General features: G+C 73.9%; 96 protein-coding genes, 1 tRNA gene, 2 pseudogenes and 1 riboswitch (2 of these 100 only partly in view). Of the genes and pseudogenes, 48 read left to right on the top strand and 51 right to left on the bottom strand.

Features of this window, described 5'->3' with window-relative positions:
* From ACSHWO_RS07030 to ACSHWO_RS07010, 5 genes are all read left to right on the top strand, one after another.
* Positions 1–470, top strand: the 3' end of a protein-coding gene (locus ACSHWO_RS07030) for a hypothetical protein (RefSeq protein WP_438310469.1). Its footprint begins 1,000 nt before the window's first position; the window shows 470 of its 1,470 coding nt (coding positions 1,001–1,470); the start codon falls outside the window, past its left edge; the stop codon is at positions 468–470.
* Positions 467–1,981: a hypothetical protein gene (locus tag ACSHWO_RS07025; RefSeq protein WP_438310468.1), complete on the top strand. Its 1,515-nt coding sequence runs from the start codon at positions 467–469 to the stop codon at positions 1,979–1,981. The genes ACSHWO_RS07030 and ACSHWO_RS07025 overlap by 4 nt, the downstream gene beginning before the upstream one ends.
* A gap of 71 nt (positions 1,982–2,052) precedes the next feature.
* Complete coding sequence (locus tag ACSHWO_RS07020) at positions 2,053–2,847, top strand: AfsR/SARP family transcriptional regulator (RefSeq protein WP_438310467.1); 795 nt, start codon at positions 2,053–2,055, stop codon at positions 2,845–2,847.
* Positions 2,848–2,867: 20 nt separating this feature from the next.
* Positions 2,868–6,215 carry a DUF3376 domain-containing protein gene (locus ACSHWO_RS07015; protein WP_438310466.1) on the top strand — a complete coding sequence of 1,116 codons (3,348 nt, stop codon included), beginning with the start codon at positions 2,868–2,870 and terminating at the stop codon, positions 6,213–6,215.
* Positions 6,216–6,270: 55 nt separating this feature from the next.
* Complete coding sequence (locus tag ACSHWO_RS07010; protein WP_404235251.1) at positions 6,271–8,355, top strand: SpoIIE family protein phosphatase; 2,085 nt, start codon at positions 6,271–6,273, stop codon at positions 8,353–8,355.
* Between the two features lie 24 nt (positions 8,356–8,379).
* Here the strand turns inward: ACSHWO_RS07010 and ACSHWO_RS07005 are convergent, their stop codons facing one another.
* The 4 genes from ACSHWO_RS07005 to ACSHWO_RS06990 form a co-directional block, all read right to left on the bottom strand.
* Positions 8,380–11,187 carry a SpoIIE family protein phosphatase gene (locus tag ACSHWO_RS07005; protein WP_438310465.1) on the bottom strand — a complete coding sequence of 936 codons (2,808 nt, stop codon included), beginning with the start codon at positions 11,185–11,187 and terminating at the stop codon, positions 8,380–8,382.
* A 420-nt stretch (positions 11,188–11,607) separates the two neighbouring features.
* Positions 11,608–12,756: a glycerate kinase gene (locus ACSHWO_RS07000; RefSeq protein WP_438310464.1), complete on the bottom strand. Its 1,149-nt coding sequence runs from the start codon at positions 12,754–12,756 to the stop codon at positions 11,608–11,610.
* A gap of 164 nt (positions 12,757–12,920) precedes the next feature.
* The gene (locus tag ACSHWO_RS06995; RefSeq protein WP_438310463.1) at positions 12,921–15,335 is read right to left on the bottom strand and encodes a hypothetical protein; all 2,415 of its coding nucleotides are present in this window, start codon (positions 15,333–15,335) and stop codon (positions 12,921–12,923) included.
* Between the two features lie 44 nt (positions 15,336–15,379).
* Entirely contained in the window at positions 15,380–16,393 is a 1,014-nt protein-coding gene (locus ACSHWO_RS06990) for a glycosyltransferase family 2 protein (RefSeq protein WP_438310461.1), read from the bottom strand.
* A 320-nt stretch (positions 16,394–16,713) separates the two neighbouring features.
* Here ACSHWO_RS06990 and ACSHWO_RS06985 point away from each other — a divergent pair, with 320 nt between their 5' ends.
* The 3 genes from ACSHWO_RS06985 (at position 16,714) to ACSHWO_RS06975 (ending at position 18,814) form a co-directional block, all read left to right on the top strand.
* Complete coding sequence (locus ACSHWO_RS06985; RefSeq protein WP_361092001.1) at positions 16,714–17,214, top strand: NUDIX hydrolase; 501 nt, start codon at positions 16,714–16,716, stop codon at positions 17,212–17,214.
* Between the two features lie 49 nt (positions 17,215–17,263).
* Positions 17,264–17,692, top strand: coding sequence for a hypothetical protein (locus ACSHWO_RS06980; RefSeq protein ID WP_361092004.1), 429 nt, complete (start codon positions 17,264–17,266; stop codon positions 17,690–17,692).
* A 123-nt stretch (positions 17,693–17,815) separates the two neighbouring features.
* On the top strand, positions 17,816–18,814 hold the full coding sequence (locus ACSHWO_RS06975; RefSeq protein WP_438310459.1) for an IS481 family transposase: 999 nt from the start codon (positions 17,816–17,818) through the stop codon (positions 18,812–18,814).
* Positions 18,815–18,882: 68 nt separating this feature from the next.
* Here the strand turns inward: ACSHWO_RS06975 and ACSHWO_RS06970 are convergent, their stop codons facing one another.
* The 11 genes from ACSHWO_RS06970 to ACSHWO_RS06920 all read right to left on the bottom strand — a co-directional run bounded on the left by ACSHWO_RS06970 (position 18,883) and on the right by ACSHWO_RS06920 (position 32,229).
* Positions 18,883–19,407, bottom strand: coding sequence for a methylated-DNA--[protein]-cysteine S-methyltransferase (locus ACSHWO_RS06970; RefSeq protein ID WP_361092007.1), 525 nt, complete (start codon positions 19,405–19,407; stop codon positions 18,883–18,885).
* Positions 19,408–19,422: 15 nt separating this feature from the next.
* Positions 19,423–20,910, bottom strand: coding sequence for an AlkA N-terminal domain-containing protein (locus ACSHWO_RS06965; protein WP_438310458.1), 1,488 nt, complete (start codon positions 20,908–20,910; stop codon positions 19,423–19,425).
* 159 nt (positions 20,911–21,069) lie between these two features.
* Positions 21,070–21,891: a CDP-diacylglycerol--serine O-phosphatidyltransferase gene (pssA, locus tag ACSHWO_RS06960; RefSeq protein ID WP_361092013.1), complete on the bottom strand. Its 822-nt coding sequence runs from the start codon at positions 21,889–21,891 to the stop codon at positions 21,070–21,072.
* A 34-nt stretch (positions 21,892–21,925) separates the two neighbouring features.
* Entirely contained in the window at positions 21,926–22,582 is a 657-nt protein-coding gene (locus tag ACSHWO_RS06955) for a phosphatidylserine decarboxylase (protein WP_385804906.1), read from the bottom strand.
* 186 nt (positions 22,583–22,768) lie between these two features.
* Positions 22,769–23,974 (bottom strand): acyl-CoA dehydrogenase family protein, encoded by a 1,206-nt coding sequence (locus ACSHWO_RS06950; protein ID WP_404235231.1) that lies wholly within the window; start codon positions 23,972–23,974, stop codon positions 22,769–22,771.
* A 2-nt stretch (positions 23,975–23,976) separates the two neighbouring features.
* A complete protein-coding gene (locus ACSHWO_RS06945; protein ID WP_385804905.1) occupies positions 23,977–24,489 on the bottom strand; it encodes a MaoC family dehydratase in 513 nt (170 codons plus the stop codon).
* A gap of 4 nt (positions 24,490–24,493) precedes the next feature.
* Positions 24,494–25,468 (bottom strand): HpcH/HpaI aldolase/citrate lyase family protein, encoded by a 975-nt coding sequence (locus ACSHWO_RS06940; protein ID WP_438310456.1) that lies wholly within the window; start codon positions 25,466–25,468, stop codon positions 24,494–24,496.
* Positions 25,465–27,516 (bottom strand): protein meaA, encoded by a 2,052-nt coding sequence (locus ACSHWO_RS06935; RefSeq protein WP_404235227.1) that lies wholly within the window; start codon positions 27,514–27,516, stop codon positions 25,465–25,467. The genes ACSHWO_RS06940 and ACSHWO_RS06935 overlap by 4 nt, the downstream gene beginning before the upstream one ends.
* A gap of 76 nt (positions 27,517–27,592) precedes the next feature.
* A complete protein-coding gene (gene ccrA, locus ACSHWO_RS06930; protein WP_361092031.1) occupies positions 27,593–28,930 on the bottom strand; it encodes a crotonyl-CoA carboxylase/reductase in 1,338 nt (445 codons plus the stop codon).
* 472 nt (positions 28,931–29,402) lie between these two features.
* On the bottom strand, positions 29,403–30,251 hold the full coding sequence (locus tag ACSHWO_RS06925) for a TetR family transcriptional regulator (RefSeq protein ID WP_438310455.1): 849 nt from the start codon (positions 30,249–30,251) through the stop codon (positions 29,403–29,405).
* Positions 30,252–30,426: 175 nt separating this feature from the next.
* Entirely contained in the window at positions 30,427–32,229 is a 1,803-nt protein-coding gene (locus tag ACSHWO_RS06920; protein WP_438310454.1) for a 3-hydroxyacyl-CoA dehydrogenase family protein, read from the bottom strand.
* A 524-nt stretch (positions 32,230–32,753) separates the two neighbouring features.
* Between ACSHWO_RS06920 and ACSHWO_RS06915 the strand changes: the two genes are divergently transcribed.
* Entirely contained in the window at positions 32,754–33,323 is a 570-nt protein-coding gene (locus tag ACSHWO_RS06915; RefSeq protein WP_438310453.1) for an adenylosuccinate lyase, read from the top strand.
* Positions 33,324–33,332: 9 nt separating this feature from the next.
* Here the strand turns inward: ACSHWO_RS06915 and ACSHWO_RS06910 are convergent, their stop codons facing one another.
* From ACSHWO_RS06910 to ACSHWO_RS06900, 3 genes are all read right to left on the bottom strand, one after another.
* Entirely contained in the window at positions 33,333–33,749 is a 417-nt protein-coding gene (locus tag ACSHWO_RS06910) for a RidA family protein (protein ID WP_438310452.1), read from the bottom strand.
* A gap of 65 nt (positions 33,750–33,814) precedes the next feature.
* Positions 33,815–35,407 (bottom strand): alpha/beta hydrolase, encoded by a 1,593-nt coding sequence (locus ACSHWO_RS06905; protein ID WP_438310451.1) that lies wholly within the window; start codon positions 35,405–35,407, stop codon positions 33,815–33,817.
* 126 nt (positions 35,408–35,533) lie between these two features.
* Positions 35,534–36,595, bottom strand: coding sequence for an Rv2578c family radical SAM protein (locus ACSHWO_RS06900; protein ID WP_361092048.1), 1,062 nt, complete (start codon positions 36,593–36,595; stop codon positions 35,534–35,536).
* Positions 36,596–36,689: 94 nt separating this feature from the next.
* Here ACSHWO_RS06900 and ACSHWO_RS06895 point away from each other — a divergent pair, with 94 nt between their 5' ends.
* The 5 genes from ACSHWO_RS06895 to ACSHWO_RS06875 all read left to right on the top strand — a co-directional run bounded on the left by ACSHWO_RS06895 (position 36,690) and on the right by ACSHWO_RS06875 (position 41,918).
* The gene (locus ACSHWO_RS06895) at positions 36,690–36,944 is read left to right on the top strand and encodes a hypothetical protein (protein WP_438310450.1); all 255 of its coding nucleotides are present in this window, start codon (positions 36,690–36,692) and stop codon (positions 36,942–36,944) included.
* 83 nt (positions 36,945–37,027) lie between these two features.
* Positions 37,028–37,471, top strand: a complete 444-nt coding sequence (locus tag ACSHWO_RS06890) for an SRPBCC family protein (RefSeq protein WP_361092051.1) — start codon at positions 37,028–37,030, stop codon at positions 37,469–37,471.
* A 203-nt stretch (positions 37,472–37,674) separates the two neighbouring features.
* On the top strand, positions 37,675–38,508 hold the full coding sequence (locus ACSHWO_RS06885) for a M55 family metallopeptidase (RefSeq protein WP_361092054.1): 834 nt from the start codon (positions 37,675–37,677) through the stop codon (positions 38,506–38,508).
* A 1-nt stretch (position 38,509) separates the two neighbouring features.
* Positions 38,510–39,865, top strand: a complete 1,356-nt coding sequence (locus tag ACSHWO_RS06880) for a M20/M25/M40 family metallo-hydrolase (RefSeq protein WP_438310448.1) — start codon at positions 38,510–38,512, stop codon at positions 39,863–39,865.
* Between the two features lie 10 nt (positions 39,866–39,875).
* Entirely contained in the window at positions 39,876–41,918 is a 2,043-nt protein-coding gene (locus ACSHWO_RS06875; protein ID WP_438310447.1) for a prolyl oligopeptidase family serine peptidase, read from the top strand.
* A gap of 74 nt (positions 41,919–41,992) precedes the next feature.
* Here ACSHWO_RS06875 and ACSHWO_RS06870 read toward each other — a convergent pair whose 3' ends face one another.
* Positions 41,993–42,706 (bottom strand): hypothetical protein, encoded by a 714-nt coding sequence (locus tag ACSHWO_RS06870; protein ID WP_438318966.1) that lies wholly within the window; start codon positions 42,704–42,706, stop codon positions 41,993–41,995.
* Positions 42,707–42,743: 37 nt separating this feature from the next.
* Here ACSHWO_RS06870 and ACSHWO_RS06865 point away from each other — a divergent pair, with 37 nt between their 5' ends.
* From ACSHWO_RS06865 to ACSHWO_RS06840, 6 genes are all read left to right on the top strand, one after another.
* Positions 42,744–43,343, top strand: coding sequence for a GNAT family N-acetyltransferase (locus ACSHWO_RS06865; RefSeq protein ID WP_361092063.1), 600 nt, complete (start codon positions 42,744–42,746; stop codon positions 43,341–43,343).
* Between the two features lie 4 nt (positions 43,344–43,347).
* Positions 43,348–44,247, top strand: a complete 900-nt coding sequence (locus ACSHWO_RS06860) for an arginase family protein (RefSeq protein ID WP_385804896.1) — start codon at positions 43,348–43,350, stop codon at positions 44,245–44,247.
* Positions 44,248–44,337: 90 nt separating this feature from the next.
* On the top strand, positions 44,338–46,326 hold the full coding sequence (locus tag ACSHWO_RS06855; protein WP_438310446.1) for a DUF5107 domain-containing protein: 1,989 nt from the start codon (positions 44,338–44,340) through the stop codon (positions 46,324–46,326).
* 157 nt (positions 46,327–46,483) lie between these two features.
* Positions 46,484–47,056, top strand: a complete 573-nt coding sequence (locus tag ACSHWO_RS06850) for a TIGR03086 family metal-binding protein (RefSeq protein WP_438310444.1) — start codon at positions 46,484–46,486, stop codon at positions 47,054–47,056.
* A 111-nt stretch (positions 47,057–47,167) separates the two neighbouring features.
* Entirely contained in the window at positions 47,168–48,385 is a 1,218-nt protein-coding gene (locus tag ACSHWO_RS06845) for an aminotransferase class I/II-fold pyridoxal phosphate-dependent enzyme (protein WP_438310443.1), read from the top strand.
* Between the two features lie 42 nt (positions 48,386–48,427).
* Positions 48,428–49,537, top strand: a complete 1,110-nt coding sequence (locus ACSHWO_RS06840) for an MBL fold metallo-hydrolase (protein WP_438310442.1) — start codon at positions 48,428–48,430, stop codon at positions 49,535–49,537.
* 8 nt (positions 49,538–49,545) lie between these two features.
* Here the strand turns inward: ACSHWO_RS06840 and ACSHWO_RS06835 are convergent, their stop codons facing one another.
* The gene (locus ACSHWO_RS06835; protein WP_385805022.1) at positions 49,546–50,184 is read right to left on the bottom strand and encodes a DedA family protein; all 639 of its coding nucleotides are present in this window, start codon (positions 50,182–50,184) and stop codon (positions 49,546–49,548) included.
* A gap of 35 nt (positions 50,185–50,219) precedes the next feature.
* Positions 50,220–50,996, bottom strand: a complete 777-nt coding sequence (locus ACSHWO_RS06830) for an MBL fold metallo-hydrolase (protein WP_385804891.1) — start codon at positions 50,994–50,996, stop codon at positions 50,220–50,222.
* A 139-nt stretch (positions 50,997–51,135) separates the two neighbouring features.
* On the opposite strand from ACSHWO_RS06830, the gene ACSHWO_RS06825 reads away from it, so the two are divergent.
* From ACSHWO_RS06825 to ACSHWO_RS06810, 4 genes are all read left to right on the top strand, one after another.
* Positions 51,136–51,540, top strand: coding sequence for a hypothetical protein (locus ACSHWO_RS06825; RefSeq protein ID WP_361092084.1), 405 nt, complete (start codon positions 51,136–51,138; stop codon positions 51,538–51,540).
* Between the two features lie 185 nt (positions 51,541–51,725).
* Complete coding sequence (locus ACSHWO_RS06820; RefSeq protein ID WP_438310441.1) at positions 51,726–53,918, top strand: phage holin family protein; 2,193 nt, start codon at positions 51,726–51,728, stop codon at positions 53,916–53,918.
* A 73-nt stretch (positions 53,919–53,991) separates the two neighbouring features.
* The gene (locus ACSHWO_RS06815; protein ID WP_385804889.1) at positions 53,992–55,386 is read left to right on the top strand and encodes an amino acid permease; all 1,395 of its coding nucleotides are present in this window, start codon (positions 53,992–53,994) and stop codon (positions 55,384–55,386) included.
* A gap of 55 nt (positions 55,387–55,441) precedes the next feature.
* On the top strand, positions 55,442–55,882 hold the full coding sequence (locus ACSHWO_RS06810) for an SRPBCC family protein (protein WP_361092089.1): 441 nt from the start codon (positions 55,442–55,444) through the stop codon (positions 55,880–55,882).
* Between the two features lie 82 nt (positions 55,883–55,964).
* On the opposite strand, the gene ACSHWO_RS06805 is transcribed toward ACSHWO_RS06810, so the two are convergent.
* A complete protein-coding gene (locus ACSHWO_RS06805; RefSeq protein ID WP_361092092.1) occupies positions 55,965–57,578 on the bottom strand; it encodes an RNA polymerase sigma factor in 1,614 nt (537 codons plus the stop codon).
* 235 nt (positions 57,579–57,813) lie between these two features.
* Positions 57,814–58,321, bottom strand: a pseudogene (locus ACSHWO_RS06800) (hypothetical protein).
* A 154-nt stretch (positions 58,322–58,475) separates the two neighbouring features.
* Positions 58,476–58,562: riboswitch (ZMP/ZTP riboswitch) on the top strand.
* A 63-nt stretch (positions 58,563–58,625) separates the two neighbouring features.
* Between ACSHWO_RS06800 and ACSHWO_RS06795 the strand changes: the two are divergent.
* Complete coding sequence (locus tag ACSHWO_RS06795; protein ID WP_361092098.1) at positions 58,626–59,495, top strand: bifunctional 5,10-methylenetetrahydrofolate dehydrogenase/5,10-methenyltetrahydrofolate cyclohydrolase; 870 nt, start codon at positions 58,626–58,628, stop codon at positions 59,493–59,495.
* Between the two features lie 202 nt (positions 59,496–59,697).
* Positions 59,698–60,957: an NADH:flavin oxidoreductase/NADH oxidase family protein gene (locus ACSHWO_RS06790; RefSeq protein WP_385804888.1), complete on the top strand. Its 1,260-nt coding sequence runs from the start codon at positions 59,698–59,700 to the stop codon at positions 60,955–60,957.
* Positions 60,958–61,048: 91 nt separating this feature from the next.
* Here ACSHWO_RS06790 and ACSHWO_RS06785 read toward each other — a convergent pair whose 3' ends face one another.
* The 4 genes from ACSHWO_RS06785 to ACSHWO_RS06770 all read right to left on the bottom strand — a co-directional run bounded on the left by ACSHWO_RS06785 (position 61,049) and on the right by ACSHWO_RS06770 (position 65,496).
* Entirely contained in the window at positions 61,049–62,248 is a 1,200-nt protein-coding gene (locus ACSHWO_RS06785; RefSeq protein WP_438310440.1) for an MAB_1171c family putative transporter, read from the bottom strand.
* On the bottom strand, positions 62,245–63,735 hold the full coding sequence (locus ACSHWO_RS06780) for an NAD(P)/FAD-dependent oxidoreductase (protein ID WP_438310438.1): 1,491 nt from the start codon (positions 63,733–63,735) through the stop codon (positions 62,245–62,247). The genes ACSHWO_RS06785 and ACSHWO_RS06780 overlap by 4 nt, the downstream gene beginning before the upstream one ends.
* Before the next feature lie 124 nt (positions 63,736–63,859).
* Positions 63,860–64,423, bottom strand: coding sequence for a toxin-antitoxin system, toxin component (locus tag ACSHWO_RS06775; RefSeq protein WP_361092110.1), 564 nt, complete (start codon positions 64,421–64,423; stop codon positions 63,860–63,862).
* Positions 64,420–65,496 (bottom strand): hypothetical protein, encoded by a 1,077-nt coding sequence (locus tag ACSHWO_RS06770; RefSeq protein ID WP_385804886.1) that lies wholly within the window; start codon positions 65,494–65,496, stop codon positions 64,420–64,422. Before ACSHWO_RS06770 ends, ACSHWO_RS06775 begins: the two co-directional genes overlap by 4 nt.
* A 355-nt stretch (positions 65,497–65,851) precedes the next feature.
* Between ACSHWO_RS06770 and ACSHWO_RS06765 the strand changes: the two genes are divergently transcribed.
* Positions 65,852–66,298, top strand: a complete 447-nt coding sequence (locus ACSHWO_RS06765; protein ID WP_438310436.1) for a hypothetical protein — start codon at positions 65,852–65,854, stop codon at positions 66,296–66,298.
* Here the strand turns inward: ACSHWO_RS06765 and ACSHWO_RS06760 are convergent.
* Positions 66,284–67,090, bottom strand: a complete 807-nt coding sequence (locus ACSHWO_RS06760) for a helix-turn-helix domain-containing protein (protein WP_438310435.1) — start codon at positions 67,088–67,090, stop codon at positions 66,284–66,286. The two genes, ACSHWO_RS06765 and ACSHWO_RS06760, sit on opposite strands and share 15 nt — an antisense overlap.
* Positions 67,091–67,266: 176 nt before the next feature.
* Between ACSHWO_RS06760 and ACSHWO_RS06755 the strand changes: the two genes are divergently transcribed.
* The gene (locus tag ACSHWO_RS06755) at positions 67,267–67,572 is read left to right on the top strand and encodes a 4a-hydroxytetrahydrobiopterin dehydratase (RefSeq protein ID WP_361092121.1); all 306 of its coding nucleotides are present in this window, start codon (positions 67,267–67,269) and stop codon (positions 67,570–67,572) included.
* A gap of 44 nt (positions 67,573–67,616) precedes the next feature.
* Here ACSHWO_RS06755 and ACSHWO_RS06750 read toward each other — a convergent pair whose 3' ends face one another.
* Genes ACSHWO_RS06750 through ACSHWO_RS06740 form a run of 3 tightly spaced genes read right to left on the bottom strand, consistent with a single transcriptional unit; the run spans position 67,617 to position 70,858 of the window.
* Positions 67,617–68,042, bottom strand: coding sequence for an RICIN domain-containing protein (locus ACSHWO_RS06750; protein WP_385804882.1), 426 nt, complete (start codon positions 68,040–68,042; stop codon positions 67,617–67,619).
* Between the two features lie 12 nt (positions 68,043–68,054).
* On the bottom strand, positions 68,055–68,903 hold the full coding sequence (locus tag ACSHWO_RS06745) for an aldo/keto reductase (RefSeq protein WP_438310434.1): 849 nt from the start codon (positions 68,901–68,903) through the stop codon (positions 68,055–68,057).
* Positions 68,904–68,959: 56 nt separating this feature from the next.
* Positions 68,960–70,858, bottom strand: a complete 1,899-nt coding sequence (locus ACSHWO_RS06740; protein ID WP_385804881.1) for an AMP-dependent synthetase/ligase — start codon at positions 70,856–70,858, stop codon at positions 68,960–68,962.
* Positions 70,859–71,193: 335 nt separating this feature from the next.
* On the opposite strand from ACSHWO_RS06740, the gene ACSHWO_RS06735 reads away from it, so the two are divergent.
* Positions 71,194–71,361 (top strand): hypothetical protein, encoded by a 168-nt coding sequence (locus tag ACSHWO_RS06735; protein WP_438310432.1) that lies wholly within the window; start codon positions 71,194–71,196, stop codon positions 71,359–71,361.
* A 61-nt stretch (positions 71,362–71,422) separates the two neighbouring features.
* Here the strand turns inward: ACSHWO_RS06735 and ACSHWO_RS06730 are convergent.
* Both ACSHWO_RS06730 and ACSHWO_RS06725 read right to left on the bottom strand, forming a co-directional pair.
* Positions 71,423–71,507: transfer RNA gene (locus ACSHWO_RS06730), tRNA-Leu, on the bottom strand.
* Between the two features lie 194 nt (positions 71,508–71,701).
* Positions 71,702–72,643 carry a beta-ketoacyl-ACP synthase III gene (locus ACSHWO_RS06725; protein ID WP_438310431.1) on the bottom strand — a complete coding sequence of 314 codons (942 nt, stop codon included), beginning with the start codon at positions 72,641–72,643 and terminating at the stop codon, positions 71,702–71,704.
* A gap of 193 nt (positions 72,644–72,836) precedes the next feature.
* On the opposite strand from ACSHWO_RS06725, the gene fdhD reads away from it, so the two are divergent.
* Positions 72,837–73,718: a formate dehydrogenase accessory sulfurtransferase FdhD gene (gene fdhD, locus ACSHWO_RS06720; RefSeq protein ID WP_438310430.1), complete on the top strand. Its 882-nt coding sequence runs from the start codon at positions 72,837–72,839 to the stop codon at positions 73,716–73,718.
* A 33-nt stretch (positions 73,719–73,751) separates the two neighbouring features.
* On the opposite strand, the gene ACSHWO_RS06715 is transcribed toward fdhD, so the two are convergent.
* Complete coding sequence (locus ACSHWO_RS06715) at positions 73,752–74,216, bottom strand: (2Fe-2S) ferredoxin domain-containing protein (RefSeq protein WP_361092141.1); 465 nt, start codon at positions 74,214–74,216, stop codon at positions 73,752–73,754.
* Positions 74,217–74,225: 9 nt separating this feature from the next.
* Positions 74,226–75,290 carry a bile acid:sodium symporter family protein gene (locus ACSHWO_RS06710; protein WP_438310429.1) on the bottom strand — a complete coding sequence of 355 codons (1,065 nt, stop codon included), beginning with the start codon at positions 75,288–75,290 and terminating at the stop codon, positions 74,226–74,228.
* 125 nt (positions 75,291–75,415) lie between these two features.
* Between ACSHWO_RS06710 and ACSHWO_RS06705 the strand changes: the two genes are divergently transcribed.
* Positions 75,416–76,267, top strand: coding sequence for a LysR substrate-binding domain-containing protein (locus tag ACSHWO_RS06705; RefSeq protein ID WP_361092147.1), 852 nt, complete (start codon positions 75,416–75,418; stop codon positions 76,265–76,267).
* Between the two features lie 555 nt (positions 76,268–76,822).
* Here ACSHWO_RS06705 and ACSHWO_RS06700 read toward each other — a convergent pair.
* Both ACSHWO_RS06700 and ACSHWO_RS06695 read right to left on the bottom strand, forming a co-directional pair.
* Positions 76,823–77,563, bottom strand: a pseudogene (locus tag ACSHWO_RS06700) (IclR family transcriptional regulator domain-containing protein); the annotation flags it as partial.
* 956 nt (positions 77,564–78,519) lie between these two features.
* The gene (locus ACSHWO_RS06695) at positions 78,520–79,041 is read right to left on the bottom strand and encodes a sigma factor-like helix-turn-helix DNA-binding protein (protein WP_361092150.1); all 522 of its coding nucleotides are present in this window, start codon (positions 79,039–79,041) and stop codon (positions 78,520–78,522) included.
* A 563-nt stretch (positions 79,042–79,604) separates the two neighbouring features.
* Between ACSHWO_RS06695 and metG the strand changes: the two genes are divergently transcribed.
* The 3 genes from metG to ACSHWO_RS06680 all read left to right on the top strand — a co-directional run bounded on the left by metG (position 79,605) and on the right by ACSHWO_RS06680 (position 83,093).
* On the top strand, positions 79,605–81,320 hold the full coding sequence (gene metG, locus ACSHWO_RS06690; protein ID WP_361092153.1) for a methionine--tRNA ligase: 1,716 nt from the start codon (positions 79,605–79,607) through the stop codon (positions 81,318–81,320).
* Positions 81,321–81,557: 237 nt separating this feature from the next.
* A complete protein-coding gene (locus ACSHWO_RS06685) occupies positions 81,558–82,280 on the top strand; it encodes a hypothetical protein (protein ID WP_438310428.1) in 723 nt (240 codons plus the stop codon).
* A gap of 33 nt (positions 82,281–82,313) precedes the next feature.
* On the top strand, positions 82,314–83,093 hold the full coding sequence (locus ACSHWO_RS06680) for a hypothetical protein (RefSeq protein ID WP_361092159.1): 780 nt from the start codon (positions 82,314–82,316) through the stop codon (positions 83,091–83,093).
* A gap of 79 nt (positions 83,094–83,172) precedes the next feature.
* Here the strand turns inward: ACSHWO_RS06680 and ACSHWO_RS06675 are convergent, their stop codons facing one another.
* The 3 genes from ACSHWO_RS06675 to ACSHWO_RS06665 all read right to left on the bottom strand — a co-directional run bounded on the left by ACSHWO_RS06675 (position 83,173) and on the right by ACSHWO_RS06665 (position 85,662).
* Positions 83,173–84,357, bottom strand: coding sequence for an MAB_1171c family putative transporter (locus ACSHWO_RS06675; protein ID WP_438310426.1), 1,185 nt, complete (start codon positions 84,355–84,357; stop codon positions 83,173–83,175).
* Positions 84,354–84,911: a toxin-antitoxin system, toxin component gene (locus tag ACSHWO_RS06670; RefSeq protein ID WP_361092165.1), complete on the bottom strand. Its 558-nt coding sequence runs from the start codon at positions 84,909–84,911 to the stop codon at positions 84,354–84,356. The genes ACSHWO_RS06675 and ACSHWO_RS06670 overlap by 4 nt, the downstream gene beginning before the upstream one ends.
* An 82-nt stretch (positions 84,912–84,993) precedes the next feature.
* Positions 84,994–85,662, bottom strand: coding sequence for a helix-turn-helix domain-containing protein (locus tag ACSHWO_RS06665; RefSeq protein WP_361092168.1), 669 nt, complete (start codon positions 85,660–85,662; stop codon positions 84,994–84,996).
* A gap of 335 nt (positions 85,663–85,997) precedes the next feature.
* On the opposite strand from ACSHWO_RS06665, the gene ACSHWO_RS06660 reads away from it, so the two are divergent.
* The 3 genes from ACSHWO_RS06660 to ACSHWO_RS06650 all read left to right on the top strand — a co-directional run bounded on the left by ACSHWO_RS06660 (position 85,998) and on the right by ACSHWO_RS06650 (position 90,536).
* The gene (locus ACSHWO_RS06660) at positions 85,998–86,870 is read left to right on the top strand and encodes a helix-turn-helix domain-containing protein (RefSeq protein ID WP_438310425.1); all 873 of its coding nucleotides are present in this window, start codon (positions 85,998–86,000) and stop codon (positions 86,868–86,870) included.
* A gap of 96 nt (positions 86,871–86,966) precedes the next feature.
* Entirely contained in the window at positions 86,967–88,391 is a 1,425-nt protein-coding gene (locus ACSHWO_RS06655) for a 6-phospho-beta-glucosidase (protein ID WP_438310424.1), read from the top strand.
* 36 nt (positions 88,392–88,427) lie between these two features.
* Positions 88,428–90,536 carry an MDR family MFS transporter gene (locus tag ACSHWO_RS06650; RefSeq protein WP_438310422.1) on the top strand — a complete coding sequence of 703 codons (2,109 nt, stop codon included), beginning with the start codon at positions 88,428–88,430 and terminating at the stop codon, positions 90,534–90,536.
* Between the two features lie 240 nt (positions 90,537–90,776).
* Here ACSHWO_RS06650 and ACSHWO_RS06645 read toward each other — a convergent pair whose 3' ends face one another.
* Positions 90,777–91,361 (bottom strand): nucleotide triphosphate diphosphatase NUDT15, encoded by a 585-nt coding sequence (locus ACSHWO_RS06645; RefSeq protein ID WP_438310420.1) that lies wholly within the window; start codon positions 91,359–91,361, stop codon positions 90,777–90,779.
* A gap of 137 nt (positions 91,362–91,498) precedes the next feature.
* Here ACSHWO_RS06645 and ACSHWO_RS06640 point away from each other — a divergent pair, with 137 nt between their 5' ends.
* Together ACSHWO_RS06640 and ACSHWO_RS06635 are read left to right on the top strand one after the other, a co-directional pair.
* A complete protein-coding gene (locus tag ACSHWO_RS06640) occupies positions 91,499–92,500 on the top strand; it encodes an NAD(P)/FAD-dependent oxidoreductase (protein WP_438310418.1) in 1,002 nt (333 codons plus the stop codon).
* Between the two features lie 122 nt (positions 92,501–92,622).
* Positions 92,623–94,041: an NAD(P)/FAD-dependent oxidoreductase gene (locus ACSHWO_RS06635; RefSeq protein ID WP_438310416.1), complete on the top strand. Its 1,419-nt coding sequence runs from the start codon at positions 92,623–92,625 to the stop codon at positions 94,039–94,041.
* A gap of 22 nt (positions 94,042–94,063) precedes the next feature.
* On the opposite strand, the gene ACSHWO_RS06630 is transcribed toward ACSHWO_RS06635, so the two are convergent.
* Positions 94,064–95,149 (bottom strand): ATP-dependent DNA ligase, encoded by a 1,086-nt coding sequence (locus ACSHWO_RS06630; RefSeq protein ID WP_361092186.1) that lies wholly within the window; start codon positions 95,147–95,149, stop codon positions 94,064–94,066.
* A gap of 75 nt (positions 95,150–95,224) precedes the next feature.
* Here ACSHWO_RS06630 and ligD point away from each other — a divergent pair, with 75 nt between their 5' ends.
* Positions 95,225–96,244, top strand: coding sequence for a non-homologous end-joining DNA ligase (gene ligD / locus ACSHWO_RS06625; protein ID WP_361092189.1), 1,020 nt, complete (start codon positions 95,225–95,227; stop codon positions 96,242–96,244).
* Positions 96,245–96,519: 275 nt separating this feature from the next.
* A complete protein-coding gene (locus ACSHWO_RS06620) occupies positions 96,520–96,771 on the top strand; it encodes a WhiB family transcriptional regulator (protein ID WP_438318963.1) in 252 nt (83 codons plus the stop codon).
* A 54-nt stretch (positions 96,772–96,825) separates the two neighbouring features.
* Here ACSHWO_RS06620 and ACSHWO_RS06615 read toward each other — a convergent pair whose 3' ends face one another.
* The 4 genes from ACSHWO_RS06615 to ACSHWO_RS06600 form a co-directional block, all read right to left on the bottom strand.
* On the bottom strand, positions 96,826–97,797 hold the full coding sequence (locus ACSHWO_RS06615; protein ID WP_385804870.1) for an acyl-ACP desaturase: 972 nt from the start codon (positions 97,795–97,797) through the stop codon (positions 96,826–96,828).
* Positions 97,798–98,134: 337 nt separating this feature from the next.
* Positions 98,135–99,778, bottom strand: a complete 1,644-nt coding sequence (locus ACSHWO_RS06610) for an ABC-F family ATP-binding cassette domain-containing protein (RefSeq protein WP_438310413.1) — start codon at positions 99,776–99,778, stop codon at positions 98,135–98,137.
* Positions 99,779–100,094: 316 nt separating this feature from the next.
* The gene (locus ACSHWO_RS06605) at positions 100,095–100,511 is read right to left on the bottom strand and encodes an SsgA family sporulation/cell division regulator (protein WP_361092198.1); all 417 of its coding nucleotides are present in this window, start codon (positions 100,509–100,511) and stop codon (positions 100,095–100,097) included.
* 177 nt (positions 100,512–100,688) lie between these two features.
* Positions 100,689–101,129, bottom strand: coding sequence for a (4Fe-4S)-binding protein (locus ACSHWO_RS06600; protein WP_438318960.1), 441 nt, complete (start codon positions 101,127–101,129; stop codon positions 100,689–100,691).
* 110 nt (positions 101,130–101,239) lie between these two features.
* Between ACSHWO_RS06600 and ACSHWO_RS06595 the strand changes: the two genes are divergently transcribed.
* Positions 101,240–102,364 carry a WD40/YVTN/BNR-like repeat-containing protein gene (locus ACSHWO_RS06595; protein ID WP_438310411.1) on the top strand — a complete coding sequence of 375 codons (1,125 nt, stop codon included), beginning with the start codon at positions 101,240–101,242 and terminating at the stop codon, positions 102,362–102,364.
* Here ACSHWO_RS06595 and ACSHWO_RS06590 read toward each other — a convergent pair whose 3' ends face one another.
* Positions 102,365–102,622 carry a GNAT family N-acetyltransferase gene (locus ACSHWO_RS06590; RefSeq protein WP_438310409.1) on the bottom strand — a complete coding sequence of 86 codons (258 nt, stop codon included), beginning with the start codon at positions 102,620–102,622 and terminating at the stop codon, positions 102,365–102,367. It lies immediately after the preceding gene.
* Positions 102,623–102,808: 186 nt separating this feature from the next.
* The gene (locus ACSHWO_RS06585; RefSeq protein ID WP_361092207.1) at positions 102,809–103,108 is read right to left on the bottom strand and encodes a YciI family protein; all 300 of its coding nucleotides are present in this window, start codon (positions 103,106–103,108) and stop codon (positions 102,809–102,811) included.
* Between the two features lie 26 nt (positions 103,109–103,134).
* On the opposite strand from ACSHWO_RS06585, the gene ACSHWO_RS06580 reads away from it, so the two are divergent.
* A complete protein-coding gene (locus tag ACSHWO_RS06580; protein ID WP_438310408.1) occupies positions 103,135–103,812 on the top strand; it encodes an endonuclease V in 678 nt (225 codons plus the stop codon).
* Positions 103,813–103,863: 51 nt separating this feature from the next.
* Here the strand turns inward: ACSHWO_RS06580 and ACSHWO_RS06575 are convergent, their stop codons facing one another.
* The 3 genes from ACSHWO_RS06575 to ACSHWO_RS06565 form a co-directional block, all read right to left on the bottom strand.
* Positions 103,864–105,072, bottom strand: a complete 1,209-nt coding sequence (locus ACSHWO_RS06575) for a saccharopine dehydrogenase family protein (RefSeq protein WP_438310407.1) — start codon at positions 105,070–105,072, stop codon at positions 103,864–103,866.
* Between the two features lie 190 nt (positions 105,073–105,262).
* A complete protein-coding gene (locus ACSHWO_RS06570; RefSeq protein WP_438310405.1) occupies positions 105,263–106,966 on the bottom strand; it encodes a PKD domain-containing protein in 1,704 nt (567 codons plus the stop codon).
* Between the two features lie 178 nt (positions 106,967–107,144).
* Positions 107,145–108,818, bottom strand: coding sequence for a hypothetical protein (locus ACSHWO_RS06565; protein ID WP_438310404.1), 1,674 nt, complete (start codon positions 108,816–108,818; stop codon positions 107,145–107,147).
* 221 nt (positions 108,819–109,039) lie between these two features.
* Between ACSHWO_RS06565 and ACSHWO_RS06560 the strand changes: the two genes are divergently transcribed.
* From ACSHWO_RS06560 to ACSHWO_RS06540, 5 genes are all read left to right on the top strand, one after another.
* Positions 109,040–109,432 carry an MmcQ/YjbR family DNA-binding protein gene (locus ACSHWO_RS06560; RefSeq protein ID WP_438310403.1) on the top strand — a complete coding sequence of 131 codons (393 nt, stop codon included), beginning with the start codon at positions 109,040–109,042 and terminating at the stop codon, positions 109,430–109,432.
* Positions 109,433–109,525: 93 nt separating this feature from the next.
* A complete protein-coding gene (locus tag ACSHWO_RS06555) occupies positions 109,526–110,758 on the top strand; it encodes a CaiB/BaiF CoA transferase family protein (protein ID WP_438310401.1) in 1,233 nt (410 codons plus the stop codon).
* A gap of 33 nt (positions 110,759–110,791) precedes the next feature.
* On the top strand, positions 110,792–111,820 hold the full coding sequence (locus ACSHWO_RS06550) for an LLM class F420-dependent oxidoreductase (protein WP_438310399.1): 1,029 nt from the start codon (positions 110,792–110,794) through the stop codon (positions 111,818–111,820).
* Positions 111,821–111,829: 9 nt separating this feature from the next.
* Positions 111,830–112,972 carry an acyl-CoA dehydrogenase family protein gene (locus tag ACSHWO_RS06545; protein ID WP_385804860.1) on the top strand — a complete coding sequence of 381 codons (1,143 nt, stop codon included), beginning with the start codon at positions 111,830–111,832 and terminating at the stop codon, positions 112,970–112,972.
* A gap of 22 nt (positions 112,973–112,994) precedes the next feature.
* Positions 112,995–113,601, top strand: partial view of an acetyl-CoA C-acetyltransferase gene (locus ACSHWO_RS06540; protein ID WP_361092234.1) — the beginning only. Its footprint extends 608 nt past the window's final position; the window shows 607 of its 1,215 coding nt (coding positions 1–607); its start codon is at positions 112,995–112,997; the stop codon falls past the right edge of the window.

The raw sequence follows: 113,601 nt of genomic DNA, 5'->3' as shown, positions 1-113,601 counted from the left end.
CCCTCCAGGAGCTGACCTGCGGCCTCGCCCCCGGGCTGGTCGGCGCCCTCCCCGAGGCGGACGCCGGCGGCCCCCGCCTGCTCCGCGACTCCGTCTCCTGGAGCCGGGAGCACACCGTGCTCACCTTCGACGTCACCGCACCCCTCGCCCCCGGCTGCGCCGAACCGGGAGGCGTCGAGGTCACCTCCCTCTCCGACGGCGGCCGCGGCTGGGCCACCGACGAGGTCGCCGGGATCCGGATCTCCGCGGACGGCCTGCGCGTACGGGTCGACCTCGACCAGCGGCCCGCGTACGAGACCGTCCGCATCCGCATCCGCGGCACCGGCCCCACACCGCTGTACGGCGACGCCCCCCGCGCCCCCTTCGCCGGCCCGGCCGGCGGCCCGCCGGGCACCCTCGACGAGGGCCACGACGCCGTCGTCACCGTCCGCCTGCCGCGCGGGGCGGCCCCCGAAAGGACCGAGGAATGACGATCACCGAAGGGACCGCCGACGGCGGCATCGACCGGCTCAACGCCTTCGACGGCCTGTTCCTGCGGGCCGAACACCTCAACCTCATCCAGGACTACGCCCGGGGGCTCGCCCTCGCCGTCGGCGCCGCCGCCGGCCCCGGCGTCGTCGAGGGCTACGAGGTCAGCGTCCAGGACGGCACGCTGCGGGTCGGCGCCGGCCTCGCCGTCAACGCCGAGGGGCGGCCGCTGCGTTCCGAGCGGCTGGTGACGATCCCGCTCACCGGCCTCACGCCCGGGCTCGACGGGTTCTGGTGGGTCGAGGTCGCCCCCGCCACCCGGGACCACGGCGACGCCCCCGTCCAGGGCAGCTACTGCGACGACCCGTGCTCCGGGACGGGCACGACCCGCCACCCGTACACCGCCGAGGGGGTGCGGATCCGGCTGGTGGAGGACCGCGAGCGCGGCCTCGACGGACAACTCCCCGCCTCCCGGCGCAACTTCCTCGCTTCACGCGTCTTCGGGGCCGAGCGCGCGGCGCACTCCGCCTGGCCGTACGGCAGCGCCGCCACCCTGCCGGGCGCCTGGGGGCCGCCGGCCGTCGCCCCCGGCCGGCCGACGGCCGTCCGCCTCGCGGTGCTGCTGCGCGTCCCCGGCACCGCCGACGGCTTCGAGGCCGACGTGTGGACCGCCCGCCGGGACCGCGGTGCGGCCCCGCCGTACCGGTACTGGCAGTCGCGGCTCGGGATGCGGCCCTGGGACGTCTACACGGCCCAGATCCTGCAGTTCCAGAGCCAGCTGGCACAGGTTCTGGGGGCCCGCGCGGCGGCCCGGGCGGCTGCCGGTGAGACGCCGGGGCCGGGGCCCGCGGCCGCCGGGCCCGGGTTGGGGCCGCTGCTGGAGCAGCTCGCCCTCCTCGGCGACCAGCAGTTCCTCAGGACCCACACCAAGGACCAGCTCGGCCGCGAGGTGGCCCGGATCGTCGCGGACCTCGGCGCGCACGGCGGCCCCGCCGCGGCCTCGGCGGGCGCGGTGATCGCGGCGGAGGCCGAAGGCCCCTACTCGCTGGAGCAGTTGGGCATCGCCGAACTGCCGCCCGCCGGATACCTTCCGGTCCGCGCCGACGACGAACCCGAGGACGGCGACGGGGACGCAGACGGCGACGGGGATGGAGGCGGGGATGGAGGCGGAGGCGGGGACGTCGGGAACGGTGGCGGCGGCGTGGACCGCAGCGTGCCGGGCCGGATCGAGACCCTCCTCGGTCCGCAGGCGTACCTGCGGTACTGCCGGTGCGGCCCGGCGGACATCGCCGAGGCCGTCGAGGAAGCCCGCAACCGCGACCGGATCAGGCTCGACACCCCCTCCTATCTCGACATCCTCGTCCCCGTGGACGACGAGGGGGAGCCGTCCGGCGACTGGGTCGCCTTCGTCCGCAGCCGCCGCCGCATCTGTTACAGCCCGGGGAGCTACGGCCCGGCGGCGCGACGGCGGGCCCCGCACGGCCGCGGGGCGGAGGCCAAGGGTGAACTGTAGCACTCGGTGACTGATCCGTGACGGTATGCGCATAGCATGGGCGGTCGGACTTCTCTGCGGGAGGACCGCCCATGAACCAACAGTTCCTCGAGTCGCCGTCCCGTACTCCCGGGGCGGGTGAGGCGCCGATGCTCCATCTCCTCGGCGGCCCGCGCGTGGTCCACCAGGGGAGATGGCTGGACGTCCCGGAAGGGGGGAAGCGACTGCTGGCGTTCGTCGCGCTCCACGGGGGCCGGGTAGAGCGCAGGCACGCCGCGGGCACGCTGTGGCCGTCCGGGGACGACCTGCGGGCGGCGGGGAACCTGCGGTCCGCGCTGTGGCGGCTCAAGGCCGCCGGCATCGACCTGCTCGACTCCGACAAGTGTTCGCTCTCCGTCCGCGAGCACACGGTGGTTGACCTGTACGTGTTGTACGGATGGGCCGCCAGGCTCATCAACGGCACCGCCACCGCCCAGGACCTCTCCGCGCTCAAATGGCGCACGGACGCCCTCGACCTGCTGCCGGGCTGGTACGACGACTGGGTGCTGCTCGAACGCGAACGGGTGCGCCAGCGGCTGCTGCACGCCCTGGAGGCGCTCAGCCGCGAACTGGGCCGCGTCGGACGGCACGCCGAGGCAGTGGAGTCCGCGCTGGTCGCGGTCAGTGCCGAACCACTGCGCGAGAGCGGCCAGCGGGCCCTCATACAGGCGCACTTGGCGGAGGGCAACCTGGTGGAGGCCATGCGGGCGTACGACTCCTACCGCGCCCTCGTCCGGCGCGAACTCGGCGTGGAACCGGGGCGCGAACTCTCGGCACTCATACGCGACTTCTGCCGCACCGCCACCCGCTCCCGCGAGGTCCTCGCCGCCCGGGTGCGGCACGCCTGATCCCGGGTCAAGCTGGGGGCATGAGCGACGACCCACTGGGCGGGCACAGCTCCGAGCTGCGGCTCGCCCTCGCGATGCGGGGCGGGGTCAGCCTCGCCGTGTGGATGGGCGGGGCGTGTTGCGAGACGGCGGCCCTGAGGGCGGCGGCTCCGGCGGCGACGCCGGAGCCGGAGGCCGCCCCGGAGCCGGGCACCCCGGAAGGCGGTACCCCGGCACCGGGTCACAGCCAGGGCCAGGGCGCGGGCGGGGGACCAGGCCAGGGCCAAGTTCCGGTCCGGGGCCCCGGGGAGGGCGTCTACCGCGGCCTGCTCCAGGCCTGCGGCTACGACCACGTCGACATCGACGTCCTCGTCGGCACCAGCGCCGGCGGTCTCAACGGCGTCCTGATGGCCTGCCACCTCGTCTACGGAATGCCCTTCGGCTCGGGCGTCCGCGACCTGTGGCTGCGCCTCGGCGACCTCGAAGGGCTGCTCCGCCGCTCGCTCCCGTTCCGCCTGCCGGCCTCGCTCCTGCGCGGCGACGAGGTCTTCTACCGGGAACTGCGGTCCTCCCTCGGCACCCTCGTCGACCAGGCCCCGCCGAACTGGAAGGCCCCCGCCTCGCTCCGGCTGATCCTCACCGCGACCCGGCTGCGTCCCCGCCGCGACTGGGTGCGCCCCACCCTCGGCCGACCGCTCCTGGTCGGCCGGTCCAACGCCTACTTCCGTTTCCGGCACCGCAACGCCCTGACGGACTTCCCCGACGACGCCACCGGCGCGGCCCGCGAGACCGCCCTGAACCGGCTGGCGTACGCCGCCCGCACCACCTCCTCCTTCCCCGGCGCCTTCGAACCGGGCCGGATGTACGTGGGCAACGGCGCCCAGCCGTTCACCGACCCGCTGCCCGTGGACATGCGGGGCGTCAGCAGCGAGTCCGGCTACCCGGACGAGAACCTGGGCGGCTGCATCGAACTCATGGACGGGGGGCTCCTGGACAACATCCCCGTCGCCTGGGCCGTCCGCGCCGTCGCCGCCGCCCCCACGGACCGCCCGGCCGAGCGGTGGCTGCTGTTCCTCCAGCCCGTCCCGCCGTTCCCGCCGCCGCCCGAGCGCGGCACCAGCCGCCGCGTCCCGCGGCTCGTCCGCACCGCCGCGGCCTCCCTGGCGGTGAAGGTCGGCACCGAGTCCCTCCGTGACGACGCCCTGGAGATGCAGGCCGCCGCGGCCGCGGCCCAGCAGCGGCAGAGCGCCGCCGGGGTCCTGCCGCCGGCCCTGGAGGAGCTCCAGGCCGCGGCCCTCGCCCGGCTCCCCGGGTACCGTGCCAAGGTCGGCCTGGCCGAGGCGGCCCGCCTGATCCGGCTGCTGGAGGACCCCGCCGAGATCACCGGCCCGGACGGGCTGCCACTGCCGGCCGGCCCCGGCCCGCTGGAGCCGCTGGACGCCACCGGCCAGGGTTCGGTGACCCTCTTCGGGCGGCTGCGCGCACGGGAGACCGCGGCCGGGCTGGTGCTGCCCGAGGGGTCCGGCGCGCTCCCCGAACCGGGCCACTCCCCCCTGGCCCTGGCCCGTACGGTGCGGCTGCTCATGGACTGGGTCCGGGCCCGGGAGACCGGCGGATCCCCGGTGGACCCCGCCCTCGCCGAGGACCTGCGGCGGCGGCTCTACGCGTTCCGGTTCGCCGTCGCCACGCTGATCGCCGCGCGGGACCGCCTGCTGCTCGCCGCCTACCGCGACGAGCTCGCCCTGGGCCTGGTCCCCGCCGACGCGGCCGCCCCCTACCAGGCCGCCACCCTCGGGCTCGGCGCCCTGATGCCGGTCCTCCCGCCGCCCGGGGCCGACCCGGGGCAATGGAACGCCTGGGCGGTCAACCTGGCCCAAGCGGTGACCGGCGGCCCCCCGCCCCCGCCCCCGGCACCGGTGGCGCGCGCAGCCGCCCCCGCACCGCTCGCGGACGTCTACAGCGGCCTGTGGGAGCGCCTCGCCGAGCTGGCCGGCGCGATCGGCGCGGCCCTGCCGGCCGGCACCGACGGCTACGAGGCCCTGGAGGAGGCCGTCGGCACCGGATTCCCGACCATGGCGGACGCCCTGGCCTTCGCCGAGGTGCTGCTCGGCCCGCTGCGCCCGGGCCCGCTGTCCGAGGGCACGGACCTCTCCTTCCACACCGTCTCCGCGGCCAACACCAGCTGGGCGACCGCCACCGTCCTGCACGGGGTGGACCCGGACTCGCCGAAGGACCTGGTCAAGGCCAAGCTCAGCGGCAACCAGCTCAGCAACTTCGCCGCCTTCCTCAGCGCCCGCTGGCGGATGAGCGACTGGACCTGGGGCCGCCTCGACGGTGCCGCCTCGCTCGTCTCCGTGGTCGCCACCGACGAGCGCCTGGAGGCGGCCTTCGGCGGCATCGAGGACCCCGCGGCCCTCGGGGAGAGCGTCGCCGAGGCGACCGGACTCGGTTCGGCGTTCATGGAGGCCTGGGCGGCCGACGTCGTGACCGCCCCCGACCTGCCGCCCTGGGACCGCGTACGGGGCGTCCTCACCCAGCTGCGCCAGCGCGAGGTCCTCGACGAGGAACTACCCCTCATCGCCGACCTGCACCGCACCGGCCCGCACGGCGGCAACCGCCCGCCGCCCTCCCCGCCCGCCCCGCCGCCCCTGGCACCCGGCGCCTTCGACGGCGCCCTCGGTGCCTTCCGCGAGATCGGCGCCGAGGGCGTCGGCCGACTGCTGAGGGCCCGCGACCCGCGCCGGGCCGCCCTGCGCGCCGGACTCATCGCCTGGCCGGCCCTCCAGCCCAGCGGAAGGGGCGGCGCCCGCCTGGTGCGGGGCGTGCTCAAGGCGCTGAACCCGCTCCTCTACCTGCCGCTGGTGTGCGCGGTCCTGGCGCCCTGGCACGCCCTGGCCGCCGCCGTGCTGATGTGGACCGGCATCGCCTTCAGCACCGGCCACTGGTCCTCCCTCCTCGGGCACGTCCCCGTCTGCCTGTACGCCATGGCCGCGCTGGCGGGCACCGCGGGACGGCTGGTCCGCCCGGCCTGGCCGCGGCGCATCACCGCCCTGGTCCTCGCGGCCGGCCCGCCGCTCGCCCTGTGGCTGCTGCGCGGGGACCATCCCCCGGACGTGGGCGCCGGCTGGCGCACGGTGATCGTCGGGGCCGCGTTCGCCCTCGCCGCGGGGGCCCTGCTGGAGGTCGGGGCGGACCGGTGGGAGCAACTGCTCCCCGCGGCCGCCGCGGCGGGCGTGCTGGCCGCGCTGGTCCAGTTCGGCCGGGGGCCGCTCGGCGGCTGGTGGGGCCTGGCGGTCCTGTACGCCGTCCTGTGCTGGGTGACGCTCGTCCTGCCGTGGCTCTACCCCCGACCGCGCCCGAGGGGCGAGGAGGCAGGGCCCTCCCCCTGACGCTCGGATAGGGTGAATCGGTAGGAATCGGACCCCCCGGGGTGAGGTCGGTGAGGTGGACGCTTACCAGTCGACGAGCGAGGTCCCGGAGCAGCCGGCCGCGGCTGTCGGGTACGCGGGTGTGCTCCGGGAACTGCTGCCGATCGCCCTGTGGCGGGAGGACGCCGACGGCCGCGTCGTCGAATGGTCGCTGGCCGCCCAGGACCTGCTCGGCCACCGCCCCGAGGACATCCTCGGCCGACCCGGCACCGACGTGCTCGTCCCCGAGGCCAACCACGAGCTCGCCGACGAGCTGACCCACCGGGTCCAGGCCGGCGAGACCGTCGTCGGCACCCTGCCCGTCCGCCACCGCGACGGCCACCGCGTCACCATGGAGATGTGGATCGTCCCCGCCGCCGACGCGCAGGGACGCACCGGGGCCATGCTGATCGCCGTGGAGACCTCCGCGGTGCTGCGGATGCGCGACTCCCTCGCCGCCCTCCAGAGCCTGTTCACCCAGTCGCCCATCGGCCTCGCCACCCTCGGCCCCGACCTGCGGTTCGTACGGGTCAACGACGCACTCGCCCGGATGAACGGCGTCAGCCCCGCCGGCCACCTCGGCAAACGGCTCACCGAGGTCGTGCCCGGCGTCAACGCCGACGCCCTCGAAGCGACCATGCGGCAGGTCCTCGAACGCGGCAGCGCCGTCGTCGACGTCCGCCGCACCGGCCGCACCCCCGCCGACCCCGACCACGACCACACCTGGTCCTGCTCGTACGCCCCGCTCCTCGACGGCTCCGGCCGCCCGCTCGGCGTGATCGCCTCCCTCATCGACATCACCGACAGCCAGCGCGCCCAGATCGAGGCCGAGCGGGCCCGGCGCCGCTTCGCCGTGCTCGCCGAGGCCGGAACCCGCATCGGCACCACCCTCGACCTGCGACAGACCGCCGAGGAGATCGCCCAGGTCCTGGTGCCGCAGCTCGCCGACTCCGCCGACGTACAGCTGCTGGAGGCCGTCCTCGCCCCCGACGACGCCGCGGGCTCCCACCGCGGCGTCCTGCGCCGCCTCGCGGCCGTCTTCCCCGATCCGGGCGCACCCACCGCGAAGCTGCTGCCCGGCCAGACCTTCAAGATCCCCGCCGGAACGGTGTACGAGCAGGTCATCGCCGCCGGCCGGCCCATGAACCTGTACCGGTCGGACATCCCCACCCTCATCCCGGACCCGCGCGCCGAGCCCCTGCGCGCCTACCTCGCCACCCTCGGCTCGGCCCGGCTCATCCCCCTGGTCGCCCGCGGCAGCGTGCTCGGCGCCGTCACCGTGACCCGGCTGGCCAGCCGCGAGCCCTTCGACGAGCAGGACTGCATCCTGATCGACGAGGTCGTCGCCCGGGCCGCCCTCAACATCGACAACGCCCGGATGTACACCAACCAGCGCCGCGCCGCCCTCACCCTGCAGCGCAGCCTCAGCAACAGCGCGCTGCCCCGGGTCACCGGCCTGGAGCTGACCGGCCGCTACCTGCCCGCCAGCGACCACGACGTCGGCGGCGACTGGTACGACGTCATCCAGCTGTCCGGCGGCCGTACGGGCCTGGTCATCGGGGACGTCATGGGACACGGCATCCACGCCGCGGCCGTCATGGGCCAGCTCCGCACCGCCGTGCGCACCCTGGCCCGGCACGGCGTGCCCCCGGCCCAGCTGCTGCGCTCCCTCGACGCCGTGGTCGCCGACCTCGGCGAGGACGAGATGGCCACCTGCGTGTACGCCGTCCACGACCCGGCATCGGGCGGCTGCACCATCGCCCGCGCCGGCCACCCCCCGCCCGCCGTGGCCGCCCCGGGCGGGCAGGTCACCTTCCTCGACGGCCCGCCCGGCACCCCCCTGGGCACCGGCGGCCGCGAGTTCCGCACCGAGGAGGTGGCCCTGCCGCCCGGCAGCCTCCTGGTGCTCTACACCGACGGGCTCATCGAGGCCCGCGACCGCGACCTCGACCAGGGCATGGCGCAGCTCGGCCGGGTGCTGCGCGACCCGGACGTCCCCCTGGACCGGCTGTGCGACGCGATCCTGACGCGCCTGCTGCCGACCGCCCCGCAGGACGACGTGGCCCTGCTGCTGGCCCGCACCGCCGCCGGCCGGTACCCGGAGCCGGGCCGGCCCGGGTAGCGCCCGCCGCCGACGGCGTACGGTTCACCAGGCCAGGTCCTCCAGGGCGTCGAGGTCGGGGGTGGGGACGGCGGGCCCGCCTCCGTTCGTGAGCGACAGCTCGGCCCAGATCACCTTGCCCCGCTCGGTGTAGCGGGTGCCCCAGCGGTCCGCGTACTGGGCCACCAGGAACAGGCCCCGGCCCCCCTCGTCGGTGGTGGCCGCGTACCGCAGGTGCGGGGAGGTGCTGCTGGCGTCGGACACCTCGCAGATCAGCTGGCGGTCCCGCAGGATCCGCACCCGGATGGGGGCGTTCCCGTACCGGATGGCGTTGGTGACGAGCTCGCTGAGGATCAGCTCGGCCGCGAACGCGATCTCCTCCAGCCCCCACGCGGCCAGCTGCCGGGCGCTCGCCCCCCGCACCCGGGAGACGGCCGCCGGGTCCGCGGGCACCTCCCACTCGGCGATCCGGTCGGCCTCCAGCCGCCGGGTGTCGGCGATCAGCAGGGCGATGTCGTCGCTCGGCGCCGGGAACAGCAGCGCGTCCAGCACGTCGGCGCAGGCCTGGTCGGGGTTGCGGCCGCGCCGGGAGAGGGCGTCGGCCAGCAGCACCTGGCCGGCGTCGAAGTCCCGGTCGCGGTCCTCCAGCAGGCCGTCGGTGAACAGCACCAGCCGGCTCGCCTCCGGCAGCCGCAGCTCCACCGCCTCGAACGGCATGCCGCCCACCCCGAGCGGCAGGCCGACCGGCAGCTCCGGGAACTCCACCCGGCCGTCCGGCCACACCAGCGCGGGCCCGGGATGCCCCGCGCTGGCCATCGTGCAACTGCCGGACACCGGGTCGTAGACCGCGTACAGGCAGGTCGCGCCGGTCACCGCGGCCGCCTCGCCCGCCGGGTCGTCGGCGTCCGGGCCGGCGGCGGCCGCGGACTCGTTCTGGTCGATCCGGTCGATCAGCTCGTCCAGGTGGCCCAGTAGCTCGTCCGGCTGCATGTCGAGGGTGGAGAAGTTGTGCACGGCGGTCCGCAGCCGCCCCATGGTGGCCGCGGCGTGGACCCCGTGGCCCACGACGTCGCCGACGATCAGCGCCACCCGGGTGCCCGCGAGCGGGATCACGTCGAACCAGTCACCGCCCACCCCCGCCTTCGCCGGCAGGTACCGGAAGGCCGCGTCCACGGCGCTCTGGTCGGGCAGCACCCGCGGCAGCAGGCTGCGCTGCAGGGTGACCGCCGTCGCGTGCTCCCGCGTGTAGCGGCGGGCGTTGTCGATGGAGACCGCCGCCCGGGCCCCCAGCTCCTCCGCGAACGACAGGTCCTCCTCGTCGAACGCGTCCGGCGTGGCGGCCGCCCGCCAGAAGTTCGCCATGCCCAGCACCACGCCGCGGGCCTGCAGCGGCACCGAGATCAGCGAGTGCAGCCCGTACTCCAGGGCCTGCCGGGTGCCCGCCTCGTCCTGCGCCCGCCAGCCCATCGCCGCGTCGAGGTCCGCCGCGAGCACCGCCCGCCCGGCGTTCAGGGCCGCCGCCATCGGGGCCGTCGGCACGTCGAACCGGATGAGGTCGCCCACCGGCTGCAGCGGCTGGTCCGTGCGGACCCCGTCCATCGCCGCCCGCCGCATCTCCGAGTGCATGCCGGCGGTGAGCTCGGGATCGTCGCCGTGCAGCACCGGCTCCAGCAGTTCCACCGTCACGAAGTCCGCGAACCGGGGCACCGCGACCTCCGTCAGCTCCTCCGCGGTGCGCACCACGTCCAGCGTGGTCCCGATCCGCACCCCCGCCTCGTACAGCATCTGGAGCCGTTCCCGGGCCACCTCGGCGCGGCCGGAGAGCGCGGCGAGCTCCGTGGAGTCGCGCAGCGTCATGACGCTGCCGGTGGGCCGCCCCCGGTACGGCTTGGTGGGGCGCACGTTGACGGCGAGGAGCCGGTCACCCGCCAGGTGCACCTCGTCGGTGGCGACCCGCCCGGACAGCAGCAGCGAGGTGGTGCGGGCGTCCAGGCCGAGGTCGGTGACGTTACTGCCCTCGGCCTGCGGCGGCAGGTCCAGCAGGCGCCGCGCCTCGTCGTTGGCCAGCAGCAGGCGGTGGTCGGCGCTGATGATGAGGACACCCTCGCGGACGGCGTGCAGCACCGCCTCGTGGTGCTCGTTCATCCGGGCCATCTCGGCCGCGCCCAGGCCCCGGGTCTGGCGCCGCAACCGCCCGCTGACCAGCGCCGCGCCGGCCGTGCCCAGCAGCAGAGCGGCCCCCGCCGCCCCCAGCAGCAGCGGCAGCTGCCCCTCCACCACGTCCGAGACCTTCTTCACCTCTATCCCGGTGGCCACCAGGCCCACGACCATCCCGTGCGCGTCCCGCACGGGCACCACCGCACGGACGGCGTCGCTGGGCTCCCCGCGGAACCGCTCGGTGAACGACTCCCCGGAGACCGCGCGGGAGAGGTCACCGCCGGCGCGCGAGCCGATCAGCTCCGGCCGCGAGTCGGTGTAGCGGATCCCGTTGGTGCTCGTCACGGCGATGAAGTCGACGCCCGCGCCCCGGCGGGCCCCCTCCGTCAGCGACTGCAGGGCGCGCGTCGGATCGGACGAGTCGAGGGCCGCCGGCAGGCCGGGCGCGTGGGCGAAGGCCTCGGCGGCCGCGAGGGAGCGGTTCCGGGCGTCGCGCTCGCTGTCGTAGCGGGCCTGGAACACCAGCGCCAGCGCGGCGGCGGTGATCAGCAGCAGCACCAGCGAAGCCTGGAGCGCGAAGACCTGACCGGCGACGCTGCGGGCACCCCGGGAGATGCGCGCGAGCAGTCCCGGGTCGAGCTCGGTCGACAGCCGGGGCGGCGACTCCCCGCGCGGCCGACCAAAACGTCCGGTCATGAGCCATTTCTAACACTGTCCCCGCCTTCCGCGCGTGGCCGCGAACCCGGCGCCGCCCGCTGTACGGACGCCCCCGCCGCCCCTGCCGAGACCCCTGCGGAAGCCCGCCCGGCCGCCGGACCCCACCGCCCGCCCGGCGGCCCACCGGCGGCGGGCGGTCCGGGCTCCGCCCGCCCCGCGACCGCAACGCCGGCCGACGGCCCGCGCCGGCGACCGCGCCGCACTCGTACATACCGCCGCACTCGTACATACGGAGCACCGCCCCCTCCGCCGACCCCCGCGTCGAGCCACCCGGCCGACACTCCGCTGCGGGCCGGCGCGGCCGCCGCGCACACACCGGAGCCCGGCACCCCTGGGTCGGGGCGCCGGGCTCGGGCACGCATGCACGCACAACGCATGCGGGATTGCGGGGACGGCGGCTCAGAGGGTGTCGGCCGCGATGGTGGCCGCGACCCGTTCCAGCAGCGGGCCCGCGTTCGCGATGCACTTCGCCGGGTCCGCTTCGAGCTCCGTCAGCGGGTACGCCCGGCGGATGCCCGCCGCCTGCAGCGCCGACTGCTCCAGCAGGAGCCGCCCGCACACCGCGACGACCTCCTTGCCCGCCGCCCGGGCCGCGGCCGCGACCCCGGCCGGGGCCTTGCCGTGCAGGGTCTGCTCGTCGAGCGAGCCCTCGCCGGTGATGACCAGCGTGGCCCGCTCCAGCGCCGGGGCGAACCCCAGCACCTCCAGCATCAGCTCGATGCCGGGCCGGAAGCTCGCACCGAGCAGCAGCGCCCCGTACCCGATGCCGCCCGCGCCGCCCGCGCCCGGCGACGCCGCCAGCTCGGCGGCCTTCGGTCCGACCGCCTGCTCCAGCACCAGCGCGTAGTGCGCCAGCGCCGCGTCCAGCGCCGCCACGTCCTGCGGGGAGGCGCCCTTCTGCGGGCCGTACACCGCCGCGCAGCCCTTCGGGCCCGTCAGCGGGTTGTCCACGTCGCTGGCCAGGACGAAGTCCACCTCCGCGAAGCGCGCGTCGATGCCGGACAGGTCCGCCGAGGCCAGCCGGGCCAGCGCGCCGCCGCCCGGGCCGACCGGTGCGCCGTCCGCGTCCAGGAACACCGCGCCGAGGGCGGCCAGCATGCCCGCGCCGCCGTCGGTGGTGGCGCTGCCGCCCACGCCGAAGACGATGGTGCGCGCACCCGCGTCCAGCGCGGCCTTCAGCACCTCGCCCGAGCCGTACGTCGTCGCCGTCAGCGGGGCGAAGACGCCCGGCGGCAGCAGCTGCAGCCCGGAGGCCTCCGCCATCTCGACCACGGCGGTGCCGTCGCGCAGCGCGAACGCGGCCGTGACCTGCTCGCCGAGGGGCCCGGTGACCCGTACCTCCCGGCGCTCGAACCCGGCCGCGACGGCGGCCGCGACCGTGCCGTCGCCGCCGTCCGCGACGGGGAGGGTCTCGACCTCCACGCCCGGTACGGCCCTGCGGAGCCCGGCCGTCACCCGCTCGGCGACCTGAACGGCCGTGAGCGAGCCCTTGAATTTGTCCGCGGCGATGAGCACGCGCGCGGCACCAGTTACTGCTCCGTCCGTCACCTTGCTATCCCTTGCTTTCGAACGTGCAGTCGCGCCCCCATGAGCCTATCCGGAGGATCCTCTAATGCCCATGGGTGGCCTGCGCCACACGCCGCACCCCAGGCCCCCAAAGGGGGGCGTTCCCTACCGAACCGCGGGGTGCGGGAGTCCGGCGGCGGCCCGGATCACGAAAGCCGGTAGACGGACACCCGGCCGTTGTCGAAGACCTGCTCTGCGAGCTCGCGGAGGTGCGGCGACTCCGGGCCCGTCGGACGGTGCACGACCACGTAGCGCACGTGGTGCCGCTCGCGGAGCCGCCGCAGGCCCGCCTCGCTCGGCCGGTAGACCGCGTCCTCGTTGAGACGGAACAGCTCCTGGTCCCAGAACGGGCCGTCGTAAGCCGTGCCACCCCGCGTCAGCGCGACGGCCCGCGGAGCGTATGCCCACCCCTCGATCAGTACCGACCGCTCCGAGTAGCCGCTGAGCCACTGCGAGCGGACGTTGGTGCAGTCAGGCCCGTTGGCGTAGTCCTCGAACTCCCAGCAGTGGCTGTTCGTGACCAGGACGTCCGCCGGGTCGCTGTGTGCCCGGACCCAGCGCGCCGCCTCCACCTGGGTGCCCGGCAGCACCCAGGTTCCCGCCCAGACCTCCTGGCGGGACTGGAGCACGTCGTGCACGAGCCCGGGGGTGCCCACGGTGAGGGCCGCGGTCAGTAGGACGACACCGCCCCGGCCGCGCAGCGCCGGGCGGATCCGGCCGGCCGCCCACCAGAGCACCGCGCCGACCAGTGCGCACACGGCCAGTGCGGCGGCTGCGCCGAGCGCGGGCAGGAGGAGCGCGTACGACGTGGTGCCGTCCGGGTCGTCGCAGACCCGCCGGACGAACCGCGCCCAGCTCTCCGAATAGCGGTGGATCGCGAACGTGAGGACGGCGGCGAAGGCCAGGGCGGCGACGGCGAGCGCGGCCTTGGCGCGCCCGGGCAGTGCCGCCCGCTCGAACAGCTCGCAGTAGCCCCAGGCGGAGAGGACGGCACCGAAGGGCAGGGCGGCGATGGTGAAGTAGCTGGAGTTGTAGCCGTTGACCGCGAGGTAGGCGGCCGGGCCGGCGACCGCGGCGCCGAGCAGGAACCACTGGACCGGTTCCAGCCGCAGCCGGCGACGCCCGAGCAGCGGGACCATGCCGAGCAGCTTGACATGGTGGTTCAGCACGAAGGCGAACAGCGTGGCCGCAACCACCAGCGCCTGGAACGCGGCCGGGCGCGCGTCCCCGGGATCGGCCCAGAACTGGTCGACGTTGCTGAACGGCAGCACCTGCAAGCCGTAGCTCTCGAAGTGGAAGACGACTGCCGTGGCGAAGAGCTGGGCCGCGGCGAGGATCGCCCCCAGCCCGACGACGGTCCACGGGACACGGCGGGTGCCGATCAGCACGGCGACGCCGGCGAGCGCCAGCCCGGCAAGGGCCACCGGCAGGGTGCTCGCCTTGGCCGCACTGGAGGCCATGGCGAACAGGGCGGTCAGGACGAACACCCCGCGCCCGAACCGCGGGGCACGGTCGCGGCCCTCCCCGCCACCGGCCTCCCCGGTGCGGCCGCCTCGCCGCAACGCCTCGCCGACCACGCCCAGCAGGGCGACGAGCAGCGGCTGGCTGTACGCCAGGGACAGGCTCGACCAGAACATCAGCCGGACGGCCGGTGCGCCCAGAGTCCAGGTGTTGACGTTGTTCGGGTACATCGCGGTGAACTCGCCGACCGCGAAGACCAGTAGCGCGGCCAGCGGGCCCGCCCAGGCGCGACCGGTGAGCCGGCGGGCCACCACCGCGGTGATCACCGTGCTGAGCGCAGCCAGTGCCGGAACCATCAGCCGGGACTCGACGACCGGCAGGTCGATGTGCCCGACCATGTCGGTCATCGCCATGTGGGCGAAGGAGAGCCAGTGGTAGTACAGCGGTTCACCGGCGACCTGTGGGACGGTCAGCGGAGCGTGCTGCTTCGCGTTCGCGGCGAGCGACAGCATGTACGGCATGTCGCCGAAGATCCGGCCGGCCTCCCCGGAGGGCACCACCGGGAAGCGGGCCAGGAACACCTGGTGGAAGTAGACGCCGGTGAGCATGACCGTTCCGGCCACGGACCAGGACCACCCCGCGGATGTGCTGCGGTAGCCGCGGGGCCGCCAGTGGCGCCGCAGCCGCGGCACCGCGGCGAACGGGATCACCACCGCGAGGGGCCAGGCGGTGGCGTACGACTGGGCGCCCAGACGCACCAGGGCGAACCAGGCGGCCAGTTCCAGGACCAGGCCGGTGACCGCCCCGTACGCGAGGTCCTCGATCAGGTTGTGCGGGCGGCGGCGCAGCGCCCGGAACACCAGCGTGCCGGGCAGGAGGACACCCCACAGCACGTAGCCGGTGTACCGCGCGACATCGCTCGCCGGAGTGTCGGCGTGCAGCAGCAGCCCCACGAGGAAGACGTACGCCGTGATACCGGGCAGGAACCGCCGGAGGGCGGCCGCGCCAGGTCTTCCGACGCCCTCCGCCGGGTGGGGGCCGACGTGCCGCCGTGCCGAGGGGGTGGGGCGCTCGAGGGCGACGCCGTCAGTGGTACCCATGCCGTTTTTCCTACCTGCTGTGCGTCGGCTGAGCGGCTGTCTAATCAGGCCGCGTATTCGGAGGCCCGCGGCTGGGCCGTTGGGGCCTCCTCCGCGGAGTCGTAGCCGACGAAGTAGGCCGGACGCGCCTGTACGGCCGAGTAGATGCGGCCGATGTACTCGCCGAGCAGGCCCACGCAGACGAGTTGGACACCGCCGATGAAGAGCATCCCCATGAAGAGGGAGGACCAGCCGGGCACGGTCGAGCCGAACGTGTACTGCAGCGTGGTGTAGATCGCCAGGGCGAAGCAGACCAGGAAGCTCGTCAGGCCGAGCCACGTGGCGAGCCGCAGAGGCGCCGCGGAGAAATTGGTGATGCTGTCGAGGGCGAGCCGGATCATCTTGGACAGCGGGTAGTGGGTGCTGCCGGCGACCCGCTCCTCACGGACGTAGACGACCTCTCCACTGTTGAATCCGAGCCACGGCACGAGCAGGCGGTAGACCGGCTGGTGCTCGGGCAGCGACTTCAGCGCGTCGACGGCGGCCCGGCTCAGCAGCCTGAAGTCTCCGGCCTGGTTGGGCATGTTCTTGCCGACCAGCTTCCGCATCAGCCAGTAATAGGCGCCCGCCGTACGCCGCTTGAAGAAGGTGTCGGTGCCGCGGTCGCCGCGCACGCCGTAGACGATGTCGAGGTCCTCGTCCCGGGCGAGCGTGAACATGTCCACGATCTTCTCCGGCGGGTCCTGGAGGTCCGCGTCGATGCTGACCACGTACTGGCCGAGCGCCCGGTGGATGCCCGCGGTCAGCGCAGCCTGGTGACCGGAGTTGCGGGCGAAACGCACGATCCGGAGTTCGGGCCATTCCTGGCGTATCTTCTGCATGATCACCGGGGTGGCGTCGGTGCTGCCGTCATCGATGCCGACCACCTCGTAGTCGACACCGAGGCCGTCCAGGATCGGGCGCAGGCGGGCCACCGTCAGGGGCAGCGCCTCCTGCTCGTTGTAGATGGGGATCACCACCGAGAGCACGGGAGCGGGCCGGGCGGTCCCGCCCCCTGCCGAGGCTGCTGCGTTGTGCATGGCTGGTTCGCCTGTCCTCGATATCTGAGCGCGAAAGAGCGTCGGCTGACGCGCCGACGCTCTTGCTGGTCGCATGCGGCCGGCCGGAGAAGTGCGGTCGGCCGGAAAGTTGCACTCCGGCCCCAAGACCTTTGATGTGTGCCGGTGGTCACCCAGCGCCAGGTCCTGGACGGGTGGTCAGAATATCACTCACGTGTGATCGTCATCTGGCCGCCCTGGCCTCGCCGCCGCGCAGCGGGACCCGGTGCCGAAACCGGCCGCCCCGACCGTCCGCGCCCTCCCGTGCACCCCTCTGCTCCCGCGCTCGATAGGGTGGCCGGGTGACCACCACGGATGACTACGCCACCTACATCGCGAGCCTGCCCCGGGTCCTGGCCGGCTCGGCCGCCCTCTTCCGGGACGTGCGCGGTCGGGTGCTGATCGTCGAGCCCAACTACCGCGAGGGCTGGGCGCTGCCGGGCGGGACCATCGAGTCCGACCGGGGCGAGTCGCCGCGGGCCGCCGCACGCCGCGAGACCGCCGAGGAGATCGGTCTCGACGTGCCGCTCGGCCGGCTGCTCGCCGTGGACTGGACGCTCGGCCCGGGCCGGCCGCCGCTGGTGGCCTACCTCTACGACGGTGGTGTCCTCGACGAGGCGCAGCTCGCCGCGGTCCGGTTGCAGGAGGAGGAGCTGCTCTCCTGGCGGCTCGTCGAGCCCGCCGAGCTCCCCGTGCACCTCCTCGGCTCCCTCGGTCTGCGCGCCGTGGAGGCGTGCCGGGTCCTGGCGTCCGGCGAGGGCACCGTGGAGCTGGAGAACGGCCGTCGTCCCGACGCCTCCTGACACCGGGTCGGTGACGCGGGGCTTACCCAGAGCAGGACACAATCATCCGATGATCACGATGTACGCGTGGCCGAGCACGGCCGACGGGCCGGACGCCCTGCCCATGGTCCACTTCACCACCGACAGCCAGGAGGGCGGCGAGGTCGCCCCCGACGGGACGCCGGTGTGGCTGTTCGACACCGCGATACGCGAGGGCGGCTGGGCCCTGTTCACCGACTTCGACGGCTGGGCCAGTCCGGCCGAGGGCTGGCGGGCCCTCTACCGCCGAGAGGACGACCTGCTCGCCGTCTCCGGCCCCGGCCCCTGCGAGGGCTGGTACCAGGGCAACCTCGGGGCGGACGCCGACTGGGTGGAGGCGGCCGCCGCCCGGCAGAGCGTGGTCCTGCTCGCCGCCCCCGTCCAGCACCCCTCGCTGTTCCCGTACGCGGTCGAGGCGGGCGCGGCCTTCGCACTGCTGGTGCCCCTGGCCGTGGTCTAGCTGTTCTGTCCGGGGAGGTTGTGTACAGGTGATGCAGGTCTCGGTTGGAGCATCTTGAACGGGTGAGGGCCTTCCGGGTTCGGTGTGGATTGCGACATCTCCACCGAACGACAGAAGGCCCTCATGCCCCACCGTAATGCACCCCTGACCGAGACCGGTCGTCTGCGCCTGGCCCGCTGCGTCGTCGAGGACGGCTGGCCCTTGCGGAGGGCAGCCGAGCGTTTCAGGGTCTCGCCGACCACGGCCCAGCGGTGGGCGGTCCGCTACCGGGCCCTGGGTGAGGCCGGCATGGCAGACCGGTCCTCCCGCCCCTTGCACAGCCCTCGCCGCACGCCGACCCGCACCGAGCGCCGGATCATCAAGGTCCGTCTCGCCCGCCGGTGGGGCCCGGCCCGCATCGCGTATCTGCTGGGGCTGGTGCCCTCGACCGTCCACCGGGTCCTGGCCCGGTTCGGCCTGGCCCGCCTGGCGCACCTGGACCGGGCCACCGGCCGGCCCATACGCCGCTACGAACGCGAGCGGCCCGGGGAACTGGTCCATGTGGACATCAAGAAGCTCGGCAACATCCCCGACGGCGGCGGCCACAGAACCCTCGGCCGTGCCCGCGGCGGGCGCAACAGCTCGGCACACCGGGACCCCGCCCGGCCCCGCACCGCCCACGGCCGCCCCAACCTCGGCTACAGCTACCTCCACACCGCCGTCGACGACCACTCCCGCCTGGCCTACAGCGAGATCCTGGCCGACGAGACCAAGGAGACCGCCACCGCGTTCTGGACCCGCGCACAGGCATTCTTCGCCGACGCCGGGATCACCGTCGAACGGGTCCTGACCGACAACGGCTCCTGCTACCGCTCCCACACCTGGCGGGACACCCTGGCCGCGGCCGGGATCGCCCACAAGCGAACCCGGCCCTACCGGCCCCAGACCAACGGCAAGGTCGAACGCTTCAACCGCACCCTCCTCGACGAGTGGGCCTACGCCCGCCCTTACCGGTCAGAGACCGAACGGCGCGAGGCATTCCCGCAGTGGCTGCACTCCTACAATCACCACCGCGGACACACCGCACTCGAAGGCAAGCCACCCTCCAGCCGCGTCCCCAACCTCACAGGGCAATACATCTAGCCCGTGGCCGGCAGACCCTTCCGAGCGCGGTACTAGCCGGCCGCACCGCCGCGCGGATCACCCGCGGATCAGAAGAGGCCCTGCGGCTCCGGGGCGGCGGTCGTCCCGCCGGACTCGAACTCCAGGAGGCGGACCTTGCGTTCGAGGCCGCCGCCGTAGCCGGTCATGCCGCCCGAGGCGCCGATGACGCGGTGGCAGGGGACGATGATGCCGATCGGGTTCCTGCCGTTGGCCAGGCCCACCGCCCGCGAGGCGTTCGGCTTGCCGAGCCTGGCCGCGAGCTCCCCGTACGACCAGGTCTGCCCGTACGGGATGCGCACCAGCTGGTCCCAGACGCTGCGCTGGAAGTCGGTGCCCTCCAGGCGCATCGGCACGTCGAACTCGGTGAGCTCCCCGGCGAAGTACGCGGAGAGCTGCCGCACCACCTCGGGGAACGGCTCCTCGGCCGCGGCGACCCGCTCCCCGAACGACTCCTCGGCGGGGCGGTGCCGCTGCCCGGTCATGTACAGGCCGCTGAGGACCCCGTCGGTGGCGACGAGCGTGAGCGGGCCGTACGGGCTGTCGACGACGGTGTGCTGCTTGGTGTGCGTCATGGTGCTGCGTGCTCCTCAGACGGGGAGGTGGTTGATCGGGTGGTCGTAGGTGGCCCACAGGTACTGGACGGCGTACGCGCGCCAGGGCCGCCAGCCGGCCGCGCGGGCGGTCAGCGCCCCGGGGGTGGCCGGCAGCCCGAGCTCCGCGGCGGCCTTCCGCAGCCCCAGGTCGGACGGCAGGAAGGCGTCGGGGTCGCCCAGCGCCCGCATGGCGATGACCTCGGTGGTCCAGGGGCCGAAGCCGGGCAGGGCGGCGAGCCGGGCGCGGGCGGCCTCCCAGTCGCTGTCGACGCCGAGCGCCAGCGAGCCGTCGGCCAGGGCCGCGACCAGGGTCGTGAGGGTGGTGCGGCGGCTGCGCGGCAGGGCGAGCCGCTCCGGGTCCAGGGCGGCCAACGCCTCGGGCGAGGGGAAGAGGTGGGTGAGCCCGCCCTCGGGGTCGGGGTCGGCCACGGGCTCGCCGTACGCGGTCACCAGCCGGGCGGCGTGCGTCCGGGCCGCCGCGGTGGAGACCTGCTGGCCGAGGACCGCCCGTACGGCGAACTCGGCCGCGTCGACGGTCCGCGGGACCCGGCGCCCGGGTGCCTTGTCCACGAGCGGGGCGAGCAGCGGGTCGGAGCGTAGCTGCCCGTCCACCGCCTCGGGGTCGGCGTCGAGGTCCAGCAGCCAGCGGCAGCGGCTGATGGCGAGGGTCAGGTCGCGCAGGTCGGTGAGGGCGAGCTGGCAGCCGACGTGGTCGGGCTGCGGGGTCAGGGCGACGACCCCGGTGCCGTAGGGGAGCCGCAGGGTCCGGCGGTAGGCGCCGGCCCGCCACTCCTCGACGCCGGGGACGGCGGTGGCGGCGAGGTGGCCGAAGAGGTTGTCCGGGTTGAGTGGGGCCCGGTAGGGCAGCCGCAGGCTGATCGATCCGGGGATCCGCGGCTGCGACGGGCAGCTCCGGCGGCCGGCGGCCCGGGCGCGCAGCTCGCCGGGGGCGAGGGCGTACACCTCGCGCACGGTCTCGTTGAAGGTCCGGATCGAGGAGAATCCGGCGGCGAAGGCCACGTCGCCCATCGGCAGGCCCGAGGTCTCGATCAGCAGCCGGGCGGTCTGCGCCCGCTGGGCCCGGGCGAGGGCGAGGGGCCCGGCCCCGAGCTCGGCGTTCAGCTGTCGCTCGACCTGCCGGGTGGAGTACCCGAGCCGCGTCGCGAGCCCCGGTACGCCCTCGCGGTCCACGACGCCGTCCCGGATGAGCCGCATGGCCCGGGCGACGGCGTCGGCGCGGGCGTTCCACTCCGGGGAGCCGGGGGAGCTGTCGGGCCGGCACCGTTTGCAGGCCCGGTACCCGGCCTGCTGGCAGGCGGCGGCACTGGGCAGGAAGGTCATGTTCTCGACCTTCGGGGGCACGGCGGGGCAGCTGGGCCGGCAGTAGATCCCGGTGGTCCGGACGGCGGTGAAGAACCACCCGTCGAACCGGGCGTCCTTCGACTGCACGGCCCGCACGCAACGCTCGGTGTCGGTGTACATGGCTCCAGCATTCCGGCCCACGCCCACCCGGGCTGGCGGTTTTCCGACATCAACCTTACGCCGCCGCTCACGGAGCCCCGTCCTCCCGCCTCGGCTCCGGGCAACGCGAAGGCCCCGGGTCGGGGACCCGGGGCCTTCGTCGCAGGAGCGGGGGCAGCGCTACGGCAGCTGGGCCGCCCGCGCCTCGCGCCGGTTGTGGCGGAACGTGTTCGCCCGGCGGGTGGTCGCGAACAGCGGGATGGTGGCCGCGAGCGCGATCTGGAGGGCGCAGCCGGTCTGGAGCAGCAGCTGGCCGCCGGGGGCGTCGAACGCCCAGGCCGCCAGCAGGCCCATGGCCGAGACGATCCAGCTGAGCATCGCCACCGCGAGGACGCCCCGCGGCTTCGGGTACTCGACCCGGCTCACCATCAGCCAGGCCACACCGATGATCGCCAGCAGCGTCGGGACGAACGGCAGCTCCAGCAGCACGACCGAGACGACCGTGAGCGCACCGAAGGGGCTCGGCATGCCCTGGAACATGCCGTCCTTCATCGTCACGCAGCTGAACCTGGCGAGCCGCAGCACCACGGCCAGCAGCACCACGATGGCCGCGAGCGCGGACACCTTCTGGTGGGCGTCGTCGGCGACCATGCCGTAGACCAGCACGAAGTACGCCGGCGCGAGGCCGAAGCTGATCAGGTCGGACAGGTTGTCCAGCTCGGCGCCCATGGGGGAGCTGCGCAGCTTGCGGGCGACGATGCCGTCGAAGAGGTCGAAGACCGCCGCGAGCAGCATCAGTATCACCGCGGTCGCCGCGCTGTGCCGGGCCATGCCGGACTCGCCGCTGCCGGTGAGGTGCGGGATGAGGATCCCGGTGGTGGTGAAGTACACCGCCATGAATCCGCAGGTCGCGTTACCGAGGGTGAGGGTGTCCGCTATCGACAGCCGCAGCGAGAGCGGCATGTCGTCTTCGGCGGGCTCCTCCTCCGCGGCCTCGGGCACCCATCCACCCGACGGTGTGGTGGGAGTTTCAGGGTCAGTCACGGTCAATTCGGGTCACCCCCGCGGTGGTGGCCTGACCGACCTCGACCGCGACCTCGACGCCCTCGGGGAGGTAGATGTCGACGCGGGAGCCGAAGCGGATCAGACCGATGCGTTCGCCCTGCTCCACCTTGGTTCCGGCCGGCAGGTACGGGACGATGCGGCGCGCGACGGCGCCGGCGATCTGCACCATCTCGATGTCGCCGAGCTCGGTGTCGAAGTGCCAGACGACGCGCTCGTTGTTCTCGCTCTCCTTGTTGAAGGCCGGGACGAACCCGCCGGGGACGTGCTCCACGGACGTGATCGTGCCCGCCAGCGGCGCGCGGTTGACGTGGACGTTCAGCGGGCTCATGAAGATCGCGACGCGGGTCCGCCCGTCCTTCCACGGCATGATGCTCTGCACCACACCGTCGGCGGGCGAGATGACGCGGCCCTGGGCGATCTCCCGCTCGGGGTCGCGGAAGAACCACAGCATGCCCGCGGCGAGCGCGGTGGCGGGCACGGCCGCGGCGGCCCAGCGTCCGGACTTGCGGGCCCGGGCGAGGCTGAGCGCCGCGGTGGCGACGGTCGGCAGAAGCCACGGCGATGCTCCGCGCGCGAGGCGTACGCCCAGGAGGCTGTCGCGAGGTGCAGAGGTTTGGCTGTGGGGCATGGATGACCTTCGTAGCGGTGGATTGCCGCGCCGCAAACAGGGGGACGGGACGGCGGCTTTACTGGAATGCTATCGGTTGCGCGCGACAACTGGGCAAGCCAGAAGCCGAGTCGATGCCCGTCAGCCAGTCACTGCAAGTGATTCTTTCGCGGCGAACCCCTGGAGGATTCGCCGCAAAAGGGACTTTCAGCCCTGGAGTCGGTACTCCTCGAGCAGGCGTCGCCCGATGATCATTTTCTGGATCTCGGCGGTACCTTCACCGATCAGCAGCATGGGAGCCTCGCGGTAGAGGCGCTCGATCTCGTATTCCTTCGAGAAACCGTAACCGCCGTGGATGCGGAACGCGTCCTCCACCACCTCCTTGCAGTACTCGGAGGCGAGGTACTTCGCCATCCCTGCTTCGAGGTCGTTTCGCTCCCCGGAGTCCTTTTTGCGTGCTGCGTTGACCATCATGGCATGGGCCGCCTCGACCTTGGTAGCCATCTCGGCCAGCTTGAACTGGATGGCCTGGTGCTGGGCGATCGGCTTCCCGAAAGTGTGACGTTGCTGGGCGTAAGAGACACCGAGCTCGAACGCACGCTGCGCAACGCCGCAGCCACGGGCCGCCACGTTCACGCGGCCGACCTCGACGCCGTCCATCATTTGGTAAAACCCTCGGCCGGTGACCCCGCCCAGGACCCGATTGGCCGGAATGCGCAGTCCGTCCATGATGAGCTCGGTCGTGTCGACGCCCTTGTAGCCCATCTTGTCGATCTTGCCCGGGATGGTCAGGCCCGGCCGGACCTCGCCGAAGCCCGGCTCCTTCTCCACCAGGAAGGTCGTCATCGACCTGTGCGGGGCCGTGCCCTCCGGGTGTCCTTCGTCACTCCGGCACAGCACGGCCACCAGCGTCGAGGTGCCGCCGTTCGTCAGCCACATCTTCTGGCCGTTCAGGACGTACTCGTCGCCGTCCTTGACCGCCTTGGACGTGATCGCCGACACATCGGAGCCCAGCCCCGGCTCCGACATCGAGAACGCGCCGCGGACCTCGCCCAGCGCCATCCGCGGGAGGAAGTGGTCCTTCTGCTCCTGCGTGCCGTGCTGCTTGAGCATGTACGCGACGATGAAGTGGGTGTTGATGATGCCCGAGACGGACATCCAGCCGCGCGCTATCTCCTCCACGCACAGCGCGTAGGTGAGCAGCGACTCACCGAGACCGCCGTACTCCTCCGGGATCATCAGCCCGAAGAGGCCGAGCTCCTTGAGCCCGTCCACGATCTGCTGCGGGTACTCGTCGCGGTGCTCCAGCTCGGTCGCGACCGGGATGATCTCCTTGTCCACGAACTCGCGGACGGTCTTGAGGATCTCCTGCTGGACGTCGGTCAGCCCGGCGGTCTGGGCGAGTCGTGCCATGGCTACTTCCCCTGTTCCTTCAGCTCGGGCCGGCCGGGCTGCTCGCCGCCGCGCTCCTTGATGTACGTCTCGGTCGGGACCATCACCTTGCGCCGGAAGACGCAGACGAGGGTGCCGTCCTGCTTGTAGCCCTTGGTCTCGACGTGGACGATCCCGCGGTCGCTCTTCGACTTCGACGGGGTCTTGTCCAGGACCGTGGTCTCGCCGTAGATCGTGTCGCCGTGGAACGTCGGGGCGACGTGCCGCAGGGACTCGATCTCCAGGTTGGCGATGGCCTTGCCGGAGACGTCCGGCACGGACATGCCGAGGAGCAGCGAGTAGATGTAGTTGCCCACCACCACGTTCTTGCCGAAGTCCGTGGTGTTCTCCGCGTAGTTCACGTCCATGTGGAGCGGGTGGTGGTTCATGGTCAGCAGGCAGAAGAGGTGGTCGTCGTACTCGGTGACCGTCTTCCCGGGCCAGTGCTTGTAGACCGCCCCGACCTCGAACTCTTCGTAGGTGCGTCCGAACTGCATGACCTCAGGCCTCCGGGATCTCGAACTTGGTGGTCCGCTGCATGCCGGCCGCCCGGCCCTTGCCCGCGATGACCAGCGCCATCTTGCGGCTGGCCTCGTCGATCATCTCGTCGCCGAGCATCGCCGAGCCCTTCTTGCCGCCCGCCTCCGAGGTGCACCACTCGTACGCGTCGAGGATCAGCTCGGCGTGGTCGTAGTCCTCCTGGGAGGGGGAGAAGACCTCGTTGGCCGCGTCGACCTGGCCCGGGTGCAGCACCCACTTGCCGTCGAAGCCCAGCGCCGCGGCGCGCCCGGCGACCTCGCGGTAGGCGTCCACGTCGCGGATCTGGAGGAAGGGGCCGTCGATCGCCTGGAGGTTGTGCGTCCGGGCCGCCATCAGGATCCGCATGAGGATGTAGTGGTAGGCGTCCGCCGGGTAGCCGGGCGGCTGCATGCCCACGACCAGCGACTTCATGTTGATCGAGGCCATGAAGTCGGCCGGGCCGAAGATGATCGTCTCCAGGCGCGGCGAGGCGGCGGCGATCCCGTCGACGTTGACCAGGCCCTTGGCGTTCTCGATCTGCGCCTCGATGCCGATCTTGCCGACCTCGAAGCCCATCGTCTTCTCGATCTGCGTCAGCAGCAGGTCCAGGGCGACGACCTGCTGGGCGTCCTGGACCTTCGGCAGCATGATGCAGTCCAGGTTCTGGCCCGCGCCCTCGACGACCGTGATGACGTCGCGGTACGTCCAGTGGGTGGTCCAGTCGTTGACGCGCACGACCCGGGTCTTGCCGGTCCAGTCGCCGTTGTTCAGCGCGTCCACGATCGTGAGGCGGGCGCCTTCCTTGGCGAGCGGGGCGCAGGCGTCCTCCAGGTCCAGGAAGACCTGGTCGGCGGGCAGGCCCTGGGCCTTCTCCAGGAAGCGCGGGTTCGAGCCCGGCACCGCGAGGCAGGAGCGGCGCGGCCGCAGCCGGTTCACGGGAGAGGTGGGCGTGGTCATGCGGGGACCTCCAGAGGGTCGAGCTTGTTCGCTTTCCGGATCTCGTCGACGATACGGCCGATGATCTCCGTGATACCGAAGTCCTTGGGTGTGAAGACGGCGGCGACTCCGGCCGCCTTGAGCGCGATGGCGTCGGCGTTCGGAATGATGCCGCCGAGGACGACGGGTATGTCACCCGCCCCCGCCGTGCGGAGGCGTTCCAGCACGTCCGGGACGAGAGCGCTGTGCGATCCGGACAGGATGGACAGTCCCACGCAGTGCACGTCCTCGGCCAGCGCCGCCGTGGAGATCTCCTCGGGCGTCAGCCGGATGCCCTGGTAGACCACCTCGAAACCGGCGTCGCGGGCGCGGACGGCTATCTGCTCGGCGCCGTTGGAGTGCCCGTCCAGGCCGGGCTTGCCGACCAGCAGGCGCAGCCGTCCGGAGCCCAGGTCCTCGGCGGTCCGGGCGACCTTCTCGCGGACCAGGGCCAGCGGCGTGCCCTCCTCGGCGGCGACGGCCACCGGGGCAGAGGAGACCCCGGTGGGGGCGCGGAACTCACCGAACACCTCGCGCAGGGCGTTCGCCCACTCACCGGTGGTGACACCGGCCCGGGCGCATTCGAGGGTGGCCTCCATCAGGTTCTCGGTCCCGGCGGCGGCCTCCTTCAGCCGGTCCAGGGCCTGGCCGACCGTCGGGAAGACGAACGGGTCGCCGCCGCCCTGCCGGTCGGAGGACTCCTGGCGCTCGGCCCGCCAGCGGCCGATGCGCTCGACGGTCAGCGCCTCCACCGCCCCGTCCACCGTCATGATGGCGCCGTCCAGGTCGGCGGTGAGCGGGTTCGGCTCGGTCTGCTGGAAGCAGTTCACTCCGACGATCTTGTCCTCGCCCGCCTCGATCCGGGCGCGGCGCTCGGCGTGCGAGGCGACCAGCTGGGACTTGAGGTAGCCGGACTCGACGGCGGCCATGGCGCCGCCCATCTCCTGGATCCGGTCGATCTCGGCGAGGCAGTCGGCGACCAGCGCGTCGACCTTGGCCTCGATGACGTGCGAGCCGGCGAAGATGTCCTCGTACTCCAGCAGGTCGCTCTCGTGGGCGAGGACCTGCTGGATGCGCAGCGACCACTGCTGGTCCCAGGGCCGGGGGAGGCCCAGGGCCTCGTTCCAGGCGGGCAGCTGCACGGCGCGGGCCCGGGCGTCCTTGGAGAGGGTGACGGCCAGCATCTCGAGGACGATGCGCTGGACGTTGTTCTCCGGCTGGGCCTCGGTCAGGCCGAGCGAGTTGACCTGGACGCCGTAGCGGAAGCGGCGCTGCTTGGGGTTCTCGATGCCGTACCGCTCGTGGGTGATCTGGTCCCAGATGCGGCCGAAGGCGCGCATCTTGCACATCTCCTCGATGAAGCGGACGCCCGCGTTCACGAAGAAGGAGATACGGGCGACCACCTCGCCGAACCGGTCGTCGGGCACCTGGCCCGAGTCGCGCACCGAGTCCAGCACGGCGATGGCGGTGGCCATCGCGTAGCTGATCTCCTGGACCGGGGTGGCCCCCGCCTCCTGCAGGTGGTAGCTGCAGATGTTGATCGGGTTCCACTTGGGGATGTGGTTGACCGTGTACGCGATCATGTCGGTCGTCAGGCGGAGCGAGGGCCCGGGCGGGAAGACGTGCGTCCCGCGCGAGAGGTACTCCTTGACGATGTCGTTCTGGGTGGTGCCCTGGAGCTTGGAGATGTCCGCGCCCTGCTCCTCGGCGGCCACCTGGTAGAGCGCCAGCAGCCACATGGCGGTGGCGTTGATCGTCATCGAGGTGTTCATCTGCTCCAGGGGGATGTCCTGGAACAGCCGCCGCATGTCACCGAGGTGGGAGACCGGGACCCCGACCCGGCCCACCTCGCCGCGGGCGAGGATGTGGTCGGGGTCGTAGCCGGTCTGGGTCGGCAGGTCGAAGGCGACCGACAGGCCCGTCTGGCCCTTGGCGAGGTTGCGGCGGTAGAGCTCGTTGGACGCCTCGGCCGTGGAGTGGCCGGCGTAGGTCCGCATGAGCCACGGACGGTCTTTCTGGCGCTCTGTCATCTCAGGCTGTCCCTTTGGCCCTTGATCGGTCCGACGGCGGTTCGGGTGTTCCGGTGTTTTGGTTGAGTCAGGTGGGTCAGATGTTGCGGAAGCGGTTGATGGCGTCGATGTGCTTGTCGCGCATCTCCTGGTCGCGGACGCCCAGGCCCTCCTCGGGGGCGAGGCAGAGCACGCCGACCTTGCCCTGGTGGAGGTTGCGGTGGACGTCGTACGCCGCCTGGCCGGTCTCCTCCAGGGAGTAGACCTTCGACAGGGTGGGGTGGATCTTGCCCTTGGCGATGAGGCGGTTGGCCTCCCAGGCCTCGCGGTAGTTGGCGAAGTGGGAGCCGATGATGCGCTTGAGGGACATCCACAGGTAGCGGTTGTCGTACTCGTGCATGTAGCCCGAGGTGGAGGCGCAGGTGGTGATGGTGCCGCCCTTGCGGGTGACGTAGACGGAGGCGCCGAAGGTCTCGCGGCCCGGGTGCTCGAAGACGATGTCGATGTCCTCGCCGCCGGTCAGCTCACGGATCTTCGAGCCGAAGCGCTTCCACTCCCGCGGGTCCTGGGTGCGCTCGTCCTTCCAGAACCTGTAGCCCTCCGCGTTGCGGTCGATGACCGCCTCGGCGCCCATCTTCCGGCAGATGTCGGCCTTCTCGGGGGAGGAGACGACGCAGATCGGGTTGGCGCCGCCGGCGAGGGCGAACTGCGTGGCGTACGAGCCGAGTCCGCCGCTCGCGCCCCAGATCAGGACGTTGTCGCCCTGCTTCATGCCGGCGCCGTTGCGGGAGACCAGCTGGCGGTACGCGGTGGAGTTGACCAGGCCGGGGGAGGCGGCCTCCTCCCAGCTCAGGTGGGCCGGCTTCGGCATCAGCTGGTTCGACTTGACCAGCGCGACCTCGGCGAGGCCGCCGAAGTTGGTCTCGAAGCCCCAGATGCGCTGCTCGGGGTCGAGCATCGTGTCGTTGTGGCCGTCGGAGGACTCCAGCTCGACGGAGAGGCAGTGCGCGACGACCTCGTCGCCCGGCTGCCAGGCGTTGACGCCCGGGCCGGTGCGCAGGACGACGCCCGCGAGGTCGGAGCCGATGATGTGGTACGGCAGGTCGTGGCGCTTGGTGAGCTCGCTGACGCGGCCGTAGCGCTCCAGGAAGCCGAAGGTGGACAGCGGCTCGAAGATCGAGGTCCACACGGAGTTGTAGTTGACCGAGGAGGCCATGACGGCCACCAGGGCCTCGCCCGGGCCGAGTTCCGGCACCGGGACCTGGTCGAGGTGCAGGGACTTGCGCGGGTCCTTCTCGCGGGACGGGAGTCCGGCGAACATCTCCGTCTCGTCCTTGTGCACGGTGATCGCGCGGTACGAGTCGGGGAGCGGAAGGGCCGCGAAGTCTGCGGCGGTGGCGGCCTGGGACTGGATCGCGTCCAGGATGTCCTTCACGGTGTTGCCTCCTGGGGTCCTCCCGGGCGGGGCCGGGGGAGAGCGCTGGCTGAGGGTGCGCTGAGGGGTGCGCGGGTGCGTTCGGATACGTGAGGGGCGGTGCTGCGGTGCTGCGGTGCTCTGGTGTTGCGGTGCTGTGGTGCCGTCGGTCCGGCGCAGTGGTGGTGCGGGGCGGCGCCGGTGGTGCGGCGCGCGGGTGCCTGGTGACGCAGGCGTCCGGGGCGCGTTCCGTGCCGAGTGGGCGTGGACCGCGGGGACATCCGGACGAGATTCAACGTATGGCACCCCGTGTCACTCAGCAAGGCACCGCGTGCCAAAACTTTCTCTCATTTGCCGATTGACCTGCGCAGATGAGCGATGATCGATCAGAGTTACCGGTGAGTAGGGGCAACTCGGACAAACGAAAGCGGCCGCTCCCGAGAAGGGAGCGGCCGCTGTGACGAGCGTCGCCTCGTGGGGTTCTTCGTGTGGCTCAGGACCCCGCGCCGGGTGGCTGGGTGTTGCGCAGGGCCTCTTCGATGGTCCGCATGACCTCTTCCAGCGGGGCGTCCGTCCGCGCCACCGCCACCAGCACCTCGTTCTGTGCGCGGACCGCGGCCGCCGGAGCCGCCGCCGAGGGGGCGGGCGCCGAGGTCAGGGACCGGCCCGCACCGATGCCCGTGCCGAAGGTCTTGCGCACGATCGCGAAGGCGTGGTCGAGCTGCGCCTCCACGTCCCCCTGGCCGCCGGACCGAAGCCAGCGCCGCAGCACGTGGTTGTGGGCCGTCACCACCGCCGAGGCGGCCACCTCGGCCAGCAGCGGGTCGTCGTTGCCGTCGTGGGGCTCGGTCTCGTCGAAGTGCGCCAGCAGGTAGCGGGTGAAGAGCCGCTCGTACCGGGCGACCGAGGCGATCTCCCGCTCCCGCAGGGCCGGTACCTCCCGGGTCAGCCGGTAGCGCTCCACCGACACCGCCGGGGAGGCGGCGTACATCTTCATCACTTCCTTGATCCCGCGGCACACCGTGTCGAGCGGGTGCTCGTGCGCCGGGGCCACTTCCAGCACGGCCTCGGCCCGGATCAGCGTGTCGTCGTGGTCCGGGAAGATCGCCTCTTCCTTGGACCGGAAGTGCCGGAAGAAGGTCCGGCGCGCCACTCCCGCGGCCGCGGCGATCTCGTCGACCGTCGTGGCCTCGTACCCCTTGGTCGCGAACAGCTCCATCGCGGCGGCGGCGAGCTCGCGGCGCATCTTCAGCCGCTGCGCGGCCGCCTTGCTGCCGGCCGCGCTCTCCGGGGCGTCGGAGGCCGCAGCGGCGCGGGGTGAGGTCTTGGCGGACTGGGACATAGAGCGAAAGTACTTCATTCGCGCCGGGGCGCGCGCCTGAGGGGGGCGGTACGGGGACGGATGCGGGGGAGGGCCCGCACTGGGCTCGGAGGGAACGGCCCGCCGTGAGGGTGCGGCAGACCCGAGCAGCCCTCCCCACGCATCCGGATCGGGGGCCCCGTGGGCCGGGGGCGGCTTACCGGCGGGCGTACTCACGGAATCCGCGGCCGGTCTTGCGGCCCAGGCAGCCCGCCGCCACCAGGTGCTCCAGCAGCGGGGAGGGGGCCAGGCCGGGCTCGCGGAACTCCTTGTGGAGCACCTTCTCGATGGCCAGGGAGACGTCCAGGCCGACCACGTCGAGCAGCTCGAACGGCCCCATCGGGTAGCCGCCGCCCAGCTTCATCGCCGCGTCGATGTCGTCGAGCGTGGCGTAGTGCTGCTCCACCATCTTGATCGCGTTGTTCAGGTACGGGAACAGCAGCGCGTTCACGATGAAGCCGGCCCGGTCACCGCAGTCGACGGGGTGCTTGCGCACCTTCGTGCAGACCGCACGGACCGTGGCGTGCACGTCGTCCGAGGTCAGGACGGTCCGGACCACCTCGACGAGCTTCATCGCCGGCGCCGGGTTGAAGAAGTGCATGCCGATCACGTCCTGCGGGCGCGAGGTCGCGCGGGCGCAGGCGATCACCGGCAGCGAGGAGGTCGTGGTGGCGAGCACCGCGCCCGCCTTGCAGACCTTGTCCAGGGTCGCGAACAGCTCCTGCTTGACCGCCAGGTCCTCGGCGACGGCCTCCACGGCCAGGTCGACCTCGGCGAACGCCTCCAGCGACCCGGCCGGGGTGATCCGCGCCAGCGTCTCGGCCGCGGCCTCCTCGGTCAGCCGGCCCTTCGACACCGCGCGGCCCAACGACTTCCCGATGGCGGCCTTCGCCGCCTCGGCCTTCTCCGGGCTGCGGGCGGCCAGCACCACCGCGTAGCCGGCCTGCGCGAAGACCTGCGCGATGCCGCTCGCCATCGTGCCCGAGCCGGCCACGCCGACCGAGGAGACCGGGCGGCCCTCGCCGAGCCGGCCCCCCTCCAGCGGGGTCTGCGCGTCACGGACGATCTCGGAGCTGCCCGGCTCCGCGTACGTGTAGAAGCCGCGCCCGGACTTCTGCCCCGTGAGCCCGGCCTCGGCCAGGTGGCCCAGGATCGGGGCCGGGGCGTGCAGCCGGTCGCCGGAGGAGGCGTACATGGCGTCGAGGACGGTCCGCGCGGTGTCCACGCCGATCAGGTCGAGCAGGGCGAGCGGGCCCATGGGCAGACCGCAGCCGAGCCGCATCGCCGCGTCGATGTCCTCGCGGGAGGCGTACTTCGACTCGTACATCGCGGCGGCCTGGTTGAGGTAGCCGAAGAGCAGGCCGTCCGCGACGAACCCGGGGCGGTCGCCGACCGCGACCGGCTCCTTGCCCAGGTCGCGGGCGAGTGCGGTGACGGCCTCCACGGCCGGCGGGGCGGTCAGGACGCTGGAGACCACCTCGACGAGCTTCATCGCGGGCGCCGGGTTGAAGAAGTGCAGCCCGAGGACGCGCTCGGGGCGCAGCGACTCGGCGGCGAGCCGGGTCACCGACAGGGCGTTGGTGCCGGTGGCCAGGATCGCGTCGGGGCGGACGATCACGTCCAGCTCGGTGAAGATCCGGTGCTTGAGCTCGTAGTCCTCGGGGACGACTTCGATGACGAGGTCGGCGCCGGCGGCGGCCTCCAGCTCGGTGTAGGTCCGCAGCCGGGCGAGGACGCCTTCGCGCTCCTCCTCGGTGAGGCGGCCGCGGGCCACCGAGCGGGCCGTGGCGGCCGCGAGGGAAGCGGTGGCCCGGCGGGTGGCGCCCTCGCTGCTGTCGATGCCGATGACCTCGCGGCCGGCCCGGACGAGGACCTCGGCGATGCCGGTGCCCATCGTGCCGAGGCCGACGACGGCGATGGTCTGGAGGGTGGACTGACTGGACGTGGACGGAAGGTCCATCGCGGGACTCCAGTGGATGAGGGTGACGACTGGGGCGGCGCGCGGCGCACGACGCGCGGCCGGAAGAACGGGAGAACGGGAGACGTCCGCACAGGGTGCCGTGATGGGGCGGGGCGGAGCGGAGAGCGGCGGGCCCTGTCCCGGGGCCACGCCGTGCGTGAGCGCAGTGCGCGGACGGCTGGCGGCCGCATGCTGCGTGCGGTACCTGGCGGTACGGGTGGTGCGAGCGGTACCTGGGTACCGGACCGACTGCACGAGGCGGCTGCGTCACCAGGCCGGCTCCGTACGTGTTGCAGTGAGACTAACTCGTCGGTAACTCCTTGGCCAGAGCGCGGAGGAGACGGCGGGTGTGACGTACGCCGCCCGCCGCAGCGCCCGTTCGCGCGGACCGCCGGCCGGGACGCCGGTGGGGGACGGTCCGGTCGGTGCGGCGTCGGACCCCCGCTGCCGCCCCGGCCGTGGGAGGGGAGCCCGTACGGAAGAACGCGCCACGGGCCGGCCCGGCAGCCCCTAGGGTGGGCCGCGTGAGCGACGGACAGCACGGTCGGGACGTACTGGAACGCCTGCGGGCCGAAGCGGACGGCTCCCCCCGCTACCGGGAGCTGCTCGACGCGGACCCGGACGCGCTCGCGGCCTCGCTGCTGTCGGCCGGGCTGCCGCTGTGGGCCCGGGAACTGGCCGCGTACCGGCTGGGGCTGGCGGGCGACCGCCGCGCCTTCGAGCCGCTGGTCCTGCTGCTCAACCACCGCGACCCGGCGCGCTGCGCGGCCGCCGCCGAGGCGCTGGCCGCGCTCGGCGACCCGCGCACCGCCCGCGCGGCCGCCACGCTGGCCACCAACGAGCTGCGCACCGCGTACGCCCTCCAGCCCGTCCGGCTCCTCGTGCTGCTCCGCGCGCCCGAGTCCGCCCCGGCCCTGATCCGCACCCTGTCCCGGCGGCTCGTGCCGCACGATCCGTACTGGCGGGTGGCCCTGGCCTGCGTGGAGGGCCTGGGCGCGCTCTCCGACCCGAGCGCCCGCGAGGTCCTCACGCGCGCCCAGGCGCATCCCCGCCTGGCGGTGGCCGCCACCCGGGCCCTGCGCGCGCTGCTCTGACGGCGGCCGTCAGGGCCCGGCGGGCTCCGGGACGACGGCGAACGCCTCCACCTCCATGAGGAGGTCCGGGTGGACCAGGGCCGCGACCTGTACCGCCGAGGAGGCCGGCAGGCGGTCCGGGGCGACCACCGCGTCGCGGGCCGCCCGCAGGGCCGGGAGGTTAGCCATGTCCGTGACGAAGTAGGTCAGCTTCACGACGTCGTCGAAGCCGGCCCCGGCGGCGGCCAGGCACCGGCGCAGGTTCTCGAAGACCTGTCGGGCCTGCGCCGCGGGGTCGCCGACCCCGACGACGCCGCCCTGCCCGTCGAACGCGCACTGGCCGGACACGGCGACGAACGTCCCGGTCCCCAGGACCACGTGGGCGTAGCCGGTGCAGGGGGCGACGCCCTCCGGCGCCGCGATACGGGTGAGGTGGTTGTCGGTCATGGTCGATGATCATGCCGGCAGCGGCGGGCTTCCGGCCAGCCCGCCCGCCCCGGCCGCCGGGCGGGTCAGCTGCGGAAGCCCAGCAGCCCGTGCAGTGCCGCGCCGCCCGCCGAGGGTGCGGCCGCGCGGCCGGCGGACGTCGGCTTCGGCTCGGGCTGGGCCGGGCAGGTCGCGTCCGCCGCCTCGCCCGTGCGCAGGTAGGCCGACACCTTTTCGTCCAGGCAGGTGTTGCCGCTCAGCGAGACGCCGTGGTTGCCGCCGCCCTCCTCCACCACCAGCGCCGCGCCCTTCAGCTTGTCCCGCATGGTCAGGGCGCCGCCGAACGGAGTCGCCGCGTCCTGCGTGGCCTGGAGCAGCAGCGCCGGCGGGAGGTCGGCGTTGGTCACGTCCGGCGCCCGGAGCGGCTCGGTCTTCCAGAACGCGCACGGCGCGTTGTACCAGGCGTTGTTCCAGGTCATGAAGGGCGCCTGGGCGTGCGTCCGCCACATGTCGCCCCGCCAGGTGTTCCAGTCCTTCGGCCAGGCCGAGTCCCGGCACTGCACCGCCGTGTACACGCTGTACCCGTTGCCCGCCGAGGGCTCCACCGCCCCGAAGCGTTCGTACGCGGCCACCAGCGGCTTGGCGTTCCCCTCCACGGTGTACGCGGAGAAGGCCTCGGCCAGGTTCGGCCAGTAGCCGTTGTAGTAGCCGCCCGGCATGTACGTGTCCTCCAGCTCCGCCGGCCCCACCTTGCCGCCGGCCGGCTCCTCGCGCAGCGCCGCGCGCATGGCGTACCAGCGCTGTTCGACCGCGGCCGGGTCGGTGCCCAGCCGGTACTCGGCGTCGTGCTCGGCCACCCAGGCCAGGAACGCCTTGTGGCGGGCGTCGAAGGCGCGGTCCTGCGCCAGGTTGTCGTCGTACCAGACGCCGCCCGGGTCGACGACCGAGTCCAGGACCATGCGGTGCACCCGGCCCGGGTGCAGCTTGGCGTACACCGCGCCCAGGTAGGTGCCGTACGAGTAGCCGAAGTAGCTGAGCTTCGGCGCGGCCAGCGCGGTGCGGATCGCTTCCATGTCGCGGGCGGTGGAGACGGTGTCGATGTACGGCAGCACGTCCGCGTGCTTGGCCTGGCAGGCCTCGGCGAAGGCCCGCGCCCGGTCCAGGTTGGCCTGCTCGGTCTGCCGGGTGTACGGCACGGAGTCGGGGCGCACGGGGTTGAAGTGGCCGGTCCTGCAGTCGAGGGCGGGCTCGCTCTTGCCGACCCCGCGCGGGTCGAAGCCGATCACGTCGTACTCGGCGGCCACGTCCTTCGGCAGGGCGGAGGCGATGTACGGGGCCAGGCCCCGGCCGCTGCCGCCGGGGCCGCCGGGGTTGACGAGGAGCGGGCCCTGGCTCCTGGCGGCGGTGTGCGGGACGCGCGTGAGGGCCAGGGTGATCTGCCGCCCGGCCGGGTGGGCGTGGTCGAGGGGGACCTTGAGGGAGGCGCACTGCAGCGTCGGGTAGCGGCTGGTGGCGCAGGCGGTCCAGCGCAGCGCGGTCGCCGGAGCGGACGCGGCGGCGCGGGCGGTGGCGGCGGCCGCGGGGGCCGGCGCGGCCCCGAGCTGGCTGGCCACCGCGGCGGCGGTGGCGGTGGCGATCGACAGCAGGACGGCGGCGCGCTTCTTCGAAGGACGGGTCATGGGGCCTCCCAGCCGAGGGTTCTGGGCGGAATCGTCCCGGAAACGCGGCGCGGAAGGCGGGATTGGGCCCTCGATTGGCCCGATGGGATGAGGTGGGGTTGACGGCTGTTCAAGTGCCGCCGGTGTTCACAGCAGGGTGAGCTGCGCCGGACCTGCGTCCGCGGGCCCGGCCGGCCGCTCCGGCAGTACGATCTTCCGGGCCGCGCCCCGCCGGGCCGGCCCGATGCCGAATTCCGCCGCGAGTTCGTGGACTTGGCGGGTGATCCGGCGCTGGTACCAGGTGGGCGCGTACGCCCCGCCCGCGTACATCCGCGCGTACCGCCCGACCAGGTGCGGGTGGTGCCGACCCAGCCAGGCGGTGAACCACTCGCGCGCCCCCGGCCGCAGATGGAGTACCAGGGGTGTCACGGAGGTCGCGCCGGACGCGGCGACGGCGGCGACGGTGGCCCGCAGCTGCTCGGCGGAGTCCGAGAGGAAGGGGATCACCGGCGCCATCAGCACCCCGCACCCGATCCCGGCGTCGGTGAGGGTGCGGACGGCCCGGAGCCGGGCGGCGGGGGAGGGGGTCCCTGGCTCGACGGTCCGCCACAGGCCGGGATCGGTGAACCCGACGGACACGCAGACGCCGACCTCGGTCACCTCGGCGGCCTGCCGGAGCAGGGGCAGGTCGCGCAGGATCAGCGTGCCCTTGGTGAGGACGGAGAAGGGGTTGGCACGGTCGCGCAGGGCTTCGATGATCCCCGGCATCAGCCCGTAGCGGCCCTCGGCGCGCTGGTAGCAGTCGACGTTGGTGCCCATGGCGATGTGCGCGCCGGTCCAGCGGCGCGAGGCGAGCTCGCGGCGCAGCAGCTCGGGGGCGTTGGTCTTGACGACGATCTGCGAGTCGAAGCCGAGGCCGGTGTCGAGGTCGAGGTAGGCGTGCGTCTTGCGGGCGAAGCAGTACACGCAGGCGTGGCTGCACCCGCGGTACGGGTTCACGGTCCACTCGAACGGCATCCGCGAGGCGCCGGGCACCCGGTTGAGGAGCGAGCGGGCGCGGACCTCGTGGAAGGTGATCCCGCGGAACTCGGGGGTGTCGAAGGTGCGGGTGGTGACGGAGTCGGCACCGAACAGCGCGAGGGGTCCCGCGGGCCCGGCGGCCCCGTCCGTGCGGGCTCCCTCGTCCCCGGTCAGGTTGTCCCAGCGCATGGCACTCCTCCCTCGGTCGTTCCCGGCCCCGAGAATAGAACAAACGTTCCCATGATCGTGCGCGGCCGGGCACCGGCCGCGAGAGGCGGCGGCGGTGGTCTCGGCGGCGACCGCCGTCGCCGGGCTGCTGCTGGCCGTCTTCGGCCTCCCCGGATCGGTGGTCTCCTCCGGGGTCACCGCTGGACGCGGCCAGAGCGGGCCCCGCAGACGGGTCGAGCTGTTCGTCGCCGGCGCCGCGGGGCAGGTCCACCAGCCGTTCGTCGACAGGGGGGCGGTCTCCGGCGGGCCCGCCGAACAGACCCGGCTGTTCGACACCGCACGCGCCCGGCTCCGTACGGACGTCCGGTGACCCCGGGGCCCGATTTTGGGCCGCCGCCCCCGAAGTGGTTGGCTTGCCGCCGACGAGGCAACACAACTGCTGGAGGAACAGCTATGGCGCAGGTCGAGGCCACCACGGAGCGCATCATCGCCGCGGACGCGGACACCGTGTTCGACGCGCTGGCGGACTACACCGGTACCCGGGGCAAGCTGCTGCCCGAGCACTTCAGCGAGTACGAGGTGCGCGAGGGCGGCGACGGCGAGGGCACCCTCGTCCACTGGAAGCTCCAGGCCACCAGCAAGCGCGTGCGCGACTGCCTGCTGGAGGTCACCGAGCCCACCGACGGCCAGCTCGTGGAGAAGGACCGCAACTCCTCCATGGTCACCACCTGGCTCGTCACCCCGGCCGGTGAGGGCAAGGCCAAGGCCGTCGTCACCACCGTCTGGAACGGCGCCGGCGGCATCGGCGGCTTCTTCGAACGCACCTTCGCTCCCAAGGGCCTCGGCCGGATCTACGACGCCGTCCTGGAGAACCTGGCCCGCGAAGTCGAGGCCTGAGCCCCGCCGTTGCCGGTGGGGCCGGGGTACGGCCTCACCGGTTCGGGTGGATTCCGGGCGCCGCCGCTCCGGTGGCGCCCGGGCGCGCCCGTCGGGCCGCGGAGGGCCCGGAAAGCTAGGGTGGAGACCCGCGTGGACGGGGTCGTACGCGTTCGTCCGCGCCGCCCGCCGCGCCGTGCGCGCACCCGACCTCCGGGGGCCCGATGAAGATCCTCATCTCCGCCGACATGGAAGGCGCCACGGGCGTCACCTGGCCCGCCGACGTCCTGCCCGGCACCCCCGAGTGGGAGCGCTGCCGCCCGATGTTCACCTCCGACGTGAACGCGGCCGTGCTCGGCTTCCTCGACGGCGGCGCCGACCGGGTCCTCATCAACGAGGCCCACTGGACCATGCGGAACCTGCTCCTCGAACAACTCGACGAGCGAGCCGAAATGATCACCGGTCGGCACAAGACCCTGTCCATGGTCGAGGGCGTCCAGCACGGCGACGTCGACGGGGTCGCCTTCATCGGCTACCACACGGGCGCCGGCACCGAGGGCGTCCTCGCCCACACCTACCTCCCCAACACCATCACCGGGGTCTGGCTGAACGGCGTCCGCGCGAGCGAGGGCCTGCTCAACGCCCACGTCGTCGCCGAGTACGGGGTGCCGGTCGTCCTCGTCACCGGGGACGACCTGACCTGCCGGGACGCCGCCGTGTACGCCCCGGACGCGGTCACCGTCGCCGTCAAGGACCACGTCTCCCGCTACGCCGCCGTCTGCCGCACCCCCGCCCGCACCGCCGCCGACATCCGGGCCGCCGCCAAGCAGGCCGCCGCCCTCGCGGTGCGCCGGGACCCCGTGCCCGGCGGCCCGTACACGGTGGAGCTGGAGTTCGACGCCGAGCACCTGGCGGCGTACGCCACCCTGGTCCCGGGCGTCGAACGCAGCGGGGAGCGCCGGGTCGCGTACACCAGTGATGTGATGTACGAGGGGATCCGGACGTTCAAGACGGTCACGACGGTCGTCTCCTCGGCCGTGGAGGAGCAGTATGGCTGACATGTCCGTAGCCACGCCCCAGCACCGGGCCGACGGGTCCCCGGTCGACCGGGCGGCCCTCGACGAGGTCGTCGAGTTCACCTCCCGGCTCATCCGCATCGACACCACCAACCGGGGCGGCGGCGACTGCCGCGAGCGCCCCGCCGCCGAGTACGCAGCCGAACTGCTGGCCTCCGCCGGGCTGGAGCCCGTACTCCTCGAACGCACCCCCGGCCGCACCAACGTGGTGGCCCGGATCGCCGGCACCGACCCCTCCGCCGACGCCCTCCTCGTCCACGGCCACCTGGACGTGGTCCCGGCCGAAGCCTCCGACTGGAGCGTCGACCCCTTCTCCGGGGAGGTCCGCGACGGCGTCGTCTGGGGGCGCGGCGCCGTCGACATGAAGAACACGGACGCGATGGTGCTGGCCGTCGTCCGGGCCTGGGCGCGGGCAGGCGCGGCCCCCCGCCGGGACATCGTGATCGCCTTTACCGCCGACGAGGAGGACAGTGCGGTCGACGGCTCCGGTTTCCTGGCCGACCACCACGGCGACCTCTTCGAGGGCTGTACCGAAGGGCTCGGCGAATCCGGCGCCTTCACCGTGCACACCGGTCCCCGGCAGCCCCTCTACCCCGTCGCCGCCGGCGAACGCGGCACCGCGTGGCTGAAGTTGACCGCCCGCGGCACCACCGGGCACGGCTCCAAGCCCCACCCGGCCAACGCCGTCACCCGGCTCGCCGCCGCCGTCGCCCGCATCGGCGAGCACCGGTGGCCGGTCCGCCTCACCGGCACCGTCGCCGCCTGCATCGCCGAACTCGCCGCCCTGCAGGGCCTCGCGGTCGACCCGCGCGACGGCCGGACCGACCTCGACGAGCTCCTGGCCAAGCTCGGCCCGGCCGCCGCCCTCGTCGAGGCGACCCTGCGCAACAGCGCCAACCCGACGATGCTCGACGCCGGCTACAAGCTCAACGTCGTCCCGGGCACCGCCACCGCGTACGTGGACGGCCGGATCCTGCCCGGCGGCGAGGAGGAGTTCCTCGCCACCCTCGACGAGCTGACCGGACCCGACGTCACCTGGGAGTTCCACCACCGCGAGGTGGCCCTCGAAGCCCCCGTCGACGGGCGGACCTTCGCCGTGCTGCGCGAGTCCGTGGAGCGCTTCGACCCGGCAGGGCGGGTCGTGCCGTTCTGCATGGCCGGCGGCACCGATGCCAAGCAGTTCTCCCGCCTCGGGATCACCGGCTACGGCTTCTCCCCGCTCAAACTGCCCCCCGGCTTCGACTACTGGTCCCTCTTCCACGGCGTGGACGAGCGGGTCCCCGTCGACGCCCTGCACTTCGGCGTCCGCGTCCTCGACCACGCGCTGCGGACGCTGTGATGGGGAGCCGGTGAAGGCCTCCCGACCGGACCCGGCGGCCGGCGCCGCAGCCCCGGCTGCAGCCCCGGCCGCGGCCGCGCAGGAACCGTACGGGAGCTGGCCCTCGCCCCTCGACGCCGGGCTCGCCGCCTCCCTCGACGGCCGGCCCGAGTACGTCGGCACCATCGGCCCCGAGGTGTGGTGGACCGAGCCCCGCCCCGCCGAGGGCGGCCGCCGCACCCTGGTGCGCCGGCCCGCCGGCGGCCCGGCCGCCGAGGCCCTGCCCGCCCCGTGGAACGTCCGCAGCCGGGTCACCGAATACGGCGGCCGCCCCTGGGCGGGCACCGAACGGCCCGCCGGCGGCCCCCTGGTGGTGTTCGTCCACTTCGCCGACCAGCGGATGTACGCATACGAGCCGGACGCCCCCGACGGCCCCGCCCCGCGCCCGCTCACCCCGCTCTCCCCCGTCGGCGGGGGGCTGCGCTGGGCCGACCCGGTGCTGCGCGGCGCCGAGGTGTGGTGCGTCCTGGAGGAGTTCACGGGGCCGGGGCCGACCGACGTCCGCCGGGTGCTGGCCGCCGTACCGCTGGACGGGTCGGCCGCCGGCGACCGCTCCCGCGTGCGGGAGCTCACCGACGACCGGCACCGCTTCACCACCGGGCCCCGGCTGTCCCCCGACGGGCGGCACGCGGCCTGGCTGGTGTGGGACCACCCCCGGATGCCCTGGGACGGCACCGAGCTGCGGCTCGCCGCCGTCGCCGCCGCCGGCACCCTGACCGGCGCCCGCACCGTCCTCGGCGGGCCCGAGGAGGCCGTGGCCCAGGTCGAGTGGGGCACCGACGGCAGCCTCCTCGCGGTCAGCGACCGCAGCGGCTGGTGGAACCCGTACCGGGTCGACCCGGACAGCGGCGCGGCCGTCAACCTGTGCCCGCGCGAGGAGGAGTTCGGCGGCCCGCTGTGGAAGCCCGGCCTGAGCTGGCTGGCCCCGCTGCCCGACGGGCTCGTCGCCGTCCTGCACGGGCAGGGCTCCTCCGTCCTCGGCGTCCTCGACCCGGAGAGCGGCGACCTGGTGGACGCCGCCGGCCCCTGGACCGCCTGGCAGCCCACCCTCGCCGCCCACGGCCACCGGGTCTACGGGGTCGCGGCCAGCCCGCGCAGCGCCTACGAGGTGGTGGAACTCGACGCCGAGAGCGGTCACGCACGCGTGGTCGGCGCCGCCGGCGTCGACCCGATCGACCCCGCCCACTACCCCGAACCCCAGACCCGCACCTTCCTCGGCCCCGACGACCGGGAGATCCACGCCCACGTCTACCCGCCGCACCACCCGGCGCGCCGGGCCCCCGCCGACGAACTGCCCCCGTACGTCATCTGGGCGCACGGCGGCCCCACCGACCACGTGCCGCCCGTACTGGACCTGCACATCGCGTACTTCACCTCCCGCGGCATCGGCGTCGCCGAGGTCAACTACGGGGGCTCCACCGGCTACGGGCGCGCCTACCGGGAGCGGCTGCGCGAACAGTGGGGCGTGGTCGACGTCGAGGACTGCGCGGCGGTGGCCCGCGCCCTGGCCGCCGAAGGCACCGCCGACCCGGACCGGCTCGCCATCCGCGGCGGCAGCGCCGGCGGCTGGACGGCCGCGGCGTCCCTCGCCGCGACCGACCTGTACGCGTGCGCCGCCATCCGCTACCCCGTCCTGGACCTCCGGGGCTTCGCCGAGGAGACCCACGACCTGGAGTCCCGCTACGTCGAAGCCCTGGCCGGCCCGCCGCAGACCCTCGCCGTACGCGACCGCGAGCGGTCCCCGGTGGCCCTCGCCGACCGGATCACCGCACCGTTCCTGCTGCTCCAGGGCCTGGAGGACCCGGTCTGCCCGCCCGCCCAGGCGGAGCGGCTGCTCGCCGCCCTGCGCGGGCGGGGCGTCCCGTACGCGTACCTGGCCTTCGAGGGCGAGGGGCACGGCTTCCGCCGGTCCGACACCATGGTCCGCGCCCTCGAAGCGGAACTCGCCCTGTACGCACGGGTGTTCGGCATCGAACGGACCGACGTGCCACCGCTCCGCCTGGACACCAGCTGACGGCCCGATCCGGGGCCGGGCGCCGCCCGGCCGGGCGGCGCCCGCGTAGAGCGGTGCTCGGCGCCGGGCGGTGCTCAGGCCGTGTGCAGCCAGACGCGGAGCGGGCCCAGTGCGGCGAAGCCGTGCCGGAGGGCCGTGCGGAGGTCCTCCCCGTGCTCGTACCCCACGACCGGCAGCCTGGGCCACAGCTCCGCGGTCCCGGCGAGGGCGCCCGCCCAGGCCTCGTCGTCCCCGACCCCGTCGGCGGCGAACACGTTCGACACCCCGACCACGCCGGCGGCCGCGTTCGCGACGGCCCCCGCCAGGATCCGCCCGTCCGCGTTCCGCCCGGCGAGGAAGGCGACGTCCCCGGTCAGCAGCGCCGGGTGGAACAGCCCCGAGCCGCCTTCCCCGCCCCAGGCGGCCTCCCACCGGTCGAGCTCCGCGGCGTCCCCGACCCGCGACCACGACAGTGCCGGCGCCGGCGTCCGTACCGGCGCGGCCGTAGCCGCCGGGCGGTGGATCCACTGCGCCTCGAAGAGCACCTCGAAGCCCTGCGGGGCCAGGTCCAGCACGGCGAAGCTGTCCTTGACCGAGCAGCCGGGGGAATCCGTGTCCAGGGCCGCGACCAGGGCGGCCACCGCGACGTCCCGGGTCAGGGTCACCGCGTCCGGGTAGTAGGGCGGGGTGCGGCGCGCACTGGTCCAGGCGTCCGCGCCGAACGCGCCGCCGGCACTGACCGCCGCGCACCAGGCGGCGTTGTTGCGGGCGGCGGCGCGCAGGAGTTCTTCGGTGTTCGGGAGGGTGATCACCGCGGGATGATCACACACGATCTAGCCTGGCACGATGCGAATTTCCACCTACGTCGCCGAGGGGGAGCGCGTCGGGCTGCGCCCCTTCCGGCCCGCGGACGGCCCCGAGTTCACCGCCCGGGTGCGCGAGAGCCGGGACCTGCACCACCCCTGGCTGTTCCCGCCCGCCACCCTCGAGGAGTACGAGCCGTACGCGGCCCGCCTGGCCGAGGGCGACGGCCGCGCCGGATTCCTCGTCTGTGAGCTCGCCACCAGCGCCATCGCCGGATTCGTCAACGTCAACAACATCGTCCGCGGAGCCTTCCTGTGCGGCGCCCTCGGATACGGCGCCTTCGCGCACGCCGCCGGGCGCGGGCTCCTCGGCGAAGCACTCGGCCTCGTCGTCGGCCACGCCTTCGCCGACGAGCCGTCCGGTCTCGGCCTGCACCGCCTGGAAGCCAACATCCAGCCCGGCAACGCCGCCTCCATCGCCCTCGTCCGGGGCCGCGGCTTCCGGCTGGAGGGGCTGTCGCCCGACTTCCTCTTCGTGGCCGGGGCCTGGCGCGACCACGAACGCTGGGCGATCACCGCCGAGATGACCCGGCCCGGCGCGGCCGGCACTCCTGCGCCCCTCCACCGCCATGGCGCAGGATGAGGAGATGCGAAACCTGGTACTCCTCGACGCCCCCTCCAACCTGGGGCTGCGCCCGCCCGCGCCCGGCACCGTGCCCGGCGTGTACAAGCTCGCCGGAGCCCTGCGCGAGCAGGGCCTGCTGGCCCGGCTCAGCGCCCGCGAGGGCGGGGTCGTCGTACCGCCCCGCTACGACCGCGGCGCCTGGCAGGAAGGCGACGGGGTGTTCCACGCCGAGCAGCTGGCCGCGTACACCGTCACCCTCGCCGACCGCATCGAGAAGCACCTGCGGGCCGGGGAGTTCCCCGTCGTGCTCGGCGGGGACTGCTCGATCCAGCTCGGCGCCTCCCTTGCCCTGCGCCGCCTCGGCCGCTACGGGCTCGCCGCGATCGACGGCTCCGCGGACTTCCGCCACCCCGGCAACGAGGCCGTCAACGGTCCGGTCGGGGCCGCCGGCGGGGAGGAGCTCGCCCTCGCCACCGGCCGGGGACAGGCCGACCTCACCGACCTGGAGGGCCTCGGCCCCTACCTGCGGGACGAGGACGTACGCCTCTTCGGGCTGCGCGACGGCGACGCGGACCTGTCCGAGCTGCGGGCCGCGGGCATCCGCACCGCCACCGTCGGCGAGATCCGCGCCCGCGGGGCCGAGGCCGTCGCCCGGGCCGCGCTGGACGGGCTGCACCCGCCGGTCACCGAGGGCTTCTGGGTGCACCTGGACGCCGACGTCCTCGACCCCGAGGTGATGCCCGCCGTCGACAGCCCCGACCCCGGCGGACTCCTCCCCGGCGAACTGGCCGCGCTGCTGCGGGAGCTGGTGCGCTCCCCGCGGTGCGTCGGTCTCAACGTCACCATCTACGACCCGGACCTCGATCCCGACGCGCGGGCCGGCGCGCTGCTCGCCGACCTCGTCGCCGGTGCCTTCGAGTGACGGCCCGGGCCACGGCTTTGCGTAATCCTGACCGGTGGTGATCCGCGGAACCCCTGTGCACCGGCCGCCGTGGCGTGTTCCATTTCCTCCATGGCCACCACCGTCCGCCGTGCCGTACTGACCCTGCCCGCCGCCCCGTTGGGCCCCGAGAACCCGCTGCCCGCGCTCGGTGCGCCCACCGGCGTCCACGTCCTGGACGAGCGCGCCCGGGCCGGCCTGCCGCGCGACATGGCCCGGCAGGCCGGCTACGCGCCCCCGCGCTCGCTGCTGCCCGTCCGCATCCGCGACGGGTACGGACGGCAGCGCCGGGAGCGGGACTTCGAGGCGATCCTCCTGGAGAACGCCCACCTGCGCGCCACCGTCCTGCCCGGCCTCGGCGGCCGCGTCCACTCCCTCGTCCACCTGCCCACCGGCCGGGAACTGCTCTACCGCAACCCGGTGTTCCAGCCCGCGAACTTCGCCCTCAACGGGGCCTGGTTCTCCGGCGGCATCGAATGGAACATCGGCGCCACCGGCCACACCACCCTCTCCTGTGCCCCGCTGCACGCGGCGACCGTACCCGCGCCGGACGGCGGGGTGATGCTCCGGTTGTGGGAATGGGAACGGCTGCGCGACCTGCCGTTCCAGGTGGACCTGTGGTTGCCGGACGACTCCGCGTTCCTCTACGCCGCCGTCCGCGTCCGCAACCCGCACGAGCGGCCCGCGCCCGTCTACTGGTGGTCCAACACCGCCGTCCCCGAGGACCACGGCACCCGCGTCCTCGCCCCGGCCGACGAAGCCTGGTGCTACGGGTACGAGCGCGCCCTGCGCCGCGTCCCGGTCCCCGAATGGCAGGGCGTCGACCGCACGTACCCGCTGCGCAGCGAGTACGCGGCGGACTTCTTCTACGAGGTGGACCCCGCCGGCGGGACCGGGACCCGCCCCTGGATCGCCGCCCTCGACGCCTCGGGCAGCGGCCTCGCCCAGACCTCCACCGCCGTGCTGCGCGGCCGCAAGCTCTTCGTGTGGGGCGCCGGAACCGGCGGCAGGCGCTGGCAGGACTGGCTGACCGAGCCGGGCAGCGGCGGCTACGCCGAGATCCAGGCCGGGCTCGCCCGCACCCAGCTGGAACACGTACGCCTGGAGGCCGGGGCGGAGCTGAGCTGGCTGGAGGCGTACGGGCCGCTGACCGCGGACCCGGCGGCCGTGCACGGCCCCGACTGGGCGGCGGCCCGCACCGAGGCGGGCCGGGCCCTGGACGCGGCCCTGCCGCGGAAACGGGTCGAGGAGGCGTACGCGGCCTGGCGCGACACGGCCGACGCCGAGCCGGGGGAGCGGCTGGCCCGCGGCTCGGGCTGGGGAGCCCTGGAGGTCCTGTGCGGCGGCCACAAGCTCCCCGGAACCCCCTTCGCGGAAGCCGACCTGGGCGAGGAGCAGCAGCCCTGGCTGGAGCTGTGGCGCAGCGGGGCCTTCCCCGCCCCGGACCGCGCGGCGCCCCCGGCGCCCCCCGGGCCCAGCCTGGTCGCCCCGCACTGGCGCGACACGCTGGAGACCGCCCCCGCCGACCCGCTGACCGAGTACCACCTGGGCGTGGCCCAGTGGCACGCGGGCGACGTGGCCCAGGCCGTCCGCAGCTGGGAGCGCGGTCTCCCCCGGGCCGCCTCGCGCTGGCCGCTGCTGCGCTGCCTGGCGGCCGCCGACACCCTGGCCGGCGATCCCGTGCGCGGGGCCCGCCGCTACGCGGAGGCCTTCGCCGACCTGGCCCGGGAGAGCCGCGGCGACGCCGCCTGGGAGGCCGCCGAATCCGCCCTCGGCCGGGAGGCGATGACCGCCCTGCTGGAGACGGGCCGCCCGGCCGAGGCCCGCTCGGTGTGGGACCGGCTGAGCCCCGCGCTGCGCGAACAGCCCCGCTTCCGACTGCTGGCGGCGCTGCTGCTGGCGGAGGAGGGCCACATGGCCGCGGCCCGCCGCGTCTTCGAGGACGGCTTCGAACTCCCGGACCTGCGGGAGGGCGACGAGATCCTGGCGGAGGTCTGGTCCCGCATCACCGACCGCCCCCTCCCCCCGGCGTACGACTTCCGCATGCGCCCGCCGGGCTGACCGGTCGACGACGGCCCTGCCGACGGCGCCGGCCTCCCCCGCCGCACCTCCGCCCGCAAGCCGCGCCGCGCCGCCCGCCCTTGGGTGGCGTGGCGCAGCGGGGGCGAGGAGAGTGGCTTGGAGGGGAGCACGCCCACGGCAGGAGGCGGTGAGACCCATGCCGGAGACGCTGCTCGAACAGCACGCCGCCGCGCTCAGGCTCTTCGGGGAACACGTGCGCGCCGTCGAGGACGACCAGTGGGGCGCCCCGACCCCGTGCACGGAATGGAACGTGCGCGACCTCGTCAACCACGTCACCGGCGAGCAACTGTGGATCCCGCCGCTGGTCACCGACGGCAGCACCGTCGCCGAGATCGGCGACCGGTTCGCCGGCGACGTGCTCGGTGACGACCCGGTCGCCGCCTGGGAGCGGGCCGCCGGGGCCGCGCACGCCGCGTTCGCAGCGCCCGGCGCGCTGGAGCGCACCGTCACGCTGTCGTACGGGCCCGCGAAGGGGACGGCGTACTGCTCGGAGCTGACCGCGGACTGCGTCGTGCACGCCTGGGACCTGGCGCGGGCCATCGGCGCCGACGACCGGCTGCCCGTCGGGCTCGTCGAGTTCTCCCTGAAGGAGGTCATGCCGTACGCGGACGGGCTCGCCGCCAGCGGCATGTTCGCGGCGCCGCTGGAGGTCCCGCCGGGTGCCGACGCCCAGACCAGGCTGCTGGCCCTGGTCGGCAGGAAGGGCTGACAGAACGGGCGAAATCCGGCGGAGAATCGTATAAAGGGCATGGTCGGTCGGTCTGCGGAGCGGTACCGGCACGTCAGGACGAGCCGGGGAAGGCAGGGCCAGGTGGAGGGGATGCGGCGCACGGCGGAGGGCCGGGGGCCGGTCCGGTTCGGGCCGCTCCCGCCCCCGCAGGGCCTGCCCGTGCCGCCGGAGCTGACCGCCGTGCTCGCCGCGGCCGCCGAGCGCTCCGCCCCCGAGCCCCCGGGCGGCGGCGCACCCGTGCACGAGGCCGCGTGCCGGCACTGGCGGCGCCGCGGCCTCGCCGTCGATCCGGAACACGTGGCCGCCGCGCCCGGCGGGCCCGCGCTGCTGCTCGCGCTGGTCGGCGCGTACGGGGGCGACGTGCTGCTGCCCCGGCCGTGCCCGGCCTGGTGGACCCCGCAGGTCCGGCTGCTGGGGCGGCGGGCGTACCACGTGCCGACGCCGGCCGAGTGCGGGGGCGTGCCCGACCCGTACGCCCTGCTCGAAACCGTACGCCGGGTGCGGGCCGAGGGCGGCGACCCGCGGGTGCTGCTGCTGTCCGTGGCCGACGACCCGACCGCGACCGTGCCGCCGCCCGAGCTGCTGCTCGAAGCCTGCGAGGCCGCCGTCACCGCCGACCTCTTCGTCATCAGCGACGAGAGCTGGCGCGACACCGTGCACCGGCCGCACGACACCCTCGTCCTCAGCCCCGCCGAGATGCTGCCCGACCGGGCCGCCGTCCTCCTCGACCTGTCCGGAGCCCTGCTGCCCGCCGGCTGGCCCGCCGCCGTCGCCCGCTTCCCCGACACCGCGCAGGGCACCTGGCTGCGGGCCCGCACCCTCGACGTCCTCGCCGCCACCGGCGCCCTGGTCGCCGCCCCCGTCGCCGCGGCCGCGGCCCACGCCCTCCGCGAACCCGCCGCCGTCGCCGAACGCGCCCGCGCGGCCGCCGCCCTGCACGGGACCGTCGCCGCCGCCGTCCACCGCCGTCTGCTCGCCGCCGGAGCCCTGGCCCGACCGCCACAGGCCGGGCGGCACGTGTACGCCGACCTGACACCGCTGCGGCCGGGACTCGCCCGCCACGGCGTGGGCGACGCCATGGAGCTGGAGGACTGGCTCGGTGCCCGACTCGGCGCCCCCACCCCCGGCGGCCAACGCTTCGCCGACGAGCTCGGCGAACTGCGGGTCCGCCTGTCCACCGGCCCGCTGCTCGGCGCCGACCCGCAGGAACGGCTCGCCGCGCTCACCGCCCCCGACCCCCTCCAACTCCCGCACATACGCGCCTGCCTGGACCAGCTCGATGCGGTCCTGGCCGGATTGGCCGGCTGACCGTGTCCCACGCCGACCGACACGACGAGCGGAGACTTCTCGATGAGGGACCACCCCCGCGCCGCCGCCCCACCGGCCCACGTCCCCCCGACGTCCGCCCCGCCGCCCGCGGTCCCGCCGTCCCCCGCCAGCTCGGGCCCGACCGCGCCGGTGCCCGTCACGCCGGCGGCCGCCCGGCGCGGGGTCGGCGGGTTGCGGCCCGTGGGGGAGCGGCGGAGGTGGCCGCGGTCGTTCGCCGATCGGCTGACCACTCCGCTGCCCGGGCTGCGCGCCTACGCCCGGCTCGCCCGTGAAGGCGTCTTCCGGCCCGGCCCCGAAGGCCTGCGCGGCATCCCCGACCTGCCCTACGCGCCGGGTCCGCTCCCCGACCTCGCCCCCGGCACCGCCTGCGTCACCTGGGCGGGACACGCCAGCTGGGTGGTGCGGACCGGTGGGCTGACCATCCTCACCGACCCCGTCTGGTCCCGTCGGATCCTCGCCACCCCGCCCCGGATGACCCCCGTCGGGATCCGCTGGGAGGACCTGCCGCCCGTCGACGCGGTGGTGATCAGCCACAACCACTACGACCACCTCGACGCCCCGACCCTCCGGCGGCTGCCCCGGCACACCCCCCTCTTCGTCCCGGCCGGCCTCGGCCGCTGGTGCCGCCGCCGCGGCTTCACCCGCGTCACCGAGCTCGACTGGTGGGAGGCCGCGGAACTGCGCGGTGTGCGCTTCGACTTCGTCCCCGCCCACCACTGGTCGAAGCGGTCCCCCGTCGACACCTGCCGCACCCTGTGGGGTGGCTGGGTCCTCACCGACACCCGGTCCGCGACCCCGCGCACGGTGTACTTCGCCGGCGACACCGGGTACGGCCGCTGGTTCGCCGAGATCGGCCGCCGCCACCCCGGCATCGACCTGGCCCTGCTGCCGATCGGCGCCTACGCACCCCGCTGGTGGCTGTGCGACGTCCACACCGACCCCGAGGAGGCCGTGCAGGCCTGCCGCGACGTCGGGGCCCGCCGGATGGCGCCGATGCACTGGGGCACGTTCGTCCTGTCCGCCGAGCCGGTCATGGAGCCCCTGCACCGGGCCCGCGCCGCCTGGGCCCGCGCCGGCCTGGACCGCGGCGACCTGTGGGACCTGCCCGTGGGGGCGTCCCGCGCCTGGTGACCGTCCCGCTAACGCGCCTCCCGCGGCCGCGGCCGCAGCCGACGCCATACCGCCGGCGCCGCGCTCACCAGCAGGGCCAGCGCGACCGCCGCCACCACGCCCTGCCACGGCTCCGTGAACAGCGCCCCGCCCAGGATCCCGATCAGCCCGTACGTCGCCGCCCACGCCACGCACGCCGGCAGGTCGCCCCGCGCGAACCGCCCCAGCGGCAGGTGCGCCAGCAGGCAGGCCACCATGACCGGGATGCGCCCCGCGGGTACCAGCCGGGACAGCACGAGCACCAGCACCCCGTGCTCGTCCAGCCGCCGCCGGGCCTGCGCAAGCCGCTCCGGCGCGGCCCGGGCGCGCAGCGCCTCCACCCACCGGGAGCCGCCGGGGGACCGCACCCCGCGCTGCCCGATCCAGTACAGGGCGACGTCCCCGGTGAACGCCGCCGCCGCGGCCACCGCGAACACCGCCAGCACCCCCACCGGCGGCTGCTGCTGATGGAACGCCACCACCGCCGCCGAACTCACCAGCGCCCCCGTCGGCACCACCGGCACCAGCGCCCCCAGGGCGACCAGCACGAACAGCGCCGGGTAGCCGACCGCCTGCTGCGTGGTCTCCGGCGGCACCCGCCCGACCGCCGTCACCGCCGCCGTCGTCACCGACACCGCCGTCGTCGCCGCCAGCCCGGGCGCCGTCACGGCAGCCGCACCCGATCCCCGTGACCCGGCACCCGGACCGCCACCTTCGGCGCGAGCCGCCCGGCGTGCCGCAGGAACTCCTCGCCCGGCGCATGGAACTCGTGCGGCCGCACCGCGTCCAGCCCGATCGGCCAGTACGTCCCGTAGTGCACCGGCACCGCCGCGGCCGGCGCCAGCGAGGCCAGCGCCCGGGCCGCCCGGCCCGCGTCCAGGTGCCCCGGCCCCAGGTAGGGGCCCCAGCCGCCCACCGGCAGCAGCGCCACGTCCACCGGCCCGACCTCCTCGGCCATCGACGCGAACAGCCCCGTGTCCCCCGCGAAGTACGTCCGCCGGGTGCCCTCCACCACGTACCCGAGCGCCGGCGCCAGGTGCGGCCCGAACGGCAGCCGCCGCCCGTCGTGCCGCGCACTGACGGCCCGCACCGTCACCCCGGGGCCCACGCCCACCTCGTCCCCCGGGACCACCTCCGTCACCGTCAGGGACCGCACCGCGGCCAGCCGCCCCAGCTGCGGCACGGCCTGCCGCGCCCCGCGCGGCACGACCAGCCGGGTCCCGGGCGCCAGCCGGGCCAGGGAGGGCAGGTGCAGGTGGTCGGCGTGCAGGTGCGACACCACCGCCACGTCGGCCCGGGCGGCCTCCGGCGGCGGCAGCGCCCCCCTCCGCCGGCGCAGGTGCGCCAGCCGCCGGGCGAACAGCGGGTCCGTCAGCACCCGCACCCCGGAGTCCTCGACCGTGCAGGCGGCATGCCCCCACCAGGTGATCTCCACCGGCATCCGGCACCCCCGTCCCGTCGCGGCCCGGCACCGCACGAGCCGCACCCATGAGCCTAGATGCTGCCCGGCACCGGCGCCCGCAACCGAAAGCGTCCGCACCCCTCCTCCCGGGCCCCGGATCGGAGTAGGGTCGGGCGGCATGGATGAGCTGCGCGTGGCCGCGATCGCCAGCCTGGCCCCGCTCGAGGATCTGGACACCGACCCCTTCGCCGTGGACACCCGTAGCCAGCGCGCCATGTGCGACCGCTGGGCCGCCGACCAGGGCTACGTCGTCACCAGGGAGCTGCTCGTCTACGGGCTGCGCCCCGACCACTGCGCGTTGTGGTGCGACGTGGACGCCGGGCAGGTCGACCTGTTCGTCGCCCCCAACCACCGCGTGCTCGCCCGGGCGCTGCGCTCCGTCGAGGAGTTCGTCGCGGAGTGCCGGCGGCGCGGGGTGCGGCTGGAGACCTCGGGGCTCGACGAGCCGCAGTACACCTCGGCGATGAAGGCCGAGGTGCACCGCCGGCTCTCCATGCCGACGGCCGGATACGACGGCACCTGAACGCCGGGGCCGCACCTGACCGTCGGGGCCGCAGCCCCGTTCCGCCCGGCCCCGTTCCGCCCGGCCCGCCCGCGCCCCGGCCCCCGCTGTGCGACGCTGGACGAGGCGGCCAGGACCGCGGGCGGCGCGCGCGGGCCCGGGGTGCGTCCGGGCCGTGGCCGGGGGCGACACGAGGCGGGTGCGGCGTGCGGCGAGGACGGGTGCGGAGCACGGGCGGCGCCCTGCTCCGCGTGATCGTGGTCTGGGCGGTGTCCACCCTGACGATGCTGGCGCTGGCCGGCATCCTGCCCGATTTCCGGCTGCAGTCCGGCGACGGCGGGAGCATCACCCAGGTCGGGCTGACCGCGGCCTGGGGCGCCGGGGTGTTCGGCCTGCTGAGCGCGCTGGTGTGGCCGGTGCTGGTACGGGCCCTGCTGCTGGTCCCGGCCCTGGTGCTGGGGCTGCTCGTGTTCTTCCTCAACGGCTCCCTGCTGCTGATGGCGCTCCGCCTGGTCCCGTCCGGGCACGGTGAGGCGGCCCCCGAGACCGCGGTCGTGGTGGCCGCCGTGATGTCGGCCGTGGCCTCGGCGACCTCGACCGCCCTCGCGGTCCGTGACGACGACGCCTACCGGCGGCGGCTCCACCGGCTGGCGCGGCTCGCCGACCGGCGGCGCCGGCGCCGCCCGGGGGCGGGTGCGCCCGGTGCCCGGCCCACCCCGCCGGGCCTGCTCTTCCTCCAGCTCGACGGCGTCGGCCACCGGGTGCTGCGCGAGGCCGCGGCCGGCGGGGTGATGCCGACGGTGGCCGACTGGCTCGGGCGCAGCCACCGCATCACGTCCTGGCGCACCGACTGGTCCAGCCAGACCGGCGCCAGCCAGCTCGGCATCCTGCACGGATCCACCTTCGACGTGCCCGCCTTCCGCTGGTACGAGAAGGAGAGCGGCGAGGTGATGGTCTGCAACCGGCCCACCAGCGCCGCCGAACTCCAGCGCCGGGCCGTCGCCCGCACCGGGGACGGCGGGCTGCTCACCCTGGACGGGGCCAGCCGCGGCAACCTGTTCAGCGGGGGCGCCGACCAGCTGGCCCTGGTGCTGTCGGTCTCGGCCCGACGGGGCCGGGCGAACCGCTCGCGGGCCGGCTACTTCGCGTACTTCTCCGACCCGGCGAACGCCGTCCGCACCGCGGTCTCCTTCGTCGCCGAGGTCGGCCGGGAGATCGTCCAGTCGGTACGGGCGCGCTGGCGCGGCGAGGGGCCCCGGGTGTCCCGGGGCGGCCTGTACCCGCTGATCCGGGCCTTCGCGACGGTCGTCGAACGCGACGTGGTCGTGGCCGCGGTGATCGGCGACATGCTGGCCGGGCGCTCCGCGATCTACGCCGACCTGGTCGCGTACGACGAGGTCGCCCACCATTCGGGCCCGCGCGGCCGGGACACCGACCAGGTGCTGGCCCGGCTCGACCGCAGTCTCGCGCTCCTGGCGCGGGTCGCCGAGCACGCGCCGCGCACCTACCGGATCGTGCTGTTGTCGGACCACGGGCAGAGTCCGGGGGAGACCTTCCTGAGCCGGTACGGGCTGACCCTGAAGGACCTGGTCCGGGCGGGCTGCGGGCTGCCCGTCCCCCGCCGGGCCGGCACCACCCCCAGCGGGGCCGAGGCCCGGGCGGCGGTGCTGGCGGCCCTGCACCGGCCGGTGGAGGAGGGCGAGGAGGAGCAGCCCCGGCCGGGGCGCCCGGATCCGGTGGTGCTGGCCTCCGGCAACCTCGCGGTGATCTCCTTCCCGGACGTTGCGGGCCGGGCCCGGCGGGAGCGGATCGAGGAGGCGCACCCGGCCCTGCTGCCGACCCTGGCCAACCATCCGGGCATCGGGTTCCTGCTGGTGGACGGGGAGGTGCTGGGTCCGGGCGGGGCGACGGCCCGGCTGGCCGTGCCGGGGGAGGCGGAGGCCCTGCTGGCCCCGTTCGGGCCCGGGGCGGCCGAGGCGGTCCGGCGCAGTGACGGCTTCCCGCACGCCCCCGACATCATGGTGAACTCGGCGTACGACCCGGAGACCGGGCAGGTGCACGCCTTCGAGGAGCAGATCGGCTCGCACGGCGGCCTGGGCGGGGAACAAGGAGAGGCGTTCCTGATGTGGCCGGCGGAGCTGTCGGAGCCGGACCCGCCGGACCTCGTCGGCGCGGAGGCCGTGCACCGGGTGCTGCGGGGCTGGCTGCGGGAGCTGGACGGGCCGGAGGTGCCCTTGGGGCTGGCAGCGCCCCTCGGTCCGGAGGTGCCTCCGGGGCCGGGGGTGCCTCCCGGGCCGGAGCTGCCCTCGGGGGCGGAGGTGAAGGATCGGCGGTCAAGGGCCCCGCAGAACGGAATCCTTCCGTCCGCAGGGGTGTCCGCACCGGACGAAAGCCGTTGATTTGGCGGGGTCCCCACCGTGCCGGAGCATGTGTCGACCTGTCCGGCATGTGAAACACCCGAGGCGCGACCCCTTGAGCACCACCCCTGCCATAGCCCCGGCCCCCGAGGCCCCCGCCCCCGCCCCCGAGACCGCGGAGGGGAGCACGGGCGGCCCCCACGCCCGCCGCTTCGGCCTCCCGATCGCGACCTGCCTGGTCATGGGCAACATCATCGGCGGCGGCATCTTCCTGCTGCCCGCCTCCGTGGCCCCGTTCGGCACGATCAGCCTGGTCGCGTTCGGCGTGCTCACGCTCGGCGCGATCGCCCTCGCCCTGGTCTTCGGCCGGCTCGCCGAGCGCCTCCCGCAGACCGGCGGCCCGTACGTGTACGCCCGCGCCGCCTTCGGCGACTTCGCCGGCTTCCTCGCGGCCTGGACCTACTGGATCACCTCCTGGGTGTCGAACGCGGCCCTCGCCGTCGCCTCGGTCGGCTACCTGTCGGTGCTCTTCCCGGCCATCGGCGCGCACAAGTGGTCCATGTGCCTGGCGGCCCTGGCCATGCAGTGGCTCCCGGCGCTCGCCAACCTGGCCGGCACCCGCTGGGTGGGCGCCGTCCAACTCGTTTCCACCGTGCTGAAGTTCGCCCCGCTGCTGCTGGTGGCCGTGGGCGGGCTGTTCTTCTTCGACCCGGCCAACCTCGGCCCGTTCCAGGCCACCGGCCAGAGCCCGGCCGGCGCCCTCTCCGCCTCCGCGGCGATCCTCCTCTTCAGCTACCTCGGAATGGAGTCCGCCGCCGTCAGCGCCGGCGAGGTCCGCGACCCGGCCCGCAACGTCGGCCGGGCCACCATCCTCGGCACCATCGGCGCGGCCGTCGTCTACCTGCTGGGCACCCTCTCCGTGTTCGGCCTGGTCGCCCACGACCGGCTGGTCGACTCCGAGGCCCCCTTCACCGACGCCGTCAACGCCATGTTCGGCGGGACCTGGGGCGGCACCGTCGTCGCCTGCGCCGCCGTGATCTCGATGGCGGGCGCCCTGAACGGCTGGACCCTGCTCAGCGCGCAGACCCCGTACGCCGCAGCGAAGGACGGCCTCTTCCCGAAGGCCTTCGAGAAGAAGCAGCGGGGCGTCCCGGTGACGGGCGTGCTCGTGACCACTGCCCTGGCCTCCGCCCTGACCGTGTACAACTACACGGCCGGCTCCGGCGGCGTCTTCGAGGTCCTCGTCCTGGTCACCACCTTCACCGCGACCGTCCCCTACCTGCTCGCCGCCGCCGCGCAGATCCGTTTCCTGCTGGAGGGCAAGACCGAGCAGGTCGACCGCGGCCGCCTGGTCCGGGACGCCTCCCTCGCCGTCGCCGCCTTCGGCTTCTCGATGTGGCTGGTCGCGGGCTCCGGGTACGCCGCCGTCTACCAGGGCACCCTGTTCCTCTTCGCCGGTGTCCTCGTCTACGCGGTGATCGCCGCCCGCAAAGCCCGTGCGGCCGCCTGACCTGCGGGCGTAGTTTGGAATGAGAGGACAAGCAGGGGGGCGCTAAGGGGTCGCCATGTCCGCGATCAGAGAGACCATCGACATTTCCGCCAGTCCTGAGGACGTCTACGCCTACGTGACGGACCCCAGACACCTCCCGGAGTGGCAGGAGAGCGCCGTCTCCGCCCGAGCGCTGGACGGCGCGCCGCCCCACGTCGGGCAGCGGGTCGCCGTCACCCGGAGGATGGGCAAGCGGGAGTTCCCGATGACGATGGAGGTCAAGCAGCTCGACCCGCCGCGCAGTTGGCACATGGCGGGCGTGGACGGGCCCCTGCGCGGCCACGTCCACGGGGCCATCGAGCCGCTCGACGGCGGCAAGCGCTCCCGCCTGACCCTGGACCTCGAACTGGAGGGCCACGGCATCGGCAAGGTCATCGCCCCGCTCGTGGTCAAGCCCCACGTGCGCAAGGAGATGGCCCGCAACGAGGAGCGGCTGCGGAACCTCCTGGAGCACTGAACCCGCCGGTATGCGCAAGGCCCCCGTACCCCGCCCGTGAGGGTGGGTACGGGGGCCGGCGTGTTTCCGGCTGACCCGAGGATCAGTCGAGGTAGTCGCGCAGCACCTGGGAGCGCGACGGGTGGCGCAGCTTCGACATCGTCTTCGACTCGATCTGGCGGATGCGCTCACGGGTGACCCCGTACACGCGGCCGATCTCGTCCAGGGTCTTCGGCTGGCCGTCGTTCAGGCCGTAGCGCATGGAGACGACGCCCGCCTCACGCTCGGAGAGCGTGCCCAGGATCGACTGCAGCTGCTCCTGGAGGAAGGTGAAGGAAACCGCGTCGGCCGGGACGACCGCCTCGGAGTCCTCGATCAGGTCACCGAACTCGCTGTCGCCCTCCTCACCCAGCGGGGTGTGCAGGGAGATCGGCTCGCGGCCGTACTTCTGGACCTCGATGACCTTCTCCGGGGTCATGTCGAGCTCCTTGCCCAGCTCCTCCGGAGTGGGCTCGCGGCCGAGGTCCTGGAGCATCTGCCGCTGCACGCGGGCGAGCTTGTTGATGATCTCGACCATGTGGACGGGGATGCGGATGGTGCGCGACTGGTCGGCCATGGCACGCGTGATCGCCTGCCGGATCCACCAGGTCGCGTACGTGGAGAACTTGAAGCCCTTGGTGTAGTCGAACTTCTCCACGGCGCGGATCAGACCGACGTTGCCCTCCTGGATCAGGTCCAGGAAGAGCATGCCGCGGCCGGTGTAGCGCTTGGCGAGCGAGACCACGAGGCGGAGGTTGGCCTCCAGCAGGTGGTTCTTGGCCCGGCGGCCGTCCTCGACCAGGATCTCCAGCTCGCGCCGGTACGCGGGCTTGAGGTCCTCCTCCTCTTCGAGCTTGTACTCGGAGAACAGGCCCGCCTCGATGCGCTTGGCGAGCTCGACCTCCTGCTCGGCGTTGAGCAGCGGCACCTTGCCGATGAGCTTGAGGTAGTCCTTGACCGGGTCGGCGGTGGCACCGGCCACCATGACCGTCTGGGCCGGGGCGTCGTCCTCGTCCTCGTCGGACAGCACGAAGCCCTGGGCGCCCGGGGTCTCCTCCTCGACCTCGTCGACGAGCTCCTCGGTCTGCCAGTCCTCGCCCTCGATGGACGGGTTCTCGGCGTCGTCGCCGTCCTTGGCGGTGGTCTTCTTGGCCGCCGCGGTGGTCTTCTTGGCGGCGGTCTTCTTCGCCGCGGCCTTCTTGACCGTCCGCTTCTTCGGCTCGGCGGCGGCCTCCGCCGCCTCGGCCTGCGGTGCGGCGGCCGACGTGGCGGATATTGCCGGGGCCGGGACGGTGGCGGCCGAGGCAGCGGCCTGCGCCGCAGCGGCGGCGGCAGCAGCGGTCGCGGCCTTGCTGCGCGCGCCGATCGGACGCGGTGCGGCGACCTTCTTGGTCACGGTGCGGGCCGGGGCGGCGGCAGCCTTGCGGGGCTTCTTGGCGGCAGCCTTGGTGGCGGGGGCCGCGCTGACGTGGAGGGCGACACCCTCCTCGTCCAGGACCTGGTTCAGGCTGCGCAGGACCCGCTTCCACTGGTCCACCGGGATGCGGCCGGCCTCGAAGGCCTGGCGCACATCGTCACCGTTGATGTGACCCTGCTCGCGGCCGCGCTCGACGAGCGCGACCAGGGCCTCGGAATCGGCGATCTCCGGAGGGAACGTACGGGACGGGCTGAGCGACACAAGAAGCCTCTCGTTGCGAACAGATAAGGAGTGGGCGGACATCATCGCGCGGACTCGGGAAACAGACCGCGAGGGGTCTGTATTCCGGGGCCGCGCGAGGACACCTGTCGGTTCATCGGATGCCCGAGTCGATTCGTTACGCGCTGAATTGAGTGACCTGCGCCACGCTGTGGAGGCGCAACCGATCGGCCGGAAATCCGTCCGCGCGCCCGCGCCCCCGACACCGACCCTCGGTTCAGTCCGGTTTGCGGGCTTCGATGAGGAATCGGGCGGTATGGGCCACGAACGAGCCGTTCCGTTCGATCTCCTCGTGCAGCTCCTGCAGGCGGTCACGGTACTGGGCGACCGTGAAACCCGGAACCATCCAGATCACCTTGCGCAGGAAGTAGATCACCGCCCCGATGTCGTGTAACTCCGTCCGCAGCCGCTCGGAGCGCAGGTCGACGACCTCCAGCCCCGCCTTCGTGGCGTCGGCGACCGCGTCGTCGGGGTGCCGGGCCCGCCGGACCTCCTCCGGCTGCGGCCCGAGGAAGTCACTCGGTCGCCGCCGTCAGCCGAGGCAGCGGCCCCGCCCCGGCGAGCACCTCGCCCCCGCCGGTCTGGACGTCGAGCGCGGAGCCGACCCGGGCGAGCCGCTCGCCCAGCATGCGCTGGTAGCCCCAGGACGGCCGCTGCTCGGTGGCCCGGCCGTCGAGCCAGGAGAAGTCCCACCCCTCCACGGAGGCGGACTCGGCCTCCGCCACCTGGGGGTCCCCCCGGACGGAGTCTGGGGGAGGTCAAACGTGCGTGTCATGTCCCATATCGTTCCAGGGTCGGCGCCGGTGATCCACCGATTTGCCCGGGTCGCCCGCCCCGCAGCGGGCCCCCTCCGGCCGTCCGGGCCCGTCGACTACAGTGGAGGCGGGCCGTGACTGGCGTTCGGGTGGATCACCACCGGGGAGCGGCCCGGCGTACGGCACACCCGTCGTGCGTCCGGCGTACCGCGGGTACGCCGACTGCCGCGCGCCTGGGCGAACCGCGATCCGCAGCGACGCCCAGGAGACCCCTATGACGACTGCCACCGCCCGCCTCATGGACGGCACCGCCCTCGCCCGCCGCATCACCGAGCAGACCGCCGCGCACGCCGCCGCCGTCACGGAGCGCACCGGGAAGGCTCCCTGCCTCGCGACCGTCCTGGTCGGCGAGGACCCGGCCTCCGTCACCTACGTACGGATGAAGCAGAACCGCTGCGCCAAGGCCGGCATCACCTCCCGCCACGTGGAGCTGCCCGCGCAGACCACCACCGAGGAACTGGTCGCCGTGATCACCGGCCTCTCCGAGGACCCCGAGATCAGCGGCATCCTGCTCCAGCACCCGGTCCCGCACCACATCGACGAGCGCGCCGCCTTCGAGGCCATCGCCCCCGGCAAGGACGTCGACGGCGTCACCATGCACTCCTTCGCCGCCATGGGCTTCGGCCTGCCGGGCTTCGTCTCCTGCACCCCCGGCGGCATCATGCGCCTGCTCGCCGCCTACGACGTGGACCTCACCGGCAAGCACGCCGTGGTCGTCGGCCGCAGCGCCATCCTCGGCAAGCCCGCCGGCATGCTGCTGCTGGAGCAGAACGCCACCGTCACCTACTGCCACTCCCGTACGAAGGACCTGTCGTCGATCGTCCGCCAGGCCGACGTCCTGGTCGCCGCCGTGGGCAAGGCCGAGTTCATCCGCGGCGAGGACATCAAGCCGGGCGCCGTCGTCCTGGACGCCGGATACAACGAGGGCAACGTCGGCGACGTCCACTTCGAGTCCGCCGCCGCCCGCGCCTCGCTGATCACCCCGGTACCCGGTGGCGTCGGCCCGATGACCATCGCCGTACTGCTGGAGCAGACCGTGCAGGCGGCCGCCGCGCAGGCCGGCCTCGCCCTCGCCGACCTCTGACCGGCACCCCCTCGCACCCCGTACGTCCCGTACGTCCCGTACGTCCCGCACGCCCCGGGCCGCCCCGCCCGGGGCGCCCCGGGGCGCTGCGCGTTCCCGGGCGTCCCGGCCGGCAGGGGACTGACGCTTCTCGGACAGGTGGCGGTATCTTGTCGGCCGGATACGGATGACACGTGCCACACGCGGTCCGGGGGGAGCGCAGATGGACCTCTTCACGCCACTCGACCTGCCCCACGGCGGTCGACTGCCGAACCGACTGGCGAAGGCCGCGATGGAGGAGAGCCTCGCCGGGCCCGGCCAGCTGCCCGACGGGCGCATCGAGCACCTGTACCGCCGGTGGGCGCAGGGCGGCGCCGGACTGCTGATCACCGGGAACGTGATGGTGGACCGCCGGGCCCTGACCGCCCCCGGGACGATCGTCCTCGACGCGCACGCCCCGCTCGGCCCCTTCCGCCGCTGGGCCCGGGCGGCCTCGTCGGGCGGCGGCCAGGTCTGGATGCAGATCAACCACCCCGGCCGGCAGGTGGGCGCGGAGATGCCCGGCACCGCCTGGGCGCCGTCCGAGGTCGGGGTGAGCCTCGGCAGGCACACCAAGCGGTTCGCCCGCCCCACCGCGATGACCGAGGCCGAGATCCTGGCCACCGTGCACCGCTTCGCGGTCACCGCCCGGCGGGCCCGGGAGGCGGGCTTCCACGGCGTACAGATCCACGCCGCCCACGGCTACCTGCTCAGCCAGTTCCTCTCCCCGCTGGTCAACCGGCGCACCGACGGCTGGGGCGGCAGCCTCCCCAACCGGGTCCGGCTGCTCACCGAGGTCGTCCGGGCCGTCCGCGCGGAGGTCGGGAACGACTTCGCGGTCTCGGTCAAGCTGAACACCGCCGACTTCCAGCGCGGCGGCTTCGACACCGAGGACGCCGCCCGGGTCCTCGACGTCCTCGGCGGGCTCGGGGTCGACCTGGTCGAACTGTCCGGAGGCAGCGTCGAGAGCCCCGCCACCCTGGGCCGCACGGCCGACCTGCGGACCCTGGAGCGCGAGGCGTACTTCCTCGCCTTCGCCGAACAGTTCGTCGAGGCGGCCCCCCTGCCGCTGATGCTGACCGGCGGGATAGCCCGCAGCCAGACCGCGGGCCGGGTCCTGGACCGCGGCTTCGCGGTGGTCGGCCTCGCCTCCGCCCTGGCGTTCCGCCCCGACCTGCCGGCCCGCTGGCGCGCCGGGGAGGACGTGCGCGTCATCGTGGAACGGCTCCCGTGGAAGGACCGGGACCTGGCCGGCGCCGGGTTGCTGGCCTTCGTGCGCTTCCAACTGCACCGGCTGGCCCGCGGCCTGGAACCGCGGCCGCAGGCCTCGGCCCGGGCGGCGTTCGCCCTCGACCAGCTCAAGCACTGGCGCCGGGTCCGCGCCTACGGGGCCTGGCTCGCCAGCAACCCCGAACCCGGCCCGGAGGAAGCCGTGGCTGCCTGACGCCTGACGCCTGACGCCCGACGCCCGCTCGGCCCGCGCCCCGCTGCTCGGCCGCTGTCAGCCGCCCGCCGCCCGCCGGCCGCGGCCCGGCTCAGGCCGGACAGCCGTCGTGGCCGCCGCGCACGGCCGCCACGATCGGCGACGAGCGGAACTCCCGGGCCAGCGCCGCCAGCGGCGTCGAGTCCAGCCGGTACGGGTCGGGCGGCCCCTGGTCGGCGCCCTCCCGGTGCTCCCCGACGCAGCCCGCCAGCTCGGCGGCCTCCCGGCGCCGCACGGCCGCCGCGAGCATGGCCGCGTCCGCCACCAGCAGCGCCCGCGGCTCGGCCATCCCCTGGGCGCGCGCGGCCTCGTACGCGGCGCACCGCACCCCGGGGTCGAACCAGCAGCCCAGCGCCAGGATCCCGTCGTCGATCACCGACTCGCGGTGGATCAGCCGGATCCCGATCGGCGACCACCACGTCAGCGGTACCGTCCGCACGCTCGGCGAGGCGAAGCCGCGCAGCGCCTTCCACAGGGGGCGCAGCCGCCGGTAGCGGCTGTAGTCCCGCCAGGCGTCCGAGCCGCCCACCAGCGGCACGATGAACCCCGCCCCCACCATCAGGGCCGCCGACGCCGCGAGCGGCGGGGCCGCGTACGTGGACAGCCCGTCCCAGTCGCGGCCCGCCCACCGGGCGCCCACCGCCGCCCACTTCGCCCCCAGGTAGCCCAGGTCGAGCACCCCGCCGAGCACGATCAGCCCGAGCCCGGTGCGCAGCGGCCGCAGCGAGTGGTCGGCCCGCAGCAGCCACTTCCAGGCCAGGCCGGTCAGTGCCGAGCTGCCCGCCATGTGCGCCAGCAGGTAGCAGACGATCATCTCGCGCAGCCAGGGCGTGTTGGCGTAGTACGTGTCCAGGTCCCGCAACCGCTCGACCGGTGCGTCCCCCATCACGAACAGGAAGACGATGAGCAGGGCGACGCCCCCGAAGACCGCCGCGGTGAGCCGGGTCGCCCGGCGCAGCACCGCGGGCGGGCCGCCGCCCCAGTGCAGCACCAGGGCGACGCACGAACCCGAGAACGCGGTGAGCACCGCGTACACCAGCGGCGCCGAGAAATTGGTGATGCCCGTCGCACGGTTCACCGCGGAGATCGTCGGCGGTGCCGCCAGGAACATCACGAGGCAGCCGACCACCAGCAGGGTGCACACCGCCCGCATCAGCGGTTGGTCCCAGTTCCTCCGCAGGGTCGGCGCCTTGATCAGCAGCGCCAGGATCAGCACCGACCCCGGGACGTACAGGATGAGCCCGTCGTTCATCGCGCCTGGCCGACGGGGCCCACGGGATCGACGGGCCCGCCCGGGCCGGGGGCGGCCGCCGGTCCGGCCGCCGGACCGGCCCGCCCGGGTACCGGGTCGAGCCCCGCGACCGCCCGCTCGGCCGCGGTCAGCGGCGGTGCCTGCAGCGCACCCCGGTCGGAGGCGCGCAGCACCTGCCACACCACCGAGGGGCGCAGCCAGTACGTGGGCGGGCTGCTCATCGTGATGACCTGGAGGAACGCCGCCGTCAGCGCCTCCCGGGTCGTCGCGCCCGTCATCAGCCGGTTGACGTACGCGTTCAGCAGGCCGACCCCGGCCCGCGGCCGCATACCGGTGGCCCCGGGGTAGAGGATGTCCTGGGACGTGGCCAGCTCCCAGGCGGTGGCCACCATCGGGGCGAGCGCCCGCTGCGCCTCGCGGCCGAACGACGGGTGGGCGATCCCCTTGGTGCGCAGCAGCGCCCGTACGGCCAGCAGGCCCTGGGCGGCGACGGTCATGCCCTGCCCGTACAGCGGGTTGAAGGTGGCCACGGAGTCCCCGACGGCGAAGAACCCGTCGGGGAGGTCGGCCTTCTCGAAGTAGACCCGCCGGTTGGCGGTGCCCTGGGTGACGGCGACGTCGGTGAGCGGCTTGCGGCCCTTGAGGAGCTCCCCGACGATCGGGTCCCGGACGCCCTCGGCGAACGGGATGAACCGGTCGGGGTCGCCGGTGGGCTGGCCGCCGCGGGTGCCGGACAGGGTGACCTGCCACTGGCCGTTCTCGACGGGCACGATCGTCGCGGTCTGCCCGGGCACCGGAACCCGGGGGTCGGACTGCACGTTGACGATGGGGAAGCCCATCTCGTGCGCCCCGGGGGGCGCTTCGAAGATCCGGGTCGCGTACACCAGCCCGGAGTCCACCTGGGCCTGCCTGATCCCGCCCACCCCGAGCTGCTGGAGCCAGGCCCGGGCGCGGGAGCCGCGTCCGCTGGCGTCGACCACCAGGTCGGCGGTGACGAGCAGCCCCTCCTGCCCGGGGGTGTCGACGCGGACGCCGGTGACGCGGGCCGCCGTCCCCTCCAGGGCCCGCACCCGGCTCTGCTGCAGGGTGGTGACCCCGCTCAGGCCCGTGACGCGGGCGCGGACCACCGCGTCGAGCAGGTCGCGGCTGCACGAGATGTTGAACTGCTTCTCGCCGCAGCGGGGGATCCAGCCCTGTGCCGTCTTGGTGACCAGGTCGGTGGGCAGGCTCCGGCGGATGGCGCCGGCCGCCGTCCAGGCCCGGGTGATGCCCGGCAGGATCTTCTCGATGGCGCGCGCCCCGCCCGACCACATCACGTGGACGTGCCGGGCCTGGGGGAGTCCGCGCCGCGGCGCCGGGCTGTCGGGCAGCGTGTCGGCGTCGATGATCGTGACCTTCGCGTGCTCGGCGAGCACGGCCGCCGCGAGCAGGCCGGCCATGCTGCCGCCGATGACGACGGCGTGGCGGGGCGGGGTGGACTGGGTCATCGTGTGTGGTGGGCTCTCTGTCGGGGCCGTGCGGGGGCAGCGGCGCGTGAGGTGCGTCGGCGGGGCGGCGGGGCGGGCGGTCCGGTGGCCGCCGCGACGCCGGTCCGCGCCGCAGAGGGTGCACTCAACGGCCCCAGCCGAGCGAGGTCTTGATGCGCTCGATAGCCTCCGGGAACTGCTCCTGGCGGGGCGGCTGCAGGAAGGTCTTGAGGATCTTGCCGAGGTGCAGGCCGAAGGTCTCCGCGCGGATCTCCGCCGGGTCCTCCCGGTCGGCGCGGGCGGCCGCCTGCCGTACGACGCTGCCCAGGCCGTTCTCGGAGTGCAGCAGGTCCGCGAGGTCGCCGTGGCGTCCTGCGAGGCGGGCGGCCACCGCCATGCCGGGGCCGTGGCTGTCGCAGGTCCCCTCTTCGAGGTGCCATAACTCATGGCAGGCGATGACGAGTTGGTGCTCGGGCCGGGTGCGTTCCTCGATGATGAGCAGGTCCCGGTCGGCGAGCTCCAGCCACAGCCCGCTGGCCGTGTCCGGCGGGAACCCGGCGAACCGGAAGTCCACGCGCCGGCCGCCGCGCCTGCGGCCGTACGCCTCGCAGAGGCTTCCGACGATCGCGGCGGCATCGGCCGGCGGCGCCAGGCGCACCTCCGCCAGCAGATCCGCGCCGAGCTTCCGCATGGTCCGTGTGGTCCTCATGGCGCTCCCCCCTCGGCGGTGTCCGCACGGCCCCGTGCCGTGCGGGCGGGGTGTTCACGGTGTGCGGCCGGGCCCTCGATCAGGCCTTCGCGTGCCAGCAGGTCGTCCAGGTGGTCGGCGAGCGACTTCCAGCCCGCCGCGGACAGGCGGCCGGCCCGGGTGACGATGCTGCGGACGTCGTGCGCCCGCAGGACGGCGAGCATCGGGTCCTCCGCGTCCTTTTCGGCGGACCGCAGCTCGTACTCGATGCCGGCGAGGGCGGTGGCGAGGGCCTCGGTGTCGTCGGCCAGCAGGTAGCCGCCCTCGACCCCGTAGAAGCGCTGGATCCCGGCGGCCGCCGCGAGGTTGGGTAATCCCTCGCCGCGGGCCAGGCGGGTCAGCGACTGGCCGGACGCGTCGAAGGATTGGGCGATGGCGGTCAGCGAATGCGCCTGCCCGTCGGGCCGTCGGCGGGTGCGGCGCAGGTGCGTGAAACGCTGGTGGACCTGCTCCTTGAGCGGGAGCCGGGGCGGCCGGCCGTCGAGGGTCTGTGCGACCGCGTGCGGGGGCATGCCCGTCAGGTACGACAGGTGCTCCAGGTCGTCCGCGGCCCCGGATCCGGTCACCGCCGCGCCCGCGGCGGCCCTGGTGCATGCCTCGGCCGCGGTGGTGGCCAGGGCCCGCTCCACCGCGCTCTTGCTGTCGGCGAGGAGGAAGCCCGCGTACACCCCGAAGAACCTCTGCACACCGGCTGCGTGGCCCAGCCGGGGCAGCCCCGTGCCCGCGTTGAGCGGGCCTAAGGAGGCCCCGGGCGCGTCGAACTCGTCGGCGATGGTCGCCAGCGGCCACTCCCGGCCGTGCCGGTCGCGGCGCGTGCACCGCAGCCGCAGGAACCGCCGGTGCACCCGGTCGCACAGCGGGACCGGCGGCGCCGTCCCCGCCACGACGGCGGGAATCAGCTCCGGCTCCACCCCGCACAGCCGGCTCAGCCGCTCCGCGTCGAGCACCTCGGCCGGGTCCTGGCCGCGTCCCTCCGCCAACGCCGCGACGCGCGACCAGGTCGCGGCGAGGTCGGGCCGGGCGTCGGGTGTCACCGTGAGGTTCTCCGTGTGTCGACTGGACGTTCGAGAGATTCGGCAGTGTGAAGCCTAGCCCTCCGGGTCGCAGCGGAACACAAGAACCCCAACGTTTCTTGCGATGTGAGTCAAAGAAGGTTGGCCCGCCCCCACCCCGCCCACCACCCCGGCCTCCGCCTGTCCCTGCCCGGTCCGCCGCCGCACCGGGCCGACCGCCATGACCTCGGAGGTAATCGACCGCGCCGACGGGCGCGGGGCACAGTGGTCGCACCGGTTCGCGGAAGGGCGCGGGGCAATCCGCCGCCCCTCCCGGCCGGTCCGCCGCCGGCGCGCGCCGGCATCCGACCCCGACGCTCCCGGAGGCTGATCCGCCGTGTCCGCAACCCTGATCACCGGCCTCGCCCGCACCACCGCCCCGCAGACCGCGCTGCGCCGCTTCCTCGCCCTCGACGCCGTCGTCACCGGCGCCAACGGCCTGGCGTACGCCGCCTTCAGCGGCCCCGCCGGCCGGCTGCTCGGCATCGGGCCGGCCACCCTGTTCGGGCTCGGCCTCTTCCTCACCGCCTACGGCGCCGGCGTCGGCTGGCTGGCCTCCCGCCGCCGGCCCCCGGTCCTCGGCGTGCAGCTCGTCATCGAGGCCAACTGCGCCTGGGTCCTGCTCAGCCTGGCCTCGCTCCTCCTCTGGGACGCGCCCACCGCGGCGGGCCTGGCCTGGATCCCGGCCCAGGCCCTCACCGTGGGCGCCTTCGCCCTGCTCCAGCAGTTGTCGCTGCGCGCGGCCACGGCCACGGCCGGCACCGGGGCGTCACGGTCCCAGTGAGCGGAGGTACTTCACCGTTGCCGGGTCGGCCGGGAGCAGCGTCTCGATGGCCAGCTCGGCGACGGTCACGTCCATCGGCGTGTTGAACGTCGCGATGGACGACACGAACGACAGCCGGTGCCCGTCGTGCTCGATGACCAGCGGCAGCGCGACGTACGCAACGGGCTCGGCCGGTCCGGCGTCGCCCGGGCGGTCGGCCACCGGGTACGCGGCGACCTCCTCGTACAGCGCGCGCAGCGGGGCGGAGCGGGCCAGTGCGATCTGCCGCTCCATCTGGGCCAGCAGGTGGCCCCGCCACTCCTTGAGGTTGTGGATCCGCGGCGCCAGCCCCTGCGGGTGCAGGGTGATCCGCATCGCGTTCAGCGGCGGGGTCAGCAGGTGCTCCGGCAGCCCGTCGAGCAGCATGGCGACGCCCCGGTTGGCGGCGACCACGTCGTACACGGCGTTCACGACCAGCGCCGGGTACGGCTCGTAGCCCGTCAGCAGCCGCTCCAGGGCCTCGCGCAGGGTGCCCATCGCCGGGTCGTCCAGCGGGGTCTGTGCGTACCGGGGGGCGTATCCGGCTGCGAGGAGCAGCGCGTTCCGCTCGCGCACGGGGACGTCGAGGCGGTCCGCGAGCCGCAGCACCATCTCCTGGCTGGGCCTGGACCGGCCGGTCTCGATGAAGCTGATGTGACGCGCGGAGGAGTCGGCGCGGCCCGCCAGCTCCAGCTGGCTGATGCCCCGCCGCTCGCGCCAGGCGCGCAGGAGGGAACCGACCGACCCGCTGTCCGCCCGTGTCGTCGTCGCCATGCGCATGACGCTACCTCAGGAAGCCTTCCCGCAGGTCGACCGCGTTCCGCCGAGCGGGACCCGGCCGTCGCGGAAAGGACCCGCGACCGGCCGCGCGCACCCTTCCCCGAGGCGCCCGGTGTGGGAACCTTGACCCCACGTCAGGAGTTCGTCCCGTACGGGGAAGGAGCATGCCGATGGCAGCCGAACCGCTTTCGCAGAAGGAGATCGAGGACCGGTTGCGGGAACTGCCCGGATGGGCGTTCGAGGACGACCGGATCATCCGCACCTACCGGCTGGGCTCCCACGTCGCGGCGAGCGCGCTCGTCGCCCACATCGCCGCCGTGCAGGACGAGCTGAACCACCACTCCGACCTCACCCTCGGCTACAACACCGTCCGCCTGTCCGTGAACACCCACAGCGCCGGCGACTCCGTCACCGAGACCGATTTCGCCCTCGCGGAGCGCGTCGAGGCCCTCGCCCCCGCCCACGGCGCGAGCTGACACCGCCCGGGGCCCCGGGGCCGGGCCCCGGGGCGGGGCAGCGGTCAGACGGGCTCCAGCCGCCACCACTGCGCGGGCGAGTCGGTGTCCTCGCACTGCCGGGCGAGGCCCTCCTCGTCCGCCTCCAGCGACAGCCCGCTGATACAGGCGACCAGGGACACGACCCCCGGATCGTCGAGGTGCTCCTCGACGATCCACTCCTGCGCGCCGAACGCGTTCGGCCGCCACACCTGGACCCTGGCCCCGCTCTCCGTCGACGCGTTCGCCACGTCCAGCCGCCTGTCGCTGTGCACGTTCACGACGTGGACGATCCCGCCGCCGCTGTGCACGGGCGAGATCCGCCACTCCAGCGCCGCCGGCGGCGCCGGCGGGCCCTGCGGGCCCACCCCCACCCGGTTGCCGCTCTCCTCCCGCAACAGCAGCCCGCTCGCCACGTTCCGTACCCGGTACACCCCGTCGGGGACACCCATTGCGGCCCCCGCTCAGAGGTCGCAGACGGCCGGGTCCGGCCCGAGCCGCCCCGCCTGCGGACCCTCGGCGAGGGCGCCGAGCGCGGCCATGTCGGCGGCGTCGAGCTCGAAGCCGAACACGTCCAGGTTCTCCCGGATCCGCGACGGCGTCACCGACTTCGGGATCGCGACGTTCCCGAGCTGCAGGTGCCAGCGCAGCACCACCTGGGCCGCCGAGCGGCCGTGCCGGGCGGCGACCTCGGCGACCTCGGGCAGCCCCAGCAGCGCCGGCCCCTGGCCGAGCGGGGACCACGCCTCGGTGACGATGCCGCGGCGCGCGTGCTCGGCACGCAGTTCGGCCTGCGGGAACAGCGGGTGCAGCTCGACCTGGTTCACGGCCGGCACCAGCGAGCTGCGCCCCGCCAGCCGGTCCAGGTCCACCGGGCGGAAGTTGGACACGCCGACGGCCCGGGCCCGCCCGCCCGCCGCGATCTCCTCGAACACCTCCCAGATGTACAGGAAGTCGTCGCGCATCGGACGCGGCCAGTGGATCAGGTACAGGTCGACGTAGTCGAGGCCGAGCCGGGAGAGCGAGTCCTCGAACGCGCGCAGCACCTCCTTGCGGCGCCACCGCCGCTTCGCGCTGTTCCACAGCTTGGTGGTGACGAACAGCTCCTCGCGCGGCAGCCCGGACGCGGCGACGGCCTTCCCCGTGCCCGGCTCGTTGCGGTACACGGACGCCGTGTCGATGCTGCGGTAGCCCGCCTCCAGCGCGGTCCCGACCGCGCGTTCGGCCTCGTCGTCGGGGATCTGCCAGACACCGAAGCCGAGCCGGGGCATCGAGCTGCCGTTGTTGAGCGTGATCGCGGGGACCTGGTTCACGTGCTGTCGTTCCCTCGGGGGTCGCCGGGGCGCCGCCGCGGGGGCGTCGCCGGATCTCATCGGATGTCGTCGGGAACCGGCCGCCGCACCGCCGTATTCCCGCTGCGCGGCCCGAATGCACCGGGCGCGGCGTCGGGCCCGTACAGGGCGGCGACCTCCTGCGCGTACGCCTTCTCGATCGCCCGCCGCTTCAGCTTCAGAGAAGGCGTCAGCAGCCCCCGCTCCTCCGTGAACTGCTCCTCCAGCACCCGGAACGCCCGGATCGCCTCCGCCCGGGACACCAGCGTGTTCGCCGCCACCACCGCCCGCCGCACCTCCGCCTTCAGGTCCGGGTCGTGGACGAGCTGGGCCGGCGGCCGCTGCGGCAGCCCGCGCATCGACAGCCAGTGCGCGATGCCCTCCGGATCCAGGGTGACCAGCGCGGCCACGTACGGCCGGTCGTTGCCGACGAGCACGCACTGCGCGACCAGCGGGTGCGAACGCACCCGCTCCTCCAGGGCGGCCGGTGCGACGCTCTTGCCGTTGGAGGTCACCAGGATCTCCTTCTTCCGCCCGGTGATGGTGAGGTAGCCGTCCTCGTCCAGCCGCCCCAGGTCACCGGTCGCCAGCCAGCCGTCGCGCAGCACGGCCCGCGTGGAGCGGGAATCGCCCAGGTACCCGGAGAAGACGTGCGGCCCGTGCAGCCACACCTCCCCGTCCTCGGCGATGTGCACCGCACTGCCCGGGATCGGCCGGCCCACCGTGCCGTACCGGACCGCCCCCGGCGGGTTCGCGGTCGCCGCCGCGCAGCACTCCGTCAGCCCGTACCCCTCGAACACCGTGATCCCGGCCCCGTCGAAGAACAGCCCCAGCCGGCGCGACATCGCCGACCCGCCCGACATGGCGTGCCGCACCCGCCCGCCCAACGCCGCACGGACCTTCCCGTACACCAGCCGCTCGAAGAGCCGGTGCTCCACGCGCAGCGCGGCCGACGGGCCGGCCCCCGTACCGAACGCCTTCTGCTCACGCGCCTCCGCGTACCGCACGGCCGTCTCGACGGCCCGGTCGAAGGGCCCGACGCGCCCCTCCGCCTCCGCCGTGCGGCGGGCCGCCGCGAACACCTTCTCGAAGACGTGCGGGACGCCCAGGACGAACGTCGGCCGGAACGCGGCGAGGTCCGGCAGCAGCTCGGCCGCGGCCAGCACCGGCTGGTGCCCCAGCTTGACCCGGGACCGGACGGCCGCCACCTCCACCATCCGGCCGAAGACGTGCGCGAGCGGCAGGAACAGCAGGGTGGACGGCTCCTCGCCGGGTCCGGCCCGGAACACGGACTCCCAGCGGGCCACGAGCGTGTCCGCCTCGTACATGAAGTTGCGGTGCGTCAGCACGCAGCCCTTGGGGCGCCCCGTCGTCCCGGAGGTGTAGATGACGGTCGCGACGGCGTCGGGCGTGACCGCGGCGCGGTGCCGGTGGACCACGTCCTCGGCGACCCCGCGGCCGGCGGCGAGCAGCGACTCGACGGCCCCGGCGTCGAGCTGCCACAGCCGGCGCAGCTGCGGCAGCCCCTCGACGACCGAGCCGACGGTCATCGCCTGGTCCTCGTTCTCCACGACGCACGCCGTGCACCCGGAGTCGGACAGGATCCACTCCACCTGCTCGGCGGAGGAGGTCGGATACACGGGGACGGGCTGCGCGCCGACCGCCCACAGCGCGAAGTCGAACAGCGTCCACTCGTACCGGGTACGGGACATGACGGCGACCCGGTCCCCGAACCGGACCCCCTGTGCCAGCAGCCCGCGCGCCAGCCCGAGCACCTCGGCGGCGAACTCCCCCGAGGTCACGTCCTGCCAGCCGCCGCCCCGCTTGCGCCCCAGCACCACCCGGCCGGGATCTTCGAGGGCGTACCGGAACACGCAGTCGGCGAGCCCGCCGACGGGTGCGTCCGTGACGCCCGGTGGGACCGTGACCTCGCGCATGCCCCGCTCCTCTCCCCGCAGCGCGGCGACGCTACCCGACCCCTCCGCCGCGGTGATCACCCCCGAAGGACCTCCACAACACCTCCCCACCGTCCCGCACCCCCGAACCCGGAAGTCCCCTGCAAAGACGCCGGGCCTCCGGCGGCCTTGCACTCGGGCCCGCCGACACTGAGCAGGGCAGCCTGGGAGGTCGGGCCCACGGCGCCCAGCACGGCGAGCATCACGGCGGCCGCGAACCGGGAATGCGTGTGTGCATGGCGGAACTCCCGTGATGGCGGCGATGGAGTCGTCTCCAGGCTCGCTCCGCCCGGCGGCCCGGCGCACGCCCCATCTACGTGGACGTGACACCGCCCGGGGAGAGGAAGAAGTTCGACTCCGACCACCCCAACGAGAACGAGGAGATCACCGACCGCTACGGCCTCACGCTGGTGCGCGGCTCGGTGACGCAGGTCCCGTTCCCGGACCTCCTGAAGAGGGCCCAGGCGGCCCGCCCCGTCATGTGAGCGCCCGGCCGCAGTGTGGGCAACGCAGAAGGCCCCCGCTTTCGCAGGGGCCTTCCCGATGTGTCCGAGGGGGGACTTGAACCCCCACGCCCGATAAAGGGCACTAGCACCTCAAGCTAGCGCGTCTGCCATTCCGCCACCCGGACTAGGTGATCCGCCCCGGTCTCCCGCGGCGACATGGACAACAATAGCAGCAGTTCGGCGTGGTTCCGACCAGGTATTCGGCTCGGGGTGCGCGCTGACCTGCGGGCATGCCACCGGGCGGGTGCGGGACACGTCGTCTCGCACCCGCCCGGTGCTCCCACGGCCCCGACCGCCCGGCGGCGGCCACGGGCCACGGCTACGGGCAGCGGATGACCTGGCCCGCGTACGAGAGGTTCCCGCCGAAGCCGAAGAGGAGCACCGGGGCGCCCGAGGGGATCTCCCCGCGCTCCACGAGCTTCGACAGCGCCATCGGGATGCTCGCCGCCGAGGTGTTGCCCGAGTCGACGACGTCACGGGCGACGACCGCGTTCACCGCGCCGAGCCGCTGGGCCAGCGGCTCGATGATCCGCAGGTTCGCCTGGTGCAGGACCACACCGGCCAGGTCCTCCGGCGTGAGCCCCGCCTTCTCGCACGTCTGGCGGGCCAGCGCCGGCAGCCGGCTCGTCGTCCACCGGTACACGGACTGCCCCTCCTGCGCGAAGACCGGCGGGGTGCCCTCGATCCGGACGGCGTGCCCCATCTCCGGCACGGAACCCCACAGCACCGGCCCGATGCCCGGCTCCTCACAGGCCTCGACGACGGCCGCGCCGGCCCCGTCGCCCGTGAGGACGCACGTGGTGCGGTCGGTCCAGTCGGTGATCTCGGTCATCTTGTCCGCGCCGATGACCAGCGCGCGCCGCGCGGAGCCGGCCCGGATGGCGTGGTCGGCCGTGGCCAGGGCGTGGGTGAAGCCCGAGCAGACGACGTTGAGGTCCATGACGGCCGGACCGGCGCCCATGCCCAGCTTGGCGGCGACCCGGGCGGCCGTGTTGGGGGACCGGTCGATGGCCGTGGACGTGGCCACCAGCACGAGGTCGATGTCGTCCGGGATCAGGCCGGCGCTCGCGAGGGCCTTGCCCGCCGCGTGGTAGGCCAGCTCGTCCACCGGCTCGTCCGGACCCGCCATGTGGCGCGTGCGGATGCCGACCCGCGAGCGGATCCACTCGTCACTGGTGTCGACCATGGCCGCGAGGTCCTCGTTGGTGAGCACTCTCGCGGGCTGGTAGTGCCCCAGAGCCACCACGCGTGAACCGGTCATGGGCGGGAACCCCCCTCGTACGACTGCAGGACCATCCAGCCTGACCGGCTACCGATGGGTACGCGGGCGCGTGACCCAACAGGTTCCGCTTGCGGAATTTGGAGATTCCGCGGCATCGCCCCGGTCCGGGACAATGGGGAGCTCAGGTGCACGACGACGTGCACCGCCAGGAGAGAACGGGCGGTCTGATCACATGGGACGGGTCACCGAACGCCGTCGCGTCATACGGGTGCGCAACGGAACGGCCGGGGTGCGCCCGGACACGCTGGTCGCGGAGGAGCCGCTGGAGGTGCGCCTCAACGGCAAGCCCCTCGCGATCACCATGCGCACCCCGGGCGACGACTTCGCGCTCGCCGTGGGCTTCCTGGTGAGCGAGGGCGTGCTCGGCTCCGCCGCGGACGTCCAGGCCGTGACCTACTGCGAGGGGGCCGCGGAGGACGGCTCGAACACGTACAACGTGGTGAACGTCCGGCTCGCGCCGGGGGTTCCGGTTCCCGACATCACCCTGGAGCGGAACGTCTACACCACCTCCTCCTGCGGCCTGTGCGGCAAGGCCAGCCTGGACGCCGTCCGCACGGCGACCCGGTTTCCCCTCCCGCCGGCCGCCGGTGACGGCGTGCGGATCCCCGCGGACCTGCTCGGCCGGCTGCCGGACCGGCTGCGGGCGGCGCAGAAGGTCTTCGACCGCACCGGCGGCCTGCACGCGGCCGGTCTGTTCTCCGCCGACGGCGAGCTCCTCGACCTCCGGGAGGACGTCGGCCGGCACAACGCCGTCGACAAGATCATCGGGCGGGCCCTCCAGGCGGGGCGGCTGCCCCTCGCGGACGGCGTGCTGCTGGTGTCCGGCCGGGCCTCCTTCGAGCTCGTGCAGAAGGCCGTCATGGCCGGCATCCCGCTGCTGGCCGCCGTCTCGGCGCCGTCCTCGCTGGCCGTGGACCTGGCGCTGGAGTCGGGGCTGACGCTGGTGGGCTTCCTGCGCGGCGGCAACATGAACATCTACGCGGGCGAGGACCGCATCGACCTGGACGCCCTGGAGGACCCGGCCGCCGCACCGGAGCCCGCACCCGTCCGTTAGCGGTCCCGGCCCCGTCGGCGGCCGCGGCCCCCGTCAGCGGCCCCGGCGGCCGCTGCCCCGGCGGCCGGCGGCGCCGCCCTTCGCCTTGCGGCCCCCGCCCGCGGGACCCGCCGGCGCCGGCGGGTCGATCCGGTGCAGGTCCAGCGTCGCCGGGAGCGGGGCGACACCCGGCCCGCCCGCCTCGGCCCACGCGATGACCTCGTCGGTGGCGGTGTCGTCCAGGGCCCAGCCGAACCACGCCGCGCGGGCGCCGCGCCTGCGGGCCTCGGTCGTCGGCTGCACCACGATCACGTTGGCCTGCGCGCAGGGGCCGAGGCAGTCGCTCGTACGGACGGCCAGGCGCCCCCCGGAAGCGGCGGCGGCCTCGCGCAGCCGGGCCAGCTGCCCGGCGTGGTCGGTGCCGGGGTTCTTGCGGGGGTCGCCGCAGCAGCAGCCGCGGCAGACCACGAGCGTGCAGGGGCGTTCGGCGTGGGCGGCGATCGGGCGTATCCAGGTCACCGCCGCACGTTACCGGGCGCGCGGCTCGGGGTGTTGGGGGCCGGGGGAGACCTCCGCCACACGCCCGGCGGGGAGTTCGGCCTCGGCCGGAACGCCGAGGGCCGCCCCTGCGTCCCCGGCACGCCGTCGGGCCAGCACCGCACACACCATCAGCTGCATCTGGTGAAAGAGCATCAGCGGCAGCACGGCCAGGCCCGCCTGCGCCCCGAACAGCACGCTGGCCATGGGGAGTCCGGCCGCCAGGCTCTTCTTCGACCCGGCGAACTGGATGGCGATCCGGTCCGCCCGCCCGAACCCGAGCCGCTTCGCCCCGTACCAGGTCACCAGCAGCATGACGGCCAGCAGGACGGCTTCCACCGCCAGGAGCCCGCCCAGCCGCCCGGCGCTGACCCGGTGCCAGATGCCCGCGGCCATGCCCGCACCGAACGCGGTGTAGACGACGAGCAGGATCGAGCCGCGGTCGACGTACCCCAGGACCGCCTTGTGCCGGACCAGGAAGCCGCCGAGGCGCGGCCGCAGCAGCTGCCCGAGCAAAAACGGCAGCAGGAGCTGGAGGGCGATCTTCAGCACGGAGCCGGAGGAGGGCCCTCCGGCGCCGCCACCCAGCAGCCCGGCCGCGAGCAGTGGCGTGAGCACGATCCCGGCGAGGCTGGAGAACGAGCCGGCACAGATCGCGGCGGGCACGTTGCCGCGGGCGATCGAGGTGAAGGCGATGGAGGACTGGATGGTGGACGGCACCAGGCAGAGGAAGAGCAGCCCGCTGTGGAGCGGCGGCGTCAGCACGCCCGGAACGAGGGCGCGCGCGGCGAGCCCGAGGACCGGGAAGACCACGAAGGTGCAGGTCAGCACTGTGAGATGGAGCCGCCAGTGGCGCAGCCCGTCCAGCGCCTCACGGGTGGACAGCCGGGCCCCGTAGAGGAAGAACAGCAGCGCCACCGCCGCGGTGGCGACACCTTGGGCGACGGCGGCGCCCGCGCCGCGCGCCGGGAACAGGGCGGCGAGGCCGACGGTGCCGAGCAGGGCGAGGACGTACGGGTCCAGGGGCAGCCACGAGGGCGGGGACGGGCGGCGCATGTACGGGGCTCACTTGCTGTCGGAGACGGATCGTCCTCATCGTCGGTCGGCGCCCGGTCATCGGGAAACCCGTACACCGATCTGACTGCCATTGCGTTCCGTGATGACCGTGCCACCATGGGGCCATGTACGACCCGGTCCAGCTGCGCACGTTCCTCACGGTCGCCCAGACCCTGAGCTTCACCCAGGCCGCCGGGCGGCTCGGCGTCCGCCAGTCCACGGTTAGCCAGCACGTACGCCGGTTGGAGGAGGCGGCGGGGCGCCCGCTCTTCCTCCGGGACACCCACAGCGTGGAGCTGACGGAAGACGGGGAGGCGCTCCTCGGCTTCGCCCGGACGATCCTGGAGGCCCACGAACGGGCGGCGGCCTACTTCACCGGCACCCGGCTGCGCGGGCGGCTGCGGTTCGGGGCGTCGGAGGACTTCGTGCTGACCCGGCTGCCGGAGATCCTCGAAGGCTTCCGGCACCAGCACCCGGAGGTCGACCTGGAGCTGTCGGTCGAGCTCTCCGGGACCCTGCACGAGCGGCTCGACGCGGGCCGCCTGGACCTCGTCCTCGCGAAGCGGCGCGGGCCGGGGGACGAGCGGGGCCGGCTGGTGTGGCGGGACCGGATGGTGTGGATCGGGGCCGAGGGCCTGCGGGTAGACCCGGACCGGCCGGTTCCGCTGATCGTCTTCCCGCCGCCGGGGATCACCCGGGCCCGCGCGCTGGACGTCCTGGAACGGGCCGGGCGGGAGTGGCGGATCGCCTGTACGAGCGGCAGCCTGAGCGGCCTGATCGCCGCGGCCCGGGCCGGGCTGGGCGTGATGGCGCACACCCGGGGGCTGATCCCGCCGGGCCTGGTCCGGGTGCCGGGGTTGCCGGACCTGGGGCCGGTGGAGTTCGCCCTGCTCCGCGGGGAGCGGGTGTCGCCGCCGGCGGAGGCGCTGGCGGCGGCGGTCCTCTCCGGCGCGGACCGCCTGACCCGCGCCGGCTGACGCGTACCCCCGCCAGTACCCACCGGTCCCCGCCGGTCCCCCTGTCCGTACCCCCGCCGGTACCCCGGTTGCTCAGGTGCCGAGGACCACCAGCCCGTCGTGGGCCCGGAGGCTGCCCGGGGTGAGGGGAGCGAGGGTGCGGGGCAGTGCGAGGCGGGGCGGGCCCGTGCCGTCGGGGGCGGCGTCGAAGAGGTACGCCGCCTCCGACGCGCTGTCGCTGACCAGGTGCGGCCCGGCCGCGCAGGCCGTGGAACGGGCCAGCGGAGTGCGGAACAGGCTGCGCAGGTGGCGCAGGGTCTCGGCCGTGACGGTGGTGACCGGGGGGCCCGTCGAGGCGGTCGGGGCGGCCGGGACGGCGTCCTGCCCGGGCCCGGGGGCCTCGGACGCGGTGCCGTCGGGCCCGGCCCCCGCCGACCCCCCGGGAGCCCCTGTCCCCGCGGGGGCCCCGGGCGTCGCCGCGGCAGCGGCCGCGACACCGGCCCCGGCGGACGCGTCGGCCGGAACCGTGTCCACCGGGGCCGGGGCTTCGAGTGCGTCCGGCGGGATCGCGCCCGCCAGGAGCAGGGCCAGCAGGATCGGAACGGCCTTGCGGCGCAGTGCCTCGGTCGCCCCGGGCAGCCGGTGGGAGTGCACCGCGGGCAGGGACAGCGCGAGGCTGCCGACCGCGCCGCCCGTGGCGATGGGGACGGCGGAGCAGACCACGCCGGGCGAGTATTCGCGCAGGTCGAACACCGGCGAGCCCGGGGCCACCGCGTCCAGGGCGGAGAACAGCACCCGGCTGTCGGTGATCGTCCGGGCCGTGAACCGGGCGGGCCGGTGCCGGGCGACGTGGTCGCGGCGCAGGTCGGGACCGAGCTGGGTCAGCAGGCACTTGCCGACCGCGCTGGCGTGCGCGGCGTCCCGGAAGTCCACCCACTCCCGCACGGGCGGGGTCCCGGGCCCGTCGGCCATCTGCGTGATCCGGACCTCGCCGTCGGCGTACCGGCTCAGGTACACGGCGGCCCCCGCGCTGTCCCGTGCCAGTGCCAGGGTCCGCTGGAGCTGCCCCACCAGCCCCCGGCCGCCGGGGGCGGCGAGCCGGTCGAGGGCGGGCCCGCGCGCGTAGACGCCCGCGCCGGGCCGGAACGCGTACTCCTCCTCGCACAGCATGACCAGGAGCGGCCGTAGCTCTTCCTCGGCCAGCGCGGACTCCCGGGCCAGCTGACCGGCCCGCACCCCGAGCGGGTGCTTCTCCAGGACCCGCACGACGGCCAGCGCGCGGCGGGCCGCCGCGAGGGCCTCGCCGGAGCCGCCCACCGTCACCCGGACGCCGAGGCCGGCGGAGCGGCCGTTGCCGCCGCTGCCGATCGGGCTCCCGTGGCCGGGCCGGCGCCGGCCCGACGCCCGGGGCGGCGGTCCGGCACCCGGCGACTCCGGGGCGGCGAGCGTCGCCTCCGGCCCCGTCTGCCTTCCCGGCCCCGTCTGCCTCCCCGGCCCCGGTGTGCCCCCCGAGCCGGAGGTGCCGCCCGGGACCGGGTCCGGGTCCGGGTCGGGGTGCGCCCCGTCCGCCACCGCCGCCAGCGGTGTCCGGAACCCGGCGAGCACCGCCGGCAGCCCCGGCCTGGGCAGCGGCACGGCGCCCAGGTCGGGATCGTCGCGCTGGTCGACGTACCGCAGGACGGCGGCCTGCGTGCACAGCCGTACCTCGCGCAGGTCCCGGCGCCCGCCCGGGCGGTAGCCGCGCGCGCCGAGCTCGCGCGCCCAGACCCGGGCGTCGTGGTGTTCGCCGCGCCGGGAGTGGTCGAGGAACAGGCAGTAGGCGGCGGCCGCGGTCCGGGCGCGGCCGGAGCCGGCGGCGAACTGCCACCAGAACCTGGCCCCCTCGCGCAGCCCGGCCAGGTGCAGCAGACAGCCGAACACGACCGCACCGGCCAGGTCGGTGTGCGCGCTGGCCAGGAACGCGGCGAGCTGCGCCTCGGCCCCCGGCGCGCACACCGCGGCGAGGCAGACGGCCTTCAGGTCCCGACGGGCCCGTTCGGAGTCGAGGGGGCTGTCCCGGGCGGGGTCGCTCCACAGGTACGCCCGCCGCCGGGCCGTGGCGGCGGTCGGGGCCGGGGCGCCCTTGCGGCGGGCGGTGCGCAGCAGCCGCGCCTCGGCCGCTCCGAGGTCGTAGTGGGGGTACCGGTCGCGGACGCCGGCCCGGGTCAGGAAGTCGGCCAGGGAGCGGCGGGCGGCGGCCCCGCGGCCGGGCTGCTCGTCGTCCTCGCGCCGCCTCATGATTCGGCGGAGGTGTCGAGCAGGCGGGCGAGCCGCCGTTGGGCCTGCCCGAGCTGCGAGCGGACGGTGGCCTCGTCGACGCCCATCACGGAGGCGGCCTCACCGGGGGTGCACTGGAGTCCGTAGCGCAGCAGCACGGCGTCACGCTGGCGTTCCGCGAGCCGGGAGACGGCGGAGTAGAAGCGGATGGTGTCGGTGAGCACCTCGTACCGGTCGGCGGCGGCCTCCTTGAGGGCGGCTTCGAAGGCGGTGACGTCCATGGGGTCGGGCCAGGAGCCGGGCAGCTCCCGCCGGTCGACCAGCCGCTGCTTGAGGATGGTCCAGGCGTAGGCGTCGAGCCGGTCCATGTGCAGCATGCGCAACCACTCGTTCATGATCGAGTCGAACGCGGCGTCCACCGCGGCCTCGGCGGCCGAGTCGGAGCCCAGCTGGAGGTACGCGAAGCGCATGTACGAGGGTCTCCGGTTGGCGTGGAAGGCCCAGTAGGACAGGCGTGCCGTCGGGTTCCACTGGCTCATGGGCGTCGGCCGCCGCCGTCGGCTGGGGAGGCCCACCGCCCCGCCGGGCTCCTCAGGTCCGCCATCGCTCACCGCTCCACCTCACCTCATCCCTGTGGGCGGCAAGACTGGCAGCGCGGGCGCATACGCGGGGCGCAGAAGGAGGAAGGTGGAGGATTACGTTCGGTGATGACCGGCCGCTGACAGACTTCGACCGTGCGCGGGCGCAGCCCGTACGTACGCATATGCCCCCGCCATACGTAATGCCAGGTCGCGCCGGTGGTGCGCCAGGCCGCGCCAGGGTCGCGCCACGGCAGCGCCAGGCCCTCCGGCCGGGCCTCGCGCCGACCCGTGGCGGTCGGTGGTGCGCCGGGCTGCGGGCCCGGTCCGAGCCGATCGCGTCCCGGCTGTAGCATGACCCCATGGCGAGGGCCGTGACGCAGAGGTCACAACCCTCGCTTTTGCGTTACGTCCACCCAGCGAAATGCGGGCGCGTGGCCTTTCGACGGTTCGATACGATGACCCCATCACAATCCGTCACGGCTCGAACGCTGCAACCGCATACATGAATGGAGCATCCGAGGATGGCTCGACACCTGATCACCAGCGCGCTTCCGTACATCAACGGGATCAAGCACCTGGGCAACATGGTCGGGTCGATGCTTCCGGCGGATGTGTACTCCCGGTACCTCCGCCAGCGCGGCCACGACGTCCTCTACATCTGCGCCACCGACGAGCACGGCACCCCCGCCGAGCTCGCCGCCAAGGAAGCCGGCCTGTCCGTCGCCGACTTCTGCGCGCAGGCCCACGACGCCCAGAAGGCGGTCTACGACGGCTTCGAGCTGTCCTTCGACTACTTCGGCCGCAGCTCCTCGGAGCAGAACCGCGAGATCACCCAGCACTTCGCGCGCCAGCTCCAGGAGAACGGCTTCATCGAGGAGCGCGCGATCCGGCAGGTCTACTCGCCGGTCGACGGCCGCTTCCTGCCGGACCGCTACGTCGAGGGCACCTGCCCGCACTGCGGCTACGACAAGGCCCGCGGCGACCAGTGCGAGAACTGCACCCGCGTCCTGGACCCGACCGACCTGATCGAGCCCCGCTCGGCGATCTCCGGCTCCACCGACCTGGAGGTCCGCGAGACCAAGCACCTCTTCCTGCTCCAGTCCAAGCTGCAGCACGAGGTGGAGGCGTGGGTCGCGCAGCACGAGGCGGAGTGGCCGCAGCTGGCGTCCTCCATCGCCCGCAAGTGGCTGACAGAGGGCCTGCACGACCGCGCCATCACCCGCGACCTCGACTGGGGCGTCCCGGTCCCGGCGGACACCTGGCCCGACCTGGCCGCCGAGGGCAAGGTCTTCTACGTCTGGTTCGACGCCCCGATCGAGTACATCGCCTCGACCAAGGAGTGGGCGGACGCCGACCCGGCGAACCGCGACTACAAGGCCTGGTGGTACGAGGCCGAGGACGTCCGCTACACCCAGTTCATGGCCAAGGACAACGTCCCGTTCCACACGGTGATGTTCCCCGCGACCGAGCTGGGCACCCGCGAGCCGTGGAAGAAGGTCGACTACGTCAAGGCCTTCAACTGGCTGACGTACTACGGAGGCAAGTTCTCCACCTCCCAGAAGCGCGGCGTCTTCACCGACCAGGCGCTGGAGATCCTCCCGGCCGACTTCTGGCGCTACTTCCTGATCGCCAACGCCCCCGAGTCCGACGACTCGTCCTTCACGTGGGAGCACTTCGCCGCCACGGTCAACAAGGACCTCGGCGGCACCCTCGGCAACTTCGTCAACCGCGTGCTGACCTTCTCCCGCAAGAAGTTCGGCGACGAGGTCCCGGCCGGCAACCCCGCCGGCGAGGCCGAGGCGAAGCTCGGCGAGCAGATCGCCGAGCTGCTGGCCGAGTACGAGGGCCACATGGACACCCTCCAGTACCGCAAGGCCGCGGCCGCCCTGCGCGCCCTGTGGTCCGCCGGCAACGCCTACCTGGACGAGAAGGCCCCCTGGCTGGAGGTCAAGACCGACCTCGACGGCGCCGCGCTCACCCTGCGCACCGCGATGAACCTCATCCACCTCTACTCGGTGGTCTCCGAGCCGTTCATCCCGGCCTCGGCACGTGCCATGCGCTCGGCCTTCGCGCTGGCCGACGACACGGCGACGTGGGTGACCCCGGAGCAGGCCAAGGCCCTGGCCACGGTCCCGGCGGGCACGCCGTTCACCGTTCCGCCGGTGCTCTTCGCGAAGATCAGCGAGGAGGACCTGGAGTCCTACCGCGAGCGGTTCGGCGGCTCCGAAGCCGGCTGACGGCAGGGCAGGACCAGACGAGGGGCGCGATCCGGGCACGGATCGCGCCCCTCGCGCATGCCCGGGGAACTCCGTTGCGCACCGGTCGGACCCCGTCGGCAGCGGTCCGGTGCTCCCGAAGGGCTGAATCCCTTCCCCCGTCGGGGAGCTTGTCGCGGCTGCGGCGTGTCGTAGCGGTGCCGTGATCGTTTCTTCAGCCGGAACCCTCGGTTCTGCTCCGGAACGAAAGGACGCGCGGTGGCCGCTTGGCAGTACTTCGCGGGGGCGGGCCTGGTGGCGGTGTGCTGCCCGCTGCACGGACAGGTGGCGGTCGACGACGGTGGCGGCAGCCACGCGGCCCGGGCCTCGGCCCGGGCCGACGCGTGTGTGCCCGACGTGCCTGCGCCGGACCCCGGGGGCCGTGCGCCCGTCGGCAGCCCGCCCGCCGTTCGTCCGCCTGGCGGCAGCCCCGTCGTCCGTCCGCCCGTCGGCAGCCCGCCCACCGTTCGTCCGCCCTGGGGCCGGGCCCCTGCCGTCGTGCCGCCGGTGGTGCGGCTGCCCGCGGTGCGGCTTCCGGGCCTGCCCGCCCCGCATGCCGGGGTCCCGGCGCTGCCGTTCGTCGTGCCCGGCGCGGACCGGCCGACCGTGCGCCACCCCGGGCTGGGCCCGCTGCCCGCCGCCGGAGCCTCGGCCGGATCGCCGGCGGCGAAGGCCCTGGCAGCGGCTGCGCAGCCCCCGGCAGCCGCGGCGGATCCCGCGGTGGCTGTCGGGCCGGCGGCGGGCGGAGCCGGGGCTCCGCCCGCGCTCGGAGCCCCGGCCGGGCGGGTCTCCGCCTTCCATGTCCGCCCGTACCGCTCCCAGGCCCTGGCCCGGCGGGAGCCGGGCGGCCTGTCCACCGTCATGCTCATGGCCGCCGTCACCACCCCGGCCGTCCTCGCCGCGGCGGCACTGCGCCCGCGGTCGAAGAGCCGCACCAGCTGATCCCCTGACCGATCCAGCAACGGGAGAACCCTCGTGTCCGAATGGCTGATCCTGGCCATTGCCATGGCGCTCGTCTGCGCCTTCGTCTTCGCCTGCACGGTCATCCGGCACCGCCGGGTCGCGCCCGACGAGGACACCAGCGAGACCCCCGACGTCATCGAGTACATGACGATGATGGTGGGCGTGGTCTACGCGATCGTGCTGGGCCTGGCGATCGCCGGCGTCTGGGAGGCCCGCGGGGCCGCCGAGGACAGCGTGCGCCGCGAGGCCCAGGCGCTGTACGAGGTGAGCCAGCGCGCCGACGTCTACCCGGCCGCCGTCCGCGACCGGATCCGCGGCGAGGTGGACGCGTACGTCGCCCACACCGTCTCCGTGGACTGGCCGCGGCTGACCTCGGGCGACGCGGCCAGCGAGGAGGGCGCCGAACTCCTCGCGAAGCTGCGCGGCGACGTCACCCACCAGAGCCCGGCCACCGAGCTGCAGGCGCAGGCCTACCAGCCGCTGCTGGACCACATCGCCGCCGCGGACGACGCACGCCACGCGCGCGTGCAGAGCGACGAGTCGACGCTGCCCAGCGTGGTCTGGTTCGGGCTGCTGACCGGCGGTGTGGTCACGGTCGGTCTGATCTTCACGCTGCAGATCCGCCGGTCCGGGCGCGAGCTGCTGCTGGCGGGCCTGTTCAGCGCGCTGATCGTGTTCCTGCTGTTCATGGTGTGGAGCTTCGACGCCCCCTTCGGCCGCGAGGGAATCGATTCCGCGGGTCCCTTCCAGGACCTGTTCCCGAAGGTGGCCCTGGCGGCGGCCCTGCGCTGACGCCCGTGGCCGTGCCCTGTGACGCCCCGCGGGGCGTCGGCGGGGGTCCGGGTGGCGCGGCGGCCCCGGTTTCGGTCGGTCAGCAGACCGCCCCGGCCGCCCCCTGCCGCACGCACGCGACGACCGGCGAGTCCCGCAGGGCCCGGGAGACGCGGACGAGGTCCCTCGGGCGGGGCGTGGCCCGGGCGGCCCCGTCCGCGCCCTCCTCGCCGTCGATGGCCGCCCCCTCGGGGTCAGCGGCGCGGGCCCGTACGGCGGCGGCGACCATGGCGGCCTCGCCGACCGCGCGGGCCGTCTCCTCGTCCGATCCGCCGGCCAGGGCGAGGTCGTACGCCCGCTGCCGCTGCCGCTCGTCGAAGTAAGGGCCCAGGTGCAGGAACGCGTCGTGGATGTCCGACTCGCGTTGGATCATGCGCAGCTCCGGCGGCGCCCACCACGCCATCCTCACGCAGGGCGTGCCGGTGGGCGCGCACGGCTGCACCTCGTCCCACAGCGGCCCGAGCCTGCGGTACGTGGTCCAGGTCTGCCAGTGGTCCGACAGCCGTTGGCAGACCAGCGGCAGGACGAAGCCGATGGCGCTGATCAGCGCGCCGAGCGAGGCGAGCGGCGGCGCGACGTACGTGCTCAGGTCGTCGAGGTCGTGGCCGGTCCAGCGGGCCACGACCGCGGTGATCTTGGTGGCGTCGTAGCTGAGGTTGAGGATGTAGCCCGCCACGATGATCATCAGGCCGGTCCGCAGCCAGCCGCGCACCTGGAGGGACCAGCGCCAGCACATGGCCACCATCACCACGGCCGCCACCAGGTGCGCGGTCAGGTAGAGGGCGATCATCTCCCGGACGTACGGCGCGCTCGCGTAGTACGTGTCGAAGTCCCGCAGCCGCTCGTCGGGCGCCTCGCCCATCGAGAAGAGCACGACGAGCACCACCACCACCCCGCAGTAGCCGCCGATCCACCGGCGCGAGATGCGCCGGGTGACGTCGGCGGGGCCGCCCCGCCAGTTCACGATCAGCACCAGGCAGGCGGCGCTGAACAGGGTGATCAGGCAGTACACGAGCGGCGCCGAGAAGTTGGTGACGCCGGTCAGCTCGTTGACCGCCACGATGGTGGGCGGGGCGGCGAAGGCGAAGACCGATCCGGCCAGGACCAGCAGGGAGCACACCGCGCGCAGCAGGGGGTCCCGCCAGTTGTTGCGCAGCGCCGGCAGTTTGAAGGCGAGTGCAATGCCCAGCGCGGCTGCCGGGATGTAGTAGTCCTGGCCGTTCAACGGTCGTTCCTGTGCCCCCGGTATCCGAGCGAGGCCTCGATGCGCCCCGCCAACTGGTCGCGCTGTGCGGGCGCCCGGTGGCTCGCCGACCCGGCGAGCCAGGTCCGGCACCGACTGCCCAGCAGTAAGCCGAAGGTCTCGGCCTCGGTCTCCTCACGGATGTCGGCGCGGGTGCGCGCGGCCACGCGCCGTACGGTCTCGCCGAGGTCGGCCTCGTCGGACAGCAGGCGGGCGGCGACGGCGGCCCCGTCGACGTGGTGGCTGCAGTGGCCGGCCTTCATGTGCCACAGTTCGTGACCGAGGATCACCAGCTGGTGGTCCGGGGCCGTGCGTTCCTCGATGACCACCAGGTCCCGGTCGGCCATGTCGAGCCACAGGCCGCTCGCCGTCCCGGGCGGGAACGCGGCCATCCGGAAGTCCACCCGGCGGCCGCGGATCCTGCTCATGCCCTCGCAGAGGGCGGCGTAGAGGTCCAGGGGTTCCACGGGCGCGGTCAGCTGGAGGCCGGCCACCAGCTCGCCGCACAACCGGCGCTGCTCTCTGCCTATGCTCACCGTTCTCCCCGTCGGCGTGGCTCCGGATCAGGACTCAAGGATCAGACGGACCCAGACTCAGACTGCTGTCGACTGGGCCGGATCAGGAATCGTTCGGTTTGACGCTCTCGAGGAGCATGTCCAGCCACTCGGCGACCTTGTCGCGGTGCTTGTCGCTGGGCAGCTGCGCGGCGCGCCAGGCGATGCCGCGCACTCCGTGGTTCTGGAGCAGTCTCGCCAGGGGATCGCCCGCCGGGGAGGCGGGGGCGGGCACGGTCTCGCGGGTCCGGCCCGCGTAGTCCTGGAGCAGCTGCTGCTCGGTGCGCAGCAGCGCGTCGGTGAGGGCGTCCGCGTCGTGCGCCGTGAGGAACCCCGCGTGGACGCCGAAGAAGCGCTGGATCGCGTCGCAGTGCTCCATCGTGGGCCGGCGGTCGCCGTTGATCAGCGCACCCGCCTGCTGCCGGGACATCCCGGCGCCGTCGGCGATCTCCTGCTGGGTGTAGCGGCGCCCGTTGGGTTTCAGCCTGGTGCGGCGGAGCAGGTCGAGCCGCTGGAGGAAGCGGGTCTGCAGGCAGGGTTCGCCGGCCGGCCTGCCGTCCAGCAGGCTCCGCACCACGTCCATGGGCACGCCGGAGGCCTCGGAGAGGCGGCGCAGGTCAAAGACCTTGTTCGGGTCGCGGCCCATTTTGCCCGCGAGTTCTGCGACGCGCGTGACGGTGGCTGCCAGGGACGGGTTGGCCACCGCGACGGGAGCCGGGAAGCCGTCTGTCACCAGTGGTTCTCCTAGATCGCGGCGAGTCGGTTCGGGCACATGGTCGGCTTTTGGAATCTAGCCGTTCTCCCGCCGCAGGGCCAGAAGTTGCCACAGCTGTGGCGGGAATGAGCTGTCAAGAGGCTGGAATTGCCACGATAGTTGACACTCGAATGACGTCGGTAGCAGGATCGCCAGAGGAAATTGAAGATCCAGACCGTGAGGAGGGGGAGCTCTCGGTGCTACATCTCGCAGCGGTGGGCCCGTCCGATGGCCTCGCCCGAGCCGGTGAGGGGCGCCTGGCGGGCGAGGAGTCCGCACGCGGCGCAGTGCGGTCGGAGCGACGCAAGGAGATTTTGCGCCAGCGCCGCGAGGAACTGGGCCTGAGCCAGGAGGACCTCGCCGCGCGGTTGCGCATCAGCGTTCGCGCATATGGAAACTGGGAACGCGGACTGGTCAAGGAATGGACCGACCGCAAGCTGCTCGCCCTGGCCGAGGCCCTGGAAATGAGCGAGCGGCAGTGTTTCTGGCTTTTCCGCATCATGGTCGACCGGGACCCCCCGCCGACCTGGCGGGCGGCCGAGGAGAACCGGCTGCCCGAAGACCCCGCCCAACGCGACTACCTGTGCGACTACGCGGCCCTCATGGAGGCCGTGCCCTACCCCAGCTTCCTCGTGGACCACCGCTGGGACGTCGCCCTCACCAACTCGGCGTTCGACAGGCTCTTCCAGTCGGTGCGCCCCCACCCCACCGCCCTCCCCGACGACAACTTCCTGCGCTTCGTACTGTTCCACCCGGACGCGGCCGCCGTCCTGGAGGACCACGAACCGGCCTGGTGCGTCCCGCTGCTCGCCCAGTTCGCGGCGGCGCTGGAGGCCGCCCCCGAGGACGAGGGGCTGCGCAGCATCCGCCAGGAGGTGGCCCGCGACCCGTTCATGGAAGCGGCCTACCGCTACGGCGTGCCGCACTGGCTCGCCACCCACGGGGCCGAGGCCGCCGAGCGCGACGGCGCCGTGCGGACCGTGCGCCACTGGGACCCCCAGTGGGGCGTCGTGCGGTGCAGGCTCGTGGCCGAATCCAGCCGCATGCTCGACGCCATGGGGCTCACCCGGATCACCATGGTCCTCCCCGCGGCACCCCAGGGTGCCGCGTCCGGACCCGTCCGCGGCGGCGCCGTCCCGCACCACAAGGGGCCGCGGCTGCGCGCCGTGCCGGCGCTGGAGGACTGACCGGCGGGGGGAGACTGGAGCCCTCACACGTGTGCCGCCGAGCGGATGTCGCGGATCGTGGCATTCGCCGCGGCACTGGCCGAAGGGCGGTAGGGCGTGCGGCTGACGATCCTCGGCGGGGGCGGGTTCCGGGTACCGCTCGTCTACGGAGCACTGCTCGGCGACCACGCCGAAGGCCGGGTGTCCCATGTGACGCTGTACGATGCGGACCCGGGCCGGCTGGCCGCCGTCTCCCGGGTCCTCGCCGACCAAGCGGCCGCGGCCGCCGACGCCGCAGCCGCGCGCCGAGCCGAGGCCGGCACGGGCGCGGGCCCCGCCCCTCGCCAGGCCCCGGCCGTGGCCACCACCACCGACCTGGACGAGGCCCTGCGCGGGGCCGACTTCGTCTTCTCCGCCATCCGCGTCGGCGGCCTGGACGGGCGCGCCGCGGACGAGCGGATCGCCCTGGCGGAGGGCGTCCTCGGCCAGGAGACGGTCGGCGCCGGCGGCGTCGCGTACGGTCTGCGGACCGTACCGGTGGCCCGGGAGATCGCCCGCGCCGTCGCCCGGCTGGCCCCCGACGCCTGGGTCATCAACTTCACCAACCCGGCCGGGCTGGTCACCGAGGCCATGGCCGAGGTGCTCGGCGACCGGGTGATCGGCATCTGCGACTCCCCGGTGGGGCTCGGCCGGCGCGTCGCCCGCGCGCTCGGTGCCCGCCCGCAGGACGCCTGGATCGACTACGTCGGCCTCAACCACCTCGGCTGGCTGCGCGGGCTGCGCATCGACGGCCGCGACGAACTGCCCCGGCTGCTGGCCGACGCGGCGGCGCTCCGGTCCTTCGAGGAGGGGCGGCTCTTCGGGGCCGACTGGCTCCGCTCGCTCGGCGCGATCCCCAACGAATACCTGCACTACTACTACTTCAACCGTGACGCCGTACGGGCGTACCAGGCGGCCGAGCAGACCCGCGGGGCCTTCCTGCGCGACCAGCAGCGCGGCTTCTACGCCGAAGCCGGCCGCGACGCGCTGCCGCCCGGGGCGGCGCTGGCCGCCTGGGACCGGACCCGGGCCGAGCGGGAGGCCACGTACATGGCCGAGAACCGCGAGGCCGCCGGCGCCGGAGCACGCGACGGGGGCGACCCGGGGTCCGGTTCCGGTTCCGGCTCCGGCGGCTACGAGGAGGTCGCGCTCGCGCTGATGCGGGCCATCGCCCGCGACGAGCGGACCACGCTCGTCCTCAACGTCCGCAACCGCTCCACCCTCTCCGTCCTCGACGCGGAAGCCGTCATCGAGGTCCCCTGCCTGGTCGACGCCAACGGCGCCCACCCCGTGGCCGTGGACCCCCTGCCGCTGCACGCCGTCGGCCTGGTGACCGCCGTGAAGGCCGTCGAACGCGCCGTCCTCGCGGCCACGGCCGGCGGCTCCCGGGCCGAGGCCGTCAAGGCCTTCGCACTGCACCCGCTGGTCGACTCGGTGGGCGTGGCCCGGCGCCTCCTCGACGCGTACGCGGACGCCCACCCCGGCCTCGGCCACCTGCGCTGATCCCGGCGCCGGGTCCCCCGTACGGCCCCGTGCCACATGCGGGCGGGCGGGGCCGCTGTGAGAGTGCGAGATGTGACCACTGCCCCCGCCCGCACCACCGGCGACGCGGCGGCGCCCCCCGTGCTCGACCGGCGGCGGCGCAACGTCGTCTTCGGGACCATCATGCTGGGCGTGCTCCTCGCGGCGCTCGACCAGACGATCGTCGGGACCGCCCTGCCCACGATCGTGGCGGACCTCGGCGGCGGCGACCACATGTCGTGGGTGGTGACCTCCTACCTGCTCGCGGAGACCGTCGTCACGGTGCTCGTCGGCAAGTTCGGCGACCTCTTCGGGCGGAAAGTGGTCTTCCAGGTCTCCGCGATCGTCTTCATCACCGGCTCGTTCCTGTGCGGCCTGGCCGGCAACATGACACTGCTCATCGTGTGGCGGGGCGTGCAGGGCGCCGGCGCCGGCGGTCTGATGGTCACCGCCATGGCCCTGATCGCCGACGTGATCCCGTTGCGCGAACGCGGCAAGTACCAGGGCGCCATCGGCGCCGTCTTCGGCGTGGCGACCGTCGTCGGGCCGCTGCTCGGCGGCCTGTTCACCGACCACCTCAGCTGGCGCTGGGCCTTCTACGTCAACGTGCCGATCGCGATCCTCGTCGTGCTCGCGGCGGCCCGCACCATCCCCTCGGTCCGCGCCGCGGGGCGGCCGGTCATCGACTACGCGGGCATCGCCCTGGTCGCGGTCGGCTCCAGCGCCCTGATCCTCGCCACCAGCTGGGGCGGCAACGAGTACCCCTGGAACTCGGCCGTCATCATCGGCCTCTTCGCGGCCGGGGCGATCGCCCTGGCCCTGTTCTGCCTGGCGGAGACGCGGGCGGCCGAACCGATGCTGCCGATGCGGCTCTTCGGCAACCCCGTCTTCACCGTGTGCTCGGTGCTCAGCTTCGTCGTCGGCTTCGCGATGCTCGGCGCGATGACCTTCCTGCCCACGTACCTCCAGTACGTGGACGGCGACTCCGCCACGGTGTCGGGCGTCCGGACGCTGCCGCTGGTCCTCGGCCTGCTGGTGTTCTCCGTCTTCAGCGGCAACGTCACCAGCAGGACCGGCCGCTACCGCGTCTTCCCCATCGTCGGCTGCCTGGCCATGGGCGTCGGCCTGTACCTGCTGTCGCTGATGGGCCCCGGCACCCCCGCCTGGCTGGAATCGCTGTACATGTTCGTCCTGGGTGCCGGGATCGGCCTGAGCATGCAGGTGCTGACCATCGCCGTGCAGAACACCGTGGACTACGCCGACCTCGGCACTGCCACATCCGGTGTCACGTTCTTCCGCACGCTCGGCTGCTCCTTCGGCACCGCGGTCTTCGGGACGATCTACGCCAACGGCCTCGGCCCGAGGCTGGAGGCGGCCGTCGTCGAGGCGGCCCGCGCCACGGGCGGCGACCCGGAGCAGATCGCCGCGGCCGCGGGGAGCCCGAAGGGCGTCCACGGCCTCCCGCCGGAGGCAGCCGTTCCGATCGTGGACGCCTACGCGGACACGCTGCACACCGTCTTCCTGTGGACCGTGCCGGTCGCGGCGGTCGGGCTGGTCGTCGCCCTCTTCCTCAAGGAGGTCCGGCTGCGCGACAGCGCCCGCGCCGCCTCCACCGACATGGGCGAGGGCTTCGCCTCGCCGACCACCGCCTCCGGGGACTCGGCCAAGCTGCTGGAGCTGGCCGTCGGCAAGCTCGTGCGCACCATGGGGCCGGACACCGCCCGGTCCATCGTGGCCGGCTCGGACACCCGGCTGGACATCGCGGGCGCCTGGGCCGTGATGCAGGTCGAGCTGATGACCCGTACGGTCGGCCACGCCAGCCTCGGACTGGTGGCCTCGCGCCGCTCCGTGCCGCCGGAGGTGCTCCTGCCCGTCTTCGACCGGATGGTGGACGAGGGCTACCTCAGCCGCGAGGGACACTTCCTCTCGCTGACCGCGGCGGGGGAGCGGGAGGCCGCGGTCATTTCGAAGGCGTGGGCCGACTGGCTGGGTGACCAGCTGGAGAGGGACCGCGGCCGGCCGAGCGGCACGGAACTGCGGGCCGCGGCGGACGCCATCGCCAAGCGGCTGCTGGCGGAGGACCTCCGCGAGGGCACGTTCGCGCAGCGGGCGCCGGCGGGGGTGTAGGCGGGAACGGGGGACGGACCAGCCGCCCGGTGCGGCCGCCCGGTGCGGCCGCCGGGTCGGCCGGGGGCACGACCGCAGGCCCCTACGCCGCCGCCCTCTCCCGGTGGCTGCGGGGCGGCGGCCCCCGCAGCCGGCAACCCCGAGGAGGAGGTGGCCCTCTTCCTCGACTTCGGTCTCGGAGCGGCTTCCTCTTCCGCAGCCCGGACCACCGGGGGAAGGCCGGTTCCTGGGGGACTGCAGTCAGGGTTGTGGCCGGGCTCCGGGCGCTTCCGGATCCTCCGGCCCCGCGGAGGCCGTCGGGTAGTCGTGCGGCGACACGGGCGGCAGGGCCGGGGCGAGGTCGGGGCGCCAGCTGCGCAGCACGCCCGCGGAGGGCGCGTACAGGGCGTGCGGGATCTCGGCCGGGGCGAACCACTGCCAGCGGACGATCTTGTGCGGCTCGGTGACCTCGGGCGTACCCTCGGCAGAGCCGGTGACGGCCGCCGCGGTCAACCGGGTGACCCCGGATTTCGCATCGATCCGGACCGACAGGATCCGGATGTCTGCGGGGTCCACCCGCAGGCTCGTTTCCTCCGCCAGCTCCCGGGCCGCCGCCTGCTCGAAGCCCTCCCCGGGGTCGACCTTGCCGCCCGGCAGCTCCCAGCGGCCGTCGTGCGCCTGGCCGAGCAGGACCCGGCCCGCGGAATCGGCCACGACGAGCCCGACGCCGACGACGCCGTTGGCACGGGGGACGGCCCGCTCGGGGCGCTCCGCGGTCGGCCCGCTCGGCCCGCTCGGCTCGGGCCGCCCGGGAGGCGTGGGCGGGGTGGGTGGCGTGGATGTCATCCGGTGGTTCCTCGTCCCTCTTCGCACGGCATGGCCGGCCGGCGGATCCGGCGCGCTCCTGCATCATCTTGCCGGTTCGGCAACGGAACGCGCCGCGCCGCGGCCCGCGGCCCCCGCACCACCGGAAGGACGACGCCATGAACACCACCGCGCAGACGGAACGCACCTTCGACGTGATCGTCGTGGGCGGCGGGACGGCCGGCCTGGCCGCAGCGCTGACCCTCGCCCGCGCCCGCCGCTCCGTACTGGTGCTCGACTCCGGCAGCCCCCGCAACGCACCCGCGGCCCATCTGCACGGCTACCTCGGGCGGGACGGGGCTGCCCCGGCCGAGCTGCTGGCCGTGGGGCGGGCGGAGGTGGCGGCGTACGGCGGTGAGATCCGGTCCGGGGCGGCCGGTACGGCCGTCGCCGCGGACCGGGTGCCGGAGGGCGGGTTCCTCGTGCGGTGCGGCGACGGCTCGGCGGTGCGGGCCGGCCGGCTGCTGCTCGCCACCGGGCTGGTGGACGAGCTGCCGCAGCTGCCGGGGCTGCGCGAGCGCTGGGGGCGGGACGTGCTGCACTGCCCGTACTGCCACGGCTGGGAGGTCCGCGACACGCCCGTCGCCGTGCTGGCCACCGGCCCGCTCGCCGTCCACCAGGCGCAGACGTGGCGGAACTGGAGCGACCGGGTCACGCTGCTCGCCCACACCCGTCCGCCCACCGCCGACGAGCGGGAGCTCCTCGCAGCCCTGGGCGTCACGGTGGTGGAGGGCGAGGTGACCGGTCTGACCGTGGCCGGGGACGGGCTGGCCGGGGTGACCCTGGCCGGCGGCGGGTCCGTGGCCTGCCGGGCCCTGGTGGTCGCCCCGCGCTTCACCGCCCGCGCCGGGGTGGCGGCCGGCCTCGGGCTGCCCGTGGTCGCCGTCGAGCGGGACGGCGCGGTGGTCGGCAGCTGCCTGGAGGCGGACCCGGCCACCGGGGCCACCGCCCTGCGCGGCGTGTGGGCGGCCGGGAACCTCACCAACCCGCTGGACCAGCTCGCCGCCGCGGCCGCGGCAGGGGTGCGCGCGGCGGTGGCCCTGAACGCCGACCTCATCGAGGAGGAGACCCGGCGGGCTCTGGAGGCGTACCGTCGCCGGAGCAGCCGCGACCGGACATGACCCCTCGGACTGGTGTGCGGGTTTCGGTCGGGGTCCCTCCGTGCAGGCTCTGTTCGATCCGACGGGCTACGGTCCGCCGGGTCGCGGTTACGGGGTCGGGGTACGGCGATCGGGGGCGCGCAATGGCACACGTGGTGGTCATCGGCGGGGGCGTCGGCGGGCTGGCGACCGCGCTGCTCGCCGCGCGGCACGGACACACCGTCGCGCTCTTCGAACGGGACACCCGCGCCCCCGGTACGGCGATCGACCGGGACTTCTTCGGCTGGCACCGGCCCACGGTCCCGCAGGCCACGCAGCCGCACGTCCTCCTCGGTGCCGCCCGCGCGCTGCTGCGGGACGAACTCCCCGACGTGTACGCGGACATGCTGCGGCTCGGGGCCCGCGAGCGCCACGAGCTCGACTGGTTCGACGTACGGCCGCCCGCGCGGCCCGGGGACGAGGACCTGGTCATGCTCCAGGCCCGGCGCATCGTGCTGGAAAGCGCGCTGGTCACGGCCCTGCGCGGGGAGGCGGGGGCCGTGCTGCGGTACGGGGAGCCGGTGACCGGGCTGATCACGCGGCCGGGTGCGGGCGCGGGCACGGGGGAGGGGGCGGCGGGCCCCGTCCGGGTCACCGGGGTGGCCACGAAGGGCGGGGTGCACGCGGCGGACCTCGTCGTGGACGCGGCCGGCCGGCGCGGCGGGACCGAGCGCTGGCTGGCCGCGGCGGGCTGCCGGCCCCCCGTGGTGGAACGGCACCGCACCGGCCTCGCGTACTTCTGCCGCTGGTACCGGCTGCCCGACGGGATGCGGGAGGGCCCGCGCCGCCCGTGGGCGGTGACCGGAGGGCCCTTCGCCGGCTGCGCCGTGTTCCCGGCCGACAACCGCGTCTTCGCCGTCACCCTGATCGTCCACACCCGGGACGCCACCCGGTCGGCGCTGCGCGACCCCGCCCTCTTCGAGAGCGCGGCCCGCGCCTTCCCGCCCGGAGCGGCCTGGCTGGACCTGGGCGCCGAGCCGCTGTCCGACGTCCTGGCCGCGGCGAGCCTGGACAACCGGTGGAGCGCGCTCGTCGACGAGCACGGGCCGGTGGCGGCCGGGCTGGTGCCGATCGGCGACGCGATCACCCACACCAACCCGACGCTGGCCCAGGGCACCTCGCTGGCCCTGTGGGCCGCGCTCCGGGTGGCGCGTACCGCCGGGCAGGAGCCCGGGTCGGCCCGGTACGCCGCCGAGCACCACGCGTGGGCGGTGCGCACCCTGAAACCGTGGTTCGACTTCCAGGTCGTCGCCGACGCGGCGATCGGGGAGCGGTTCGCGACGCGGGCCGTCCGGGCGGGGGCGGCCCGGGAGACGGCCGCGCTGTTCGACTGCGCCCTGGAGGACCCGGAGGTGATGCGGGCCCGGGCGAGGGTACGGCACCTGGTCGAGCCGCCGGAGCGGGCGTACGCGGATCCGGAGGTCCGGGCCCGGGTGGCGCGCTGGCTGGCGGCGCGGCCCGGTTACGTGCCGAACGCGGTGGGCCCGGACCGGGCGGAGTGGGAGAAGCTGACGTCGGGCTGAGGCCGGCCCCGGCGCTGCGGGATCAGCCGCCCGGGCCCGTCCCGAGGTCCGTGCCGAGCACCTCGGCGAGGTCGTAGCCGACGACCTCCTCCAGCTGGGCGTACGTACAGCCCTCCGGGGTCCGGTCGGGCCGCCAGCGGCGGAACTGGGCGGTGTGCCGGAAGCGGTCGCCCTCCATGTGGTCGTAGGCGACCTCGCAGACGCGCTCGGGGCTCAGCGGCACCCAGGAGAGGTCCTTCCTGCCGGTCCAGCGGCTCTGTGCGCCGGGCAGGCGGGCGCTCTCGTGGGCGGACTCCTCGGCCCAGGCGGCCCAGGGGTGTACGGCGGCGTCCGCCATCCGCAGCGGCGCGAGCTCCTCCACCAGCTCGGCGCGGCGCTTCATGGGGAAGGCGGCGCACACGCCCACGTGCTGGAGCGCACCGTGGCCGTCGTACAGGCCCAGCAGCAGCGATCCGACAATCGGACCGCTCTTGTGGAAACGGAAGCCCGCGACGACGACGTCGGCCGTACGCTCGTGCTTGATCTTGAACATGAGGCGGGCATCGGGCCGGTAGGGCAGATCGAGGGGTTTGGCGATCACGCCGTCGAGCCCGGCGCCCTCGAACCGCTCGAACCACTCCTGCGCGAGCGCGCGGTCGGTGGTCGCGGGCGCGAGATGGACGGGGGGCCGAGCAGTGGACAGGGCAGCGGACAGGGCGGTGCGGCGGTCGGCGAGCGGGGTGTCGAGGAGGGAGCCGTCGCCGAGCGCGAGCAGGTCGAAGGCGACGAAACTGGCGGGGGTCGTCCGGGCGAGGAGGTCGACGCGGGACCGTGCGGGGTGGATCCGCTCGGTCAGCCGGTCGAAGTCGAGCCGCCCGTCATGGACGATCACGATCTCGCCGTCGACCACGCAGCGGTCCGGCAGGTTCTCCTTCAGAGCGGTGACCAGCTCGGGAAAGTACCGGGTCAGGGTCTTGCCGGTGCGGCTGCCGATCTCCAGCTCGCCGCCGTCGCGGTGCACGATGGCGCGGAAGCCGTCCCACTTGGCCTCGTACTGCATACCGGGCGGGATCCGGGACACCGACTTGGCCAGCATCGGCTTCACGGGCGGCATCACGGGCAGATCCATGCCAATGATTCTGCGGTGATATGCACCGGTCCGCCCGGTATGCGCGTCGGGCCGGGCCCGCCTACCGTGGCGCACATGGGTGCATCCGGAAACGCGATCGAGCTGGAGGCGGGCGGACGGACGGTACGGCTGTCCAACCCGGACAAGGTGTACTTCCCGGAGCGGGGCCTGACGAAGCTGGACGTGGCCCGGTACTACCTGGCCGTCGCCGACGGGATCACGCGCGCCCTGCACGACCGGCCCACGACCCTGGAGCGCTACCCGGACGGGGTGGAGGGCGAGTCCTTCTTCCAGAAACGCGCTCCGAAGACCATGCCCGACTGGATCCCGACCGCCCACATCTCCTTCCCCAGCGGGCGCTCGGCCGACGAGATGTGCCCCACCGAGCCCGCCGCCGTCCTGTGGGCCGCCAACCTCGGCTGCCTGACCTTCCACCCCTGGCCGGTGCGCCGGGCCGACACCGACCGGCCCGACGAGCTGCGCATCGACCTGGACCCGCAGCCCGGCACCGACTACCACCACGCGGTGATCGCCGCGCACGAGCTGCGGGACGTCCTGGAGGACCTGGGGCTCCAGGGATGGCCGAAGACCTCGGGAGGCCGCGGCCTGCACGTCTTCGTGCCGATCGCACCGCGCTGGACCTTCACCGAGGTCCGGCGGTGCGCGATCGCCATCGGCCGGGAGCTGGAGACGCGGATGCCGGGCCGGGTCACCACCGCCTGGTGGAAGGAGGAGCGCGGCGAGCGGATCTTCGTCGACTACAACCAGACCGCCCGCGACCGCACGATCGCCTCCGCCTACTCCGTGCGCCCCCGACCACAGGCCCCGGTCTCGGCCCCACTGCGCTGGGACGAGCTCGACTCCGCCGAACCCCGCGACTTCGACATCACCACCATGCCCGCCCGCTTCGCCGAAGTCGGCGACCTGCGCGCGGACATGGACGACCACGCCTTCCCCCTGGACGCCGCGCTGGAACTCGCCGACCGGCACGAACACGACCACGGCCTGGGCGACATGCCGTACCCGCCGGACTACCCGAAGATGCCGGGCGAGCCCAAACGCGTCCAGCCGAGCCGCGCCAAACGCGAGAAGTGACCGCACCGACAGCCTCGGGGCGCTCCCGCCGGAGAAGACCCGGCGCGCGCGGAGTAGGCGACCCACCGTTCGCACAGCCTCGCCGCACCCTGCCGACCCCGCACGGTCGTCCGGTCCGCCGCGGGGCCGCTGGGGGCCGCTGTCAGTGCCGCATGCGATGCTCGACGCGAGGACGGGCGGGACATCCGTGAACGTGTGTTGATCGGTCGTTGATCGGACGTCCATCGGAGGCCGTGAGGATCTTCGGCATGTCGATGAACACCGTCACCACCATCATGTCCGCCACCGCTGAGCCCGCCGCCGCGGCCGCCGCGCCGGCCTGGTACGAGGTCGCCCTGTGCGCCCAGACCGGCCCGGAGTTCTTCTTCCCGGAGCCGGGATCCTCGCTGCGGGAGGCGAAGCGGCTGTGCGCCGCGTGCGAGGGGCGGGCGGCCTGCCTGGAGTACGCCCTCGCCAACGACGAGCGCTTCGGCGTCTGGGGCGGCCTCTCCGAGGCCGAGCGCCACGCCCTCCGCCCGCGCCGCTGACCCCGGCCCGGGCCCGGGGCGGGGGCCGGGACCGGGACCTGCCGGGACCTGGGGTCAGCCCTTGCGGGCGGCCAGACGGGCCGCGCGGGCGGCCAGGCGCTCGTCGAACTTGCGCGCCTCCGAGTCGAGGCCGTTCATGAACAGGCCCAGCTCGTCCTGCGCCTTCTGGCCTTCCGGGCCGAGGCCGTCGATGCTCATGACCTTCAGGAATCGCATGACCGGGCTCAGCACGTCGTCGTGGTGGATCCGCAGGTTGTAGACACCGCCGATCGCCATCTGGGCGGCCATCCGCTCGAAGCCGGGCATGCCGTGTCCGGGCATCCGGAAGTTCACCACGACATCGCGCACGGCCTGCATCGTCAGGTCCGGGGCGATCTCGAAGGCGGCGCCCAGCAGGTTCCGGTAGAAGATCATGTGCAGGTTCTCGTCCTGCGCGATCCGCGCCAGCATCCGGTCGCAGACCGGGTCACCGGACTGGTGACCGGTGTTGCGGTGCGAGATCCGGGTCGCCAGCTCCTGGAAGGCCACGTACGCCACCGAGTGCAGCATCGAGTGCCGGTTGTCGGACTCGAAGCCCTCCGACATGTGCTGCATGCGGAAGTTCTCGAGCTTGTCCGGGTCCACCGCGCGAGACGCCAGCAGGTAGTCGCGCATCACGATGCCGTGGCGGCCCTCCTCGGCGGTCCAGCGGTGCACCCAGGTGCCCCAGGCGCCGTTGCGGCCGAACAGCGTGGCGATCTCGTGGTGGTAGCTGGGGAGGTTGTCCTCGGTCAGCAGGTTCACCACCAGCGCGATCTTGCCGATGTCGGTGACCTTGGACTGCGCCGGGTCCCAGGCCTCGCCGTCCTCGAAGAAGGCGGGGAAGTTCCGGCCGTCGCTCCACGGGACGTACTCGTGGGGCATCCAGTCCTTGGTGACCTTCAGGTGGCGGTTGAGCTCCTTCTCCACCACCTCTTCCAGCGCGTACAGCAGCTTGGCGTCGGTCCACGCCTGAGAGCTGCCGAGGTGGGGAGAGGTGATCGTCACGGGTGCTCCTGGGGACAAAGCGAATTACCTACGGTTCCGTAGCCTACGACGCCGTAGGTTAAGCGGACCGTGAGGGTGAGCCAAGCCCCAGGCGTTCATATGCCCGGTTACGTCCGGTAATCTATGCAGTTGATGAGCGTGTGCGCGGGCGCGCGCGGGGCGAATGTCACGCGCGCAGGTGGTTTCGCGACGCCGCCTTGACGATGACCGGCGACCCGACACCGGAGCCGGGGCCGAAACGGGGTCCGGGCCCCGGTCCGAGAGGCGCCGGGCCCGGACCGGGGGCCGGGACGGCTCGCGACGCGGTGGTCGCGTCGGGTTGCGTCGGTCCGCCGGGTCAGGCGGACCAGAGCGTCTCCCGGACCTCCTCGGCCGTGGTCGGCCGGAGCGTGCCGTCGAGCAGCAGCCAGCGCGTGATCCCGATCGACTCCAGGAACGGCACGTCGTGGCTGGCGACCAGCAGCGCGCCCTCGTACGCGTCCAGCGCACCCGCCAGCTGCCGTACGCTCGCCAGGTCCAGGTTGTTCGTCGGCTCGTCCAGCATCAGCAGCTGCGGGGCCGGCTCCGCCAGCAGCAGCGCCGCCAGCGCCGCCCGGAACCGCTCGCCGCCCGACAGCGTGCCCGCGGGCCGGTCCGCCCGGCCGCCGCGGAACAGGAAGTGCGCGAGCCGCGCCCGGATCAGGTTGTTCGAGGCGTGCGGGGCGAACCGGGCCACGTTCTCCGCCACCGACAGGCCGTCGTCGAGCACGTCCAGCCGCTGCGGCAGGAACCCCACCGGAACGTGCGTCGCCACCTCCCCGGACAGCGGGTCGAGCAGCCCGGCGACCGTACGCAGCAGGGTCGTCTTGCCGGAGCCGTTGCGGCCCACCAGCGCGATCCGCTCCGGACCGCGCACGTCCCACTCCCCCGGCACCCCGGCGCCGTGGGCCAGTCGCACCCCGCTCAGCGTGAGCACCCGGCGCCCCGGCGGGACCTGGGTCGCGGGCAGCACGATCCGGATGTCGGCCTCGTCCCGGACGGCCTCCACCGCCTGGTCCAGGCGCTCCTTCGCCTGCGCCAGCCGCTCGGTGTGCAGGGCGCGGTGCTTGCCCGCGGACTCCTGGGCGGTGCTCTTGTTGCCGTTCGCGATGATCTTTGATGCGCGCTTGGTGTCGTACATCTTCTGCGCGTACTGCCGGCGGCGCGCCAGCTTCATGTGCGCGTCGACCAACTCCCGCTTCTGTCGGACCACATCGGCCTCGGCTGTTCGGACCAACCGCTCGGCCGCCTCCTGCTCCGCGGCGAGCTGCGCCTCGTAGTCCGAGAAGTTCCCGCCGTACCAGTGCACTTCGCCGTCGTGCAGGTCGGCGATCTGGTCGACCCGCTCCAGCAGCTCCCGGTCGTGGCTGGCCAGCAGCATGACCCCGGGCCAGGACTCGACCGCCGCGTACAGCCGGCGACGGGCCCGCAGGTCCAGGTTGTTCGTCGGCTCGTCCAGCAGCAGCACGTCGGGTCGGGCCAGCAGCAGGGCCGCCAGCCGCAGCAGCACGCTCTCGCCGCCCGAGAGCTCACCGACCGTGCGGTCGAGGCCGATCCGGGCGAGACCGAGCTGGTCCAGGGTGGCCAGGGCGCGCTCCTCGACGTCCCAGTCGTCGCCGACGGCGGCGAAGTTCTCCTCGGTCGCCTCGCCCGCCTCGATGGCGTGCAGCGCGGCGCGGGCGGCCCGGATGCCGAGCGCCTCGTCGATGCGCAGGGAGGTGTCGAGGGTGACGTCCTGCGGGAGGTGGCCCAGGGTGCCGGCGACGGTCGACTTGCCGTCGGTCGGGGCCAGTTCACCCGCGACGAGTTTCAGCAGGGTGGACTTCCCGCTGCCGTTGCGCCCGATCAGGCCGGTGCGGCCGGGGCCGACGGCCAGTTGGAGCCCGTCGAAGACGGTGGTGCCGTCGGGCCATTCGAAGGACAGGTTGGAGCAGGTGATGAAAGCAGCGGACGTCGTACTCATGGAGGCCTCCAGGTTGCGTGGATGGTGTCTGCAACGGGGGAGACGGCCGAGGACGGACCCGGTGGCGAGGTCCCGCGGGGTGACGCGTGTGGCATGCGCTGCACGGCGGCACGGGCACTGTTGTCGCCCAGGGGCGGCGTGCGGCGTGCGGTGGCGGGATCGGCTGTAGGACCGGGGTGTTGGTGTCGGTGTCGATCGGCGTCTCGGCCTCAGAAGTCCAACGTACTGGCTCCGTTCGAAGAGGAGGGGCGACGACGAAGCTACGGGCGGCCGGGGCCGCCCGCAAACGATTTACGTGCTGCCCGGGGCGCCGGGCTCAGTGCGGGCCTCGCATGAGCTCGGCCAGGCCGTGGTCCACGTCGAGGTACAGGTGCTCCAGGCCCGGCGGAACGATCTCGGCCGCACGGTCCAGGAAGCGGTGCAGCTCGGCCGTGGCCATCAGTACGATCGCGACGCCCTCGGGTGCGTGGAACTCGATCGTCGTCCGCTCGGCGTCGTACGGCCGCACCCGCACGTCGCCGTACCCGGTCGGGCGGTCCACGCCCGACTCGAGGAGCTCCCGCCCGAACGTCCACGAAACCTCGACGCCCTCCAGCGTGGCCGGAGCGGGGAAGGCCATCCTCACGGCGAACGGATCCGCGCGGTCGTAGCAGAGAGTGACGGGTACGGTCTCGACCTTTGGCGCGGTGGCCACCAGACGTGCCTGCACAGCCTGCTCGATAACAGTGATCAAGGCTCGCTCCCTTGCGGCGGAATTCCTGCCGGGCGTGGGTGGGGCCCGGCATCCGGATAGACGCCGCAATCGGCAAATCCGTGCACGGCAGATGACGTGAGCTGTGTCACCGCTTGGCTGGATCGCATCCGTTCGATCGCACAGAGTGACGGTGGCGGGGTTGTGTCCGAAGGGTCGTCACTCCTTGCCACATGATCCGGAGTGGTCACAGAAAGGCTGGTTCCCGCTCACTCCACAGGCGCAGAGCATCGCCCTGGTTTCGGTGTGAACGATTCCGTCCGGGGTCGTCACGCGCAGTTCGCCACGGAGCACCACCTGCCCCGCCGGCGTTCGTGCGACCGTCGTCGGCCGGTCCGGCTCCTCGGGCGGCCCGTCGGCGAGCCGGTACTGGAGCGCGCCCGACGGGCAGCGCCGGATCACCTCGGCGACCCGATCCGGATCGGCGCCGTCCGGCTGCACCCAGGGGCGCTGCCCGCTGTCGAACACCTCGGGCAGGCCGCGTACGCACTCCGCGGCGTGCAGGCACCGTCCGGTCTCGTAGGTGACGGTGATCTGCCTGCCCGGATAGGCCTTGGGGCGGCTGGGCTCCTTGGGGCGGCTGGGCTGGTTGGGCTCCATGCGCTGCGTTGGCTGCTCAGGCTGCTTGGAGGACATGCCCTCACGGTAGGAACGCGGGGGCGGGGACGCACCCTGGACGGCGAATCCGGGGTGCATTAGCTTCCGGCGCCATGAGACTTCTGGGAGTTGGCATGCTCGCGGCGGCTTTGATGCTGGGGCCCGCGGTGGCACCGGCACGGGCGCACAGTGGCGAGGCGCGGGAGGGTGGCGGGGCACCGGATGCCTCTGGGGCCGGGGAGTTACGCGAGCTGAGTGGTGTGGGCTGGGCGCTGAAGGAGACCGGCAAGGACGCCCGGTTCCGCGGACTGGCCGCCGTCAGCCGCACCACGGCCTGGGTGGCCGGCTCCAAGGGCACCGTGCTGCGCACCGTCGACGGCGGACGGAACTGGCAGGACGTCTCGCCGCGGGCCGCCGAGGCCGATGCCCTGGAGCTGCGCGACATCGAAGCCTTCGACGCGCGGCGCGCCGTCGCCCTTTCGATCGGGGAGGGGGAGACCTCGCGGGTGCTGCGCACCGAGGACGGCGGCAGGACATGGACGGAGGCCTTCCGGAACACCGACCCGCGTGCCTTCTACGACTGCCTCACCTTCTTCGACTCCCGGCACGGCCTGGCGGTCAGCGACCCGGTGGACGGCAGGTTCCGCGTGCTGTCGACGGACGACGGCGGCCGGAGCTGGTCGGTGCTGCCGGACGCGGGCATGCCGGAGGCCCTGCCGGGCGAGGCCGGCTTCGCGGCGAGCGGGCAGTGCCTCGTGAGTTCCGGGCCCCGGGACGTGTGGCTGGCCACGGGTGGCGGCACCGTCGCCCGGATCCTCCACTCGGCGGACCGCGGCCGCACCTGGCGGGCCGCCGAGTCGGGCATCCCGGCGGGCGACCCGGCCAGGGGGGTCTTCGCCCTGGCCTTCCGGGACCGTACGACGGGGCTCGCCGTCGGCGGGGACTACCGCACCGGCCAGCCGTCCCCGCTCGCCGCCGCCGTCTCGGCGGACGCGGGCCGCAACTGGAGTCCGTCCGCGACCCCGCCGCCCGCCTACCGGTCGGGCGCGGCCTGGCTCCCGCACACGCGCGGCGCGGCCCTCGCAGTGGGGCCGACCGGCACGGACGTGACGGGGGACGGGGGCCGTACCTGGCGGGCGCTGGAGCCGGGCTCGTTCGACACCGTCGACTGCGCGCCCGACGGCAGCTGCTGGGCGGCGGGGGAGAAGGGGCGAGTGGGGCGGCTGGAACGCCGCTGATCAGGCGGTTGGGTGCGTGAACAGGCCCATGCCGCCGAAGTGGCCGGGCAGGAACCCCGCCGCCTTGTAGACGGGGTCGCCGGCGGCACTGGCGTGCAGCTGGACGTAGTGGATCCCGATGCCGTTCGGCCATGCGACGAGCCCGTCGACGATCCGGCGGGCATGGCCCTGCCCGCGGAAGGCGTCGTCGGTGACGATGCCGTCGAGGTATCCGCGGCGGCCGTCGGTGTACCGGGGCCTGGGCAGGTGGTACGTCACCCAGGCCATCCCGGTGGGCACGAGGGGCTAGCCGGGGGCTCCGCCGACGACCGGACAGCGCACGTCGGACCGGTCGCCGATCCCGCGGTGCGTGCCTCCCGCACAGGGGGCGCCGCCCGTGTCGTCCCCGTCCCACTCGCCCGTCGCCGCCCGGGACGCCTTCGTCCTGCCCCCGGCCCGGCCGCCCTACGTCGCCAGGTGTTCGCGGACCGGGGTCAGGTCCGCCGACGTCTTCGTGGCGATGAACTCCGTGATGCGGTACTCGCAGACGCCGGCCACCGTGAACGGGTCCTCCTCCGCGATGCGTTCGACCTCGGCGCGGGAGACTCCCGCCGCCAGGATGATGCCGCCGTCCCGCGGGACCTTGCGGCCCGAGGCGAGGAAGACGCCCGAGGCGTAGTAGCGGTCGAGCCAGGCGATGTGGGCGTCCAGCTCCTCTTCGACGGCTTCGATGGGCGCTGTGTACGTGAGCTCCATGACGAACATGATCGTCAGGTTACTCTCGCACCATCATGACGAGTGTGAAGACCCCCGCCGACGAGGCCGAGGCCCGGGCGATACAAGATGAACTGCGCAATCTGGTCGTGCTCGACGAGCCCGGTCCGCTCCCCGGCCGAGGGCTCGTCGCCGGCGTCGACGTCGCGTACGACGACGAGCAGGACCTGGTCGCCGCCGCGGCCGTGGTCCTCGACGCCGCCACCCTGGAGGTCGTCGAGGAGCGGACGGCGGTGGGGCACGTGAGCTTCCCGTACGTCCCCGGACTGCTCGCCTTCCGGGAGCTGCCCACCGTCCTGGCCGCCCTCGACGCCCTGACCGCCGCCCCGGACCTCGTCGTGTGCGACGGCTACGGCCTCGCCCACCCCCGCGGCTTCGGTCTGGCCTGCCACCTCGGGGTGGTCACCGGGCTGCCGAGCATGGGGGTGGCGAAGAACCCGTTCACCTTCACCTACGAGGAGCCCGGCGCCCGGCGCGGGGACGCCGCCGCGTTGCTCGCCTCCGGCGGTGCCGTCGTCGGGCGCGCCCTGCGCACCCAGGACGGGATCAAGCCGGTGTACGTGTCCGTCGGCCACCGGATCTCGCTCGACAACGCCTGTGCCCACGCCCTCGCGCTGAGCCCCCGGTTCCGGATCCCGGAGACCACACGGCACGCCGACTCCCTGTGCCGCCGGGCCCTGCGCGAAGCCTCCTGACCCCGGAGCCGCCCTCCTGACCGCGGAGCCGCCCGAGCCCCGCCGCCGGGTTCAGTTCACCGATGCCACACGGAACCGGATCCCCGTCTTCTGCAGCCGTTCCAGCAGGGCGTCGCCCATCGCCACCGCCGTGGTGAGCTGGCCCGCGCGCTGCGGCAGGGCGTCGTACGCGAGGCACAGCGCCGATTCGGCCAGCATCTTGGCGGTCTCGCCGTAGCCCGGGTCGCCGCCCGACACCTCGGTGAACACCCGGCGGCCGCCGCCCTCGCCGACGAAGCGGAGGGTGAACCAGCTGCGGGCCCGTCGCTCGGCGTCGGGGCCCCGGCCCGGCTCCCAGCGGCCCATCAGCCAGCGGCGGGCCGGCGGCAGCTGGGCCAGGGCCGCGGTCGCGCCGACCGCCACGGTGGCGCCGACGGCGACGGGGAGGTGTTTGACCGAGGCGTAGTGCCGGTAGCGGAAGTCCGGCCCGTACCGCTCCAGCGCGGCCGCCGACCGGCTCACGACCTGCGGGTCCAGGGAGGGCAGCGGCATCGCCCAGGTGCCGGTCTCCCGGCTGAACCGCGGTGCGCCCAGCGGCCCCCGGACGCGCCGCCCGGGCAGCCGGGGTTCGTGCAGCCGGCGGGCGCGGGCCGCGGCAAGGGCCTGGGGGCCGCGGCCCATCGCGGTGAGGGCGGAGGCCAGGGTGCCGCCGGAGAAGAAGGCGTTGGACCGCACGAACCCGTCGACCCGCAGTGCTGCGTCCTGCGGAAGCCGCTGCACCGTGAAGTAGGTGCCGAGGTCGGCCGGGATGCAGTCGAAGCCGCAGGCGTGCACCAGGCGCGCCCCGGTCTCCCGGGCGCGGGCGTCGTGCTCGACGTACATGCGGTCCACGAACTCCGGCTCGCCGGTGAGGTCCACGTAGTCGGTGCCCTCCTCGGCGCACGCGGCGACCAGCTCCTTGCCGTACAGGACGTACGGTCCGACGGTCGTGGCGAGGACGCGGGTGGAGGCCGCGAGCTCGCGCACGGCCGCCGGGTCGGCGGCGTCCGCCCGCAGCAGCGGCACGTCGGCGCAGCCGGGGTGCTGGGCGGCGAGCCGTTCGCGCAGTCGTTCCAGCTTGCCGGGGTCGCGGCCCGCGAGGGCCCACCGGCAGCCGGCGGGGGCGTGCCGGGCGAGGTACTCGGCGGTGAGCGACCCGACGAACCCGGTCGCGCCGAAGAGCACGATGTCGTGGGCCCGGTGCCCGCGCCCCTGTCCGCTCCGCCCAACCTCTTCGTCCATCACGGCTCCTCCCGGCTCGTATCGGTGGCCGAGGCTAGCGTGCGGCGCGTGTACGACGGCCAGCGCCCCGCCAGTGGCCCGGAGGCCGCCGACGGGGCGCTGCGCCACACGTGCGCGGAGGCGGACCGACCGCACGCGCGGGATCGACCGCACATGACGGATCGACCGCCGGGGTCAACCGGCCACGGGGTCAGTTGTCCTGGTACAGGCCGAACACGTCGACGATGAGGTCGACGTTGCCGTCGCTCTGGTTCCAGAAGTCGACGATGCCGTTGGCGCCGGTGCTGGCCTGGACGAGGTTCGGGACCGTCTTGCCCACCGTCCAGTTGAGGGTGGAGGAGGTGGGGGCGGCCGGCCAGGTGGCCGTGTCGTCGATGTACGCGTCGATGGTGTTGGGGTCCGGGGAGACGGCGAGGTAGCCGTTGTCCTTGGTGTTGGTCACCGTGGAGTTCAGCACGAAGCCGGTGATGCCGGGCTCGCCCGCCGCGAGCGGCAGGTAGACGTAGCCGCGGCCGCCGAGCGGGCCCTCGCCCCAGGTGGCGTTGTCGCGGGTGTCGAGCAGGCGCTCCGGCTGGAACGGCAGGTAGGCGCCGGCGCTGGCGGGGCTGTAGTAGCCGACGACGTCGACGATGACGTCGGCCGGGTTCCAGCCGCCGTTGCGGACGACGATCCTGCCGTCGGGGCCGACGGGGACGATGACCGAGTTGGCGATGGTCTGGCCGGCGGTGAAGTTCACGTTGGAGGCGGTCGGGGCGGACTGGCCGCTCGGGTAGACCGTCAGGTGGCCGTCGCTCTTGGGGTTGGTGACGGTGACGTTGAGGGCGACTGCCTTCACGCCGGAGGCCGGGACCTTGCCCTGGCCGGCGATCTGGACGCTGAAGGAGCCGTATCCGGCGACCTGGCCCTTCGCGGTGCCGGTGCCGTTGCGGGTGTCGACGAAACGTTCCGGCGCGAGGGGGGTGTAGCCGCTGGACGCGGACTGGGTGAAGTAGCCGGTGACGTCGGCGATGAGGTCGACCGACTCCCAGCCGCCGTTGTACAGGTTGACGTAGCCGTTCGCGCCGACCGGGACGATGACCAGGTTGGGGACGGTCTGGCCGGGGGCGAAGTTCACGTTGGACGTCGTGGGGCGGTCGTCGCCGTCGGCGAAGGCGGTGACGTGGCCGCCGCTGGTGGTGTTGGTGACGGTGACGTTGAGGACCACCGCGGTCACGCCCGCCGGGATGCCGCCGTTGCCGGCGATCTTCACCTTGGCGGAGGTGTACGGGGCGACCTTCGTCTTCGCGGCGCCCGTGCCGTTGCGGGTGTCGAGCAGGCGGGTCGGGCCGTACGGGGTGTAGTCGGAGCCCTCGGTGGTGACCTGGACCTCGTTGGTGACCGCGGTGGCCGTGGCGGAGTCCGTCACGGTGACCTTGACGGTGTACGTGCCGAGCTCCGCGTAGGTGTGCTCGCTGGCCACGGGCTGGCCGCTGCCGTCGTAGGCGGCGTTGGTGGTGGCGCCGTCGCCCCAGGCGACGGTGACGGAGGCGCTGGTGGCGAGGTTCTGGACCCAGGTGTCGAGGGCGAGGCCGTGGGCGCTCGTGGTGTACGCGTCGACGCCCACCTGGAAGTCGGCCGCGCCGGTCTCGGCCGTCATCGCGCCGGCGCCCGGGGCGGTCGGCTGCGGGGCGGAGAGCCCGGTCCTGGCCGTCGGCGCGGTCTCCCGGGTGGACTCGGCGGCGGGGCTGCTGAACCTGGTCTTCTCCACGGCGTCGGCCGGGACCAGGTCGGGCGTGGTGAGGCCCTTGGCGCCGCCGTCGGTGGCCGGGCCGGTGGCCTGGGCGGCGGTGCCGGGAAGGAACGAGATGCCCGCTGCGAGGACGGCGGCGGACGCTGCGAGTCGGCGGTAGGACACCGAGGCCCCCAATGATCAGGTAGCCCTCTGTCAGGGCTGGAAACCCGCTCAGACTACAGAGGCGGTTTTCGGCCATTCACCGGCCCCCGCCTTTGCTCCCGGACCCCATGGGAAACGCCCCGGAAAGCGGCCTGACCAGCCGTTTCCGGGGCGTTGTGGCGGGGTTCCGCCGTTCGGATCAGTTGTCCTGATACACGCCGAAAATGTCGACGACGAGGTCGATGTCGCCGTCGCTCTGGTTCCAGAAGTCGATGATCCCGGACGGGCCGCTCGCGGCCTGGACGAGGTTCGGGACGGTCTTGTTCCAGGTCCAGTTCAGGGTGGACGAGGTGGGGGTGGGCGGCCAGACGTCGCTGCCGTTGTCGTAGTCGCTCAGCGAGTTCGGGTCCGGGGTGACGGCGAGGTAGCCGCTGTCCTTGGTGTTGGTCACCGTGGAGTTCAGGACGAAGCCCTTGGTGTGGGGGAGGCCGTCGGCGAGCGGCATGTAGATGTAGCCGCGGCCCTCCAGCGGGCCCCACTTCCACTGCGAGCCGTCGCGGGTGTCGAGCAGGCGCGAGGGCTTGACCGGGACGTACGCGTTCGCGCTGTCCGGGCTGTAGTAGCCGACGACGTCGACGATGACGTCGGTCGGGTTCCAGGCGCCGTTGCGGACCGTGATCCGGCCGTCGGGGCCGACGGGGACGATGACCGAGTTGGCGACGGTCTGGCCCGTGGTGAAGTTCAGGTTGGACGCGGTCGGCGCCTGCTGCCCGCTCGGGTAGACGGTGAGGTGGCCGTCGCTCTTCGGGTTGGTGACGGTGACGTTCAGCGCGACGGCCGTGGCGCCGGGGGCGACCCAGCCCGTGCCGGCGACCTGCGTGGTGAACGTGCCGTACCCCTTGACCTGGCCCCGGGCGGTGCCGGTGCCGTTGCGGGTGTCGACGAGGCGCTGCGGCGTCAGCGGCGTGTAGCCGCTGGACGCGGACTTGGTGAAGTAGCCGGTGACGTCGGCGATGAGGTCGACCGACTCCCAGCCGCCGTTGTAGAGGTCCACGTAGCCGTTCTTGCCGACGGGGACGATGACCAGGTTGGGGACCGTCTGGCCGGGGGCGAAGTTCACGTTGGACGTGGTGGGCCGCTCGGAGCCGTCGGCGTAGGCGGTGACGTGGCCCCCGCTGGTGGCGTTGGTGACGGTGACGTTGAGGGCGACCGAGGTCACGCCCTCGGGGATGCCGCCGTTGCCGGCGATCTTCAGCCGCGTCACGCCGTACGCGGGGGTCTTGCCCTGCGCGGTGCCGGTTCCGTTGCGGGTGTCGAGGAGGCGGGTCGGGCCGTACGGGGTGTAGTGCGATCCGCGGGTCCAGACGGCGACCTGGTTGACGGCGGTGGCCTGGGTGACCTGGTCCTTCACGGTGACCTTGACCGTGTACCCGCCGGGCTTGCCGTACTGGTGGGCCGAGGTGGTCGTCTGGCCGCCGGTGCCGGACTCGTTGCTGACGGCGCCGTCGCCCCACTCGACGCTGATCGACACCGGGTTGGTGGTGCCGGTGGTGACGGTGTCCAGTTCCATGCCGTGCGCGCTGGTGGTGAAGGCCTGCAGGCCCACCTCGATGTCCGTCGCGGCGGTCTCGGCCGTGGCGGGGGCGGCGCCCTTGCCGGCGGCGGGGGCCTGCTTGACGGAACGATTCGCCGGGCTGTTGAACGTGGTGGTCTCGGGCTTCACCTTCGTCGCCGTGTCCGGCACGGTGACACCGTGCGGCTTCGGCTTGCCCCCGGCCGGGCCGGCGGCCTGCGCCGCGCCCGGGGCGAGAGTGGCGAGAGAGACGCCGGCCGCGAGGACGGCGGCGGATGCTGCGATTCGGCGGTAGGACACCGAGCCCCCCCAAAAAAAGTTTGTTGAGCCCTTGATCAAGGCTGAAGCCCGCTCAGAGTACATAGCCCCGCCGACATCCGGGACACGGGTTTGTGCAGGCCGGAGGGGCAATTGCCGGAGCAGTGCGGTCCGGTTGCCCGCCCGGCGGTGGTGGGCGGGGCTAGCGTGAGCGTGGGTGGGCCCGCGCGGGTGCGGGCGGGCGCTGGTGAAGGGAGAGGCGCGTGAAGGCTGCGCTGCGCAAGTGGGAGGCGGTGCGGGAGTTTGCGCTCGGGCTTCCCGAGGTGGCGGAGGAGTTCCCGTGGGGTCCCGAGGACTGCGTCATGAAGGTCAACAAGAAGATCTTCGTCTTCCTGGGCAGCGCCGACGGCCCGCAGCCGCTCGGCCTCTCCGTCAAGCTGAAGGACGAGGCGCTGCACGGCCATGCCCTGTCCGCTCCCGGGGCGCAGCCGACCGGCTACGGGCTGGGCCGGTCCGGCTGGGTGTCGGTGCCGCTGGAGGAGAAGGGGGCGCCCTCCCTGCAGGTGTTGTGCGAATGGGTGGAGGAGAGCTATCGGACCGTGGCCCTGAAGCGGCACGTCAGGGCGCTGGACGAGCGGATCGCGGCAAACGGCTAAGCGCTTGCTCTTGTGCTGAGTGGGGCACGTTCCTAGCATCGCTGGTGTTACATCAGTTGTGTCACACTCGCACACCAGGACGCTGGGGACTCGATGGCACTGACAGGCGCCGGGCACGAGCCCGGGCACGGGTACGGGCGCGGGCAGGGCCACGGGCACGACGCGCAGCAGGACGGCCAGGGCCGGCCCCTCGGGCGCGGCCCCCGCGGCCCGCTCTCCGGCGTGCGCGTCGTCGAGCTGGCGGGCATCGGCCCCGGCCCGTTCGCCGCCATGCTCCTCGCCGACCTCGGGGCCGACGTCGTACGGGTGGACCGCCCCGGCGGCCCCGGCCTGGCGGTCGACCCCGCGTACGACGTCACCAACCGCGGCAAGCGCTCCGTCCTCGTCGACCTGAAGTCCCCGCAGGGCGCGGCCCGGGTCCTGGACCTGGTCGAGCGGGCCGACGTCCTCATCGAGGGCATGCGCCCGGGGGTCGCCGAGCGGCTCGGCGTCGGCCCGGACGACTGCCTGGCCCGCAACCCGAGGCTCGTGTACGGGCGGATGACCGGCTGGGGCCAGGACGGCCCGCTCGCGCACGCCGCCGGGCACGACATCGCCTACATCGCCGTCACCGGAGCCCTCGGCATGATCGGCGCCCCGGACGGGCCCCCGGCCGTCCCCGCGAACCTCCTCGGGGACTATGCGGGCGGCTCCCTCTACCTCGTCATCGGCGTCCTCGCCGCCCTCCAGCACGCCCGCACCCCGGACGGCACCGGCCAGGTCGTGGACGCGGCGATCGTCGACGGCACCGCCCATCTCACGGCCATGATCCACGGGATGATGGCGGCCGGCGGCTGGCAGGACAGGCGCGGCGCCAACCTCCTCGACGGCGGCTGCCCCTTCTACGGCACCTACGAGACCGCCGACGGCGGCCACATGGCGGTCGGCGCCCTGGAGCAGCAGTTCTACGACCGGTTCACCGAACTCCTCGGCCTCGACGGCCTCTCCTCCGCCCGCAAGGACCCGGCCCGCTGGGGCGAGCTCCGTGAGGCCGTCGCCGCGCGCTTCAAGTCCCGTACGCGCGAGGAGTGGACGGCGGTCTTCGAGGGGACGGACGCCTGCGTGGCCCCCGTCCTGTCGCTGCGCGAGGCCCCGCAGCACCCGCACCTCGCCGCCCGCGGCACCTTCACCGACGTCGGCGGTATCGTCCAGCCCGCCCCCGCGCCCCGGTTCTCCGCGACGCCCGCCGCGCCGGCCGGTGGCCCCGCGCAGCCGGGCGCCGACACCGCGTCCGTGGCCCGTGACTGGGACGTGCCGGGCCTGGCCGGGAAGGGCGGGGACGCCTGATGGAAGGGGACGCCTGATGGAAGGGGACGGCTGATGGAACTCTCGATGCTGCTCGACTACTCCGGTGATCCGCGCCGGGCCGCCGACGAGGCCGCCGCACTGGAGTCGGCCGGCCTCGAGGCGGTCTGGGTCGCCGAGGCCTGGGGCTTCGACTCCCCGACGATCATGGGATACCTCGCGGCCCGCACCGAGCGCATGAAGATCGGCTCGGCCATCGTCAACGTCTACTCCCGCACCCCCGCCCTCATCGCCCAGACGGCGGCCGGCCTGGACGCCCTCTCCGGTGGCCGCGCCCTGCTGGGCCTGGGCGCCTCCGGCCCGCAGGTCGTCGAGGGCTGGCACGGGAAGCCGTACGACCGGCCGCTCGGCCGGACCCGGGAGACCGTCGAGCTGTGCCGCCGGATCTGGCGCCGGGAGACCATCGACCACCACGGCATCACCGACATGCCGCTGCCGCAGGAGAAGGGCGGCCGGCACGGCAAACCGCTGAAGATCCTCACCCGACCCGTCCGCCCCTCCGTCCCCGTCTACATCGCCTCGCTGGGCCCGGCCAACGTCCGGATGACCGCCGAGATCGCCGACGGCTGGCTGCCCACCCTGTTCATCCCGGAGAAGGCCGGCGCCGTGTGGGGCGGCCCGCTCGCCGAGGGCGCCACCCGGCGCGACCCCGCGCTCGGCCCGCTGCAGACCGTCGCGGGCGGCCTGCTCGCCATCGGCGAGGACGCCGCAGCCGTACGGGACCTCGCGCGGCCGCAGATCGCGCTGTACGTCGGCGGGATGGGCGCGGTCGGCAAGAACTTCTACAACGACCTCGCCGTCGCCTACGGCTACGAGGAGGAGGCCCGGAAGATCCAGGAGCTCTACCTCGCCGGCCGCAAGCGCGACGCCGCGGCCGCCGTGCCGGACGAGTTCTGCGAGCTCATGACGCTGTGCGGGCCCGCGGGCTACGTACGCGAGCGCGTGGAGGCCTTCCGCGAGGCCGGGGTCACCATGCTCAACGTCACGCCCGTGGGCCCCGAGCCCGCCCGGCTGATCGAAACCGTCAAGAGCTGGCTCCAGTAGGGGGATCCGATGCAACGCCGCATCTTCGACGCCGACCACGAGGCGTTCCGCGAGACCGTCCGCACCTTCCTGGCCAAGGAGGTGCTGCCGCACTACGAGCAGTGGGAGAAGGACGGCATCGTCAGCCGCGAGGCCTGGCGGGCCGCGGGCCGGCAGGGGCTGCTGGGCCTCGCCGTCCCGGAGGAGTACGGCGGCGGCGGGAACACCGACTTCCGCTACGCCGCCGTGATCGCCGAGGAGTTCACCCGGGCCGGCACCCCCGGCCTGGCCATCGGCCTGCACAACGACATCATCGGCCCGTACCTGGCCAACCTGGCCACCGAGGAGCAGAAGCGCCGCTGGCTGCCCGGGTTCTGCTCGGGCGAGACGGTCACCGCGATCGCGATGACCGAGCCGGGCGCCGGATCCGACCTCCAGGGCATCCGCACCAGCGCCGAGGACCGCGGCGACCACTGGCTGCTCAACGGCTCCAAGACCTTCATCTCCAACGGCATTCTTGCCGACCTGGTGATCGTGGTTGCCAGGACCACCCCGGAGGGCGGGGCGCACGGGCTGTCGCTGCTCGTCGTGGAACGCGGCGCGGAGGGCTTCGAACGCGGCCGCAACCTCGACAAGATCGGCCAGAAGGCGCAGGACACCGCCGAGCTGTTCTTCAACGACGTGCGCGTCCCCAAGGAGAACCTGCTCGGCGAGCTGGGCGGCGGCTTCGTCCACCTGATGAACCACCTCGCGCAGGAGCGGCTGGCCATCGCGATGGCCGCCATCGCCGGCGCGGAGCACCTGCTGGAGACCACCACCGGGTACGTCAAGGAACGCGAGGCCTTCGGGCGGCCGCTGGCCAAGCTCCAGCACGTCCGCTTCGAGATAGCGGAGATGGCCACCGAGTGCGCCGTCACCCGCACCTTCGTGGACCGCTGCATCTGCGACCACTCCGCGGGCGAACTCGACCACGTCCACGCCTCCATGGCGAAGTGGTGGGCGACCGAACTCCAGAAGCGGGTCGCCGACCGCTGTCTGCAACTCCACGGCGGCTACGGCTACATGACCGAATACCGGGTCGCGCGGGCGTTCACCGACGGCCGCATCCAGACCATCTACGGCGGCACGACCGAGATCATGAAGGAGATCATCGGTCGTTCCCTGCTCGGCTAACCTCCCTCGAAAGGCTTGACCAGTGAGCACCGAAGCGTACGTGTACGACGCGATCCGCACGCCGCGCGGCCGCGGCAAGGCCAGCGGCTCCCTGCACGGCACCAAGCCGATCGACCTGGTCGTCGGCCTCATCCACGCCCTGCGCGAGCGCAACCCCGGGCTGGACCCCGCCGCGATCGACGACATCGTCCTCGGCGTCGTCGGCCCGGTCGGCGACCAGGGCTCCGACATCGCCCGCATCGCGGCCGTCGCCGCGGGACTGCCGGACACCGTGGCCGGCGTACAGGAGAACCGCTTCTGCGCCTCCGGCCTGGAAGCCGTCAACATGGCCGCGGCCAAGGTCCGCTCCGGCTGGGAGGACCTGGTCCTCGCGGGCGGCGTGGAGTCGATGTCCCGGGTCCCGATGGCCTCGGACGGCGGCGCCTGGTTCAACGACCCCATGACGAACTGGGACGTCAACTTCGTCCCGCAGGGCATCGGCGCCGACCTGATCGCCACCATCGAGGGCTTCTCCCGCCGCGACGTCGACGAGTACGCGGCCCTCTCCCAGGAGCGCGCCGCCCACGCCGTGAAGGAGGGCCGCTTCGCCCGGTCCCTCGTCCCGGTCACCGACCGCAACGGCCTCGTCG

Source organism: Streptomyces pallidus (ex Mingjun et al. 2026), assembly GCF_051550185.1.
Classification (GTDB): Bacteria; Actinomycetota; Actinomycetes; order Streptomycetales; family Streptomycetaceae; genus Streptomyces.
This window is presented reverse-complemented; position numbering and strand designations above follow the sequence as displayed.

What these genes read in the sequence shown, in the direction of transcription:
- ACSHWO_RS07025 (WP_438310468.1), top strand. Translation starts at nt 467, where the DNA reads ATGACGATCACCGAAGGGACCGCCGACGGCGGCATCGACCGGCTCAAC.
- ACSHWO_RS07020 (WP_438310467.1), top strand. Translation starts at nt 2,053, where the DNA reads ATGAACCAACAGTTCCTCGAGTCGCCGTCCCGTACTCCCGGGGCGGGT.
- ACSHWO_RS07015 (WP_438310466.1), top strand. Translation starts at nt 2,868, where the DNA reads ATGAGCGACGACCCACTGGGCGGGCACAGCTCCGAGCTGCGGCTCGCC.
- ACSHWO_RS07005 (WP_438310465.1), bottom strand. Translation starts at nt 11,187, where the DNA reads ATGACCGGACGTTTTGGTCGGCCGCGCGGGGAGTCGCCGCCCCGGCTG.
- ACSHWO_RS06995 (WP_438310463.1), bottom strand. Translation starts at nt 15,335, where the DNA reads ATGGGTACCACTGACGGCGTCGCCCTCGAGCGCCCCACCCCCTCGGCA.
- ACSHWO_RS06990 (WP_438310461.1), bottom strand. Translation starts at nt 16,393, where the DNA reads ATGCACAACGCAGCAGCCTCGGCAGGGGGCGGGACCGCCCGGCCCGCT.
- ACSHWO_RS06980 (WP_361092004.1), top strand. Translation starts at nt 17,264, where the DNA reads ATGATCACGATGTACGCGTGGCCGAGCACGGCCGACGGGCCGGACGCC.
- ACSHWO_RS06975 (WP_438310459.1), top strand. Translation starts at nt 17,816, where the DNA reads ATGCCCCACCGTAATGCACCCCTGACCGAGACCGGTCGTCTGCGCCTG.
- ACSHWO_RS06970 (WP_361092007.1), bottom strand. Translation starts at nt 19,407, where the DNA reads ATGACGCACACCAAGCAGCACACCGTCGTCGACAGCCCGTACGGCCCG.
- ACSHWO_RS06965 (WP_438310458.1), bottom strand. Translation starts at nt 20,910, where the DNA reads ATGTACACCGACACCGAGCGTTGCGTGCGGGCCGTGCAGTCGAAGGAC.
- ACSHWO_RS06955 (WP_385804906.1), bottom strand. Translation starts at nt 22,582, where the DNA reads ATGCCCCACAGCCAAACCTCTGCACCTCGCGACAGCCTCCTGGGCGTA.
- ACSHWO_RS06950 (WP_404235231.1), bottom strand. Translation starts at nt 23,974, where the DNA reads ATGGCACGACTCGCCCAGACCGCCGGGCTGACCGACGTCCAGCAGGAG.
- ACSHWO_RS06945 (WP_385804905.1), bottom strand. Translation starts at nt 24,489, where the DNA reads ATGCAGTTCGGACGCACCTACGAAGAGTTCGAGGTCGGGGCGGTCTAC.
- ACSHWO_RS06940 (WP_438310456.1), bottom strand. Translation starts at nt 25,468, where the DNA reads ATGACCACGCCCACCTCTCCCGTGAACCGGCTGCGGCCGCGCCGCTCC.
- ACSHWO_RS06935 (WP_404235227.1), bottom strand. Translation starts at nt 27,516, where the DNA reads ATGACAGAGCGCCAGAAAGACCGTCCGTGGCTCATGCGGACCTACGCC.
- ACSHWO_RS06925 (WP_438310455.1), bottom strand. Translation starts at nt 30,251, where the DNA reads ATGTCCCAGTCCGCCAAGACCTCACCCCGCGCCGCTGCGGCCTCCGAC.
- ACSHWO_RS06920 (WP_438310454.1), bottom strand. Translation starts at nt 32,229, where the DNA reads ATGGACCTTCCGTCCACGTCCAGTCAGTCCACCCTCCAGACCATCGCC.
- ACSHWO_RS06910 (WP_438310452.1), bottom strand. Translation starts at nt 33,749, where the DNA reads ATGACCGACAACCACCTCACCCGTATCGCGGCGCCGGAGGGCGTCGCC.
- ACSHWO_RS06905 (WP_438310451.1), bottom strand. Translation starts at nt 35,407, where the DNA reads ATGACCCGTCCTTCGAAGAAGCGCGCCGCCGTCCTGCTGTCGATCGCC.
- ACSHWO_RS06900 (WP_361092048.1), bottom strand. Translation starts at nt 36,595, where the DNA reads ATGCGCTGGGACAACCTGACCGGGGACGAGGGAGCCCGCACGGACGGG.
- ACSHWO_RS06890 (WP_361092051.1), top strand. Translation starts at nt 37,028, where the DNA reads ATGGCGCAGGTCGAGGCCACCACGGAGCGCATCATCGCCGCGGACGCG.
- ACSHWO_RS06885 (WP_361092054.1), top strand. Translation starts at nt 37,675, where the DNA reads ATGAAGATCCTCATCTCCGCCGACATGGAAGGCGCCACGGGCGTCACC.
- ACSHWO_RS06880 (WP_438310448.1), top strand. Translation starts at nt 38,510, where the DNA reads ATGTCCGTAGCCACGCCCCAGCACCGGGCCGACGGGTCCCCGGTCGAC.
- ACSHWO_RS06865 (WP_361092063.1), top strand. Translation starts at nt 42,744, where the DNA reads ATGCGAATTTCCACCTACGTCGCCGAGGGGGAGCGCGTCGGGCTGCGC.
- ACSHWO_RS06860 (WP_385804896.1), top strand. Translation starts at nt 43,348, where the DNA reads ATGCGAAACCTGGTACTCCTCGACGCCCCCTCCAACCTGGGGCTGCGC.
- ACSHWO_RS06855 (WP_438310446.1), top strand. Translation starts at nt 44,338, where the DNA reads ATGGCCACCACCGTCCGCCGTGCCGTACTGACCCTGCCCGCCGCCCCG.
- ACSHWO_RS06850 (WP_438310444.1), top strand. Translation starts at nt 46,484, where the DNA reads ATGCCGGAGACGCTGCTCGAACAGCACGCCGCCGCGCTCAGGCTCTTC.
- ACSHWO_RS06845 (WP_438310443.1), top strand. Translation starts at nt 47,168, where the DNA reads ATGCGGCGCACGGCGGAGGGCCGGGGGCCGGTCCGGTTCGGGCCGCTC.
- ACSHWO_RS06840 (WP_438310442.1), top strand. Translation starts at nt 48,428, where the DNA reads ATGAGGGACCACCCCCGCGCCGCCGCCCCACCGGCCCACGTCCCCCCG.
- ACSHWO_RS06830 (WP_385804891.1), bottom strand. Translation starts at nt 50,996, where the DNA reads ATGCCGGTGGAGATCACCTGGTGGGGGCATGCCGCCTGCACGGTCGAG.
- ACSHWO_RS06825 (WP_361092084.1), top strand. Translation starts at nt 51,136, where the DNA reads ATGGATGAGCTGCGCGTGGCCGCGATCGCCAGCCTGGCCCCGCTCGAG.
- ACSHWO_RS06810 (WP_361092089.1), top strand. Translation starts at nt 55,442, where the DNA reads ATGTCCGCGATCAGAGAGACCATCGACATTTCCGCCAGTCCTGAGGAC.
- ACSHWO_RS06795 (WP_361092098.1), top strand. Translation starts at nt 58,626, where the DNA reads ATGACGACTGCCACCGCCCGCCTCATGGACGGCACCGCCCTCGCCCGC.
- ACSHWO_RS06790 (WP_385804888.1), top strand. Translation starts at nt 59,698, where the DNA reads ATGGACCTCTTCACGCCACTCGACCTGCCCCACGGCGGTCGACTGCCG.
- ACSHWO_RS06785 (WP_438310440.1), bottom strand. Translation starts at nt 62,248, where the DNA reads ATGAACGACGGGCTCATCCTGTACGTCCCGGGGTCGGTGCTGATCCTG.
- ACSHWO_RS06780 (WP_438310438.1), bottom strand. Translation starts at nt 63,735, where the DNA reads ATGACCCAGTCCACCCCGCCCCGCCACGCCGTCGTCATCGGCGGCAGC.
- ACSHWO_RS06775 (WP_361092110.1), bottom strand. Translation starts at nt 64,423, where the DNA reads ATGAGGACCACACGGACCATGCGGAAGCTCGGCGCGGATCTGCTGGCG.
- ACSHWO_RS06760 (WP_438310435.1), bottom strand. Translation starts at nt 67,090, where the DNA reads ATGGCGACGACGACACGGGCGGACAGCGGGTCGGTCGGTTCCCTCCTG.
- ACSHWO_RS06755 (WP_361092121.1), top strand. Translation starts at nt 67,267, where the DNA reads ATGGCAGCCGAACCGCTTTCGCAGAAGGAGATCGAGGACCGGTTGCGG.
- ACSHWO_RS06750 (WP_385804882.1), bottom strand. Translation starts at nt 68,042, where the DNA reads ATGGGTGTCCCCGACGGGGTGTACCGGGTACGGAACGTGGCGAGCGGG.
- ACSHWO_RS06740 (WP_385804881.1), bottom strand. Translation starts at nt 70,858, where the DNA reads ATGCGCGAGGTCACGGTCCCACCGGGCGTCACGGACGCACCCGTCGGC.
- ACSHWO_RS06725 (WP_438310431.1), bottom strand. Translation starts at nt 72,643, where the DNA reads ATGACCGGTTCACGCGTGGTGGCTCTGGGGCACTACCAGCCCGCGAGA.
- fdhD (WP_438310430.1), top strand. Translation starts at nt 72,837, where the DNA reads ATGGGACGGGTCACCGAACGCCGTCGCGTCATACGGGTGCGCAACGGA.
- ACSHWO_RS06710 (WP_438310429.1), bottom strand. Translation starts at nt 75,290, where the DNA reads ATGCGCCGCCCGTCCCCGCCCTCGTGGCTGCCCCTGGACCCGTACGTC.
- ACSHWO_RS06705 (WP_361092147.1), top strand. Translation starts at nt 75,416, where the DNA reads ATGTACGACCCGGTCCAGCTGCGCACGTTCCTCACGGTCGCCCAGACC.
- ACSHWO_RS06695 (WP_361092150.1), bottom strand. Translation starts at nt 79,041, where the DNA reads ATGAGCCAGTGGAACCCGACGGCACGCCTGTCCTACTGGGCCTTCCAC.
- metG (WP_361092153.1), top strand. Translation starts at nt 79,605, where the DNA reads ATGGCTCGACACCTGATCACCAGCGCGCTTCCGTACATCAACGGGATC.
- ACSHWO_RS06650 (WP_438310422.1), top strand. Translation starts at nt 88,428, where the DNA reads ATGCGGGCGGGCGGGGCCGCTGTGAGAGTGCGAGATGTGACCACTGCC.
- ACSHWO_RS06645 (WP_438310420.1), bottom strand. Translation starts at nt 91,361, where the DNA reads ATGACATCCACGCCACCCACCCCGCCCACGCCTCCCGGGCGGCCCGAG.
- ACSHWO_RS06640 (WP_438310418.1), top strand. Translation starts at nt 91,499, where the DNA reads ATGAACACCACCGCGCAGACGGAACGCACCTTCGACGTGATCGTCGTG.
- ACSHWO_RS06635 (WP_438310416.1), top strand. Translation starts at nt 92,623, where the DNA reads ATGGCACACGTGGTGGTCATCGGCGGGGGCGTCGGCGGGCTGGCGACC.
- ACSHWO_RS06630 (WP_361092186.1), bottom strand. Translation starts at nt 95,149, where the DNA reads ATGGATCTGCCCGTGATGCCGCCCGTGAAGCCGATGCTGGCCAAGTCG.
- ligD (WP_361092189.1), top strand. Translation starts at nt 95,225, where the DNA reads ATGGGTGCATCCGGAAACGCGATCGAGCTGGAGGCGGGCGGACGGACG.
- ACSHWO_RS06620 (WP_438318963.1), top strand. Translation starts at nt 96,520, where the DNA reads ATGTCCGCCACCGCTGAGCCCGCCGCCGCGGCCGCCGCGCCGGCCTGG.
- ACSHWO_RS06610 (WP_438310413.1), bottom strand. Translation starts at nt 99,778, where the DNA reads ATGAGTACGACGTCCGCTGCTTTCATCACCTGCTCCAACCTGTCCTTC.
- ACSHWO_RS06600 (WP_438318960.1), bottom strand. Translation starts at nt 101,129, where the DNA reads ATGGAGCCCAACCAGCCCAGCCGCCCCAAGGAGCCCAGCCGCCCCAAG.
- ACSHWO_RS06595 (WP_438310411.1), top strand. Translation starts at nt 101,240, where the DNA reads ATGAGACTTCTGGGAGTTGGCATGCTCGCGGCGGCTTTGATGCTGGGG.
- ACSHWO_RS06585 (WP_361092207.1), bottom strand. Translation starts at nt 103,108, where the DNA reads ATGTTCGTCATGGAGCTCACGTACACAGCGCCCATCGAAGCCGTCGAA.
- ACSHWO_RS06580 (WP_438310408.1), top strand. Translation starts at nt 103,135, where the DNA reads ATGACGAGTGTGAAGACCCCCGCCGACGAGGCCGAGGCCCGGGCGATA.
- ACSHWO_RS06575 (WP_438310407.1), bottom strand. Translation starts at nt 105,072, where the DNA reads ATGGACGAAGAGGTTGGGCGGAGCGGACAGGGGCGCGGGCACCGGGCC.
- ACSHWO_RS06555 (WP_438310401.1), top strand. Translation starts at nt 109,526, where the DNA reads ATGGCACTGACAGGCGCCGGGCACGAGCCCGGGCACGGGTACGGGCGC.
- ACSHWO_RS06550 (WP_438310399.1), top strand. Translation starts at nt 110,792, where the DNA reads ATGGAACTCTCGATGCTGCTCGACTACTCCGGTGATCCGCGCCGGGCC.
- ACSHWO_RS06545 (WP_385804860.1), top strand. Translation starts at nt 111,830, where the DNA reads ATGCAACGCCGCATCTTCGACGCCGACCACGAGGCGTTCCGCGAGACC.